This is a genomic window from Terribacillus sp. DMT04, assembly GCF_019056395.1.
GTDB classification, from domain to species: Bacteria; Bacillota; Bacilli; order Bacillales; family Amphibacillaceae; genus Terribacillus; species Terribacillus aidingensis_A.
The window spans coordinates 327,844-443,186 of the sequence record NZ_CP077639.1 but is presented as its reverse complement, the minus strand read 5'-3'; the positions used below and the strand labels follow the sequence as shown (position 1 = coordinate 443,186).

119 protein-coding genes, 1 pseudogene and 1 other annotated feature (1 of these 121 running past the window's edge) are annotated in these 115,343 nt (G+C 42.7%); of the genes and pseudogenes, 41 read left to right on the top strand and 79 right to left on the bottom strand.

Going from position 1 to position 115,343, the window contains the following annotated elements; translation table 11 throughout:
• The 7 genes from KS242_RS02415 to KS242_RS02385 form a co-directional block, all read right to left on the bottom strand.
• Positions 1-400: the 5' portion of an STAS domain-containing protein gene (locus KS242_RS02415; RefSeq protein ID WP_217322859.1), read on the bottom strand. It extends 359 nt beyond the left edge of the window; only the first 400 of its 759 coding nucleotides appear in the window; it begins with the start codon at positions 398-400; its stop codon lies beyond the left edge, outside the window.
• The gene (locus KS242_RS02410; RefSeq protein WP_254391782.1) at positions 387-1,034 is read right to left on the bottom strand and encodes a cobalamin B12-binding domain-containing protein; all 648 of its coding nucleotides are present in this window, start codon (positions 1,032-1,034) and stop codon (positions 387-389) included. Before KS242_RS02410 ends, KS242_RS02415 begins: the two co-directional genes overlap by 14 nt.
• Before the next feature lie 12 nt (positions 1,035-1,046).
• Entirely contained in the window at positions 1,047-1,424 is a 378-nt protein-coding gene (locus KS242_RS02405; RefSeq protein WP_217322857.1) for a hypothetical protein, read from the bottom strand.
• Complete coding sequence (locus tag KS242_RS02400; RefSeq protein ID WP_217322856.1) at positions 1,421-1,726, bottom strand: antibiotic biosynthesis monooxygenase family protein; 306 nt, start codon at positions 1,724-1,726, stop codon at positions 1,421-1,423. The genes KS242_RS02405 and KS242_RS02400 overlap by 4 nt, the downstream gene beginning before the upstream one ends.
• Positions 1,727-1,850: 124 nt before the next feature.
• Positions 1,851-3,089: an MFS transporter gene (locus KS242_RS02395; RefSeq protein WP_217322855.1), complete on the bottom strand. Its 1,239-nt coding sequence runs from the start codon at positions 3,087-3,089 to the stop codon at positions 1,851-1,853.
• An 18-nt stretch (positions 3,090-3,107) separates the two neighbouring features.
• Positions 3,108-3,512 carry a MarR family winged helix-turn-helix transcriptional regulator gene (locus KS242_RS02390; protein WP_179637117.1) on the bottom strand — a complete coding sequence of 135 codons (405 nt, stop codon included), beginning with the start codon at positions 3,510-3,512 and terminating at the stop codon, positions 3,108-3,110.
• A 116-nt stretch (positions 3,513-3,628) separates the two neighbouring features.
• A complete protein-coding gene (locus tag KS242_RS02385) occupies positions 3,629-3,862 on the bottom strand; it encodes a hypothetical protein (RefSeq protein ID WP_217322854.1) in 234 nt (77 codons plus the stop codon).
• Between the two features lie 120 nt (positions 3,863-3,982).
• On the opposite strand from KS242_RS02385, the gene KS242_RS02380 reads away from it, so the two are divergent.
• Complete coding sequence (locus KS242_RS02380) at positions 3,983-4,474, top strand: GNAT family N-acetyltransferase (protein WP_217322853.1); 492 nt, start codon at positions 3,983-3,985, stop codon at positions 4,472-4,474.
• Positions 4,475-4,649: 175 nt separating this feature from the next.
• On the opposite strand, the gene treR is transcribed toward KS242_RS02380, so the two are convergent.
• The 3 genes from treR to treP are packed head-to-tail and all read right to left on the bottom strand — an operon-like array spanning position 4,650 to position 8,470.
• The gene (treR, locus tag KS242_RS02375) at positions 4,650-5,363 is read right to left on the bottom strand and encodes a trehalose operon repressor (RefSeq protein ID WP_217322852.1); all 714 of its coding nucleotides are present in this window, start codon (positions 5,361-5,363) and stop codon (positions 4,650-4,652) included.
• Between the two features lie 12 nt (positions 5,364-5,375).
• The gene (gene treC / locus KS242_RS02370; protein ID WP_217322851.1) at positions 5,376-7,049 is read right to left on the bottom strand and encodes an alpha,alpha-phosphotrehalase; all 1,674 of its coding nucleotides are present in this window, start codon (positions 7,047-7,049) and stop codon (positions 5,376-5,378) included.
• Between the two features lie 5 nt (positions 7,050-7,054).
• Positions 7,055-8,470, bottom strand: coding sequence for a PTS system trehalose-specific EIIBC component (gene treP, locus KS242_RS02365; protein ID WP_217322850.1), 1,416 nt, complete (start codon positions 8,468-8,470; stop codon positions 7,055-7,057).
• Between the two features lie 211 nt (positions 8,471-8,681).
• Here treP and coaA point away from each other — a divergent pair, with 211 nt between their 5' ends.
• The gene (gene coaA / locus KS242_RS02360) at positions 8,682-9,605 is read left to right on the top strand and encodes a type I pantothenate kinase (RefSeq protein WP_217322849.1); all 924 of its coding nucleotides are present in this window, start codon (positions 8,682-8,684) and stop codon (positions 9,603-9,605) included.
• A gap of 22 nt (positions 9,606-9,627) precedes the next feature.
• Positions 9,628-10,494, top strand: a complete 867-nt coding sequence (locus KS242_RS02355) for a MurR/RpiR family transcriptional regulator (protein WP_217322848.1) — start codon at positions 9,628-9,630, stop codon at positions 10,492-10,494.
• 131 nt (positions 10,495-10,625) lie between these two features.
• On the opposite strand, the gene KS242_RS02350 is transcribed toward KS242_RS02355, so the two are convergent.
• From KS242_RS02350 to KS242_RS02335, 4 genes are read right to left on the bottom strand one after another with little or no spacing between them, the layout of a single operon-like run.
• Positions 10,626-11,276 (bottom strand): lysozyme family protein, encoded by a 651-nt coding sequence (locus KS242_RS02350; protein WP_217322847.1) that lies wholly within the window; start codon positions 11,274-11,276, stop codon positions 10,626-10,628.
• Positions 11,260-13,872, bottom strand: coding sequence for a YfhO family protein (locus tag KS242_RS02345; protein ID WP_217322846.1), 2,613 nt, complete (start codon positions 13,870-13,872; stop codon positions 11,260-11,262). The genes KS242_RS02350 and KS242_RS02345 overlap by 17 nt, the downstream gene beginning before the upstream one ends.
• Entirely contained in the window at positions 13,862-14,266 is a 405-nt protein-coding gene (locus KS242_RS02340) for a GtrA family protein (RefSeq protein WP_217322845.1), read from the bottom strand. Before KS242_RS02340 ends, KS242_RS02345 begins: the two co-directional genes overlap by 11 nt.
• Positions 14,244-15,206 carry a glycosyltransferase family 2 protein gene (locus KS242_RS02335; RefSeq protein ID WP_217322844.1) on the bottom strand — a complete coding sequence of 321 codons (963 nt, stop codon included), beginning with the start codon at positions 15,204-15,206 and terminating at the stop codon, positions 14,244-14,246. The genes KS242_RS02340 and KS242_RS02335 overlap by 23 nt, the downstream gene beginning before the upstream one ends.
• 156 nt (positions 15,207-15,362) lie before the next feature.
• Between KS242_RS02335 and KS242_RS02330 the strand changes: the two genes are divergently transcribed.
• Positions 15,363-16,211 (top strand): Cof-type HAD-IIB family hydrolase, encoded by an 849-nt coding sequence (locus KS242_RS02330; RefSeq protein WP_217322843.1) that lies wholly within the window; start codon positions 15,363-15,365, stop codon positions 16,209-16,211.
• 109 nt (positions 16,212-16,320) lie between these two features.
• Here KS242_RS02330 and KS242_RS02325 read toward each other — a convergent pair whose 3' ends face one another.
• Positions 16,321-17,325 (bottom strand): NAD(P)/FAD-dependent oxidoreductase, encoded by a 1,005-nt coding sequence (locus KS242_RS02325; RefSeq protein WP_217322842.1) that lies wholly within the window; start codon positions 17,323-17,325, stop codon positions 16,321-16,323.
• A 130-nt stretch (positions 17,326-17,455) separates the two neighbouring features.
• Between KS242_RS02325 and KS242_RS02320 the strand changes: the two genes are divergently transcribed.
• Positions 17,456-19,516 carry a putative bifunctional diguanylate cyclase/phosphodiesterase gene (locus KS242_RS02320; RefSeq protein ID WP_217322841.1) on the top strand — a complete coding sequence of 687 codons (2,061 nt, stop codon included), beginning with the start codon at positions 17,456-17,458 and terminating at the stop codon, positions 19,514-19,516.
• Positions 19,517-19,531: 15 nt separating this feature from the next.
• On the opposite strand, the gene KS242_RS02315 is transcribed toward KS242_RS02320, so the two are convergent.
• Entirely contained in the window at positions 19,532-20,002 is a 471-nt protein-coding gene (locus KS242_RS02315; protein ID WP_217322840.1) for a nucleoside deaminase, read from the bottom strand.
• 178 nt (positions 20,003-20,180) lie between these two features.
• Here KS242_RS02315 and KS242_RS02310 point away from each other — a divergent pair, with 178 nt between their 5' ends.
• From KS242_RS02310 to KS242_RS18180, 3 genes are all read left to right on the top strand, one after another.
• Positions 20,181-20,513, top strand: a complete 333-nt coding sequence (locus KS242_RS02310; RefSeq protein WP_217322839.1) for a winged helix-turn-helix transcriptional regulator — start codon at positions 20,181-20,183, stop codon at positions 20,511-20,513.
• A 150-nt stretch (positions 20,514-20,663) separates the two neighbouring features.
• Positions 20,664-20,966: a hypothetical protein gene (locus KS242_RS02305; protein WP_217322838.1), complete on the top strand. Its 303-nt coding sequence runs from the start codon at positions 20,664-20,666 to the stop codon at positions 20,964-20,966.
• A 54-nt stretch (positions 20,967-21,020) separates the two neighbouring features.
• Complete coding sequence (locus KS242_RS18180) at positions 21,021-21,143, top strand: hypothetical protein (RefSeq protein ID WP_256444518.1); 123 nt, start codon at positions 21,021-21,023, stop codon at positions 21,141-21,143.
• Between the two features lie 43 nt (positions 21,144-21,186).
• On the opposite strand, the gene KS242_RS02300 is transcribed toward KS242_RS18180, so the two are convergent.
• Positions 21,187-22,548, bottom strand: coding sequence for an FAD-binding oxidoreductase (locus KS242_RS02300; protein ID WP_217322837.1), 1,362 nt, complete (start codon positions 22,546-22,548; stop codon positions 21,187-21,189).
• Positions 22,549-22,900: 352 nt separating this feature from the next.
• Between KS242_RS02300 and KS242_RS02295 the strand changes: the two genes are divergently transcribed.
• Positions 22,901-24,592, top strand: a complete 1,692-nt coding sequence (locus KS242_RS02295) for an NAD-dependent malic enzyme (RefSeq protein WP_217322836.1) — start codon at positions 22,901-22,903, stop codon at positions 24,590-24,592.
• A gap of 106 nt (positions 24,593-24,698) precedes the next feature.
• Positions 24,699-25,664: an AEC family transporter gene (locus tag KS242_RS02290; protein ID WP_217322835.1), complete on the top strand. Its 966-nt coding sequence runs from the start codon at positions 24,699-24,701 to the stop codon at positions 25,662-25,664.
• Between the two features lie 40 nt (positions 25,665-25,704).
• Here KS242_RS02290 and KS242_RS02285 read toward each other — a convergent pair whose 3' ends face one another.
• The 4 genes from KS242_RS02285 to KS242_RS02270 all read right to left on the bottom strand — a co-directional run bounded on the left by KS242_RS02285 (position 25,705) and on the right by KS242_RS02270 (position 29,582).
• A complete protein-coding gene (locus tag KS242_RS02285) occupies positions 25,705-25,854 on the bottom strand; it encodes a hypothetical protein (protein WP_217322834.1) in 150 nt (49 codons plus the stop codon).
• Between the two features lie 158 nt (positions 25,855-26,012).
• Positions 26,013-26,612: a nitroreductase family protein gene (locus tag KS242_RS02280; RefSeq protein WP_217322833.1), complete on the bottom strand. Its 600-nt coding sequence runs from the start codon at positions 26,610-26,612 to the stop codon at positions 26,013-26,015.
• A 241-nt stretch (positions 26,613-26,853) separates the two neighbouring features.
• Complete coding sequence (locus tag KS242_RS02275) at positions 26,854-28,569, bottom strand: ABC transporter ATP-binding protein (RefSeq protein ID WP_217322832.1); 1,716 nt, start codon at positions 28,567-28,569, stop codon at positions 26,854-26,856.
• A gap of 128 nt (positions 28,570-28,697) precedes the next feature.
• Positions 28,698-29,582, bottom strand: coding sequence for a Cof-type HAD-IIB family hydrolase (locus tag KS242_RS02270; RefSeq protein ID WP_217324032.1), 885 nt, complete (start codon positions 29,580-29,582; stop codon positions 28,698-28,700).
• A 193-nt stretch (positions 29,583-29,775) separates the two neighbouring features.
• Here KS242_RS02270 and KS242_RS02265 point away from each other — a divergent pair, with 193 nt between their 5' ends.
• Positions 29,776-31,119 carry a sugar porter family MFS transporter gene (locus KS242_RS02265; protein ID WP_217322831.1) on the top strand — a complete coding sequence of 448 codons (1,344 nt, stop codon included), beginning with the start codon at positions 29,776-29,778 and terminating at the stop codon, positions 31,117-31,119.
• A 30-nt stretch (positions 31,120-31,149) separates the two neighbouring features.
• Here the strand turns inward: KS242_RS02265 and KS242_RS02260 are convergent, their stop codons facing one another.
• The 3 genes from KS242_RS02260 to KS242_RS02250 all read right to left on the bottom strand — a co-directional run bounded on the left by KS242_RS02260 (position 31,150) and on the right by KS242_RS02250 (position 33,876).
• Positions 31,150-31,860 (bottom strand): ABC transporter permease, encoded by a 711-nt coding sequence (locus KS242_RS02260; protein WP_217322830.1) that lies wholly within the window; start codon positions 31,858-31,860, stop codon positions 31,150-31,152.
• On the bottom strand, positions 31,857-32,702 hold the full coding sequence (locus tag KS242_RS02255; RefSeq protein WP_217322829.1) for an ABC transporter ATP-binding protein: 846 nt from the start codon (positions 32,700-32,702) through the stop codon (positions 31,857-31,859). Before KS242_RS02255 ends, KS242_RS02260 begins: the two co-directional genes overlap by 4 nt.
• A gap of 154 nt (positions 32,703-32,856) precedes the next feature.
• Positions 32,857-33,876, bottom strand: a complete 1,020-nt coding sequence (locus tag KS242_RS02250; protein WP_217322828.1) for a LytTR family transcriptional regulator DNA-binding domain-containing protein — start codon at positions 33,874-33,876, stop codon at positions 32,857-32,859.
• Positions 33,877-33,958: 82 nt separating this feature from the next.
• On the opposite strand from KS242_RS02250, the gene KS242_RS02245 reads away from it, so the two are divergent.
• From KS242_RS02245 to KS242_RS02235, 3 genes are read left to right on the top strand one after another with little or no spacing between them, the layout of a single operon-like run.
• Positions 33,959-34,402, top strand: a complete 444-nt coding sequence (locus KS242_RS02245; RefSeq protein WP_217322827.1) for a YueI family protein — start codon at positions 33,959-33,961, stop codon at positions 34,400-34,402.
• Positions 34,403-34,461: 59 nt separating this feature from the next.
• A complete protein-coding gene (locus tag KS242_RS02240; protein ID WP_217322826.1) occupies positions 34,462-35,076 on the top strand; it encodes a flavin reductase family protein in 615 nt (204 codons plus the stop codon).
• 19 nt (positions 35,077-35,095) lie between these two features.
• Positions 35,096-35,938: an SDR family oxidoreductase gene (locus tag KS242_RS02235; RefSeq protein ID WP_217322825.1), complete on the top strand. Its 843-nt coding sequence runs from the start codon at positions 35,096-35,098 to the stop codon at positions 35,936-35,938.
• A 3-nt stretch (positions 35,939-35,941) separates the two neighbouring features.
• On the opposite strand, the gene KS242_RS02230 is transcribed toward KS242_RS02235, so the two are convergent.
• The 7 genes from KS242_RS02230 to KS242_RS02200 form a co-directional block, all read right to left on the bottom strand.
• Entirely contained in the window at positions 35,942-36,484 is a 543-nt protein-coding gene (locus KS242_RS02230) for a transcription repressor NadR (RefSeq protein ID WP_217322824.1), read from the bottom strand.
• A gap of 270 nt (positions 36,485-36,754) precedes the next feature.
• Positions 36,755-37,627: a glycosyltransferase family 8 protein gene (locus tag KS242_RS02225; protein WP_217322823.1), complete on the bottom strand. Its 873-nt coding sequence runs from the start codon at positions 37,625-37,627 to the stop codon at positions 36,755-36,757.
• Positions 37,628-37,816: 189 nt separating this feature from the next.
• On the bottom strand, positions 37,817-38,377 hold the full coding sequence (locus tag KS242_RS02220) for a shikimate kinase (RefSeq protein ID WP_217324031.1): 561 nt from the start codon (positions 38,375-38,377) through the stop codon (positions 37,817-37,819).
• Between the two features lie 97 nt (positions 38,378-38,474).
• Positions 38,475-39,446, bottom strand: coding sequence for an aldo/keto reductase (locus KS242_RS02215; protein WP_217322822.1), 972 nt, complete (start codon positions 39,444-39,446; stop codon positions 38,475-38,477).
• A 225-nt stretch (positions 39,447-39,671) separates the two neighbouring features.
• Positions 39,672-40,601 carry a manganese-dependent inorganic pyrophosphatase gene (locus KS242_RS02210; protein WP_217322821.1) on the bottom strand — a complete coding sequence of 310 codons (930 nt, stop codon included), beginning with the start codon at positions 40,599-40,601 and terminating at the stop codon, positions 39,672-39,674.
• Between the two features lie 84 nt (positions 40,602-40,685).
• Positions 40,686-41,276 carry a DNA-3-methyladenine glycosylase gene (locus KS242_RS02205; RefSeq protein ID WP_217322820.1) on the bottom strand — a complete coding sequence of 197 codons (591 nt, stop codon included), beginning with the start codon at positions 41,274-41,276 and terminating at the stop codon, positions 40,686-40,688.
• Positions 41,276-42,511, bottom strand: coding sequence for an MDR family MFS transporter (locus tag KS242_RS02200; protein WP_217322819.1), 1,236 nt, complete (start codon positions 42,509-42,511; stop codon positions 41,276-41,278). Before KS242_RS02200 ends, KS242_RS02205 begins: the two co-directional genes overlap by 1 nt.
• Positions 42,512-42,730: 219 nt before the next feature.
• On the opposite strand from KS242_RS02200, the gene KS242_RS02195 reads away from it, so the two are divergent.
• Positions 42,731-43,162 carry a DUF4181 domain-containing protein gene (locus KS242_RS02195; RefSeq protein ID WP_217322818.1) on the top strand — a complete coding sequence of 144 codons (432 nt, stop codon included), beginning with the start codon at positions 42,731-42,733 and terminating at the stop codon, positions 43,160-43,162.
• A 245-nt stretch (positions 43,163-43,407) separates the two neighbouring features.
• On the opposite strand, the gene mscL is transcribed toward KS242_RS02195, so the two are convergent.
• The 3 genes from mscL to KS242_RS02180 form a co-directional block, all read right to left on the bottom strand.
• Positions 43,408-43,803: a large-conductance mechanosensitive channel protein MscL gene (gene mscL, locus KS242_RS02190; protein ID WP_217322817.1), complete on the bottom strand. Its 396-nt coding sequence runs from the start codon at positions 43,801-43,803 to the stop codon at positions 43,408-43,410.
• A gap of 109 nt (positions 43,804-43,912) precedes the next feature.
• The gene (gene nadE / locus KS242_RS02185) at positions 43,913-44,737 is read right to left on the bottom strand and encodes an NAD(+) synthase (protein ID WP_217322816.1); all 825 of its coding nucleotides are present in this window, start codon (positions 44,735-44,737) and stop codon (positions 43,913-43,915) included.
• A 136-nt stretch (positions 44,738-44,873) separates the two neighbouring features.
• Positions 44,874-45,035: a hypothetical protein gene (locus KS242_RS02180; RefSeq protein WP_217322815.1), complete on the bottom strand. Its 162-nt coding sequence runs from the start codon at positions 45,033-45,035 to the stop codon at positions 44,874-44,876.
• A gap of 154 nt (positions 45,036-45,189) precedes the next feature.
• On the opposite strand from KS242_RS02180, the gene KS242_RS02175 reads away from it, so the two are divergent.
• The gene (locus tag KS242_RS02175; RefSeq protein WP_217322814.1) at positions 45,190-46,059 is read left to right on the top strand and encodes an SDR family oxidoreductase; all 870 of its coding nucleotides are present in this window, start codon (positions 45,190-45,192) and stop codon (positions 46,057-46,059) included.
• Between the two features lie 85 nt (positions 46,060-46,144).
• On the opposite strand, the gene KS242_RS02170 is transcribed toward KS242_RS02175, so the two are convergent.
• Entirely contained in the window at positions 46,145-47,104 is a 960-nt protein-coding gene (locus tag KS242_RS02170) for a cation diffusion facilitator family transporter (RefSeq protein WP_077305433.1), read from the bottom strand.
• 239 nt (positions 47,105-47,343) lie between these two features.
• Here KS242_RS02170 and KS242_RS02165 point away from each other — a divergent pair, with 239 nt between their 5' ends.
• Together KS242_RS02165 and KS242_RS02160 are read left to right on the top strand one after the other, a co-directional pair.
• Positions 47,344-47,874, top strand: a complete 531-nt coding sequence (locus tag KS242_RS02165) for an HD domain-containing protein (protein WP_217322813.1) — start codon at positions 47,344-47,346, stop codon at positions 47,872-47,874.
• A 131-nt stretch (positions 47,875-48,005) separates the two neighbouring features.
• Positions 48,006-48,527 (top strand): M15 family metallopeptidase, encoded by a 522-nt coding sequence (locus KS242_RS02160; RefSeq protein ID WP_371747583.1) that lies wholly within the window; start codon positions 48,006-48,008, stop codon positions 48,525-48,527.
• Between the two features lie 103 nt (positions 48,528-48,630).
• Here KS242_RS02160 and KS242_RS02155 read toward each other — a convergent pair whose 3' ends face one another.
• Positions 48,631-49,455: a DUF6612 family protein gene (locus KS242_RS02155; RefSeq protein ID WP_217322812.1), complete on the bottom strand. Its 825-nt coding sequence runs from the start codon at positions 49,453-49,455 to the stop codon at positions 48,631-48,633.
• 310 nt (positions 49,456-49,765) lie between these two features.
• Entirely contained in the window at positions 49,766-50,539 is a 774-nt protein-coding gene (locus KS242_RS02150; protein WP_217322811.1) for a glucose 1-dehydrogenase, read from the bottom strand.
• 162 nt (positions 50,540-50,701) lie between these two features.
• On the opposite strand from KS242_RS02150, the gene KS242_RS18175 reads away from it, so the two are divergent.
• Positions 50,702-51,541 (top strand): methyl-accepting chemotaxis protein, encoded by an 840-nt coding sequence (locus tag KS242_RS18175; RefSeq protein ID WP_217322810.1) that lies wholly within the window; start codon positions 50,702-50,704, stop codon positions 51,539-51,541.
• A 13-nt stretch (positions 51,542-51,554) separates the two neighbouring features.
• Positions 51,555-52,382 carry a methyl-accepting chemotaxis protein gene (locus KS242_RS02140; RefSeq protein ID WP_217322809.1) on the top strand — a complete coding sequence of 276 codons (828 nt, stop codon included), beginning with the start codon at positions 51,555-51,557 and terminating at the stop codon, positions 52,380-52,382.
• Between the two features lie 32 nt (positions 52,383-52,414).
• Here the strand turns inward: KS242_RS02140 and KS242_RS02135 are convergent, their stop codons facing one another.
• From KS242_RS02135 to fabI, 10 genes are all read right to left on the bottom strand, one after another.
• Entirely contained in the window at positions 52,415-53,047 is a 633-nt protein-coding gene (locus KS242_RS02135) for a hypothetical protein (protein WP_217322808.1), read from the bottom strand.
• A 79-nt stretch (positions 53,048-53,126) separates the two neighbouring features.
• Positions 53,127-53,939 (bottom strand): histidinol-phosphatase, encoded by an 813-nt coding sequence (locus KS242_RS02130; protein ID WP_217322807.1) that lies wholly within the window; start codon positions 53,937-53,939, stop codon positions 53,127-53,129.
• Positions 53,936-54,835, bottom strand: coding sequence for an alpha/beta fold hydrolase (locus KS242_RS02125; RefSeq protein ID WP_217322806.1), 900 nt, complete (start codon positions 54,833-54,835; stop codon positions 53,936-53,938). Before KS242_RS02125 ends, KS242_RS02130 begins: the two co-directional genes overlap by 4 nt.
• An 18-nt stretch (positions 54,836-54,853) precedes the next feature.
• Positions 54,854-55,699: an STAS domain-containing protein gene (locus tag KS242_RS02120; protein ID WP_217322805.1), complete on the bottom strand. Its 846-nt coding sequence runs from the start codon at positions 55,697-55,699 to the stop codon at positions 54,854-54,856.
• Positions 55,700-55,855: 156 nt separating this feature from the next.
• On the bottom strand, positions 55,856-56,788 hold the full coding sequence (locus KS242_RS02115) for a nucleoside hydrolase (RefSeq protein ID WP_217322804.1): 933 nt from the start codon (positions 56,786-56,788) through the stop codon (positions 55,856-55,858).
• Positions 56,789-56,916: 128 nt separating this feature from the next.
• Positions 56,917-57,462: an RNA polymerase sigma factor gene (locus tag KS242_RS02110; RefSeq protein ID WP_217322803.1), complete on the bottom strand. Its 546-nt coding sequence runs from the start codon at positions 57,460-57,462 to the stop codon at positions 56,917-56,919.
• 65 nt (positions 57,463-57,527) lie between these two features.
• Positions 57,528-59,252 (bottom strand): DUF6449 domain-containing protein, encoded by a 1,725-nt coding sequence (locus KS242_RS02105; protein WP_217322802.1) that lies wholly within the window; start codon positions 59,250-59,252, stop codon positions 57,528-57,530.
• On the bottom strand, positions 59,227-60,123 hold the full coding sequence (locus KS242_RS02100; RefSeq protein ID WP_217322801.1) for an ABC transporter ATP-binding protein: 897 nt from the start codon (positions 60,121-60,123) through the stop codon (positions 59,227-59,229). Before KS242_RS02100 ends, KS242_RS02105 begins: the two co-directional genes overlap by 26 nt.
• Complete coding sequence (locus KS242_RS02095; protein ID WP_217322800.1) at positions 60,120-60,503, bottom strand: GntR family transcriptional regulator; 384 nt, start codon at positions 60,501-60,503, stop codon at positions 60,120-60,122. Before KS242_RS02095 ends, KS242_RS02100 begins: the two co-directional genes overlap by 4 nt.
• A gap of 345 nt (positions 60,504-60,848) precedes the next feature.
• Positions 60,849-61,631 (bottom strand): enoyl-ACP reductase FabI, encoded by a 783-nt coding sequence (gene fabI / locus KS242_RS02090; protein WP_217322799.1) that lies wholly within the window; start codon positions 61,629-61,631, stop codon positions 60,849-60,851.
• Positions 61,632-61,786: 155 nt separating this feature from the next.
• Between fabI and KS242_RS02085 the strand changes: the two genes are divergently transcribed.
• Positions 61,787-65,218, top strand: a complete 3,432-nt coding sequence (locus KS242_RS02085) for a hypothetical protein (protein ID WP_217322798.1) — start codon at positions 61,787-61,789, stop codon at positions 65,216-65,218.
• A 99-nt stretch (positions 65,219-65,317) separates the two neighbouring features.
• On the opposite strand, the gene ptsG is transcribed toward KS242_RS02085, so the two are convergent.
• The 3 genes from ptsG to KS242_RS02070 all read right to left on the bottom strand — a co-directional run bounded on the left by ptsG (position 65,318) and on the right by KS242_RS02070 (position 69,030).
• Positions 65,318-67,411, bottom strand: a complete 2,094-nt coding sequence (gene ptsG / locus KS242_RS02080) for a glucose-specific PTS transporter subunit IIBC (protein ID WP_217322797.1) — start codon at positions 67,409-67,411, stop codon at positions 65,318-65,320.
• A 160-nt stretch (positions 67,412-67,571) separates the two neighbouring features.
• Positions 67,572-68,414: a glucose PTS transporter transcription antiterminator GlcT gene (gene glcT, locus KS242_RS02075; RefSeq protein WP_217322796.1), complete on the bottom strand. Its 843-nt coding sequence runs from the start codon at positions 68,412-68,414 to the stop codon at positions 67,572-67,574.
• 121 nt (positions 68,415-68,535) lie between these two features.
• Positions 68,536-69,030 carry a hypothetical protein gene (locus tag KS242_RS02070; protein ID WP_217322795.1) on the bottom strand — a complete coding sequence of 165 codons (495 nt, stop codon included), beginning with the start codon at positions 69,028-69,030 and terminating at the stop codon, positions 68,536-68,538.
• A gap of 168 nt (positions 69,031-69,198) precedes the next feature.
• Here KS242_RS02070 and KS242_RS02065 point away from each other — a divergent pair, with 168 nt between their 5' ends.
• Entirely contained in the window at positions 69,199-70,308 is a 1,110-nt protein-coding gene (locus KS242_RS02065; protein ID WP_217322794.1) for an NADH-dependent flavin oxidoreductase, read from the top strand.
• A gap of 59 nt (positions 70,309-70,367) precedes the next feature.
• The gene (locus tag KS242_RS02060) at positions 70,368-70,718 is read left to right on the top strand and encodes a DUF3846 domain-containing protein (protein ID WP_217322793.1); all 351 of its coding nucleotides are present in this window, start codon (positions 70,368-70,370) and stop codon (positions 70,716-70,718) included.
• 40 nt (positions 70,719-70,758) lie between these two features.
• Here KS242_RS02060 and KS242_RS02055 read toward each other — a convergent pair whose 3' ends face one another.
• The 3 genes from KS242_RS02055 to KS242_RS02045 all read right to left on the bottom strand — a co-directional run bounded on the left by KS242_RS02055 (position 70,759) and on the right by KS242_RS02045 (position 73,878).
• The gene (locus KS242_RS02055) at positions 70,759-71,934 is read right to left on the bottom strand and encodes an aminotransferase (RefSeq protein WP_217322792.1); all 1,176 of its coding nucleotides are present in this window, start codon (positions 71,932-71,934) and stop codon (positions 70,759-70,761) included.
• Positions 71,931-72,434, bottom strand: coding sequence for an Lrp/AsnC family transcriptional regulator (locus KS242_RS02050; protein ID WP_217322791.1), 504 nt, complete (start codon positions 72,432-72,434; stop codon positions 71,931-71,933). Before KS242_RS02050 ends, KS242_RS02055 begins: the two co-directional genes overlap by 4 nt.
• Positions 72,435-72,519: 85 nt before the next feature.
• Positions 72,520-73,878, bottom strand: coding sequence for a TrkH family potassium uptake protein (locus KS242_RS02045; RefSeq protein WP_217322790.1), 1,359 nt, complete (start codon positions 73,876-73,878; stop codon positions 72,520-72,522).
• Between the two features lie 133 nt (positions 73,879-74,011).
• On the opposite strand from KS242_RS02045, the gene KS242_RS02040 reads away from it, so the two are divergent.
• Positions 74,012-75,118, top strand: a complete 1,107-nt coding sequence (locus KS242_RS02040; protein ID WP_254391781.1) for an NAD(P)/FAD-dependent oxidoreductase — start codon at positions 74,012-74,014, stop codon at positions 75,116-75,118.
• A 15-nt stretch (positions 75,119-75,133) separates the two neighbouring features.
• Here the strand turns inward: KS242_RS02040 and KS242_RS02035 are convergent, their stop codons facing one another.
• Complete coding sequence (locus tag KS242_RS02035; RefSeq protein WP_217322788.1) at positions 75,134-75,604, bottom strand: GNAT family N-acetyltransferase; 471 nt, start codon at positions 75,602-75,604, stop codon at positions 75,134-75,136.
• 96 nt (positions 75,605-75,700) lie between these two features.
• Between KS242_RS02035 and KS242_RS02030 the strand changes: the two genes are divergently transcribed.
• The 3 genes from KS242_RS02030 (at position 75,701) to KS242_RS02020 (ending at position 77,771) form a co-directional block, all read left to right on the top strand.
• Positions 75,701-76,567, top strand: a complete 867-nt coding sequence (locus tag KS242_RS02030; RefSeq protein ID WP_217322787.1) for a LysR family transcriptional regulator — start codon at positions 75,701-75,703, stop codon at positions 76,565-76,567.
• A 122-nt stretch (positions 76,568-76,689) separates the two neighbouring features.
• Entirely contained in the window at positions 76,690-77,070 is a 381-nt protein-coding gene (locus KS242_RS02025) for a CidA/LrgA family protein (protein WP_217322786.1), read from the top strand.
• On the top strand, positions 77,067-77,771 hold the full coding sequence (locus tag KS242_RS02020; RefSeq protein WP_217322785.1) for an LrgB family protein: 705 nt from the start codon (positions 77,067-77,069) through the stop codon (positions 77,769-77,771). Before KS242_RS02025 ends, KS242_RS02020 begins: the two co-directional genes overlap by 4 nt.
• A 35-nt stretch (positions 77,772-77,806) precedes the next feature.
• Here KS242_RS02020 and KS242_RS02015 read toward each other — a convergent pair whose 3' ends face one another.
• Positions 77,807-78,211 (bottom strand): disulfide oxidoreductase, encoded by a 405-nt coding sequence (locus KS242_RS02015; RefSeq protein ID WP_217322784.1) that lies wholly within the window; start codon positions 78,209-78,211, stop codon positions 77,807-77,809.
• Positions 78,211-78,903: a DsbA family protein gene (locus KS242_RS02010; protein ID WP_217322783.1), complete on the bottom strand. Its 693-nt coding sequence runs from the start codon at positions 78,901-78,903 to the stop codon at positions 78,211-78,213. The genes KS242_RS02015 and KS242_RS02010 overlap by 1 nt, the downstream gene beginning before the upstream one ends.
• Positions 78,904-79,136: 233 nt before the next feature.
• Here KS242_RS02010 and KS242_RS02005 point away from each other — a divergent pair, with 233 nt between their 5' ends.
• Both KS242_RS02005 and KS242_RS02000 read left to right on the top strand, forming a co-directional pair.
• A complete protein-coding gene (locus KS242_RS02005) occupies positions 79,137-81,020 on the top strand; it encodes an FUSC family protein (RefSeq protein ID WP_217322782.1) in 1,884 nt (627 codons plus the stop codon).
• Positions 81,021-81,114: 94 nt separating this feature from the next.
• Entirely contained in the window at positions 81,115-82,566 is a 1,452-nt protein-coding gene (locus KS242_RS02000; protein ID WP_217322781.1) for an NAD(P)H-binding protein, read from the top strand.
• 30 nt (positions 82,567-82,596) lie between these two features.
• Here the strand turns inward: KS242_RS02000 and KS242_RS01995 are convergent, their stop codons facing one another.
• The gene (locus tag KS242_RS01995) at positions 82,597-83,103 is read right to left on the bottom strand and encodes an LURP-one-related/scramblase family protein (RefSeq protein WP_217322780.1); all 507 of its coding nucleotides are present in this window, start codon (positions 83,101-83,103) and stop codon (positions 82,597-82,599) included.
• Between the two features lie 63 nt (positions 83,104-83,166).
• On the bottom strand, positions 83,167-84,441 hold the full coding sequence (locus KS242_RS01990; RefSeq protein ID WP_217322779.1) for an MDR family MFS transporter: 1,275 nt from the start codon (positions 84,439-84,441) through the stop codon (positions 83,167-83,169).
• A 101-nt stretch (positions 84,442-84,542) separates the two neighbouring features.
• Between KS242_RS01990 and KS242_RS01985 the strand changes: the two genes are divergently transcribed.
• Positions 84,543-86,270, top strand: coding sequence for an ABC transporter substrate-binding protein (locus KS242_RS01985; protein WP_217322778.1), 1,728 nt, complete (start codon positions 84,543-84,545; stop codon positions 86,268-86,270).
• A gap of 23 nt (positions 86,271-86,293) precedes the next feature.
• Here the strand turns inward: KS242_RS01985 and KS242_RS01980 are convergent, their stop codons facing one another.
• From KS242_RS01980 to KS242_RS01970, 3 genes are read right to left on the bottom strand one after another with little or no spacing between them, the layout of a single operon-like run.
• Positions 86,294-87,430 carry a zinc-dependent alcohol dehydrogenase gene (locus KS242_RS01980; RefSeq protein ID WP_217322777.1) on the bottom strand — a complete coding sequence of 379 codons (1,137 nt, stop codon included), beginning with the start codon at positions 87,428-87,430 and terminating at the stop codon, positions 86,294-86,296.
• Entirely contained in the window at positions 87,427-87,810 is a 384-nt protein-coding gene (locus KS242_RS01975) for a spore coat protein (protein WP_217322776.1), read from the bottom strand. Before KS242_RS01975 ends, KS242_RS01980 begins: the two co-directional genes overlap by 4 nt.
• Positions 87,803-88,033, bottom strand: a complete 231-nt coding sequence (locus KS242_RS01970; RefSeq protein WP_217322775.1) for a spore coat protein — start codon at positions 88,031-88,033, stop codon at positions 87,803-87,805. The genes KS242_RS01975 and KS242_RS01970 overlap by 8 nt, the downstream gene beginning before the upstream one ends.
• 103 nt (positions 88,034-88,136) lie before the next feature.
• Here KS242_RS01970 and KS242_RS01965 point away from each other — a divergent pair, with 103 nt between their 5' ends.
• From KS242_RS01965 to KS242_RS01950, 4 genes are all read left to right on the top strand, one after another.
• Positions 88,137-88,340, top strand: coding sequence for a hypothetical protein (locus KS242_RS01965; RefSeq protein ID WP_217322774.1), 204 nt, complete (start codon positions 88,137-88,139; stop codon positions 88,338-88,340).
• Positions 88,333-88,632, top strand: coding sequence for a spore coat protein (locus KS242_RS01960; protein ID WP_217322773.1), 300 nt, complete (start codon positions 88,333-88,335; stop codon positions 88,630-88,632). Before KS242_RS01965 ends, KS242_RS01960 begins: the two co-directional genes overlap by 8 nt.
• 123 nt (positions 88,633-88,755) lie before the next feature.
• Positions 88,756-89,502, top strand: coding sequence for an NADPH-dependent oxidoreductase (locus tag KS242_RS01955; protein ID WP_217322772.1), 747 nt, complete (start codon positions 88,756-88,758; stop codon positions 89,500-89,502).
• A 23-nt stretch (positions 89,503-89,525) separates the two neighbouring features.
• Positions 89,526-90,509: an LLM class flavin-dependent oxidoreductase gene (locus tag KS242_RS01950; protein ID WP_371747582.1), complete on the top strand. Its 984-nt coding sequence runs from the start codon at positions 89,526-89,528 to the stop codon at positions 90,507-90,509.
• A gap of 36 nt (positions 90,510-90,545) precedes the next feature.
• On the opposite strand, the gene KS242_RS01945 is transcribed toward KS242_RS01950, so the two are convergent.
• From KS242_RS01945 to KS242_RS01935, 3 genes are all read right to left on the bottom strand, one after another.
• Positions 90,546-91,088: a general stress protein gene (locus KS242_RS01945; protein ID WP_217322770.1), complete on the bottom strand. Its 543-nt coding sequence runs from the start codon at positions 91,086-91,088 to the stop codon at positions 90,546-90,548.
• A gap of 168 nt (positions 91,089-91,256) precedes the next feature.
• Entirely contained in the window at positions 91,257-91,907 is a 651-nt protein-coding gene (locus KS242_RS01940) for an SDR family oxidoreductase (protein WP_217322769.1), read from the bottom strand.
• A 20-nt stretch (positions 91,908-91,927) separates the two neighbouring features.
• A complete protein-coding gene (locus KS242_RS01935; protein ID WP_217322768.1) occupies positions 91,928-93,385 on the bottom strand; it encodes an aldehyde dehydrogenase family protein in 1,458 nt (485 codons plus the stop codon).
• Positions 93,386-93,564: 179 nt separating this feature from the next.
• Here KS242_RS01935 and KS242_RS01930 point away from each other — a divergent pair, with 179 nt between their 5' ends.
• A complete protein-coding gene (locus KS242_RS01930; protein ID WP_217322767.1) occupies positions 93,565-94,104 on the top strand; it encodes a PepSY domain-containing protein in 540 nt (179 codons plus the stop codon).
• 98 nt (positions 94,105-94,202) lie between these two features.
• Positions 94,203-94,946 (top strand): SDR family oxidoreductase, encoded by a 744-nt coding sequence (locus KS242_RS01925; protein ID WP_217322766.1) that lies wholly within the window; start codon positions 94,203-94,205, stop codon positions 94,944-94,946.
• Positions 94,947-94,997: 51 nt separating this feature from the next.
• On the opposite strand, the pseudogene KS242_RS01920 reads toward KS242_RS01925, so the two are convergent.
• Positions 94,998-95,144, bottom strand: a pseudogene (locus tag KS242_RS01920) (6-phospho-beta-glucosidase); the annotation flags it as partial.
• A 225-nt stretch (positions 95,145-95,369) separates the two neighbouring features.
• On the opposite strand from KS242_RS01920, the gene KS242_RS01915 reads away from it, so the two are divergent.
• A complete protein-coding gene (locus tag KS242_RS01915; protein ID WP_217322765.1) occupies positions 95,370-96,608 on the top strand; it encodes an NADP-dependent malic enzyme in 1,239 nt (412 codons plus the stop codon).
• Between the two features lie 62 nt (positions 96,609-96,670).
• Here KS242_RS01915 and KS242_RS01910 read toward each other — a convergent pair whose 3' ends face one another.
• Positions 96,671-98,116 (bottom strand): NADP-dependent glyceraldehyde-3-phosphate dehydrogenase, encoded by a 1,446-nt coding sequence (locus KS242_RS01910; protein ID WP_217322764.1) that lies wholly within the window; start codon positions 98,114-98,116, stop codon positions 96,671-96,673.
• 284 nt (positions 98,117-98,400) lie between these two features.
• Entirely contained in the window at positions 98,401-98,985 is a 585-nt protein-coding gene (locus tag KS242_RS01905) for a TetR/AcrR family transcriptional regulator (protein ID WP_217322763.1), read from the bottom strand.
• Positions 98,986-99,098: 113 nt separating this feature from the next.
• On the opposite strand from KS242_RS01905, the gene KS242_RS01900 reads away from it, so the two are divergent.
• Positions 99,099-99,647 (top strand): hypothetical protein, encoded by a 549-nt coding sequence (locus KS242_RS01900; RefSeq protein ID WP_217322762.1) that lies wholly within the window; start codon positions 99,099-99,101, stop codon positions 99,645-99,647.
• Between the two features lie 18 nt (positions 99,648-99,665).
• Here KS242_RS01900 and psiE read toward each other — a convergent pair whose 3' ends face one another.
• Together psiE and KS242_RS01890 are read right to left on the bottom strand one after the other, a co-directional pair.
• Positions 99,666-100,103, bottom strand: a complete 438-nt coding sequence (gene psiE / locus KS242_RS01895; protein ID WP_217322761.1) for a phosphate-starvation-inducible protein PsiE — start codon at positions 100,101-100,103, stop codon at positions 99,666-99,668.
• A 26-nt stretch (positions 100,104-100,129) separates the two neighbouring features.
• Positions 100,130-101,257 carry an alpha-hydroxy acid oxidase gene (locus tag KS242_RS01890; protein WP_254391780.1) on the bottom strand — a complete coding sequence of 376 codons (1,128 nt, stop codon included), beginning with the start codon at positions 101,255-101,257 and terminating at the stop codon, positions 100,130-100,132.
• A 117-nt stretch (positions 101,258-101,374) separates the two neighbouring features.
• Here KS242_RS01890 and KS242_RS01885 point away from each other — a divergent pair, with 117 nt between their 5' ends.
• Positions 101,375-102,658 carry an aspartate aminotransferase type Ic gene (locus tag KS242_RS01885; RefSeq protein WP_217322760.1) on the top strand — a complete coding sequence of 428 codons (1,284 nt, stop codon included), beginning with the start codon at positions 101,375-101,377 and terminating at the stop codon, positions 102,656-102,658.
• 206 nt (positions 102,659-102,864) lie between these two features.
• On the opposite strand, the gene KS242_RS01880 is transcribed toward KS242_RS01885, so the two are convergent.
• Both KS242_RS01880 and KS242_RS01875 read right to left on the bottom strand, forming a co-directional pair.
• Entirely contained in the window at positions 102,865-104,316 is a 1,452-nt protein-coding gene (locus KS242_RS01880; RefSeq protein ID WP_217322759.1) for a DHA2 family efflux MFS transporter permease subunit, read from the bottom strand.
• Positions 104,317-104,338: 22 nt separating this feature from the next.
• Positions 104,339-104,926 (bottom strand): TetR/AcrR family transcriptional regulator, encoded by a 588-nt coding sequence (locus tag KS242_RS01875; protein ID WP_254391779.1) that lies wholly within the window; start codon positions 104,924-104,926, stop codon positions 104,339-104,341.
• A 205-nt stretch (positions 104,927-105,131) separates the two neighbouring features.
• On the opposite strand from KS242_RS01875, the gene chrA reads away from it, so the two are divergent.
• Positions 105,132-106,313: a chromate efflux transporter gene (gene chrA, locus KS242_RS01870; protein ID WP_217322758.1), complete on the top strand. Its 1,182-nt coding sequence runs from the start codon at positions 105,132-105,134 to the stop codon at positions 106,311-106,313.
• A gap of 31 nt (positions 106,314-106,344) precedes the next feature.
• Here the strand turns inward: chrA and KS242_RS01865 are convergent, their stop codons facing one another.
• The 5 genes from KS242_RS01865 to KS242_RS01845 form a co-directional block, all read right to left on the bottom strand.
• Positions 106,345-107,538, bottom strand: a complete 1,194-nt coding sequence (locus KS242_RS01865) for an MFS transporter (RefSeq protein WP_217322757.1) — start codon at positions 107,536-107,538, stop codon at positions 106,345-106,347.
• 67 nt (positions 107,539-107,605) lie between these two features.
• Positions 107,606-107,855, bottom strand: a binding site (T-box leader).
• Between the two features lie 30 nt (positions 107,856-107,885).
• Complete coding sequence (locus KS242_RS01860) at positions 107,886-108,917, bottom strand: ion channel (RefSeq protein ID WP_254391778.1); 1,032 nt, start codon at positions 108,915-108,917, stop codon at positions 107,886-107,888.
• Positions 108,918-109,055: 138 nt separating this feature from the next.
• Entirely contained in the window at positions 109,056-110,234 is a 1,179-nt protein-coding gene (locus tag KS242_RS01855) for an NAD(P)/FAD-dependent oxidoreductase (RefSeq protein ID WP_217322756.1), read from the bottom strand.
• Between the two features lie 30 nt (positions 110,235-110,264).
• Complete coding sequence (locus KS242_RS01850; protein ID WP_217322755.1) at positions 110,265-110,681, bottom strand: helical membrane plugin domain-containing protein; 417 nt, start codon at positions 110,679-110,681, stop codon at positions 110,265-110,267.
• 263 nt (positions 110,682-110,944) lie between these two features.
• On the bottom strand, positions 110,945-111,793 hold the full coding sequence (locus KS242_RS01845; RefSeq protein WP_254391777.1) for a DUF1206 domain-containing protein: 849 nt from the start codon (positions 111,791-111,793) through the stop codon (positions 110,945-110,947).
• Between the two features lie 138 nt (positions 111,794-111,931).
• Here KS242_RS01845 and KS242_RS01840 point away from each other — a divergent pair, with 138 nt between their 5' ends.
• On the top strand, positions 111,932-112,444 hold the full coding sequence (locus KS242_RS01840; protein ID WP_254391776.1) for a hypothetical protein: 513 nt from the start codon (positions 111,932-111,934) through the stop codon (positions 112,442-112,444).
• Positions 112,445-112,487: 43 nt separating this feature from the next.
• Here KS242_RS01840 and KS242_RS01835 read toward each other — a convergent pair whose 3' ends face one another.
• The 3 genes from KS242_RS01835 to KS242_RS01825 are packed head-to-tail and all read right to left on the bottom strand — an operon-like array spanning position 112,488 to position 115,333.
• On the bottom strand, positions 112,488-113,795 hold the full coding sequence (locus KS242_RS01835) for a TRAP transporter large permease (RefSeq protein WP_217322753.1): 1,308 nt from the start codon (positions 113,793-113,795) through the stop codon (positions 112,488-112,490).
• A complete protein-coding gene (locus tag KS242_RS01830) occupies positions 113,792-114,283 on the bottom strand; it encodes a TRAP transporter small permease (RefSeq protein ID WP_217322752.1) in 492 nt (163 codons plus the stop codon). The genes KS242_RS01835 and KS242_RS01830 overlap by 4 nt, the downstream gene beginning before the upstream one ends.
• A 39-nt stretch (positions 114,284-114,322) precedes the next feature.
• Positions 114,323-115,333, bottom strand: coding sequence for a TRAP transporter substrate-binding protein (locus tag KS242_RS01825; protein ID WP_217322751.1), 1,011 nt, complete (start codon positions 115,331-115,333; stop codon positions 114,323-114,325).
• Positions 115,334-115,343: the final 10 nt, after the last annotated feature.

Sequence of the window (115,343 nt, the reverse complement as noted above, 5' to 3'; positions counted from 1 at the left end):
AGATACGATTGATCGCATCCTCCAGCTCTTCTTTCTTTTCCAGCAATTCAAAGTCTGTCTCTGAGAGCCTAGAGCGAAGTTTCATTAATTGACTGGCAAGCTGGTCAACCTCTTTCGTTTTCTCTACGCAAATGATATGTGCCCTGTCCGCTTCCCATTGAACAGATATTTTGAACACAGCCAACGGATCATGCTTTGTTTTCATATTCAGTTCGAAGTGGATCTCAGACAAATGCGGCTGTATATACTGGCTGACTTTCTGCCGGTTCCCCTCATCAACCAAACTGTTAAAATCATCTCCAATTAAGAAAATACTGCTGGCAGCACGTGAATAATCAAGTATCTTCCAATCGGAGCTAATGAAGAAATAAGGCAACGGCAGAAACTTACCAGACACCATCTGCCTCTTCCTCCGCCAATTCATTCAGCCATGCTGCCACTTGTTCTAAATCGTAAATAACTTGTGTCTGCCTGCCGCAATAAGGCCTGATATCATGCATGGAAACCACTCGCCCTCCAACCATTACCCTTGGCTGCCAAGGTAATTGCTCGAAGGCGGCAATGTATTCCTTCAAAGCAGGTATACGATAAGGAATCGCAGCAGATAAACCAATTACTTCTGGCCGCCACTGTTCTGCACTGCTTAAAGCATGTGCCAGAGGCAGATTAGGACCAAGATGCCGGACCTGCCAATGCTGTTCTTCAAATAAGGCCGCCACCATCTTAGAACCAATCACATGCTGCTCTTCTTCCAAACAAAGAAACATCACTTTATCTTTTGAATGCTTGTTTCTCCGTTTAAACGGAAATACGTACTGCGCCAGTGCAAAGTCACATACACTTGTCGCCAAGTGTTCGTCCGCTACTGTAATTTCATTACGCAGCCACTTCTCTCCTATATCATACATTGCCGGTGTTATGATCTCTTTGTACACACGGATACTCGGTCTTGGATCATTTGCTAAAAGGCTGTATGCCTGCCGCTCATCACCAGCAAGCAACGCTGCTGCAAAATGCCGCCAAGCTTCTGTCATCACGTATCACCCTCAGTTGTCTTCGTCCTTGTTTTTTTCTGCATGCAATACTTGAATTCCTTCTTCCAAACACGCTTTAAAAAAGGCATACTTTTTCTTATCCACATATACTTCCAGTAGTGGTATCAGCCGCACATAATTGTCGATGATTATTTTTTCATTCATACCGCGAGCAGAAAGCAATTCATACAGCCACAGCGTATAATCATTGAACAGCTGTATATCATCCGCCTCATAAGCAGTCTGCAAATAATTTAAGTGATGCTGATTATCCTCGCGCGTTCGTATCTTTCCGTTCTCCCCGTAACGTTCATATAAAGATGGATACGCGTCAAAGATGTCTTCCACAATATTATCAAGCAATTCATCTGCTCGGATTGTTGTGCTCACTGCGCCACCACCTCAAACATTTTCACCGTTGGCCGGATAGACGCCAGTTCTTGATCTGGGTAATTTTTCTCCAAGTCATGGATACGCTTGAAATCATCCCCGCTTACCCAATCTATATAGCTCTGCTTGTCTTCCCAAGTAATTTCAACAGTCAATTCTCCTGGCTTCTTCTTATTGTGAAGCAGTCGGAACTGCTGGAAGCCTGGAGCTTGATCCACTAGTTTCGACCTGTTTTGATAAATGGCAATTACTTCCTCTGATTTTTCAGCAGGAACATTAAAAATCGAATGTACGATATACATGGAACCCCCCTATATTGCTGTATTCTGCGATTAACAATAGGGTATCATAATCGGATTTGCGATTATAGCATTTAAGGTTTGCACCATCAAAAAAAGCCATGATCAGCTGATCATGACTTTTCTATTAACTTAAGCGATCCATCGCACTTCTTCTTGTAATGAATAACACTAATCCAACAAGTACAGCTGCTGCTGCAACAAAATATGGCGCTCCAATTGAAATATGCTCAGATACTTTCCCAGCAAGCCATGGTGAGATAGAACCACCTGTGAATCGCAGGAAGCTGTATGCCGCTGAAGCAGTAGAACGTTCTACTGGAGATACTTCCATCACAGCCGTTGTCATGACTGTATTATTAATACCGAGCAGCAGCCCCATCAGCGCTATCATTACGATAAGGAACCATGGCGTATGGGAGCCGATCCCCATGAGAGACAACGTAACGATAATACCGACCATTACCAAGCTGAGTGACTTTTTCGTACCTAGTTTTGATTCAAACGAAGGAGCGATAAAAATAGAACCAACTGCAAGCATCACACCCCAGACGAAGAAGACAAATCCAATACCAAATTCTCCAAGATTTAAGACAAATGGTGAATAAGTCAACAAAGTGAAGAATCCGAAGTTATAAAATAGAGCTGTCAATCCAATCGCCAAGAGCCCTGGATGCCGCAGTGCCTGAAATGGCGCTGAAAGCGGGCTTTTTCTTGCTGGTTTCGGTATATCTGTCAATAAAATCCACACTGCCAGTAATCCGATCAGCATTAGTACAGCCACTCCGAAGAAAGGTCCCCGCCAGTGAATTGATCCAAGCAAACCGCCCAATAGCGGACCAACAGACATTCCTAAACCTAATGCTGCTTCATACAGCATAATAGCTGCTGCCGAACCGCCGCTTGAAACACTGACTATAACAGCTAGTGCTGTAGATATAAACAAGGCATTTCCCAGCCCCCAGCCAGCCCGCAAACCAACAAGCGCATCAATATTGCTCGCCAGCCCACCTAGAGTAGAGAATAGGATAATAATAACCAAACCAATCAGCAGCGTCATCTTCGGTCCAATCCGACTGGATAACCAGCCTGTAATGAGCATCATAATACCTGTGACGAGCAGGTAACTAGTAAATAAGAGCTCCACTTGGCTTGGCGTTGCATCCATTTGCGCAGCAATAGAAGGAAGGATCGGGTCAACAAGACCAATTCCCATAAATGCAACAACGCAAGCAAAAGCAACCGCCCACGCTGCTTTCGGTTGCTGAAAGATTTTTTTTATACTATGTGCATCTTCTTTTAATTCTTGTTCTGCTTTTTCAATTTCGTGCCCATCGGGTATCGTTTCGTTACGAATGTCCGACATACACTCATCTCCTTTTATTTAATCAGCAAGCATTTTTCTGCTCAGCCGGATGAATTCGTTCTTCTCTTCTTCTGTCAGTTTATCTAGGAAGGAACCAAGCGCTTTGTCACGCGCACCTGAAAAACTCTCATAAAAATCAGAGCCCTTTTGTGTGATCGCCAGCATAACTACTCTTCGGTCTTTCTCAGAGTGAATTCGCTCTAGGTAACCGTCCTTCATCATTCGGTTGCCTAAATTAGTTGCACCGCTAAAGCTGATTCCAACTTCTTCTGCCAAATCTGACATGCGCATCGGCCCATTATTTTTTAAAAGCCTCAGCAAAACCAGCTGCGGCCCAGAAATCTGAAAATCCCACTCTTTACGTAATGCTTTGTTCACATTACGTACCAATTCGATAAAATCAACAATGTCTCTGCTTTCCATTAACAAACCCCCAAAAATGCTTTGTACTCTAGTATTAGTATAACTCAATATTTCATGCATGTGAAATAAATCAATTAAAAAAAGTTCCGGCTGATCCTTGCAGCCGAAACTTTTGCTTACTTATTTCTTTTCAATGTTTTATCAGTCTGTTCATTCACCGCTTGCCGAATGTGATATAATTCAGCGTACATTGCTGCGGCAAAAGCAGCAATAATACTAAGCAAGACACTGACTATCATAGCCATAAAGTCTAAATCAAAACCCAGCATAGCTACCATTCCAATGATAAAACCTATAACTAATCCGATTCCGGTGAATTGAAGTAACTTACCAAATGTTACAGAATACATCTAACCCACACCCTTCCATCTTCCTGTTCTCCTAGTTACTCTTTACCCCATATACAATCGGACTATGCTTCCTGCTTATGCTTTAGTATAATTAGCCAAAAACACTTTGGGGGAATTGACATGCACTACCGTAACGCTACTATTGAGGATCTTCCTGACATTGTCTCCATTTATAACTCCACTATTGCAGGCCGCATGGTCACAGCAGACTTGGAAGAAATAACTGTAGAAAGCAGATTAGTTTGGTTTCATCATCACAATGAAAAGCGACCGCTTTGGGTGGTAGAAGAGGACAATCATATACTTGGCTGGATTAGTTTAGAACCTTTTTACGGCCGAGCCGCTTACGATAAAACAGTAGAAGTCAGCATTTATCTGCATGAAGACACAAGAGGAAAAGGACTTGGCAAAAATATGCTGCAATTTGTTTTAGATCAAGCAGAAGTTCTTCATTTCAAGACTGTCTTAGGTTTTGTTTTCGGCCATAATCAACCGAGCATGAAGCTTTTCGAAAGGTTTGGTTTTACACCGTGGGCCAATATGCCAAAGATAGCAGAACTAGATGGTGTTGAGCGGGACTTAATCATTTTAGGTAAACGAATTCGCCCTTAAATAAACTATCCACATGTGGATAAATAGCGCATTGCATCATTCGTCAAATTATTCTGTGCATAAGTTGTCTTATGCACAAATTATGTGAACAAACAGAATTTTTCTGTGTACAAGCCTGTCTTTACCCACAAAAAAATGTGCATAGCCTTGGTTCTATGCACATTTTCCATTCTATTCATTTCGTTCTTCGAGCAAAATCGACAAACCTGAATTTATCTGGACGGTGTTTCGACTCTGTATATTGAAATAATGTTGTGTCTTCCAGATAAACAGCACTGCGCACGACTACAAGCTGTTGATAACCTTCCATGTCCATTACCTCTGTATCTGCTGCTTCTGCTTCCTCTACGACAACTTCTTTTCTTGCATAGCTAATTGATAAACCGAGCTCTTGCTCTAAATAATCATAGACAGAATCACAAGCAATCGCTTCCGTAAGTGCCGGTGCGCACGCAGCCAACAGCAAATCTTTGTCATAAATCACCGCTTCTCCATCTAGCTTTCGCAAACGGTGCAGCTCCCAGACGGGTGTGCCTTTTTCGCATTGCAGCACTTCTTGCATATACTCATCCGCTGCCTTGTGCTTGAGTGTCAGCACTTGTGTTTCCACTGCCTGGGACATCGAACGGGCTAATTCCTTGAAACTTGTCAATCCGCTTACCGGCAGCGGCAGTTTATTCTGTTCCAGAACTACAGAGCCCTTTCCTTGCAGTTTCTGAATATAACCATTCTGCGATAATAGCTGCAACGCTTTTCGTACGGTTTCCCTTGACGTGTCAAATCGTTCTGACAGCTCATTTTCAGAAGGCAGCAGCTGCCCTGCCTTCATTTTAGCCGCTTGTATTTCTCTTGCTATCACATCGTAGATTGCTTGAAATTTTCTTTGCATTCCATCAGGCCTTTACAATTTAATAAGGTAAATGACCGCCTCATATGGGCGAAGCTGTATCTTACTGTAGTCTGGTGCACTATCTTGATAGTTGGAGAGAAGAATCTCAGCCTCTTCTGTTTCTTTTTTGGGATAAGTGAATTCTGTGCTTTCTCCAAAGAAATTCGCTACAACAAGAAGTTTTTCACCATTCCATCTCCGTTCGTAACTGAAGATACGTTCATTATCCATGCATAACGGTTCATAATCTCCATGCGTTATAATAGCATATTCTTTTCGCAAGCGAATCAGCTTTTGATAATGATAGAAAATAGAGTCCTTATCTTTTACTTCCTTCTCTGCGTTAATTTTCTTATAGTTCGATGCCACAGACAGCCATGGTTCCCCTTCTGAAAAGCCAGCATTTTTCGCTGCACTCCATTGCATCGGGGTTCTGGCATTATCTCTGGAACGTCTCTGGATAATCTGCATAACCGCACTTTCAGCCAATCCCAATTCCTTCAATTCTGTGTAGGCGTTTTGCGTTTCCACGTCATTATAATCTTCTATGGAAGAGAACTTAGGATCTGTCATCCCTATCTCTTCCCCTTGGTAAATATAAGGCGTCCCTTGCATCATATGCATGACGGTTGCCAGCATCTTTGCGGACTCACGGCGATACAAATCATCATCGCCAAACCGGCTTACGATACGCGGCTGGTCATGGTTGCACCAGAACAACGCATTCCATCCGCCAGCTTGATGCATGCCTATTTGCCAATCTGATAGAATCTGTTTCAGTTTGATAAAATCGAGTTTTCCGTCTGTCCATTTCTTTCCCTTTTCATAGTCCACTTTCAAATGCTGAAAGTTGAACGTCATATCCAGCTCATTTACATCTGGACTCGTATACTGCTGGCAAGCAGCCAGACTCGTCGAAGACATTTCACCTACTGTGATAAGATTGTGAGGAGCAAATACGGCTTGGTTCATCTCTTTCATAAATTCATGGATTCTTGGACCATCTGTATAGTACGCTTTGCCGAACTGACCGTCGGCAGCACTTTCATCATGCGGGAAGCTTTGGACTTTTGATACAAGATTGATAACATCCAGGCGGAATCCATCCAGTCCTTTTTCTGCCCAGAAGTTCATCATTTCGTATAACTTGTTGCGAACTTCGTTATTCTCCCAGTTAAGATCTGCTTGCGTTTTGTCAAACAGATGTAAATAATACTGATCAGTATGCTCCTCGAGAGCCCAGGCAGTTCCGCCAAACTTGGACACCCAATTGTTTGGTGCGTCTCCATCACTGGAGTCTCGCCAAATATAATAATCGCGGTACGGATTATCTTTTGAGGTTTTGGCTTGCTGGAACCACTCGTGATCAGTTGATGTGTGATTGATTACGATATCCATCATCAGCTTCATATCACGATTATGCAGCTCCTGCACTAAACGTTCTACATCTTCCATCGTACCGTAAGCAGGTTCGATGTCGTAATAATCGCTTATATCGTATCCGTTATCACGCTGCGGCGACCGGTATATTGGTGTCAGCCAAACCATGTCAACACCAAGTTCCTTTATATAGTCCAGCTTCTCAATAACGCCTTGCAAGTCTCCCATTCCAGAACCTGTTGTATCGTTGAAGCTCTTCGGATAAATTTGATAGATTGTGCTTCTTTTCCACCACGGTTCTTGCATATTAATCATCTTCCTTTCTTATACATTCTTTTTTTCGCGAACAAATAGGTTGTAACAAATGGAACAACAATGACAATTCCCATTCCGATAGCAAAAGCACCCCAGCTGCCTGGCAGAATGGAGAAGATTCCCGGCACACCGCCGATACCGACTGAACTTGCTTCAACTTTTCTCCAAGCAATAAAAGTTCCTGCTATGGCAGAAGCACCTAAAGCGAGAAAGAATGGATAACGGAAGCGCAGATTCACACCAAACACAGCCGGCTCTGTTACACCTAACCATGCACTAATCCAAGAAGTTAGTGATAAGCCGCGCAGTTTTTCATCTTTGGTTGCCAGCATGACACCTAATGTAGCTGACCCTTGTGATATATTAGACAACGCTAGAATCGGCCATAAGAATGTTGCACCTGTATTCGCAATCAGCTGCAAATCTAGCGCCAAGAATGTATGATGCAAGCCAGTGACAACAAGTGCTCCATACAACGCACCGTACAGTAACCCGCCTACTGGCGCTGCTGTGTCAAACACTGCTACAAATGCATCGGTAATTGCATTACCAACTAGGAACATGACTGGCCCGATGACGACAAAGCTTAGTATACCTGTGAGCAGAAGCGCGACAGGTGCCACCACTAGTAATTGAAAGCTGTCTGCGACTTTACGTCTTAGGAACACTTCAATTCTCGCCAACACCCATGATGCAAACAGCACAGGCAGCACTTGCCCTTGGTAACCGATACGCTGGATCTCCAGTCCGAATAAGTTCCATACTGGCGCATTTCCTTCCAAAGCTGCACTAGCATAATCTGTCGGACTTAATAATGACGGGTGAATTAACGCTAAACCGAGCACCATTCCCAGCAGCGGGCTGCCTCCAAATTTCTTTACTGCAGACCACCCAATTAATGCGGGCAGAAAGGCAAAGGCGGTATTCGCAATAACGTAAATCATATCTGCTATGCCCGCCCACTGTGGATACACTTGAATAATCGATCCGTCGAAGAAAATACCCTCATTATTCAAGATGTTATGAATCCCAAGCAAAAGACCTGCCGTCACAATCGCCGGCAATATCGGAATAAATATATCACCAAGTGTTTTTAAAGCCCGCTGCAGCGGATTTCCTTTTCCGCTGACGCTTTCTTTGACTTCCTCTTTGGTAGATTCCCCAATCCCAGTTACTTTAATAAACTCCTTATACACCTTATCAACTGTTCCTTGACCGATAACAACTTGGTATTGGTTATTTGCTGAAAATGAACCTTTTACTACATCAATATTTTGAAGCGTTTCTTTATCGACCTTTCCTTCATCATGCAGTGCCAATCGCAACCGCGTGACACAATGGGTTGCCGCTTGTATATTATCTCGTCCACCCAATGCTGCGACGATTTCTTCCGCCTGCTGTCTTAGATCCATTTTTTGCACCTCACCTTTTCTTTGATGATGTAAGCGAATACAGCTAAAGCATAACTTGTATATACAAGTTATGCAAGCGTTTTCTATTTCTATATACCCCAAGAATCTACTCTGGATTATTAATTTTTAAAGTAGTAAAATGGTAAAGTATTTGTAAACGTTTGTAAGTTGAACTATTTCTCAAAATAGCAGACAAAAGTTGAGGGTAATCATGCATACATATAAACCTTACTATCATTTTTCACGGGAAAACTGGGCAGCTCTTTCCAAAACAGAACGCCTACCCCTGACACAAACAGAACTTGAAGAAATACGCGGTATTAATACGAGGATATCTTTGCCTGAGGTAGAGACTGCTTATATGCCGCTGACCAATCTTATTTCCTACTATTTAGAAGCAGCCGAAACGCTTCATGCTAAAGCAGGGGCTTTTCTTGGTACGAACGAAAAGAAAGTACCGTTTATCATTGGCATTGCCGGCAGTGTTGCCGTTGGAAAGAGTACCATCGCGAGACTTCTGCAATTGATGCTCTCCCGTGCCTTGCCAGATAAGAAGACCGAACTTGTCACAACTGATGGTTTTCTCTATCCTAATGCTGTGTTACAGGAAAAACAGCTGATGCAGCGAAAAGGATTTCCAGAAAGCTATGATATAAAAGCATTGATAGAATTCATGGGGCAAGTGAAGGCGGGAACGACCAATATAAAAGGTCCGCAGTATTCCCACCTCACATACGATGTCCTATCTGAACAAACAGAGCTAGTTACAAACCCGGATATCTTAATCGTAGAAGGGGTAAACGTGCTGCAGGTGAAGAAAGAGTACCAATTCTTTGTCAGTGATTTCTTCGACTTCTCCATTTATATCGATGCAGACGAAGAGAACATTGAAAAATGGTACAAAGAGCGTTTCCTTATGCTCCGAGCAACGGCATTCCAGGATCCAAAATCCTATTTCCGTCATTATGCAGAGGTACCGGTGGAAGAAGCATTGCAAACGGCAGAAACAATTTGGGAGACAATTAATGCTAAAAATCTGCATGAAAACATCTTGCCAACAAAAGGCCGTTCTGACCTTATTTTAAGAAAAGGAAACAATCACGAAATCGAAGACGTATACTTACGTAAACTCTGATAGTGAAAGGGGTCTTTCCATCGTGCCGGATATCTACCATAAAATATCTAGTCAGCGGGAGCATATGTCGAAGTCCCAGAAGAAAATCGCCAATTTTATTATAGAACACCCGAATCAGTCACCGTTTCTTAATGTGGAAGGATTAGCAAAATCAGCTGGAGTAAGTGATGCCACAATCGTTCGTTTTGCTTCCTTTATGGGGTTCCGCGGCTTTCCAGAGATGCAGCTGGCGCTTCAAAATGCGATGCAGGACCAATTAAATGCAACCGAACGGTTCAAGCAGCCTTCTGACGAAACCGAATCTGAAGATCAAGATTTATATGCCATCTTCCTGCGAGATCAGGCGAACATTCAAGAAACAATGGAAGGGATTGATATGCCAGCCTTTCATGCTGCAGCTGACACAGTTATTCATTCTAAACGAATCTTTATCTTGGCTAATCGTAGCGCCGTTAGTGTAGCTGATTTATTGCATTATCACCTATCGTTTATTTTTGAGAACGTAGAGATTGTGGAGCCCTCTGACCGGGCAATTGACCAAATTTCAACAATAAGGGAAGACGATGTGCTCATAGCTTTAAGCTTTGTCCGCTATTCCAATCACACGCTGCGGCTGTTTCAAATGGCAAAGGATCGCGGAGCGAAGGCAATCGCCTTTACTGACGGCTTATCTTCTCCTTTGCTATCCGTAGCTGATTATTCGTTCATGGCTTCCAGCAAATCGCCTTCGCTGACACATTCGCTAACTGCGCCAATCAGTTTAATTCATGCGTTCATCGCTTTAATTGGAAAAGAGAAGGCTGCTGATGTCAAAAAACGCCTCCGCACAATTGAGGAGGCGTGGCGTGACTTTAATGTGTTCTCTAACTTTAATAATTCCGGGACATAATGCACGCTTTCCCTTCTAAACTCCATATAAAGCAGGCTGTTAAGTAAGCTGCCGAACAAAAAAATCCAACCAATGCTGTTATTCAGAAAAGACCCGCATTGGTTGGATTTTTATATACTTTGAAAGATACTTCATTTATTCGCTTCATAAGCCGCTTCGGCAGCTGGCAGATAACTGTATACAGCTTCCACGTATTGAATATCACCATAGCAGGCATCAAGTTCTTCTGATTCTGGGCGTATACAGCGATAGATTTCTGGATTGTCGACCTGCTCAAACTGTTCTTGGGAGAATCGAATGGCTAAGTCCTTGTTAAATGTACCGCCATTCGCTTCGACAAAATCAATGAACCCAGGTCCAAAATTATAAGCTTGCACTGCAACGTCTGTCTTACCATCTGCTGCTTCTAATACATCGACAAAATGGGAGACGCCATAAGCAATAGACTCACTAGCATCCTCAATACAGCCAATCTCCCCGCATTTGCTTTCGGAAGCTTGCATCGGATCATCTCCTCTGCCCCCCGACTCTTGCATCATGACGGAAAGAACAAGCGGAGCAAGTGATTCCTGTTCTGACTTGGCTAATTCTTCATAAATAACATCCCGATATTGTAAAGCACTCTTTGAAAGTGCTCTTCCTGTCTGTTGTTCCTGTCCATCGTCTTCTTCTACCAGAATAGATATGACAAACAACAAGAAAAATAAGCCTAGACCAACGACGACTACCGTACGAAATGCCGACAATAAATTGTGCGGTTTTCTTCTATGCTTCTTTTTCATCTTTTTCACCCGCCATATGACGTTTTCGCAAAAAGACTGCCCAGCCTACTGAGAAAAGCAAACTTCCGATACAAAGAGCTAATACCAAATTCCAATAAGGCGGCCGGTAGGTAAACACAATATGATTATCTCCAGTCTGCAGCTTTACACCAAGAAATGCATAATCTGCTTTCTGCAGTTCTTGTTCTTCTCCATTCACTGACACTTGCCATCCTTTTTCATATGGAACCGGTATTTTCATATAACTGCCTTCCTGCTCGTTTGTATAATCTACAGTGACTTGATTATGACCAATGGAAAACGGAATATCCTCAGCTTCTGTGACGGAATTCTCAAGCTTCTGATAATCCTCATGCTGTAAGTGTAAGTCTTCCAGATTGTAACTGCCTTTTGGCAAACGTATGCGGATTGTATCTGCTGCTTTTACTCGAATTGTTAATTCATTCACTTTTGTTCGGTAAATAGATTGTCTTGATTTTCTATCTGTTTGAAACTCATTCACAGTCAGATCAAATAATGGTGCAGCAGGATCATTATTTTTCAAATAAAAACTAAGATAATAGTCGCCTGTTTGCGGTAACTCTCCGTCAAGCTGCAAGTTTAAGCCGCCTTCCTCTTGCTCTACTTGCAGCTGACCATTTTGATAAGAGCCACCCACTGCCTGTATGGAAACCTTGTTCATCAGATCTGGAAGTGACGCAGCTTGTGAAGTAGATTCCCCATCAGCAAGGATGATTCCATCTAGCATGGCTCGTTCTCTTTCAAGCGGCGTGTAATTTACTAACGTTTCTTCCGTCAACACATCGTCCGCCACTTTTGCAAATGGAAGTAAATTCTCATTACGATAGACAACATAACGATCACTCTCTATATATAGGGTAAAACCATATGGTGCTTCTATCGGTTCCCGTTTATCGTACATGATATATTTTCCATTAAGCAAGCTGTACAAGTTGGCTCTGCTGCCAAATCCAGAGATGCGACTAACACTTTCCCGCTTCATATCAATATTCATATCGTAATAATAGAAAAACAGCAGCTCCTTATTCAGGATGCTTGAATAAATGCTCACGCCAGGAAATCCTTGCACGAGATTTGTATTGTTTCGATTATCTGTCTTCCACTCCAGCCTAGTGAAACGATCATCTGAGTCCAATACCTCTCTTATCAATTCCTGCTGTTCTTTATTAGCATATTTATCACTCTTCAAATACGTCAAAGTAGAAGTCTCTACATTACCAGCGTTCGTAAGCTGCTCCTCTTGATGTGCATTAATCAGCGGGACATAGGTTGCAAAGACTACCACCATACATAGCCCTAATATGACGGGCTTCCGTTTACATGCATACAATAGAAAAGCCAGCAGGACTAGTACCACACCAGTCCAAACTTGTTTTGCCCAATCATCTCCCCATTCTAACGTCAAGTCATGACGGAGATAGAGGCTATAGAGCAAGATAACAAGACCAATCGCAAATAGTAAATGCCATTTCTTCACTTTAGTTAATAATGTTATCCCGACGGCAATCGTTCCCGCAATGACAAACATAGATAAATACTCAAAACGGTATTGCGGTGCAGAAAAGCCATTAAAAATACTGGCGATCCGAGGACTGCCTTGGAAGAAAATGAACAAGATGCTTAATAAAGCAAATAAACGAAACAACTTATTTTTATAAAATCCAACTGTACAAACTAGTAAAACAAACAAAACAGGTACAAATAGCGTTCGGCTAGTGAACAAGATATTGTCTTCATTCTCATAGAAAGGAATTACATCTTCAAAGGCTGGCCGATAGTTGTTTAAGAAAGCATATACTGCCGGCACGAATGAAATAGCACCAATCCCAAACCCGAGAATGACTGCAGGAACAAAGTAAAGTAATTGTGTTCTGATTGGCACTTCATGGTCAGAAAGCTTGATCAACCATCTGGCAATCACATAAATTCCGATAAACAAAAAGCTTATGTAAGAGAAATAAAAATTATCAAAAACAGACAGTGCTACTGCAGCAATCATCCAATACGGTTTCCGCTCCCGAATGATTTTCTCTGCGCCTAATACAAGCAGCGGCAGCCAAAGAAAAGCATTGGCGAAAAACTCCCAATACACAACATGCCGAAAGTAAATGGCACTCCCTGCATAAAAACAAGCCCCAATGAATGCAGGCACATATGGAATACGCAAATAGCGAAACACACCGACTGCAAGAAGCAATGCTGCCGCAAGCCGGATAATGCTTACTGGCAAAATTGCTCTTGCCCAAGTAATAACATCCGGGCTGCCAATGACACCGGCTAACTCCAGTCCTTTAATCGACAGCAAGGTAAGCAGGTACACGATACTCGTCGAGAAATAATACGCGAGCTGACTATAAATACCGCCGCCAAGTCCGAATGAAAAGGAATAAAAGAAATTCCCCTGTGTGTATTGCTCATATAAATGCTGCTTGAATGGCAGCATTTGCGCCATTCCATCGTTAGGTCCGAGCATAAAACGACCGTCGAAGTATTCACTGATAAAGTGCATATGTACAGCGATTGAAAAAATCAGCGCTGCTAAGATAAGCAGCACAACTTTGCCTCTACGCTTCATGTGTCACATCCTCACGTCCATTCTTCATAATTTTACTTGTGATAATAAACGTGATGGGCACCGTAATAAAGACAGCTGCAATTGGAGCCACTGTCCCGCTCCAGCCTAAAACCTCAATAAATAAAGACACAAGAACAGAGGAGACTGCTATATTGACTGCCTGTGTTAAAGGAAACTGGAAAAACTTACGCCAAGTCGGTCGTACCCCATACGTGAAATAACTATTTAAAAAGAATGAGAAAATCATACTTAAAATGACGCCAATCCAATGAGACAGAAGATAAAAAACATCTGCTGCTTGATAAAACAGCAGATAAACGAGGTAATAACAAATTGTATTAAGTACCCCAACAATGACAAATCGGGGGAATTCAAGCTTCCATATTTTTTTCATAATGTTTCATTTCCTCAATATTTGTATCTTTTATCAAATAGTGCGGTCTGCGCTTTGTTTCATTATAGATACGGCCGATGTATTCTCCAATCACACCTAAACTTACAAGCTGAACGCCTCCGAGGAAGAGAATAGCCGTAATGAGTGTAAAGTATCCAGGTGTAATAACTCCTCTTATGAGTACTTCAACAAATGTGTACAAAATATAAGCGATAGAAAGGAACAATACAATAAATCCCGCATATAAGCACAAACGAAGCGGCTTTGTATTAAACGACACAACACCATCAATACCATAATTGATTAATTTTCCAATTGACCATTTGGACTCTCCATTTTGACGGGTTACGTTATCGTAATAAACTGTTTTCTGTTCAAATCCAATCCAAGAGAACAGCCCCTTGGAAAAACGATTGCCTTCACTTAGAATCAACAGTGCATCAATTGCTCTTCTGCTGAGCAATCGAAAATCACCAACGCCATTTTGTATCCGAACATCGATGAACTTGTTCATAACCTGATAATACAAAGTAGAAAGCAATTTGCGCGGTATGCTTTCTCCCTTTCTGTTTCTCCTTGCAATTACTTGGTCATATCCTTCTTCAAAGCCCTCCAGCAAGTCATGCAGCAGGGCAACGGGATGTTGTAAATCGGCATCAATAACAACTGCACAATCACCTTTCGCATGCTGAAATCCCGCCAATATAGCTGCTTCTTTTCCGAAATTTCTCGTAAATGACAGGTAATGCACGTTATAATGCTGATCCGCCAACTCTTTCAGCTCCAGCAGTGTCGTATCCGAGCTTCCATCATCTACATAAATTACCTCACAGTTATAAGAAGAATATTGTAATTCTTTTGTAAGTTCTTCATAAAAAAGCTCCACATTGTCAGCTTCATTGTACGAAGGCACAATTACAGATAGTAATTTTGCAGCCATTCTTTTCCCTCCATTAGGTAAAACCTTCTATATATGTATTGTTAAAATTGTGGGCGGCTTTCTATCTTATTATACTTCACTACCCTAATTTCGTCAGTTTACATCCTGCTAGATTAAGGGAACTGATAACAAAAAGGAAAAAAGGAGCATACACTTATGCAAAAAATAGTAGCAATAGACCTAGATGGAACGTTTCTTAATAACAACTATACAATATCAACGATTCATGCAGATGCTGTCAAGAAGGCCCAAGAAAAAGGTGCACAAATTGTCATTGCAACAGGGAGAGCACAATTTGATGTGCAGCGCCTTTTCCAGAATCAAGACTTGTCTGTTTGGATTATCGGTGCAAATGGTGCAACGACATATGATCCAGACGGAAGCCTAACTCTTCCCCTGCCGCTTAAGTCGATTTATGCAAAAGAAATTACTCGTTGGTTAGCCGAAGAGAATTACTATTTTGAAATAGTTACAGATAAGGAAATATTCATTACTTCCAATGCGAAGCAGCTGCTCGAAGATGAAATGGATATCGTCCAACAAGCAGACCAAGAAGAAATGAGAAATGCAAAAGAGCGACAGCTAGGTCAAGCGAATATAAAGGAAATCGATGACTATATGCAGGTCTTCCAAGAAGAAAAAAACATCTACAAAATAACAATTGTCAGTTTTGATGAAGAAAGGAGACGTGTAGCAGCAGATACATTAGGCAAGAATGATTTAAATCTCTACTCTTCCGCTGACTTTAATCTGGAGATTGTGGCTGGCCAAGCCTCAAAAGGGTATGCGCTGAAGAAACTCGCGAAAAAATTAGACATCAAAACAGAAGATATTATTGCTGTTGGAGACAGTATGAATGACTTGCCGATGCTGGAGGTCGCAGGTACCAAGGTTGCAATGGGCAATGCAACAGACGAAGTGAAAGAAGCGTGTGACTACACGACAGAAACTAACGAAGAAAATGGTGTTGCAACCATGCTTGAGCGGGAAATACTGCAGAATTAAAAGCATATCCAGAGCATTGCTGAAAGAACTTGATACATAAAAGCAGGAGGCACCACTATATCTTAAGTGCCTCCTGCTTTTAAATCTCCCATATATTAAGCAGTATCGCTTACCTGCCTCTATTTTTTTGGTATTCAATTGTACTATATACTTGTGCACTTGCAGAAGGATCTAAGTATTGTTTTGCACTATTAACTGCTGTGATCGTTTCAGCAAATCCTGTAGCAATAAGCATATTTTTTTTCGGATAATGCACAGCGTCTCCCGCCGCATATATGCCAGGTATGCTTGTCGCCATCTCATAATCAACGATAACTTTGTGCTTGTCCGTCTCAATCCCCCAATTATCAAAGGGTGTTTGTGTAAGATTTACATTTTCATAATATAGCAGCGCATCCACTTGCAGCATCGTTTCTATTCCATCTTTTTCTACTAGCAGTGTGTGCAACCCTTGCTTATTCCCCAACAGCTTCGTTACATTATGGTTGTATTTGACCTTAATCGATGTTTCCGCTAATGCTTCCATTACTTGCGGAGGCGTATAGAGAAAATAATCACGCTGATTCAGCAGTGTGACTTCTTTTGCTGTCTTCTCCAATGCCATCGCCCAGTCAATTCCTGTACGGTTTGCTGCATATACGACAACACGCTGATTCCGGAAGTTTTCAGATGACTTCAAGTAATAATGAAGATTTTTCCCTTCATATAGGGAAGCTTCTTCAAGCGGAAGGGGCTTCATTTGGTATGTTCCCATCCCGCAAGTAAGGATTACTGTCCTCGTCATGTACAGTGTACCTTGCGTTGTCATTAATTCAAATATACCGTCACTTCGCTTTTTGATATGTTCAACAAATTCACCTGTTACGATTTCCGGTTTTGCTTTTCTGCTTTGTTCCAGCAGCTGGGCAACCATCTCCTCCCCTGTAGCAGCAGGATAAGCGCCAACATCATAAATATGCTTCTCTGGATAAAACTGGGCTACTTTTCCGCCAAATTCTGCTGTCGCTTCAATCAGTAAAGTCGTCATCTTGCGCAAGTTTGTATAAAAAGATGCATACAATCCTGTCGTTCCGCCGCCAATAATGATGACGTCGTATATAAAGTCATTCCGCACTTTCTAGTCCTCCCATTTTACAAAGACGTTAATTTACTATAATTACACCAAATATTGGTTTGCTTTTTCTCCCCTTGGGTATACAATACTCCTAAGACTATAGAACTACCTAACAACTTGGAGGAACTTCATGCAAGAAATCACCGGGACTTATAACGTCACTTTTGTCATCGTATCCATTATTATTGCTATTCTTTCATCCTATATCGCTTTAGATATGTGTTCCAGAATAAATCGGACTACCGGCTGGCGAAAATCTTATTGGTTCCTATCTAGCTCGCTTTTGATGGCACTCGGTATCTGGTCCATGCATTTTCTTTCCATGCTGGCTTATAAATTGCCGACAGAAGTTACATATGACCCAGGAATGGTCACTTTGTCCGTGATTTTTGCGTTTCTGGGCACCTCAATCGCCTTTTATCTCTCCTCTATTAGGCTCACTGCATTGCGACTTATAGCGGGCAGTATCTGTATGGGAGCTGCAATTACAAGTATGCATTACATAGGCATGATGGCCATGCGTCTGGATGGCATGATGCATCACGACAGATTATATTTCTACTTATCTATATTGATTGCTATTATAGCATCTTGTGTCGCCTTGCTCCTTTTCCACTACTTCCAGCACACTAAGGAGCAGACACAGCATCTCTATAAGTTAGCAAGCGCTATTACAATGGGTATTGCAATTTGCGGTATGCATTATACAGGAATGAAGGCTGCTGTTGTCCATGTGAACAGCAGCTCTATCCTTCCCGAGCCCATTTTCACACCAAACAACGTTAATCTAGCCATTAGTGTGATGCTCGTTATCCTGCTCACCCAAGTATTAGCTTTTGTTTCTACTACTACAGATCAGAAACTGGCTAAACAAGCAGATCAATTAAACTATATCGCAAATCATGATGAATTGACGAAGATACCGAACCGGCGTTATTTCGAACAACAGCTTCGTGACTACTTGGAGCATAGAACAGATGAGACAGCCGCGCTGTTTTTCATGGATTTAGATCGATTTAAAGCCGTCAACGACACACTCGGCCATAAGTTCGGTGATAAACTGCTGCAGCTTGTGACATTGCGACTGTCGCGCATGCTGCCCAAACAAAGCGTAATTGCACGGCTTGGCGGAGATGAATTTACCTTGCTGTATCCAGGAGCTACGAAGGAAGATGCAACTGAACTCGCACACGAAATCATTCAAAGTGTGGAAGAACCGTTTTTTATAGAAGGAAGAAAAGTGAGCGTAAGCACCAGTGTTGGTGTTGCGTTAATCCCTGACAACGGTACAACTAGCAAAGAAGTAATGCGCTTCGCGGATATTGCCATGTACTTAGCAAAAGAAAACGGTCGATCGAATTATAAATTCTTCGCTAATGAAACGTTACAAAATAAGCAGCCGCTCCTACTGGAATCAGAGTTGTGCAGCGCTATTGCTAATGGAGAAATTCAAGTATTTTTCCAGCCTAAAATGGCAAGTACAGGCGATCGCCTCTACGGGATGGAAGCTCTGTGCCGCTGGATTCACCCTGTTCACGGTATAATTCCACCTGCACAATTTATACCATTGGCAGAGAAAAACGGCGATATAGTCGCTCTTGATAAAAAGATGATTGAGCTGGTATTTGCCGAAATGAACAAAAAAGCGTTCCACAATCTGCATGTGGCTGTAAACATAAGTACACAGCAATTTTATAATAATCGCTTTGTCAGTTTTATCCGTAAACAAATGCGAGAAAATCCAGAAGTTGATGTATCCAGGCTAGAGATTGAAATAACAGAAGAAACGGCAATACAAGATGTCGAAGGCGCCGCACAAACCATCAGAGAACTAAAAGAGCTTGGCATCCGCATTGCATTAGATGACTTCGGAAAGGGATTCAATAGTTTGAATTACTTGAAGCAGCTTCCAGTAGACACGCTTAAAATTGACCGTGCTTTCATTGCTAATCTGCCGGAAGACTTTCAAGACCAAGCAATCGTCTCTTCTATTGTGACGTTAGCGAAGAAACTTGAACTTACTATTGTGGCAGAAGGCGTGGAAAGTCAAGAACAGTTGAATTGGGTACAAGATTTGAAGTGTGACTATGCACAAGGCTATATGTTTAGCAAACCCTTGCAAGTAAGTGAATTCCTCACCTATTTGCAAGCTTTTAATAGAGCACATAAAAAAGAGATGAGCCCTGTATAACAGGGTTCACCTTTTCTAATACTCAACTTTATCTTCTTTATCCATCCACACGCTCATCGGATTTGCTGTACCGCTCTCCTTTAGCTGTGCCGTATGAATTTTCCTCTCTTGGTATGGTTTATCGATTTCTTGATAAATAAAGTCATCATCAAATCCAATTGCAGCAGCATCTTTCTTTGTATATGCAAAGTATAATGCTTTTGGACGCGCCCAATAAATTGCTCCTAAACACATCGGACAAGGCTCGCAGCTCGAGTAAATTATGCAATCCTCTAATTCAAAATGACCGACAAAGCTTGTGGCATTACGTATTGCCTGTATTTCCGCATGCGCTGTCGGGTCATGCATACTTGTGACTAAGTTGGTCCCTTCACCTATAATATGTTCACCTCGAACAATTACAGCTCCGAACGGACCACCCTTTCCGCTTTTCACATTCTCTGCAGCAAGTTTGCACGCATAATCTATATAATATTGATGATTCATTCTGTTTCCTCCAATACATCTTTGTTCTATTATAGGATTATTCTTACTATTTCGCCAGTTTATAAAGATAGAGCCATGAGCAGGAATACGAATAATATACTTGTTACTTTTCGTAACCTCGTTTATAATTAGGAAATAACAAATAAAGTAAACAGTGCTTTTACAGAGGTGATGATAGATGAAATCTGCAGATTTATGTCCGCGTTTTGAAACAGGAATGGAGCTCCTGAGTAAACGCTGGAATGGCTTTATCATTTTCCGCCTCTTAGAAGGATCACAGCGTTTCTCTGAATTGGAATCTTCCCTGCCGATTAGCGGCCGGCTGCTTTCAGAACGATTGAAAGAGTTGGAAGCAGCAGGTATTACTACAAGAACAGTATATCCGGACACACCTGTCCGTATTGAATATGAACTGACCGAAAAAGGTCGCGCATTGCGCCCTGTGATCACTTCTATAAGAGAATGGGCGGAAAAATGGGTTGATTCGGAAGAATTAGATTCGACCACTTAATAATAAGCTTGAAAACCTGGCCTTTCCAATAAAGGACAGGTTTTTTTACATTAATTTTGAATAATGTAAATATTATCAGCATAGGCTTTACAACCTTCTGTAACGGGGTATATAGTTGAAAGATACGAAAGGATAGGAGGTGGTGAGGAGATGCAAAGCAAAGCTGCTTTTTTGTTTATTGGTCTATTGTTGTCTGTCATGCTTCAACTGATGCTCGTACATCCGTCACATTATTGGCATACAAACGATATAGAGCCCCAGCATGTTGCTAGTCATAAGGCGGATCTGCCGGATGACGACAAACACTGGTTCCCGATATTAGCACAAACAGCAGTCCTGATTCTTCTCCCGTTACTGCTTGCCGGAAATACGATGCAAGCGCGTATGATGCAGACGAAACAGAAGCTTCGGCATTTCCTGCTGGCCGTCTTCTATCAATCGAGTTACCGCTGAATAGGTTCCCTTTGCTGCTTAAAGGTTCTTAGCATTCCAAAGGAGGGGACGGAAATGTTTGTGGCAAGAGCGGTCATCGTCGTAGCATTTTCCATTAGTGCACTATCTATCTTAGCTTTTCAAGGTGTCGAATTAGTGCATGCCATTTCAGACCTATTCAGCAATAAAAAAGGATAATTAAAAAGAGCGTATTCTGAGGGGAGTACGCTCTTTTTTCTGTTTAATCGACTAGTTTACCTGGATTCATGATGCCGTGCGGGTCCACCGCTCTTTTAATGGTGCGCATTAATTCATATGCTGGACCATGCTCCAGCTTCTGGTACTTCTTCTTACCAACACCTACACCATGTTCTCCCGTGCACGTTCCTTCATTCGCCAATGCATAATCTACCACGGCTGCGTGCAGCTTTGTCGCAGCTGTTACTTCCGTGTCATTAGCAAAATCCACCATAGCAATAATGTGGAAATTTCCATCCCCCACATGCCCGACGATACCAGCCTCTAAGCCGCTTTCTTCTATTGTCTGCCTTGCATGCAAAATGGCTTCCGACAGCTTAGATATTGGAAGACAAACATCTGTCACAAGCATCTGCTTTGTTGGAGCAGCTTGTATATAATAGTAAGCTAAGTTATGTCGGGCGTCCCATAACCGCTCCTGTGCGGCAGGGTCTGTCTCGGTGAGAAACTCCGCCACCTCAAAGGGTTTCAGCAGCTGCTCCATCCGGTCAATTTGAAGTCGAAGATGTTCCGGCTCTCCATTTAATTCAAAAAAGATAGTTGGCTGTTCTTTATACGTTGTTTGCGCGAATTGGTTTACATGTGCAACCGATGCGGCATCTACGAATTCAATCCTCGCTAAGTCCAACCCTGCTGTACGTAGTCTTACAACAGCTGTGACTGCTTCTTCAAAATCGCGAAAAACAGCTCGCGCAGCTACTGTTGCTTCTGGGACTGGATGCACACGAAGTGTCAGTTCCGTAATGACACCCAGCGTACCTTCCGATCCAGCAAACAATCCAGAAAGATGCAGTCCAGAAGAAGACTTCAATGCCTTTGAGCCAGTATGAATGATCTCTCCGCTCGGCAGCACTACTTCCATATCCAATATGTTGTCCCGCATTGTCCCGTATTTTACTGTGTAAGAACCGCTGGCATTCGTCCCTGCCATCCCCCCAAGCGCCGCTTCAGCTCCCGGATCCACACTGAAGAATAAACCATGCTTCTTCAGGGCATCATTCAATTGAAACTGGGTCAAGCCTGCCCCGGCCACTACGTACCCATCTGTCTCTTCAATAGTTATTAACTGATTCATCAAACCTAAATCTAATGAAATACCGCCATTATAGGGGATAGCATGTCCTTCCAAACTGGATCCTTTACCAAAAGGCGTGACAGGTATGCCGTGTTTATTCGCAATTGAAAGAACAGCACTTACTTCCTTTGTACTTTCAGGAAACACAACGACGTCCGGATCAGCTGCAGGATGATAAGACGCATCATGATTATGCTGACTGATAACAGACGCAGATGCAGATATCCTTCCCGAGTGAATTTCTTTGCTTAGTTCCTTTATGATATCCATAATTTCATACACCTTCCCTCTCTATCTTATCTAGCTTAACATGAGGACAAATGTTTAAAAAGCCGAACAGTCAGAATAATTAAACATAAGTTAAAAAGTTGGTTAATGTATACTTTACTAAGTAAAAAAAATAATAACAAAGTAAAAATAGAATTTATTTCACATCTGTAAAATACCTTCATACCGCGGTTTACAATGCGGTTTGAAAGTATGTGAAATACCACACAAAGTCAGCTAATGCAATAGTTGTTTTAAATACTTTGTTAAAATTGATTAACAATTGTAAAGTGGTAGAATTGATTGTGGCAGTTACAAAAGGTAAGTAATCATTCGAAAAGGTGGAATTTCAGATATGAACATATATCATAACAACGAAGATGGATCGGTATCCACTTCTCTTAGAGGTAAGAACTTAATCTCAAATCCTTTTCTAAATAAAGGTGTCGCTTTTACAAAAGAAGAGCGTGCGGAACTTGGTCTTGATGGTGTTCTACCCGCGACGGTTCTAACATTAGATGAACAGGTTAAACGTGCTTATGAACAATACAATGCACAGCCGAATAATTTGTTGAAAAACAACACATTAAATCAGCTTTACAACCGTAACGTTGTTCTTTACTATCGCCTTCTTACAGATCATTTGAGCGAAATGCTTCCAGTTGTTTATACTCCAACTGTTGGACAAGCTATCCAAGAATACAGCCATGAGTACCAACGTCCAGGCGGAGTTTATCTGGATATCAACAATCCAGAAAACATCGAACAAGCGTATGACAACACATTGCTTAACACAGATGAGATAGACTTGATTGTTGTAACAGACTCTGAAAGTATCCTAGGAATTGGTGACTGGGGTGTAGGCGGTCTGAATATCGCTATTGGTAAACTAGCTGTTTATACAGCTGCTGCAGGAATTGACCCTAACCGTGTCCTTCCAGTAGTAATCGATGCTGGTACAGATAACGATGAATTACTTAACGACCCGCTTTACGTCGGTAACCGTCATAAACGTGTACGCGGTGAACAGTACGATCAGTTCATCGATGCTTTCATTAGTAAAACGGTTGAGAAATTCCCTAACGTTCTATTGCACTGGGAAGACTTCGGTAACCGCAATGCACGTAACATCATTGATAAATACGGCGATAAGATCCTTACATTCAATGACGATATCCAAGGTACTGGCGCCATCACACTAGCAGCTGTTATGAGTGCTTCCAAAGTAACTGGTACACCAATCAGCGAACAGCGTGTCGTTGTCTTCGGACCTGGTTCTGCTGGTATCGGTAATGCGGACCAAATTGCAGCAGCTATGGTACTTGATGGTATCTCTAAAGAAGATGCATTGAAAAACTTCTGGGCAATTGACCAGCGCGGTCTATTGACTGACGACATGGATGGTATTGCTGAATTCCAGAAACCATACCTTCGTTCAGCGGATGAAGTAAAAGATTGGAATAAAGAAGATGGTATCATTGGTCTTGCGGAAGTGATCCGTCAAGTTAAACCAACAATTCTAATTGGTACTTCTGGACAAGCTGGTGCATTCAGTGCTGAGATCATTAAAGAAATGGCTAAACATGTAGAACATCCAGTGATTATGCCAATGTCTAACCCAACACCGCTTGCAGAAGCAATTCCAAAAGACTTGCTTGAGTGGACAAATGGAAAAGCATTGATTGCAACAGGAAGTCCATTCGACCCTGTAGAATACAAAGGCACAACTTACCATATCGGACAAGCAAACAACGCATTTGCGTTCCCAGGTCTTGGACTTGGATCCATTGCTGCAAAAGCAAGCCGCATTACAGATGCTATGTTCGCAGCTGCAGCTAATGCAATTGCTGACATGGTTGTGAGCAATACACATGGCGGTTCCTTGCTTCCAGCAATTGACGAGCTACAACCAGTATCAAATGCCGTAGCAGAAGCAGTTGCAAAAGCAGCGATTGAAGATGGCGTATCAGATGCAAAACCTGAAGAGATTAAAGACCTTCTAGCTCAATCTGCGTGGAAACCTGAATATAAATCCATCAAAGGTTAAGCTTTTATCGTAATTTCCTATGGTGCAGGTGACTCCTTCAAAAAGGAGGCACCTGTATTAATTTTGACAATTTGAGCAATATAACTACTGAGGGAGTGGAAATAACATGAGTTTTGGTGAGATTTTCATCATTCTAGTTCCGATTTTCTTTGTAATCCTACTTGGATTCATTGCCGGAAATCGTGGCATATTTAATAAAGAAACATCTAAAGGTATTAACACACTCGTAACAAAAATTGCATTGCCAGCACATTTATTCGTCGGTATTACAACAACATCCCGTCAAACAATCTTTGACAAAGCTCCGTTCCTTGGAGCATTGCTGATAGGTGTTATCGGATTCTTCATCGTTGTACTTCTTGTAACTAAATGGACTTCTAGATATGATTTCGTACAGTCAACGATGTTCTCCTTGAACTCAACACAGCCGACATTCGCCTTTATGGGTATTCCAGTTATGGGCAGTATCTTCGGTGCAGATGCCATCGCGATTCCAATCGCCTTAATGGGTATCATTGTAAATGCAGTATTAGATCCAATGTCTACTATCTTCGGTACAGTAGGGACACGTAACAAGAGTTCTCAGTCAAGTGAGAACAAAGAAAGCTTACTAAAAGTTACAGGCAAGTCCATACTTCATGGTCTTACTGAACCACTTGCCTGCGTTCCAATTATCGGTCTAATTCTTGTACTTGTCTTCAATTTCCATCTTCCGGAACTAGGAGAAAAATCACTCGATCAAATCGGTGACGTTGTGTCTGGTGTAGCACTATTCGCAGTTGGTGTAACAATCGGTATTAACAAAATTAAGCTTAGCTTGTCTGCATTCTCCATTGCGATCTTGAAAGCGATCGTTCAGCCGCTTGCAATGGTTGGTATTGCATATGCACTTGGTTTGACACACAATGATTTCGTACAAGCAGTATTACTTGTATCATTCCCAGGTTCTGCAGTTGCTACAATGATTGCAATTCGCTTCAAGAGCTTGGAAACAGAGGTTGCTTCAGCTTTCGTAATCAGTGCAATCCTGTCTATTATCACCTTGCCATTCTTAATTACAGCAATCATGTAAAACAAAAGGAGTACCCCTTGTGCAGGGATACTCCTTTTTTCTATTTGGCAGTAGGAAGGTCATTTGGTTTCGACATTTCGTCTCGCAAGTAATCCATGTATCGTTCCAACGTTGACAGAATCTCCGTACGCTCATCGTCCGATAAATCACCCGCATGCTGCAAGTTCTTCGTAAATGGATTTACACTCACTTTGTTTCCTTCCTTTCTTTTAGTTAATATGTGTTGGTAAGTACTGTATACCCGCTCATACGGAAAAGAAACTTATGTAATGTTTTTGTAACAGAATTTTCTAATAATTATATATATAAAAATAGTCATTGTCCACATAAAGACAATGACTATTTTCACTATTTAATTACTTTCACACGCTCTTCCAGCGGTTTGAATTCTTTATCTCCTGCTGGCATTGTTGGTTTACCGAAAGGCATTTGTCCACGAAGCTTCCAGTTTGTTGGGATGTCCCATTCCTTTTGAATTGCTTCATCAACCAGTGGGTTATAATGCTGCAAGCTTGCACCAAGGCCTTCCATTTCCAAAGCAGTCCACACAACAAGCTGGTGCATACCAGACGTTTGTTCAGACCAGATTGGGAAGTTATCCGCATAAAGAGCAAATTGTTCTTGTAAACCTTTTACAACTGTCTCATCCTCGAAGAATAACACTGTTCCGTAGCCATTCCGGAAAGACGCAATCTTCTCTTCCGTAGGTGCAAAGTTATCTGCCGGAACAACTGCTCGAAGCTGATCCTCTGTAATATCCCAGAAGCGATCGTGCTTGTCGCCAAGTAGAACAATCACACGTGTGCTTTGCGAATTAAAAGCAGATGGCGTGTACGTCACAGCAAACTCTACGATTTCCTGAATTCGCTCATCTGATACAGGAGATTCTTTTGCCAAACTATAGATAGATCTTCTGTTTTCCAGTGCTTTGAAAAAATCTTGTGTCATGTTTATTCCTCCAAATATAAATATTAACCATATGTAGATTACCCAAATAACAGGAAACTCATTAGTTACCTTTAATAATAGGGTTACTTTATGTAAATAATTTATCGCAAGTACAAGATTTCGTCAAATAAAAGGGACGCTGCATGCAACGCCCTTTCTCTTACAAACGTATACGTATACCTACACCTAGCTCAACATGCAACCAAAGAGACCACACTTACTACCTTGGAACTCTACCATGTTAATGTGCAAATTGCGCATCATATAACCGACGATACGCACCATCATGATCCAGCAAATCACGATGCTTTCCTTCTTCTGTAATGCCTTGTTTTGTTACCATAATAATTTTATCTGCGTGCTTAATTGTCGCTAGTCGATGCGCGATAACCAGTGTCGTTCTTCCTTCTGACAACTCTTCAAGTGCTTCTTGAATTTTGATTTCTGTTTCGGTATCCAAAGCAGATGTTGCTTCATCGAGTATGAGGATTGGCGGATTCTTAAGGAACACTCGTGCAATGGAGATACGCTGTTTCTGACCACCGGAGATCATCACGCCGCGCTCCCCAATCACAGTATCCAATCCATCTGGTAATTCAGCTAGAAAATCAGTCAGCTGCGCTCTTCTTACAGCATCCTCAATTTCTTCATCTGTGGCATCCAGCTTTCCATAAGCGATATTTTCACGAATTGTTCCTCCGAATAAATACACATCCTGCTGCACAATACCAATTTGACTTCGCAAGGATGATAATGTCATATCCTTGATTGGTACATTATCAATTGTTATGTTCCCGTCATTGATCTCATAAAAGCGCGGCAGCAAGCTGCAGATGGTTGATTTCCCCGCACCGGATGGACCGACAAAAGCAACGGTCTCTCCAGCGTTAATGGAAAAGCTGATATCTTTCAGTATCATACTCTCCTGCTTATAACCAAAAGAAACGCTGTCGTAACGAATATGACCAGATAGCGAGCCAACTTCCTTGGCGTTCGGATTATCCTTAACATCCGGTTCAAGCCGCATGATATCCATATAACGCTGAAAACCGGCAATCCCTTTTGGATAAAGCTCAATGATGGCACCGATCTTTTGAATCGGCTGGAAGAATACGTTCGTCAGTAGAATAAAAGCCACCAAATCACCGTACGACATTTTATCCTGAATGATGAACCAAGCCCCGGCAACAAGCTGAAACACAGCAATGAATCGCATTAGCATGTAAGTAACAGATAAATTAAGTGCCATAATTTTATAAGACAGCAATTTTGTCAGTCGGTAACGTTCATTATTGACCTTAAATCGGTCTTCTTCATGCTTCTCATTCGTAAACGCTTGTACAACCCGAATTCCGCCGACAGTATTTTCAATGCGAGCGCTAAAGTCTGCCGTGTCTTCATTCATCCTTCTCGATGCTTCTGTCATTTTCTTATTGCAGTAAAGAACGATCCAGAACAAAATTGGAACGACGAGCATCGTCATAAGTGCCAGCGGCCAATTGATGAAGAACATAATAACCAAGGCGCCTGCAATAGTCATCAGTGCAATGAATATATCTTCCGGTCCATGATGGGCCATTTCTCCGATCATGAACAAATCGTTTGTCAGTCGAGAAATCAGATTGCCCACCTTCGTATTATCGAAGAAACGAAAACTAAGCTTTTGCATATGCTCAAATAATTGCTTACGCATATCACGTTCAATATTTATTCCTAGTTTATGACCCCAGTAAGTGACAATATACTGCGTAACTGTACTTAACCCATAGACGATGAACAACAAAATACAAGCTGTGACAATCCAATTCCAGTTTTCAGTCGGAAGCAATCGGTCCACCATCATATTGACTCCGATTGGGAAAGCTAGTTCTAACAGTGCAACAAATACAGCACTCCCAAAATCCAGCATGAACAGCCGTTTATACGGTTTATAAAAAGCAAAAAAGTCCTTTAACAAGCCAGCAACACTTCTTTCTTTGAGAATGATTATCACTCTCTATTCTACATTTAACAGACAAGTTACGCACTATTTATTTAAAAATACAGACAAAAGAAAAACCCGATGCCAGATGCATCGGGCTCTGCTCACACACCTTCTTCTACACGCCGCAGTTCGTCCTGCTCACCAGCAATGAGCTTGTCCAAGAAGTAAGCCACACCTAATTCGTCATTTGACTTTGTTACATGCGTTGCAATCTCCATCAGCTCTGTCATCGCATTTTCCATCGCCACACCATTTCCGGCGACTTCAAACATGCTGATATCGTTCGGGCTGTCCCCCACTGCATACACATCTTCCTTGCTGATTTTGTATTTTTCAGCCAGCATGGAAACGGCATACCCTTTACCCGACTTCTTAGGCAAAATCTCAATTATATGTTCACCAGAGGAAGTTACTGCAATTCGATTATCCTGATTGACGGTTTTATAGGCCCTCGCCAAGTTGTCCAGGTCAAAGCTGAAGCAAAGAATTTTGAAAATAGTACTCTCTTCTGTAAATATATGTTCTATATTCGGCACAAAACGAATTCCGGATTGCTTGAACTGAGACATGGCACCAATCCAAAGCTGCTCCATGCTTTCGTCCGGGTTAGCGGAACTCACTTTATCCAATTCTGCTTTAAGCTTTTCTTCTCCATTATAAGGAGAAAGCAGCTCTGTTTCGGTATAGACTTCGAAATACACATCCTGCTCAATAAGAGAAGCTGCAATCTCTTTTGCCAGCTCCTTTTCAAAGGTAACCTTATTAAGCAATTCATATCCATAGTCATGAACTGTACCACCATTAGAAGCGATAATCGGTATATCCAGATCGTCACCTACAAGTGATTTTACATCGAAGGTAGCACGACCAGTGCTAATAGCTACCAGCATATCTGCTTCTAGTGCACGTTTAATTGCTGCTTTATTTTCTTCGGGGATTTGACTTTCCGTATTTAGTAATGTTCCATCCAGGTCAATTGCAATCATCTTTTTAGACAAGCAAAATCCTCCTAATAATAATAATTTTTTTATGTAGCCAACACTGTCACCATTAAATTATAATGGTTTATTGTGGGACTTTTCAATCACAAGCTGATTGAAATGTTTCAATTTTTACAGTACGAGGAAAAGGCTTACATAACGCAGTACGAAATTTAAAGATTTATAGGAGGTAGGCAATATGCAGAAAAAACAATCCAATAGCTTGCTGTATTTCTTTGGCGCCCTCGGCGGCTTGCTGTATGGATATGATACTGGGGTCATCTCTGGTGCTTTACTTTACATTGATGAAGACCTCGGATTAAACTCCTTTACAGAAGGTCTTATTGTAAGTTCTCTATTAGTCGGCGCCATCATTAGCGCGGCCATTACTGGACGAGTGACAGATAAAATTGGGCGTAAGAAAACAATTATTGCAGCCGGCATTTTGTTCTTTATCGGTGCATTAGGTGCAGCTGTGGCAGTGAATGTCACTACAATGGTAATTGCTCGAGTCATTCTTGGTCTAGCTGTCGGTGCTTCGACGACAATTGTACCTTTATATTTATCCGAGCTCGCTCCAAAAGAGAAACGCGGCTCACTCGCTTCCTTGAATCAGTTACTAATTACAATTGGTATCTTATCATCTTACTTAGTAAATTATGCATTTTCAGATGCAGGCGCATGGCGCTGGATGCTAGGTCTAGCTGTCATTCCTGCAGTAATCTTGATAATCGGTATGTTCTTCATGCCTGAAAGCCCGCGCTGGCTTCTTACAGCAGGAAAAGAAGACAAGGCACGGAGCATTTTAAAAAGAGTCCGCGGAGAGAATGCTTCCATTGAAGATGAAATCTCTGAAATTCAAAAAGCTGAAAAAGAAGATGAAGGCGGTATCAAGGAATTATTCTCCAGCTGGGTCAGACCAGCATTAATCGCAGGTTTAGGTCTTGCCTTCCTTCAGCAGTTTATAGGAATCAACACGATTATTTACTATGCTCCAAGTACTTTCACAAGTGCTGGCTTTGGTAACTCAGCTGCGATACTCGGCACTGTCGGTATTGGTACAGTTAACGTATTGATGACACTTATCGCTATTAAGATAGTTGATAAAGTAAATCGCAAAACACTATTGATGGCAGGTAATATCGGAATGGTGGTCAGCTTAATCGCACTCTCCACTATTAATTTGCTGGCTCCAGACTCTATCGTTGCGACGTGGGCCATTATTATCTGTTTAGGCCTATTCATTGTTGCCTTTTCAACAACATGGGGACCTGTCGTGTGGATCATGCTTCCTGAGCTATTTCCAACGAAAGTACGCGGAATCGGAACAGGCGCTGCAACATTCGCTTTACACGGTGCCAACTTGATTGTATCTCTGTTATTCCCGATCTTGTTAGAAGCAATTGGTATCAGCTACCTGTTCTATATCTTCGCCGTTATCGGTATCCTGGCCTTCCTATTCGTGAAATTCTTTACAACAGAAACACGCGGAAAGAGCTTGGAACAAATTGAAGATGATTTGCGCAAACGCAGCATAGGTTAAATGAAAAGCCTCCCGGTATGGGCGGCTTTTTTAGCTGGAGAGATTTTTCTTTTTAAGAAGTACGTATGCGGCAAGAACTCCGACAATGGTCCAGCCCGTTAACCACAACAAGTCTGTTTGGTAAGAAGAGAAACTTTGCCCTTCAAGCGCACTCACCGATATATCCATAATATAGACACTTGGCGAATAACTGATAATATTACCAACAACTCCATCTTCAAAATACATTTGAATCATTGGAGCAAAACCGAACAAAAACATAAATGGCATAATATATACACCAGTCTGAATCAAATTCTTACTGACTAGACCAACTACTGTTCCAATACATAGGAACAATACGGTTGATAAAAGCAGAACAATCAGCAGTATGCCTATATTTGAAATCTCAATATCCATAATCAACCAAGAAATAAATAAGGACACGATTGTTATTACTGTTGTCATAATGCTTTTCCCGATTAGTATTTCTGTTGTATTTGCCGGTGACATAAGCAGAGACTGTAACGTATTTTTTTCTTTCTCCTCTGAAATGAGCATAGACTGAACATACATGGTAACGAAGACAAGAGAGAATAAAGAGACAAAAACAAAACTAAACAATCCCCCGTCACCACTGCCCATTCGGCTGTATAAGACTGCCATGAATGCAGGGAGTATAACCATCATTAAAACTTGGACATTTGCTTTTAAATCATGATATTCTTTTACGATTATTGCTGATAAACGCGCTGTATTCATGCCAATTTCCTCCCTGTCACTTCAATAAATATATCTCCTAACGTTGGCTGATCTGAATGCACAGCAAGAATCTCCTCTGCCTGCATGTACTGATATAGTTGTTCTGCACCAGCTGCATCATTTGGGATGGTCTCATTGTTTCCATTTTTCAGTTCTAAATGAATGGTGTTCTTAGCATATTTTCGCTGCAATAGCTTCGGGGCATCCATCTCGCGTATCTGTCCTTCATGAAGGAAGGCAACCCGATCACAAAGCTGAGCAGCTTCTTCCATGTTGTGTGTAGTCAAGAAAATCGTCGTTCCTTGACGATTCAAATCACGCAGCAAATCGTGCATCTTCAGGACATTTCCCGGATCTAATGCGGATGTTGGTTCATCTAAAAATAACACGTCTGGTTTATGAAGCACGGCGCGGGCGAGCAGTACACGCTGCTTCATACCTTTAGACAGCTTTTTCACCGGCTTCTTCTTCTCTTCTGCCAGACCGACTAACTGTAAAACTTCTTCCACGCGACCAGCTGGGGCATTATACAACTTTGCATAAAATTCCAAATTATCTTTAATGGTCATTCTTTCATACAATCCGCTGTTATCTGTCAAAATACCAATACGTCCTAAATCTGCACCATTCATTTTCGATGCGTTTTTTCCAAGTATAGTAACGTCGCCAGCAGTCGGTAAAAGTTGACCAGTCAGGATTTTAACAGTCGTCGTCTTCCCCGATCCGCTCGGTCCCAGAAAACCGAAGATCTCTCCCTTTTTTACATGGAATGTAACTTGCTGAAGTGCTTGCTGCTGTCCGAATACCTTAGATAAGTTCTTCACTTGTAATGCGTAATCCATACATGCTGCTCCTTTCCGTTCGTAACGGTTGATAATCACAGGTTACCGGCTTTTACTGAAAAAAGCTTTAAAATCAGGCTTAACAGCACCTAAAAAAGCTGAATGGAGCAAACAAAGGGCTGAATACTGCAGATTTCCTTCCCAATGGAGCACATCACAAGCCGAGCATTCCCTTTAATTCTTCGAAGCGGCTCTTCGACAACGGAACAGAGCTGCGTGTGTGATCATCTAAAATTAAACTATAACTATTTCTTGTCCAGGTCACGACTTCCTTCACCTGCTGCAGATTAACCAAGTACGAACGGTGGCAGCGGAAAAAACCAAAAGCTCGTAAACGGCTCTCTAATTCTTGAAGTGTATATGTACAAGGATAAACTCCATCTTGAAGATGCAGCTGTGCTACGCCCTCACTGCTTTCGATAAAGTTAATATCAAATGGATTAAAAAGAATGATCTTATCGTCAATCTTTGCTGGAATTTTCTCCAGCTTAACTGGCTGAACATCTACTTCACTTTCCGTGAGCTCATCCGCTTCCTCTTCTACAACAATTTGTTTACAAGCTTTATCTGTCAAAGAATAGACGTTTTTCGTAAGTGCTAAAGCATTCTCCAAGTCTATTGTAGTAAGGAGAATTGTTTTCTCCTTCTTTTTCAGCTCCTCAATTAACCGGTGAATAATCAAGCTGGTCTCAAGGTCGACATTTTGTTCTGGCTCTTCCATTATCAATATTGGCTGGTCCTGCAGTATTAATCTGCCAATCTGCAGTCTGCGCTCTTGCGAAAATGTCAATTTGCTAATTCGTACATTTTGCACATCCCGCAGGCCAACTTGCTGCATAACATCATGAAGATCAACTGTACTGCTGTAAAGCTTACGAAAGAAAGCCAAGTATTCCTTTACGCGCATTCGTGTGTAGGGTGCATCATCCAAATACAAAAAACCAATTCGATCATGAACAGATTTTAGTTTTTCGATATTTTCATCAAATAGTAGTACACTACCCGTAGATGGATTTTCTTGTTTGGCAATTATTTGAAGCAGCATGCTCCCAATGACTTTATTACAGCGGATGACATAGCATTCACCAGCTTCAAGCTCCATATCTATTGGAGGCAGCAAGGTGGTATTGTGAGAAGTTTTGCTAAGATTATCGAATTTCAATGTTGTTGTCATGTACGTTGTCGTCCTCCTGTCTTACTTTTATTGTAAAGCTAACTCCATGAATTGGAAATACCGAAAACGGAGATGAAGAACTTTGAAAAAAGATATTGATGATTATTTAAATGAAGGAATATATGGTGTGAAAGAAACGAAAGCCGGTGAGAGAAAGGAGTTCCTTGGCACCTTGCGGGAACGGACCATTTTTGCCCTAACAGAAGGAGAAGTTGTGCAGCAAAAAGGCATTAATCAGTTAACAGATGCGATGAAGCAATACCCAGATGCATCCTTGCGATTGTCCGGAGAAGTAAGCACACGATTTTTTAAACCATATAAAAAAGCAGCAGCTGACTATAACATCGCTTATACGTCAGTGACTAATCAAGATGTTGATGCAGATTTAGCACTCGTATTGCATGTTGATCATGCAATACATAAAGATGATATCTATCTGCATGAGGAGGAATCGACCATAGCTGAACAAGCAGAAGAGAAGGAGCAGTCCTTCACTTCTATGCTTAAGAATATCTTTAAACGGTAATAAACCTGTTAAGGGCTTGTAAGATTTCTATGCTACCCTGACTAAAAGGAGCTGTAAACATGTATACCTTAGACGCAAACAATCTTCCAGCAAAGACACATTATAAAATACTATCAGGCAGTATCATTCCAAGACCAATCGCTTTCGTCACTACTATGTCAGATAAGGTCATTAATGCCGCACCGTTCAGCTATTTCTCTGTTGTTAGTGCGGATCCACCATTAGTCAGCATATCCGTCCAGAGAAATGGTACGAAACAAAAAGACACTGCTCGTCATGCTATTGCTACCGGCGAGTTAGTAGTGCATATCACTTCAGAGGCTATCGTTGAGGAAATGAATAAGACGGCAGCCACTTTATCAGAAGAGGAAAGTGAACTAGAGCTCACTTCTTTCACGTTAGCACCAAGTACGTATATCTCGGTTCCTGGCATAGCAGAAGCATCCATTCGAATGGAATGCACTTTGTATGACCATATTGAAATTAAAAAGGAAGATGGCCAGACAACCGCAGACCTCTTGCTCGCTAAAGTAGTTGGATACCATCTTTCTCCCGATGTTTATGACAAGGAAACAGGCTATCTTGATGCTCAATCTATTCAGCCAACCAGCCGATTAGCAGGCAATGATTACAGCAAGCTGGGTGAGTTATTCACATTGAAGCGCCCTAAATAAGCAGGAAAGTGGTGTAACCATGCAGAAAACCGTTGTCATTACAGGAGCGAATGCAGGTATGGGTTTTGCAGCAACAGTAGCCTTAGCCAGAAAAGGACACACCGTTTGTATGCTCTGCCGCTCTGAAGAACGCGGACAACATGCACTCGAGCAAGCCAAACAGCAAAGCGGCTCAGCAGACATACACCTTTACGCATGCGACTTGGCTTCATTTTCGAGTATTCATACATGTGCAGAGGTACTGAAATCTAACCACCCTGTCATCGACGTTCTACTTAACAACGCCGGTGTTGTCACAACGAAAAAGCAATATACTGAGGATGGCTTGGAAATGATGATGGGCGTCAATCATCTCGGACATTTTCTGTTAACTAATTTGCTGTTAGAGCCAATCAAGGCAGCTTCCCAAGGACGCATCATTGTTCTTTCTTCCGGCGCTTATAAAATCGGTAAAATCAGCTTGGATGAAGTAGGGGAATCCGCATCATTTACACCGTGGCAAAACTACGGACATAGTAAACTTGCCAATTTATTATTTACCAAGGAATTGTCTCTGCGTCTCCATCATTCCAATGCAACGGTAAATGCTGTTCACCCCGGTGCGGTAAGTACAAGTCTCGGAGTAGACAGACAAACCGGATTTGGCAGAAGGGTTCATCAGCTGCTTCGGCCTTTCTTCCAAACGCCTGCAGAAGGTGCAGATACGGCATTATATTTAGCGGAGAGTCCAGAAGTAAAATATGTGTCAGGCGGTTACTTTTATAAAAGAAGAATTCAAGAAGTAAAAGGACAAGCAGATGATGCCGAATTGGCTAAGAAGTTTTGGGCCATTAGTGAACGAAAAGTGGGATTGACCGTGTGACGGTCAATCCCATTCTTTCAAAAGGAAGCCATGATCAGTTAGTGCCACGACTGCTTCCTCCAGAACATCCTCATCTTCAGCCGCTAACGTATGAAGATGAATACCACCTGTCAGCTCTGACAAATAGCCTGCTTTACCTTGAGAAATTCTGCTGATAAACTGTTTCACTTCTCTGCGATTGGAGACCATAATAGAAGCGGTCATCAATCCATAAACCGGATGCTCCACTCGTACATCCTTCACGGTAACCCCCAAGTCGACGAGCAGCTGTAATTCTTCTTCTGTTCTTTCCGGCAGATGCTGACAAACAACAATCTTTTCAGCTGCCTGACCTGACTGTTGATGCAGCAAATATCCTTCGCTGGTGGCAATGATCGGGTGCTGTTCCGCTTTTAGCAGTGTTACATCCCCAACAATCACCTGCCTGCTGACGTTTGCTTCTTTTGCCAATACACTGCCCTTTAAAGGACCTTCTGCTGCTTGCAGCTTCTCCAGCAGCCAACTCCGCCTCGCTTTACCTAATAGCTTCTTCTTTTCTTCACCCATGAAAACCGTCCTTTTACCTGTTTCCTGTATTATAACAAATTTAAAAAAGTACCTGGGACAAAACAAAATTATTCCATCTTTAAAGCGAACGATTAATACTTTCATCCCTTTTCTCTTACACCTCCGCCTGTAGGAAAGCAAAGTATATTTCCGAAGCAATGCTTTCACCTCAGTTTCAAACGTAAAAAAATCCAAACAATACTACTGTTATTAATTACAGTAGTATTGTTTGGATTCTATATAATTCAAACAGTTAGTTCTCGGCTTCCTTCAGTCAGCGTATACTTCCTGTGCTTTCTTTCCGGGCAAAGTTTTCCAAGCTGTTTGCTGCAGAAACTTAAAATATAACGGTGCGTACGGATGTCCGACATCCGAGTTCCACGGTTTGTTCGCACCAGTGAAATGGACAATTGCAGGTGATTGCCGCGCTTCTTTGTGACGTTTACGCTCTGCAAGGTCTTTTGGTGTTTTCGTTTTCAAAATGATAAACGATTGCGCGTTCCATCTTGGATGGATTGGCTTCCACTTATCCCATAGAATTGCATTCAGTGCATCTTGGTCATGTAAGTACAGATAATCGGGATCATTGTTTTCATTAATAAACCGCAGTACTTTATCCGAAATAGAATGATTACGCCAATTCTCCATATCAATCACCATCATACCAGAATTGAAGTATCTGCCTTCGTTCGTAATATTCATCTTCTCCAAACGCTGCAGCTGCCCAGCATCCTCGACAGCTGCAAGCATTTTCCCGTCCAAGTTCAGTTCCTGCAGCTCCGAGACATCGGTCAATACTAATGTATCACAGTCGATGTAGATAACTCGTTCCACGTTTGGATCTGTTATCACTTCAGGAATAGATATGCGATAATAAGCTGTTTTATTGATATACCTGCTTTCCGTGGCATTTTTATATGAGTCCGTATTTACAGAGAGGAAGCGAATTGGCGTACCGAATTGCATCGTTGTCTTCATCAGCATTCGTTTATTTGTTTTTGTAATGCCGCCATCGATTACGTATAACATGACGCGTCTGTTCTTCTTAACATTCGAAAGCAATGATGTCAGCATCACACCTAAGTGATGCGCGTAATTATCATCCGCACTAGAAACAATATGAATCGTATCTTTGTGATGCAAGACGTTCACCCTCCTTTATAATCGTACGTTTCTTTACCCCGCCTTCCCATATAGAAAACCAATGAAGCGGAAAATGAGAATCATGAACCAGTTTCTCGGACTAGTTTTCCGATTATTATGACAATTATTCTAGTTAAAAAGAGCTATCACACAAAATTTGTTGCAATAGCTCTTGTATCCGCTGCTAATTTAAGAAAGCGGCTGATGAAGTTCCCAGCCCAGCTTCAATAATTCTACGATATAGTCCGCTACTTCTTCCGGATTGAGGTTATCTGTTGTGACGCGTGCATTATGTTCCGCATAGATAGCTTGTCGTTCATCGAATATTTGCTGCACTTCATCAACCGATTTATTGTGCAGCACTGGTCTATTCTCGATTAATAAATCCATACGTTCCTTCCAACGGTCCCAGCTAAGATCGAGGAACAACACCAGACAGCTCTCGAGACAAACTTCTCGAATGGCTTCCTGTTTGAAAGCTCCGCCGCCTAGAGAAACGATATTGCATTGTTTATTATCACAAATATCAATGACCGTATTCCGTTCAATCTCACGGAAATAGTCTTCCCCATGCCGCGCGAATATTTCCGGAATTGCCATCCCATACCGCTGTTCAATCTCTGCATCAACATCGATAAAGTCTCTGTAAAGTTTCTCGGCGACTAGCTTGCCGATTGTCGTTTTTCCAACACCCATGAATCCGATCAGGACGATATTCTTCGCCCGCACAGGTATATGCTGTCTGCTCATTGTTCGCACGATGTATCTCCTCTCCCCACCAGTCGTATACCTTGTAATATATTCTATTGTATACGATAAATACAAAAATCGTAAGAGAGAAATACCCTTATCGCACCTTTGCATCCGCCAATTCAAGATTCAGCCATTTCACTTCATCAGCTGTCAGTTCAATTTCTACACTCGGAAGTGCTTCCTGCAGGCGCTTTACATTTTTACACCCTACGATGGCGCATGTTGGGAATTGCTGATGCAGTACATAAGCAACCGCTATTTGATTAGCTGTTACACCTTTTTTATTTGCTAGTTCGACAGCTCGATCATAGCGCTCCCAATTGTCATCGTTATAATAAACACGAGCAATTTCCTCATCTGATATATGATTTCTGTCATAAGTACCCGTGAAAAATCCGCCAGCTTGCGATGCCCAAGAGATGACGGGCATTTTTGTACGCTGATGCCATGCCGCATATTCCCCATCTAATGCAACTGTCTCTGCCCATCGCACCTCATTTAGCTGCGCTAAGCTTAGATTGGGACTATTCACAAGAATCCGGTCGTACCCTTTCCTATCCGCATACTCATTGGCTTCTTCAATACGGTCGGACTCCCAGTTGGAAACACCATATACACCTATCTTCCCTGCTTTCTGGTGTTCATGCAGCATATCCATCAGCACCTGTACCGGCACATTCCGATCATCTCGATGAAGAAGGTAAATATCAATAAAATCTGTCTGCAAATTCGCTAGACTGTCATGCAAATCCTTTGTAATGTCGCTCGGATTCACACGCCTCATCTCCGGATGATGCACTCCTTCCAGATCAATATGGTAATGACCGCCTTTTGAAATTAGAATGACTTCATCGCGAGTGCCGCGCTCTGCCATCCATTGCCCAATCAATTTCTCTGCTTGGTATTGGGCATATTTCGGACCGGTATCGATTGTATTGCCGCCAGCTTGCAAGAAGCTATCCAGAACAGCGAATACATCATTTCTTTTGTTTTCAAAAAACTTGGTCGTGCCAAGAATCAATTGAGAAAGCGGGTATTTGACCCCTGGTATTGTTGTATAGTTCATCCTGAAAAGCCTCCCTTTTATTCTGTGCATTAGTCAGCAGTTTGTATGGCTATTCCCTTAATTCTTGAAAAAGTATCCTGTGCTGCTGCAGAAAAAACAGAGTTCGTGAATGATAGAAGATGTTACGAGGTTGTTATTATGTGGATTTATATCTACTTTAGCATTATGGCCATGCTGACAGCAAATAAAATGAGGCAGGCATAGATGATGCCTGCCTCATAGTGATTACCCATTCATGACTTCAGTAAGCACTGGGACAATCTGTTTCTTACGAGAAACAACGCCTTTAAGCGTAGCTGTATTGTTGGATAATGTTACTTGGAAAGCCTTTTCCACAGCATCTGTTTCTGCGCCAATTGCAATCGCTGTAGAGTCATTTGTTAGAATGTTCGTGATGGCGAATAGATAAAGCTTTAAGCCTTTGTCTGTAATTTTCTGCTTCATTGCAGCTTCAACTTCTGTTTGGCGCACAAGGACATCCTGCTCATCAACAACGTTAACCTGTGCAATCTCAACAGTTGCTTCGCCCATTTGGAATTCTTTTGCATCAAGTGTGATTAACTCTTCCGCCGTTTTCTTGCTCACATCAGCACCTGCTTTAAGCATGTCCAAGCCATATGTATTCACATCGACATCAGCAATTTCAGCAAGTTCTTTCGCCGCTTTTACATCTTCTTCTGTGCATGTAGGGGATTTGAAAAGCAAGGAATCAGAAACAATTGCGCTTAGCATTGCGCCTGCAATCTCTTTTGGAATCTCCACATCATGCTCTTTGTAGATTTTCTTAAGAATTGTAGCTGTACAGCCGACTGGCTCCGCACGGTAATAAAGCGGATCAGCAGTTTCAAAGTTCGCAATACGGTGGTGGTCTACCACTTCTGTGACAGATACTGTATCAATATCTGAAACGCTTTGCTGCTTTTCATTATGATCAACTAAAATAACTTGTTCGACTTCTCCATTGATTGCCTCAATCATACGAGGAGCTTCAAGGCCGAACGTTTTTAGCGCAAAAGCTGTTTCTTCATTCAATTCGCCAAGGCGGACAGCTTCTGCTTCCATCCCTAGTTTGTTCTTCAAATGTGCGTATGCAATTGCGGATGTTACCGCATCTGTATCTGGGTTTTTATGTCCGAAGACGAGTACTTTGCCCACTGCTATCTCTCCTTTTGCATTGCCGGCGTAATGCCAGACATGATGTATTCATTTTACATGATTCTAGCTATTTTAAAAAGGGACTCACTTGGAAACGTAGCGGTTGCCATGCACCCAGTAGCGCCATGGATAGTCCTTGGCCTCCTGCGCATTCGGGATACCGATTCGCGGACCTGTTTCCACCTGCTCCGGTGTGTATCCAGATGTAATATATAAAGGCGGCTTCGTGAAATTCCCGCCGTAATGAGCGACTTGTTCAATCCCCATCGCCTGACAAAGTTTCCCCGGTCCATTCGTCAATTCTCTTGGCTTTTTGTCAGGTCTGCGTGTTTCCATCAGTGGAATGCCATCCTTTGGTTCCAACGCACGAATAAGAACAGCTTCGGGGGTTCCAGCAGCTGCACTCACTACATTCAGCAGCACTTGCCTGTGCATGGTGTACGTATAAATATGCCCTGGCTCATGAAACATTATCTCTGTTCGTTTTGTTCTTCGATTATTAAAGCTATGCGCAGCACGATCAAGTGCACCGCGGTAAGCTTCTGTCTCTACAATATAGCCCGAAGTGATTCCTTGCGGGGTTTCATGAACCAACAAACAGCCCAACAAACGTGGCGCAAGCTCCAAGGTAGGCTGTTCATAAAATGATTGTTTCAGCGGCTCATAGCTAGTCATTAAATATGCTCCTTCTTTAAAACAGGTTTTGGTTCTTGTTTTCTCCCTTTTAGCATTACCCAAACCTGGAATAAGAATGGCGCACCAAGTATAACGAGGAAGGAAATAATCGTAAATATCGGGATCGGCTGTATCGCTCCGAAATAATCAAGCAGCAAGCCGCCTGCCAACGGCCCTGCCACACCGCCAAACCCAGTAAAGCCCATGGCACCAAAATACGTTCCTTTCATCGCAGGGTTGGCAATTTCATCGATAAACATATCCGACATCGAGAACAGTAGCACCTCGCCAATTGTAAACAGTATGACAGCACACGCGATCCACACAATATCATGCAAAAACGCCATACTTAACATACTGACGGCTATCAGTACATTTCCGAGCATTAGTGATAATACAAGCGAATAACGCTTCGCTACGGTGACAATCGGATATTGCACTACTAGCACTGTTAATGCATTTAACGTAAGCATCATACTGAATAGCTTTGCGCCATCTTCTATGCTTGGTGCAGCAGCAAAAAACTGCGGCAATGTAGCACTAAAATGGGAATAACCAAACACACTTATCGTCACACCAATTAATAGGAGCATAAACAGCTTATCCTTACGCGTAACGTGAAACGCTTCCCGAACACCAATATGTTTTCCAGCTGCCGCTGTCTCCGCCACTGTAATGCGCAAAAATTGAAAAATGAGTACAAGACCATAAACGAAATAAACAAGTGCAGCGATAAAGAACGGCGCTGTCGAAGCTGATGAACCAAAGTACAGCCCTAATAACGGCCCAAATACAACTCCAATATTAATTGCTGTATACCGCATATTGAAGACGAGCAGCCGATGCTTTGGCTCTGTCACATCAGACAGCAGTGCTTTCGATGTTGGTTCGAACAAAGAACGGCATAATCCATTCAGTGCATTCATCACAAAAAATACCCATATCGCATCCGCCAGTGCAAAACCTACAAAGACAATACACCAGCCAAAAATGCTAATGCTCATAATTTTCTTTCTGCCAAACCGATCAGAAAAATACCCGCCATAAAAACTGGCAAGAATACCGACCAAAGAACTGACCGCAATAATCAAGCCAGTAAATCCAGCCGATGCTCCCTTTTCCTGGGTCAGATATATTGCCAAAAAAGGAATACTCATACTAGTAGCCATCCTGCCGAACACCGTACCAATAATAATTGTCCAGCTGTAAGGATGGAGCGACCTTAATGCTTGCATACTGCCTCATCTCCTCATAATCCAGATTATAGCAGATTACAAGGATGCTGTTAGGCTCATCCCTCTGCAGCAAAATGAAACATTCTCATGATTTATTCGTACATTTAACTGTAGAAGCAACCATACAAATTTCTAGTCTTAAGTTAAAGTTGAAGAGGACTTATTAGCCAGGTTGCAAACGGAGTAATTCTTGTACGTAAAACCAAGAGGGGGGACGCAATGAACTACGGCATCGAACCTGATTTTTGGATAAGATTCTTTTTATTGCTAGCCGCTATTCTTTTGTTGCTGATCTCTTTTCATGCACTTATGCGAAAATGGTTTCGAGTTGAGCGCAGTAAATTCTTTTCGTATAACCATGTTAATGCGAAACATAAAAAGATTGATTGGATCCTTCGAATTACTACAATAGTTATGATTCTTTTATTTACACCTGTCGTAATGATGACTGGTATCGATAATCTTAATTTGTTTATCTATCCCAGCTCTATTCTAATTATCTTTATTATTGTCTCTGAATTAGTCCGGACAGTCATGGAAAGAAAATACGCTAAAAATCCGAACGCTTATAAAGTAACGCTAAGTCAGCTTATCTTTCTCTGTCTATTGTTACTAACACTCTATACGACTGATTTCTGGGGATTGATATAGTTAGCCGCAGACAAAAAGGCTGGGACGTAACTAAAAAGTGAACTAACATTTTTAGCCGTCGCTCGGGCAGCACACTCGCTTTCCACGGACACGGCCTCAGCCTACGCTAGTTAAGATTAACGTTAAAAACCCGAACTTAAGTCAATCTTAGTCTAAAGATTCACGTCAAAGTTCGGGCTTTTCTTTAGCTGAAACAATTATGTTCCAACCTCATTATGCTGCTACTGGTTATTTAGGAGATTAAATCAAGACTGATCTTTCACTTTTTCTTCCTTCTTTAACAAGTCTCGAATTTCAGTCAGTAATTCCTGCTCCATTGTCAGTTTTTGAACAACTTCTTCCGGCTGCGGCTGTTTGCGTTTTAATCGGTTCATAAATTTAACGACCATGAATAACACAGCAGCAATTAATACAAAGTTAATAACAGTTTGAATAAATACACCATACTTCACAACAGCATTACCGACAGTAAGCTGCAATCCGCTAAAATCATGCCCGCCTGTGATGATGCCGATAAGCGGCATTATAATATCATTAACCAATGATGTCGTAATAGCACTGAATGCCGAACCAATTACAACGGCTACAGCCAGATCGACAACGTTTCCGCGCAAAGCGAACTCTTTGAATTCTTTAAGCATTGTATACACCTCTCTTTCAGCAACTATTATTCTCACGCATCTGTTTCTCTTTTTCAAGTATAGACATTTTCGCAAAAAAAGAGACCCTCGCCTGAGAGTCTCTCTTGCATTACAATTCTTTCCACCAATCATCATGCATAGAAGCTGGCATCTGCCGTTTGTGTGTTGTTTTGAAATAACGCTCTTCCAGAAGCTTAGCTGGTTCCTCATCGATGATTTTCCCTTCTAGATAATCATCAATATCTTCGTATTTTAACCCAAGTTCTGCTTCATCCGTTTGTCCTGGTTTGTCATCAAGTAAATCGGCAGTCGGTAATTTTTCGTATAGGCGTTCTGGTGCACCGAGCTCGATTAGCAGCTGCTTACCTTGACGTTTATTCAGTCCGCTTAGCGGCAGAACGTCAGCAGCACCGTCACCGTATTTCGTATAGAAGCCTGTAATTGCCTCTGCCGCGTGATCTGTACCTATTACAAGCAAGCCTTTTTGGCCGCCAATTGCATACTGCGCGATCATGCGCATCCGTGCTTTTACGTTTCCTTTATGAAAATCAGCAAGTTCCTCATTCGTTGCATCTTTAAAAGCACGAGCAGTTTCTGCGACAGGGGCTTTGATATTATATACATAAGATTCTGCCGGCTCGATGAACTTCAGTGCTAACTGTGCATCGTCCTCATCTGCCTGCTCGCCATGCGGCAGTCGCACAGCCGCAAATGTAACATCCTTGCCTTCTTCTTTTAACTCCTCAATTGCCAGCTGCGCAAGACGGCCAGCCAAAGTAGAATCCTGCCCTCCGCTAATACCTAATACGTAGCCTTTTGCACCTGTCTTTTGTAAGTAATTTTTCAAAAAGTCGATACGGCTGCGAATTTCCTGCTTAGCGTCAATCGTTGGTTTTACCTGCAGCTCTGAAATGATTCTAGTTTGGTTCGTCATCATGGGACCTCCTCGAATTTGTCGTTTTGATAATCTTTTTCCCTCTCTAATTGAAACCTAATCTCTTTATGTATCATGCTCTCACTTTCTAGTATAAACCAATTGCAGCAAAAGCCGAAAATTAAAACCCGCAACACTAATATGCCGCGGGTTTCCTGTTCATGTTCATATATGCTGCCATATCCTCCATCGTCTTTTCCATACGCTGGACGTCTATATCAAAATCAAGGTCTGTTGAACGAAAGAACGGATCGTCAAAAGTGAAAAGCTCTGCAATGTAATCTTCATAAGCACGCATCGCAACCATCTCCTTTCCAACTCTTCTTTCGTTTATTCTAGCCCAAATCCCTGCCGAAAAAAACCCATTCAAAGGAACTTATTCATCTGCCTCCTGTTTTAGAACATCATCACCTTGGAAATAATATCCTTTATGGACAAAAGGAGGCAAAAAAATGGACTTGTACGATTTTATGAAAGATGGTAATCCTGGCAAAAGCCAATCTCGTCAGCCTGGTATCCAGCAAAAGATGGACCCGCTTCCGATTGAGGAATTTGATCATTGGAAAGGAAGCGGCAAGCTTCAAGGTAAGGTCGCGCTCATCACTGGCGGTGATAGCGGTATTGGACGCGCAGTTGCTATCGCCTATGCCAAGGAAGGCGCCAATGTTGCCATCTCCTATCTCGATGAACATGATGATGCTGCATATGCAAAGCAGCGAATTGAAGAAGAAGGCGGCAAATGCGTCCTTTATCCTGGTGATATTAGTGATGCGACGTTTTGCGAGAATCTGATCCAGCAAGTTGTAAAAGATTTTAACACCTTGGATATCCTCGTAAATAACGCAGCGCGTCAAGAAGTTCAAAATGATCTGACCGCGATTACACCCGAGCAATTTGAACGGACATTCCGGACAAATTTCTTCAGCTTCTTTTATTTATCACGTGCTGCACTGCCGCATCTTGGCAAAGGAAACAGCATCATCAATACAGCTTCCATAAATCCTTACATTGGCAATCCGACATTAATTGATTATACGTCTACCAAAGGCGCAATCGTTGCATTCACACGCTCCCTAGCAAAGGGATTAGCTTCTAAAGGAATTCGTGTAAACGGCGTTGCACCTGGACCAATTTGGACACCACTCATACCAGCGACGATGCAGGATGAGATGCTGACCAATTTCGGCACGCAGACACCGCTCGGCAGACCCGGTCAGCCTGTTGACCTTGTCGGCAGCTATGTATTGCTTGCCTCTGATGAAGCCGCCTATATGACTGGCCAATTCATTCATGTTAATGGCGGAGACTATATGTCATCTTAATGGACTAGAAACACATAGGGCTTAAAATCAAAAACACGTAAAATTGGGATTCCCCATGATTTTACGTGTTTTATTATTGCTCTTTTTACTTTTTATTCTTCCACATCTGGGTATTGTCGTCTTCATCGAACTCGATGATAACATCCGTTACGCCCTTCTGCTTCATAATTTGTTCTTCCAGCCGGTCTTTAATATCATCTGCAGCAGCCACAGTTAAGGACGGATCAATCTCCAATTTGGCTTCCACGTGGAAAGACTCCCCTTCTTTGACAACTGTCATCTCTTGAATATCGCGCACATCGTTGTCTGCAAACAGGATATCTCCTATTTTGTCAGCCATCTCCTCATCTGCTTCTCCAATTACACCTGCTGCATTATCAAGGAAAACGCGCCCTACAACAAGAAACATCATAGCTCCAATTACAATCGAAGCAATTCCTTCTGCTTGATAAAATGGGGTATACGATGCAATCAAAATAGCGATAATCGCGATCAGTGCTCCGCTTGTAGCAACAAGATCCTCCATAAATACAAGCTTTGTCGCTGGCTTCGCACGTCCAACATTAGCAAAACTTTTTGGAATAACAGCAAAACCTGTTGCACCTGAATCACTCTCATGCGCAATTTCGCGCATAGCCTTTAACAGCACATACCCCTCTAAAATACAACTTACAGCAAGCACAGAAATACTTAGCCATAAACCTTCCGATTCTGATGGATGTCCTAAATGTGTGATGCCCTCTCGTATTGTTTCGTAAGCGAGAATTCCAACAATCAGCACTGCACCAAGCAGTACAAGATTGACAGCTCGGCCAAACCCGCCGGGGAAACGCTCCGTCGGGGCTTTTTTACTTAATGCTGAACCTACATAAACAAAGAACTGGTTCGCTGAATCACCAAAACTGTGCATTGTCTCCGCGAACATTGCAACATTGCCTGTCAGCAAAAAAGCTCCACCTTTGACGAGCGCAATAATAAAGTTCACTATTGCTGCTAAACCAGCAGACTTGCTGCCTTGGCGTAATAAACCCAAATATTCTTTCATGCTGTCTCTTCCTTTTCGATAAATTTATATGTATTTTATGGTAGCAATATTTTTAGAATAGCATACATTACATACAACACCATTCCCTTTGCTTACACTGCAGAGAAGTCGCCATGTTTTAGTTTCGGTGAAAATGGTTACCATATACATGGATTAAGTAACTTTTTCACTTGCAGCTCTCCAGATCACATGTTAATATCTTGAACAATATACTTTTACAGCGAAAGGAGCCGATAAGATTGCGAAAAGTAACGTTAGAGCAGATATTTACACATCCAATAGCCCAAAAATACCTTGGCCGATCCGGACAGGCACATGCTATTGCGGTAGCAGAATATGCACTTGCCATAAGCGAAAAAAAGCAGGTTGACTCTGACTTGGCAGTAAAAGCAGCGCTGCTGCACGATATCGGCCATTATGAGTGGTACCGCGATGGCAAATGGGACTATGACTTGTATAGACAAAATGATATTCATGCAATAAAGGGTGCAGCACGTGCACATAAGCTGTTGATACGGCTAGGCGAAGACCCACAAGCAGCAAAAGCAATCTCCCTTGCAGTTTTGCTCCACACAGATTCTTACCTCCCCGAGCAGAACTTAAAACGCGATCCGCTTCAGCAAGTTGTAGCAGAAGCAGACACAGCAGATGAGGAAACTGGGGGAGCGCACCACTATAAAACGATTTCTGAGCAAGAAGCATTGAAACGTATCCGAGCATTGGACAACAACATTGTGAAGCGCATGATAAGTAAAGTTCCAACAAACTGATCATGACCGCTTCCCCTTCCTTAATTCTCCAGGCTTTCCTATTAAAAGTATACCTCAATACGTGCAATCTGCTGCCTCTTCCATTATGCTAGATTAATAGAAGATATGACTTTAAAAGGAGATTAGCGAATTTGCACTGGAAAAGGATTATATTAACAACTTTGTTGATGACAGTAGCAGCGTTGATCCTATTCGGTTTTTTGCATATAGAGCAGCTTCCGCCTAAGAATTCCACTCCTGTCGCCACTACGGATGCAGATGACATTAACGGCCTTCACCCTGCAGTAGAAAAAAACATGCATAAATTAGTAGATAAATCAGCTGCTATCGGCATCCCGATTATCATTACAGATGACTATCGCTCTAAAAAAGAACAAGACAAGCTGTATGCCCAAGGCAGAACAACCGAGGGCCAGATTGTTACCAATGTTCAAGGCGGGGAATCCATGCATAATTATGGATTAGCCATCGATTTTGCTTTGGAACCGGACCCAGGTAATGTTATTTGGGATATGGAATATGACGGTAACAAAAATGGCGAGTCTGACTGGCTGGAAGTAGTGGAAATCGCCAAAGATCTCGGCTTTCAATGGGGCGGAGATTGGACGGAATTCAAAGATTACCCCCATTTGGAGATGCATATAGACTGGTAAGGACAGCACCGTGTTGGCGCGCTTTTTTTACAAATAAAAACCGGGCGATGTGCACATGCATGCACAACTGCCCGGTTTATTTCAATTCTTACATATAAACTCATTACGATGCAGCCGGATAGTCAGAAAGGTCCGCAGCATTTTTAGCTTCATCAGGAATTTCAATTGGCTCTGTTTCATTGTAGTCATCGAAAGTATTATCAGAAACCATTTTAATCTGTCCTGTTTCACCTTCAACGGTAATGTTCATGTTCATTTCCAACGACATACTTACCGGAAAATAGGTTTCCTTATCGATATCAACAGTATAGTTAAACTTGTCATACTCCATATCGCCCACTGCAGACATATCCAGTCCAGAAGAACCCATTTGTGATGCTAAGAATTCATTCATTTTATCAGCCGCAACTTTTATATCCATCGTATAGGAATCACCGTTATCCGTCACCTTAATGCTCTCCGCTAAATCTTTCACCTGTTGGATTTGCTCATCTATTGGCTTAGATAATTGCTCATTCAAATACTCTGAACCCATTTCCGTTCCAATGTCTAATTTTATCCACGATCCGGTTACCGGTTCTTTCATATACATGATGTTTTCTTTCACATACATCTCAACACTTTGATCAGCAGTCGTCATATCAATATACATCGCCATCGGATCTGTCTCGGCAATTGTCGTACCGCTCGTTTCGGTAAGCTGATTAGTACCATCCGGCGCTGTTATTTCCATTTCTTGCGACATTGTCATACTGTAGCTTTTCAGATCTTTGCTAGCTTTGTTGGTCTTCTCCAGGATTTCTTCCGGAGAAGCTGTTTTTTTCTTTTCGCTGCCTGTCTCTTCACTTGAGGCACTGTCAGTACCGCAGCCTGTTAGAAATAGCGCTAAAGCTAATACAAGCCAGCTTAAATGCTTAATTTTTCGCATATTATCCCTCCGAGTAAAAAATTTACGGACCCAATTACAATATTATTGCTTATGTATGTCTCATTACAATTTTTCCAGAAAATAGCCCGCATACCCAAACTGTATTTTACATGAAACTATTTCCTTGTTAACCCATTCAACAAGAATCAGGATATAGTTACTAGGTTTATTTGCAGAAAAGTAGCGGAATACCTACCGCTGTATAAGACATTTCGACTAGATAGCAAGCATTCCTTTAGGAGGGCAAGAAGCGCCCTAAGAGGCGCTTCCTTCTTAACAAGAATATTATTTATTGATTTACGACCTAGCCTTATAACTCTAGCTGAGAAGAATAAAGCGTCATACCTCCATCTACAAAAAGCGTTGTACCTGTGACATAACTTGCTTCTCTGGATGCAAGCCAAGCAGCCGCAGCAGCGATATCTTCTGGTTTTCCAAAGGTCTGCATCGGTATTTTCTTCATCTGCTCTGCTTCATTATCCTGCTTCGTATCCTCATTACGCTCGGTAGCAATAGTACCCGGTGCTATTGCATTTACCCGTATTCCTTTATGTGCATATTCAAGTGCCATCGTTTCTGTAAGTAATTTTATGCCGCCTTTTGAGGCTGCATAATGGCTATCCGAAGGCTTCGGTATTTGCTGATGCACACTAGACATGTTAATGATACTTCCCTGTATATCATTCTCCAACATATAACGCAGCGCAGCTTGCCCGCCAAGGAAAGTGCCTGTCAGATTTACATCGATAACATTTCTCCATGTATCTTCGTCCATATCATGAACAGGTGCAGGTTTGCTGAATCCAGAGTTATTGACCATAATATCCATACTGCCGTATTCGTCAACTGCTGCCTTCAGCAGTTTCTGTACATCTTCTTTTTTAGATACATCCGCTTGTATAACAACAGCCTTTCCGCCAGCTTTTCGAATATTTTCAGCTGCTTGTGTTGCTCCGTCTTCATCGCCATGATAATTCACAACCACATTCATACCTTCTTGACCGAACCGCTCGGCAACCGCTCGACCAATTCCTTTTGATGAACCCGTAACAATTGCTGTTTTCCCTTTTAAATCATCGTACATAAAGACAACTCCTCCCATCTGTTTTCTTCACTTTTCCCTCGACAAATCAACGACAAACTTTTCTACAAATTGTGACAAATTCAGACTTTTTCACTTCTTTCCCTTTACTTTTTAGTACTTCTTGCCGATATAAAGGAAAATAATGCACAGAGGAGCTCGTCTATGAATTCAACTATACAAGCAGTAGTCAATATTGCTCCCATTATTAAAGATACACTGGGACCTACGGCAGCGATGGGTGTACTGGATACAGAGAAATTTGTTTTCTTTGCACCTTCAACACTCTTAAATTTATCAATTAAGGTAGGAGAGTCCAGATTGGATGAACACGACATATACCGTCGTGCACTTAAGGGTGAGTCTGTAATAGACTATATAACAGAAAACTATGAATTCCTTGGAGCTCCTGTCGTTACTTCCATCACCCCAATCCGCGATATGGACACTGGCGAAATAGTAGGTTTGCTCTCTTTAAGTCGAACATTGGAACATCAAGAAAAACTCGATAAAGAATTAAGCAAATTAAATGCAGTAATAGACGCCTTACAAGGAAAAGTTCAACATGTCGCAGCACAGGCAGAGGAATTATCGGCTACGAGCAGTGACATCAATGAACAGGCTAACAGCGCCAACCAAAACTCCCATCAAATTGGAGAAGTTGTGCAATTAATTGAACAGATTTCCACACAGACAAATCTGCTTGGTTTAAATGCTGCCATTGAAGCAGCTCGTTCCGGTGAGGCCGGCAAAGGATTTGGTGTTGTAGCAGACGAAATTCGTAAGCTGTCTGATAACACGAAAGAAGCTGTTCAGACAATCGGCAAATCTTTATCCGAAATTCGCTCTAGTATTGAGAATCTATCTCTTAGCATCAATGAAGTATCTTCTTCTTCTGAAGAGCAGTCCGTCATTATGGTTGAATTTATGGATGATATCCAAGCACTGGATGAAAAAAGCAAACAAATAATCAATACAATGAAGCACGTTACAAATCAGAACTAAGGAGGCAACACAGATGCATCCCACAATACAAGCAATGGTTCTTTTAGCACCTGAAATCAAGAAAAACATCGGGGATAACGCCGTCGTTGCCGTTACAGACAAAGAGAATTTTGTTTTCTTTTCCCCATCTAAAGATCTGGATGTCGGAATCAAGGTTGGCGATTTCGCTTTTTCAGAGGATAATGACTTATTACGTCAAGCACTTCAAGGTGAGACAGTGCAAGTGCATATCCCGAAAGAACGTTATGGCCTTGGCATGCAAAATAATGCTAATCCTATCCGCGACGAAAACGGAGAAATAGTTGGTGTCTTACAGATTACAAAAACATTGAAAGACGAAGAGATGCTGGATCAGCAGCTGGATGACTTGCGGGAGATTGTAAGCAGTTTGCAAGCAAAGGTTCAGCATGTCGCTGCCCAGGCAGAAGAACTGTCCGCAACGAGCACAGACATTGATAGCCAAGCGTCCCATGCGAATGAGAATTCTAAAGAGATCAGTAAGGTTGTGCAGCTAATTGAAGATATTTCCACGCAGACAAACTTGCTTGGATTGAATGCAGCAATTGAGGCTGCTCGCTCCGGGGACGCTGGCAGAGGTTTCGGTGTTGTAGCAGATGAAATTCGTAAGCTTTCCATTGGAACAAAAGAAGCTGTTGGGACAATTGGTCAGTCACTTCAACAGATTCAAGCAAACATGCAGAATTTAACATTGAGTATCGGCGAAGTTTCCACTTCTTCAGAAGAACAATCACGAGTGATGGTGGAGTTTATGGAAGATATAAAGAATCTTGATGATCAAAGTAATGATATCGGGGACTACATCAAAGACATTACCAAATAAAAAAATTACCTCCCTAAGCGGAGGCGATTTTTTTAGATAGATGTTTTTTTGTTAGAAGTAGGCGGTGTTGTTTTAGAAGTTGCAGTTGCTGCAGCTGTTGTTTTATTGCCTGCTGTTTTTGATTGATTGTTTACACTGTTTTGACTGCTTTTATTCTGGTTATCTTTGTTATTGTCTTCATTCTTAGGTTTTGTCATCGGGTTGCTTGGCGCACTGTCAGGCTTTGCTTCCATTAGTGTGTCTGTAGCTTCTTTGGCTTTGCTGCCAGCACCTTTCAAATCATCTTTTACTTCCTTCACTGTGCCAAGAGCTGACTTGGAATCTTCTTGTACATCATTTACAGAAGACATGATTTCATTTTGTGCTTTGTCATAGACATTCTTCACATCGTTTGCAGCTTCTTTTGCAAGGTCAGAAGCATCTTGAACTTTATTCATCACTTGTTCTTTTGTACCTTGCGGATCTTGTTTTGCTTCTTTTACAAAGCTGGAAACTGTATCCTTCGCTACACCGACATTTTGAAATACTTTCTGACGAGTCTGCTTGTTAAGTAACACAATTGCCGCACCTGTTACCGCTCCAGCGACTGCACCAGTTAATAGTTTAGAACCTGCTTTTGCTTGCTCTTTCGTTTCTTGCTTGTCTACTGTTTGCGCTTGTGCCATTATAAACACTCCTTAGACTTTTTTGTTTGCTCTGTTGATATATGTATACCCCTTCATCAACAGCCTAAACAAGAAAATATCATGATAACGGCAGTGATTTTTTTTGTTTTTGTACGAAATAAACCATTTCCTTGAATCCTATCTCTTTTAGACGCTGTTTCACTTTATCAAAATCTTCACCGATTCGAGAAGGAATATGTGCATCAGAACCAAAGGAGATATCAACACCATAATGAAGCGCTCGTTCCAAGATGCGATCAGAAGGATACCAGCCGCCTACAGCTTTTGTCCCGCCTGATGTATTTACTTCAATGGCAACCCCAGCTTCTCCAATTACCTTCAAGGTCTGTTCAATTGCATGGTCAGCAGGAATATCCGAGAAAGCAGGATAGAACCCTTTCATTGCGTCAATATGACCGAGCACTTGGAATATCCCGCTTTTAGCTGACTGCTGAATCAGGTCGTAATATCTCTCCTTCACCGCAACGTGCTCCGCTTCCGAAAGTGCATCCCAACGACCTTGCTTGAAAATATTCACTTCATCTACATAGTGAACCGAACCAATGACATAATCGAATGGATATTTCCGGTAGTAATCTGCATATAACTTGGCATGCTGCGGAAAGAAGTCACTCTCTACTCCAAGTAACACATGAATTTGATTCTTATATTTTTCTTTCAGTTGCAGCACTTCCTGCACATATGCTTCAAAGCCGCTAATTGGCATGGCGATGCCCGGGTATAGCTGATCTTCATCACTATAAAAATAAGGTGAGTGATCTGCTATCCCGATATAGTGCAGCCCTTTGTCTATCGCTTCCTTGATATAATCCTCAATTTCTCCTTCAGCGTGACCGCAGCGGTAATGGTGTGTATGCAAATCAAATGTCATACTCCGACTCCTTCTGCCACTTGGCTGTTTTCTTCTAAGAATTCCTTAATCAATCGATTGACAATATCCGGCTGTTCGTGATGCACCCAATGCGTTGCATCATCAATATAAACCAATTCATAATCGGAACAGAACTTGACCGACGCTTGCGCTAGTTTTTTTAGAAGAAATTGATCCTTGATGCCCCAAATGATCTTCGTTGGGACATGGACCATTGCAGCTTCCTTCTGGCCGTACATGCTAATGTTATTTTTCGCCGTAAGTGCACGATACCAATTCAGCATACCTGTTAGCGCACCTGGCTTGGACCATGCTTCTTTATAATCATCTATATCCAGCTGCGAGAACGTGCCCGGCTGACTGAATTTTGTCAGCGCCATGCTGAGCCCGTAGAAATCATTCGCTGCCAGTGACTTTTCCGGCACATCATTCATCTGGAAAAAGGCCATATAAGAACTCTTAAACCACTGCAGTGGATTAGTTGCCAGCACTTTCGGCAAGGCAGCTGGATGCGGCATATTGATAGCGATAAACTTTTCTACATTTTCCGGACGTGTGACGGCCAAGTGCCAACCAACAGCTCCGCCCCAATCATGACCAATAATCGTTGCTTTTTCCCGCTGAAACACTTTCATTACTCCTAGCACATCATCTCGAAGCTCATCCAGTACATAGCTGTCAGTTCCTTCTGGTTTTTCACTCAAGTTATAGCCGCGCTGATCTAATGCCAGAACACGGAACCCTTGCTGCGCCAGCGGAACAATCTGCTCTTTCCATCCATACCAGAACTCTGGAAATCCATGCAGCAATATCACAAGTTTCCCATCGTTAGGACCTGCTGCAGCCATATGCAAGTTCATTCCATTCGCCTTTACTGTTATATGCTCGACTCTCATCTGGATTCTCCTCCGTTTTTAATTTTGGGTCAAACCATTTTGCGCCAAAGCCTGCTGCAGTGAATTATAGAAAATAACGACTGATATTATACGCTCGCCATCTGAATCCAGCGCCATATCAGGACGCACACCAGAAACAGCACAGACTATTCCTAACATGCGCAGAACTTGCACCATTTGTATCAGCTTTTCCCTTGCTGAAGCTGCTGTAAAACTTGCTCCTGACATATCAATAAATAGCGTTTCGACACCTTTATCTTTGCATGTCTGCGGTATGTCGGCCGTAATAAGCTCTGCTCGCCTCTCACTTATTTCTCCCACTAATGGAAAGACGCCGATTCCATTCATGATCGGAATGACTGGAGAGCTTGTCTTATTAATTACTTCTCGCTGGCTTTTGATTTTCCTGTCAATCAGCTCATAATAAAATCTTGTGAATTTATTAATAACCTCATCTAACGCACGATGCAGGTTCTTAGACCAGTGAATGACCTCTACAGGTGAGATTGTCTGCTTCCTTTCCTCTGTGAATACCTCAATAAATTCCCAAATGACGGCGCCTGATTTCCCGACCGCTTGCAGCACTTCATGGATTGGAGTGTTTGTTTCGACCCGGCTGTTTGCTACTCTTTCTACCCATGTCTTCACGTTCCATTTATACTGCTCCTCATCCTCTAAAATGGCACTAGCCACTAGATCAATCGTCATTCGGTGTTGTTTTCTAAGTTTCGCGCGCATTTTTTCTCCTGCATCTTCTGCATAAATGGAATCCTTATAGTCACCGAGCAAATTGATCCACTGATCCGTAATATTAGGAGCGTTATCCATGATGTATTCGTATAATGCTTCGTTTAGTCCTGGCATGCGATACCCCTTCGTATTCTTGATTTGCTTTCATTATAGCGGAAGACGCTGCACGCTTCTAATGAGAGCATATAAAAAGGAGCCTGCAGCAGCAGACTCCTTCTTTCTATCTATGTAGTAATACCCGCACATGAAAGGATACCCCCATGTAACATTTCACGAACGATTCAGCACGTCTACTAACAAAGAGAGGAAACGCTCTGCTTCCACCTCCATGCATACTTCCACATTCACAGGCTTTCCCCATTTTCCTTGGCGATCCCAAACAGTCATGCCATCGCAAAATGTACTGCTGGTCTCTACCCCAACGCTGCACGCTGCTTTTTTAACTAATGTTGAATCAATGAAAACACCAATCGCAAGCGGATCATGCATCGCACATGCCCAGATTCCATTTTGTTCATAAAATGCTTTTCGGTAAGTTGCTGTACTTTGCTTCACAAAATCATGTAAAGCTGGCTCTGTAATGGCTTCAATATGCTCCTCTGTGAGTAAAGCTTGTTTTGTCACATCCAAACCAACTTGTGTGAGATTCGGCACACCGGCTTCTAAAACGATGCTTGCTGCTTCCGGATCAGCAAATGTATTAAATTCAGCAACTGGCGTGACGTTTCCAATCCCATTAATAGCCCCGCCCATGTATATGACTTCTTTTACATGGTCAACTATAGCAGGCTGCTGCTGAATCGCCTTCGCAAGGTTGGTCAGCGGACCCGTACAAACAATAGAGACTTCACCCGGGTTTTCCATGATTTTTTCAATCATAAAACTAGCAGCATCTCCAGGAGTTATTTTCCTTTCAGAGGTCACACCTTGCAATGCCCCGCCAATCCCGTCTGTTCCGTGCACTTTATGTTCAAAGTGCGGCTGCCGTTTAAGCGGTGCTGCACTTCCTTTTACAACCGGAATAGAAGGCGCGTTAATTAAATCGAGCACCTTACAAGTATTCGCTGTAGCAGCTTCCAAGGAAACATTTCCGCATCCTGTTGTGATACCGATAAGATCCAGTTCCTCACTTTTAACAGCTAATAAAATTCCAATCGCATCATCAATACCTGTGTCTACGTCTAAAATCAGTTTTCTCTTCATCGAGCACCCCAAATCCGAACAATAATTCATAATTGACTGCATTTTCAACCTAATTATAAACAATTTTCTTTTAAAAATAAACAGAAAGTTCGTAAAAAAGACACAAACCTCATTAGATTTGTGTCTACTTAAACATATTGTACTTGTTCACGATTTAATTTTGCCTGCTTTACAGCAGCCTTTGCGCGATACAGCCTAGTCTTCACTGTCGCTTTGGAAAGGGATAAAGCAGCAGCAATTTCACTTTCCCTCATATCCTCCATGTATCGGAGGGTAAGCACTTCTTTGAGCTTTGGTTTCAACTTCTGAATATCTTGCTCAAGTTCTTGTTTCGTTTCGCGGAGCTCCACTTCTTCTATTACAATATGCTCCAAATAATGCTGCTCCAGTTCCCAGCTGGCCAGTTCAATACTAATAAATGTACGTTTCCCTTCTTTTCGCAGCATATCAATCGCCGTCCGCGATGCAATCGTCGCAAGCCAAGCACCTGCTTTCGAGACATCCTCCAGCTTGTCCAAATAACGATAAGCTTTTATAAATGTTTCCTGCGCCGCATCCTCTGCCATCTGCGCATCACGCAGCACCTTCTGCGCCGCGTGATACACCCGCTGATGGTAGAGCGAATAGATATGCTGAAACACGGATTCCCTTGCATATGCACATTCGCTAGTCACGGATTATTCCTCCTATAAGTCGATACTAAAGCTAAAAATAGTTCTTTATTTGGTTCTATATCTTTTTATTCAGCCGCTTCCAGCTGGATATTATCGTATAATCCAGCTTCTTTTAACGCCTCAATTGTATTCTCATAACTATCACTGAAGGTTTCATAATAGCTGAGATGGTCTTTACCTTCTTTTGAATTCAATATGAGTGAATAGGTCTGCACACTTTCATCATACGGTTGCGGATACTTGCTTTCGATATCCTCTCTGATAGCTTCAATAATAGAGTTTATTGTCTTTTGATCAGATGTATAAGTGACCCTAGCGCCATTTACATCAGCATGCAGCTCTACTTGATTTATAGTATCTGGGGCAATATTGAAAACAGGATGATTTGCATGCTTAAAATTATTTGAGTTTTCAATTTCATTTTGCAGTTTCTTTAACTCTGGATCTTTAAGCGGATACACATAAGATCTTGCTACTTTATTTCCGTTTTTCAATTCATAAACAATAGTTGCGGATTTACCGTAATCAGCGTACTGTTCAAAGTAATTCTTATCTAATATCACTAATCTCTCATGTAAATTTTGTACCAATTCAATATCTTTTTCTTCCGTATAATACAATGGTTCTATTCCTGGCTCCATATACTCGTTTTTTTGATCGTAGTTATAGGATGGTCCAAAATAGACTCTTTCCACTTCATCTATTTCTGGTATGTGATTCTCATAGTTCCCTTTAAAAAAATAGGCTGAAAAGAAAACAACAACAAGAAAAACAAAGAATAATAAGTATGATTTATAATTGGTATAGACTCTCCAGGTTTTCTTTAAAATAGCTTCGGCTATCACAAAACCTACCAGTGACCCCCCTATATAACCAACTACAGCCCACTCAACAGAATTTGAGTTATCGTACAGATAATAACCTGTTAACATCATAGAACAAAGTGTCACACCATACAGGAAGACAGGTCTCATGAACGGGTATACAATTGGTTGAGATGTTGATTCTAATTGACGGTTTACGTATAGCAAGAGAGCACTTATATAAAAAAATATGCCGATTACTGCATAAATTGTAATTATAAACCAGGATATATCCTCGGGCGAAATAAATATTCCCATGAAATAAGTGAGCGGTGAATACTTTTCCAGAGTTATGTCTAAGTAATAGTCTGAAGGAAAGCCGAACACCAACATCCTTGTATTAAGCATTAGTAGGAGCATGAAGCCAACCGGTAATATTAGAAATATATACGTAAGAACAACATGTAACGAAAACATCCCCGTTATCATACCTGTGAACATAGCAGCCAGGAACATAATGACATTTAGAAGCAACAATATTCCCAACCATTTTAAGACTTGCATTCCAGTATAAAGATAACTTATATCGGTAAATTCTTGTAAAGCATATAGAATGCATGCATTCAGGATAATTGGAATGAGTAAAAGGAACATCCCCGTTATCATTTGATGGTGAAGTACTGCAGATCTCTTAATTGGAAAACTATGCACAAAATCAGATACACCTTTCTTGTGCAAATAACGAAATAGCAAGACACTGAATAATACAGGGACTGTGATAGATAAAATCCCTTGAACTTCAGGCAAATAAGAAAACAGACTCCGCGGCTGCGGGTAGTCGGGATATATATCACTGGTGTATTTCATAATAACTTGCAAAGGCAAGATAACGAACAAAGCCAGAAAATACAGTACACTCACCCAGCCAACCTGCCTCAAATCATATAAAATAATCTGCTTCTTAATCGAGGATGTTTTCGATGGCATAGCCAGCACCTCCCATTTCGTAGATAAAGATTTCTTCTAAAGATAATGGCAGCATGTCCAGCACGACTGGATGTTGTGCTGCGAACAGCGCTTCTGCTTCGTGACGGTCAGCTTTGATAATTACCAGATGGATGCTGCCTCTTTTTTCCTGGTGAAGGATATTGAGCTCGTTCAGGAACTGCGTATCTTGTCCTTTGCGAAGGGCAAATTGCACTTTCTGAACCTCACTCTTCATATCATCCAGATTCCGTTCGAGAATCATCTTGCCCTTATGTACAATCCCGATGTCATCACAAAGGTTCTCCATTTCTCGGAGGTTATGCGAAGAAATAAGCACCGACATGTCTCTTTCAGCAACATCATGGATTAATAGTCCTTTGATTCGCTGCCTTACAACAGCATCTAATCCATCCAGTGGTTCATCCATAATTAAGTAATCTGGTTTGGCTGCTAACGCTAAGCAGAACGCCACTTGCCGCTGCATCCCTTTTGAAAAAGAGGATACTTTTTTATTTTCAAGCTGAAATTGACTGATCAGTTGATCATATCGCTGCTGGTCCCAATTTGTATACATATCGGCATAATACTTTCCCATCTGTTTGACGGTGTATTGCGGTAAGAAATAGAGGATATCGGGCATGAAAATGATACGTTGTTTAATCTCTATATTCTCAAATACGGTTTTCCCATCAATAAGAACACAGCCTTTGTCTTGTTTAATTATGCCTGCGAGTATGCGCATAATAGTTGTCTTGCCAGCACCGTTGGATCCGAGCAGACCATAGATTGTTCCTGGTCTTACTTGAAATCCGACCTGATCCAGCACTTGCTTTCGCTCAAATTTCTTACTGATTTCCACTGCTTTTATCATAGGTCGCTACCTCCCCCGTTTTGCAGCAAGTTCTCAACAACACTTCGGATTTCATCGGCTGTCATTCCGACAAACAGTGCCTCTGTCAGAAGCTTTTTCAATTCCTCTTGCATATGCTTCACCTTATTCGGATCCACTTGTACACGAATCGCGTTCACGAAACTCCCCCGTCCTTTTACCGAATAAATCAATTCCTGATTTTCTAATTCACGGTATGCTTTCTGAATTGTATTTGGATTAATAGTCAGCTGCTGGGCGAGCTCCCGAACCGAAGGGAGTTTTTCATCTGTCTCCAGCACTTGATTGATGATCAATTCCTTGAACTTATCAACGATTTGTTCATAAATCGGCTTGCCGCTTCGCAAGTCCAGTTCAAACATGTATTCACCTCATTCGAGCTTCTGTATTAACTGTATTAGTTATATTAGTACACTTGATACATTAGAGTATACACTACTCTTTTCAGGTTGCAAAGCAATTTTTACAAAAAGAAGCCAGATCATCAGATCTGACTTTTTTCCAAGTGATTGAGGAGCGGCTTTCTTCTTTTGCCTGTTCAACACCTTCATCCGATGTGGTACTTTCACTAAAAGTTTGTCCAGAATGGCTTAATTTCTAATTTAGTCAACACAGAATACTGCGCCACCTCTCCCATGAGGTAAGACGCCTTTTAATCCATAGAAAAAACCGCACTAATCAATGATTAGTGCGGTTTGACATACAAATTAACCGATGCCGATAATATTAAACCCTGCATCCACATAGATAACTTCACCAGTTACACCGCGGGAAAGTGCTCCCATCAAACCAGTCGTCATGTCACCAACTTCTTCTGCGGAGACATTGCGGCGAAGTGGTGCTTTTTCTTCTACTTTAGAAAGGATCTCATTGAAAGATGGCACGCCTTTTGCAGCCAGCGTACGAATCGGTCCTGCCGAAATCGCATTAATACGAATATTATCCGGACCAAGATCATTTGCTAAATAACGTACGCTTGCTTCCAATGCAGCTTTTGCTACACCCATTACGTTGTAGCCATCCAGTACGCGATCAGCACCAAGATAGCTCATTGTGACAATTGAACCACCCTCTGCCATAAGCGGGCGCACGGCTTTCGCAACTGCCACAAGCGAATATGCACTTGTATCTTGCGCAAATGCATACCCATCACGAGATGTATCAATGAAATCGCCGTTTAAATCTTCTTTATGTGCGTGCGCTACAGAATGAACAAGTCCGTGAACTGTTGTAAACTTCTCTTTTATTTCGGCAAATGCAGAGGTAATGGATGCATCATCATTCACATCACACTGGATAACAGCTGCATCCATTTCATTCTTTTCTAATAGCTTGTTCAGTTTTTTAGCAGAACGTTCTTGACGGTATGTAAAGATTAGCTTAGCTCCTGCTGCATGCAGCGACTGTGCAACACTCCATGCGATACTGCGATCATTTGCAACACCCATGATGACGATATGTTTATCTTGTAATTGTAGAAAGTCCTTCATTTTTTATTCTCCTTCTAATATGAACTGTCTCGTTCACGTTTTCTACCGCTTATCATAACAGAAAACCGAAATGAAAGGAATGACGCTCCTTTTCAGACAAGTCTCTCTTCTATATAATGATACTTGGAAATAAAAACCAAAAACGAGGTGACAGCATGTATCCGATGCCCCCTAATCAATCCGGGGATCTTTTTGAAGAAAGATTGCAAGAGTTATATCAGCGAGGCTTTATCTCTTACGATACGTACGCAATCACCTTAGAAGGGTACCAGAAAAAAGTTGCGTTTGATGCTTCCAAATCACGGACAACAACGCAGCCTGTACCTCATACTACCACTTCCATTGAACGAAAGTTAGCTGCTTCAACACCAGCCGCTTCTGTACATAGACCACCTGTTCAAAAACAAAAGAAACAAAAGACACCGGAACAAATTCGAGAACGCAATCTGACCATCATACTTGTACTAGGAATTGTTATGCTGTTCTTCGGCGGATTGTATCTGGGCACTTCAAACTGGGGTACCTTCTCTTCCTTAGGAAAAGTGCTGCTAATCAGCTTAATTCCTTTTCTATTTGCTGGACTTAGCTTTATCAGCTACAAAGTTAAGATACCGCAGACGGCCTTCGCATTTTTGATACTTGCCGCATTATTTGTTCCGATTGTTATCTTCTCCGCTTCGTATTATCAGCTGTTTGGCAGCTATTTGTCGTTTGGCGGTGATGGTGCTGCTCTAGTCGGAACTATTGCAGCGTTGGGTTGCACCGTCTTGTACTATGCGGTCGCCGTACGTACGAGGTCGAAAGCATTTATTTGGGTAACTTATGCAGGTGTATCATCCACCTTTATATCTGCAATGCTTTACGTTACAATAACGTACAGCGCCTTTCTATTCTGTCTGCAGCTAGCGAACTTACTGTTACTAGTGTTCGAACGACCTATTCGTAAATCGTTTCCTCTTCGCTTACTACAGCAGTATTGGCCTTATTACCTGCAGATGAAGCTTGGTACCGAGGCATTTATTACAATCGTTCTGATGAGTACCGCTGTTATCTATGATTTGACCTTACTAGTAATCGGTATTAGCGCACTCATCCTGGCAGCTAAAAACTACAGCAAGCTATATCATTTTGGGTTTATGATATTCACTTTGATAAGCGGTGTACTGCTTTTATTGGAGATTGATTCGTACTTCAATATGTTCCTCGGACAGTTTCTGGCACTCGGCTTTACCCTTGTGCTGCTATCCTGGCATTTGCCAAGATGGCTGAAGATTGCTTATGAAAGCTTAATCCATTGTATTAACGGATTTCTTTTTATTATTTTCACATCTTTAACCGGTACATATACATTTGATTGGGCGTATTTGCTTGGGCTCGTATTCCTATTTATTCAATACACAGTTTGGACAGTATCCAAGCGTCATACCCATTACAGTTATCCAAGCACTGGTTTGCTCTTGGTCATCATGTACTGGCTGCTTTACATGCTAGATACGCCAATCTGGCTGCGCACAAGCAGTTTTGCAACAATGGCCTTCCTTGGTCTTGCATACTGTTATATTTGGCCACGAAGGTTCAATTATATAAAGCTTTATCAGCGTACTGTCAGTTGGGCAGCCGTCGGGTCCGTTATTCCGCTGCTGCTCGTAAATCACAGCTATGGTTATTATGAAGCAAACAGCTACTTGCTTTTGTTAACAGCAGCTGCCGGCTTCTTCTGTTATCAAAAAGAAAATCAAGATGTTGTATTAATCAGCAAGATTATTACACCTATTAGCTTCATCGCCGCCTTGATTCTAGCGGGTTACCGACTGTATATCGAAAGCGATTATTACCAGCAGCACTTTGGTATTCCTGGCCATATGACATGCATCGCTCTGATAACCGTGATAGCAGCTGTTTTATTCCGACGTTATCACCATCAGCCGCTGTTTCTGTCATTCTTCCTGACCGGCCAGATCTTTCAGAGCTTGGCTACGATACTAGCATTTCTATCGTGGGATTTGCCGGCAACAACAATTTCCATCGTGTCATTCATTAGTGTTATCGTACAATTCGCTGCGTTGTATGTATTTCGCAGAAACACATTGTGGGCATCTGTACTCGTTTCCTTGCTCCTGGCATATGGATCTCTGCAAAACTTATTCGACATTTCAGGATCAAATATTTTAACAGCTTACGTACTATTCTGTGGTGCAGCACTGCTGGCAGTTAGTATCCTTATTAATAACAAAGCTAAAGTCGGCTCTTTGTATTTCTTCTGGTGCAGTCACATTATCAATTTGTTTTCTATCATGTGGGTATTGGGCTTGCAAAGCTTTGACTCCATCCCGCCAGCATGGCTGCTCGTACCATTCCTGCACCTTGCTGTGTCCGCTTATTACACAAAGCGAACAATCGAGAAACACACCTTTGCAAGTGCCAGTATCACCATTTTATTTCTTATTGCCGTCACACACTTAAGCAGTTATACAGATTGGTCACACCTCATGACATTAGCAGCAGCTATTACAGCAATCTGCATAGCTGCTATCTATAAGCTTCTGCCTGGATGGCAGGCATTCATGAGATTAAGCCTCTTAATTGTATGTAATGTTGTTTTATTGTTTGCAGTGGCTGAGCTTACTGTTTTGTTTTCGTGGGAAATCGTCCTGCTTTCCATTATTGTCGGTGTCCTTGCTATTTACCAGCAGCATCATTGGCAGCGAATGTTCATGTCTTATGTCACAATGCTCTTGCTTTTAGCCATCTTGCTCCTGTACGGAACAATTGGAGAGGAAATCCGCACAGCATACTTACTGCTTGCTGGCGCTGTTGCATTAATTGCAACAAGCTTTACACACTATCAATCAGTTTTAATCACTAGGGATGTTAAGTTTATTTGGGAGAAAGCAGATATCTACCGTATCGGTGCCGTCGTTTATACAATCGTCGGCAGTCTGACAGGCGTTATGGCATATCAATCAGGTTGGGCTGAGATACTGTTCAGTATGACAGTTCCGGCAATATTATTTGCCATTAGCGTGAATACAAATCCGCGGTCTGAAAGACGTTATGTCAGGCTCGGAGCATTGTTCGCTTGTCTCTATCCATATATGCTGCTATTGCAAAACCTCCCTATTAGTCCGTACCTCTTAACAGAGCTTTATGTTGTACCTATTGCATTGCTGGTGCTCATCATCTTACGGGTCTTCTTCTACGACCCAGACGTGACACCACATATTGAGCTGATTTTACTGGCTATTGGATTTGGTATTCTCGTTCTGGATGGATTAGCGAGTATGACGATTTATGATGCTTTATCATTAGGAAGCATCTCCCTGCTGGCTGCAATCGTCGGTTTTATACGAAAGTATCGAGCTTATTTCCTTACAGGAACGATTACAGTTGTATTCAATTTATTTTTCCAAACACGCCCGTTGTGGGGCAGCGCACCGTGGTGGCTATACTTGATTGGTGCAGGCTTCTTATTGATCGCATCTGCAAGTTATATAGAATATCAGAAACATAAACACGCCCGCACAGCCGAGTCCATGCTTCAAGCAGGTAAGACAAAATGGAAGAAGTGGCTAGAGAAGTATAAGTAAAAACAAAGAAAGAAGCTGTCATTCCAGGCAGCTTCTTCTTTTGGTACTTATTATAAAATCAAAAACAGCTATAGCACCTAGGCTATAGCTGTTTTTGATTTAGTATGGTTCTATCTTCACCTTATCAGCTTGCTTCCTTTCCACCTGTTCACCTTCTCGGAATACAACTTTTTCTGCTACTCCCAGGTTAGTGAATACGATTGGTGTAATCATAGACGGTACAAGCGATTCAATTTCCGCTAAATCTGCTTTAACTAATTTTTGTCCGACAGTTATTTGCTCTCCTTCTTTTACGAAAACCTCCAAGCCAGTCCCTTTCAAATTGACTGTTTCCAAACCGATATGAATCAGTATTTCGCGGCCATTATCTGCTTGCAGACCAATTGCATGCTTTGTCGGAAAAACATTCATCACTTTTCCGTTAATCGGCGAAACAACAGTTCCGTCAATTGGTTCAATAGCAAACCCGTCTCCCATCAACTTTTCAGAGAAAACAATATCTGGTACGTCTTCTAAAGCTCGGAGTGTTCCGGACATTGGGATAACAAAGACATGCGCATCTGGATTGTTTAGACGAGGACGATTTATGACTTCTTCCAATTGGCTGCCCACTTCCTGCACAGCTTCTGCCAGTGGTCTTGGCGTCTTGCCGAGAATAATATCCTGCATCTGCTCTTTCAAGCCTTCAGATTTTGGTCCAAAGATAGCTTGTATGTTGTTACCCACTTCCATTACACCAGCCGCTCCCAGTTTTCTCAGTGCTTCTTTATTAACATTATTCTTATCTTTTACTGAGACGCGAAGACGTGTAATACACGAATCCAAGTGCTTGATATTCTCTTTATCACCCATTGCTTCCAATACATGATAAGCAAATGTACCTGAATGAGATTTGCCTCTAGCTCGTTCTTTCTCTTCTGCTTTTTCACGGCCTGGTGTCATGAGATTAAATGCTCGGATTGCGATCCGGAATCCGCAGTAATAAATGATCGCGAATGCGAAACCAACCGGTAGAACAAGCCACCACTCCGTCCGATTTGGCAAGATGCCATAAAGAAAGAAATCTATAAATCCGCCAGAGAAAGTCATCCCAATTTTGACGTTCAGCATGTGCATCGTCATAAAGGAAAGACCAGCAAATACACAATGTACCGCGAAAAGCAGCGGCGCCACGAACAAGAAAGAGAACTCAAGCGGTTCTGTAATGCCTGTAAGGAAGCTGGTCAGTGCTGCGGAACCCATCAGGCCAGCGACTATCTTTTTCCTTGCAGGACTTGCTTCGTGATAGATAGCCAAAGCTGCTGCTGGCAAACCAAACATCATGAATGGATATTTTCCCGTCATGAATGTACCTGCTGTCAGCTCTGCTCCATCTCTTATTTGTTCCATAAAGATTCGCTGATCGCCGCGAATCACTTCTCCCGCTGTGTTTGTATAACTGAAGAACTCATACCAGAATGGCGAATAAAAAATATGATGCAAACCGAATGGAATCAGTGCGCGCTCTATGACACCGAAAATGAAGGCTGTCAGCGTCAAGTTAGATGATAACAACCCATTCGAAAAGTTATTTAACACATGCTGGATTGGCGGCCAAATTACTAGCATTCCTACCCCAAGCAGCAAGGCAGCAAGTGATGTGACGATTGGCACAAACCGCTTTCCAGCAAAGAAACCGAGATATTGTGGTAATTCAATTTTGTAAAATTTGTTGAACATCACAGCTGCCAGTACACCGACAATAATACCGCCGAATACACCCGTTGCGAGCGTAGGTATGCCCAGCATCATCGTGTACGCTGGGTGATTTCCATCAAAGAATGACGCGCGCTCTATGCTGTCAGTTGGAATGTCTCCATTAGCGATTAGGACAGCACTCATTGTGACATTCATAATCAGATAACCAATGATTGCTGCAATACCTGCTACACCATCTCCATTGGTGAGTCCAATCGCTACACCAACTGCAAACAATAAAGGCAAATTAGCAAAGACGATATCTCCGGCACTTTGCATCACTGTGGCAATTAACTGCACCCAGGAACTGTTCAAGAAATCAACAGCCCGTAACAGATCCGTATTTTGCAGCGCATCTCCTAACGCAAGTAAAATACCAGCCGCTGGTAAGATTGCAACAGGAATCATAAGCGCCCGACCTATCTTTTGCAGCATGCCAAATGCATTTTTCATCATTAAACCTCCAAGATAACAACAATTTGATAGCGTTTACAAGGAAACACGAAAAAAGACACGAGCGATAAAGTAAGTAACACAAAAAGAATTAGATTCTTCTTGTGCATTCTTTTATCCTCATGCCTAATCGAATAAGTTACACGTATAAATACGATGCACATTATATTTTATTGGTCAAACGGTACAAATGCAAAGTGAGATAGACCGCCTCTGCTTCTTGTACTGGACGTCTTAACGTTTGCTGTAATATTTTGACTAGCTTCCAGGCAGTATTATAGCACAATGGGTATTCTGTTTTCAATAGATTCAAGATCTTTTCCGGTTCCCGAACTTGCTCTCCTTGCTTTACCCGATCGATCGTAAACCGAATATGCCGCACAAGCCGAATATAATGGATGCTCTCCCGGTCCACTGTAATATTCAGACTATCTTCAATCACCTTAAACATCATCGCAATCAATCTTGTATATTGACTTAATTCACCTACCGGCTGATTAATACAAGCACTATGGATATGCAGGGCGATAAAACCCACTTCTCCTTCCGGAAGCTGGATGCCAAGCCGATTATTCAAAAGTGTTACTGCCTCACTCGCTACTTTGTATTCCTTCGGGTATATGAACTTCGTTTCTACGGCGAATGGATTTTTTATATCAAGCCCCTGCTCCAGACGTTTCATCGCGAAAGCCAGATGATCAGTTAAGCCGATGTGGATATGTTCGTTCAGCGGCTGGCCCATTTGCTCTGCAATCATGTAAATCACATCGTTCATTACTGCTACCAGCTCTTCATCAATGTGATCCAGCATTTGCATGTAGCTTGTTTGTTCTTTCTCATCTTGCAGGACAAACAATTTTTCGAATTCACCATCTTCCAATTCGCTTCCGGCCTTCTTGCCAAAGCCGACACCTTTGCCAATCAGTACAACTTCCTTTTCTTCCTGGTTATTGGCAATCAGCACATTGTTATTTAGTACCTTTTGCACAGAAAAGGTTCTCCCCATAAGCTATCTCCTTTATAATTTCTATTGCCATTGTAGTAGATATATTGTCCTTTGTATAATCTTTTGTATCCGCTTTCTTTCTCGTTCTGAAGAAGTGTATAGCTCTTTTCGCTATACACTCTTATACTGGTTCCGGAACAGATCTATGCAACAATAAATCTGCAAAATTCCGCGTAATAGGCAGTGCATCATCCAAGCTGCGGGAAGTTCCGTATGCATAAAGGAATGGACTGTGCTTCTTTTTCTTTATCGCCACACGGCAGCTGGCTTCTTTATACTTGTCCCGAACATCCATGCATGCTAGCAGCTGATCAAATGTCAAAATCGCAATCTCCCCGCCTAAGAGATCCTTTTTACTGCAGATTAGCACAAATAACTGCTTTCGCTCTTCTGCCGACCATTGGAGCAGCCGATTGCGTTCTTCCTCTGAAAAACGGAAGTTCCACGTACTTGTTGCACTTGTTGCATATTTTGAATATACCTTCATTCGGTTTGCACCGGTTTCTAATTGGTAAACGCGCCTTTCCTTACTTTCTTCGATTAGAGCAGGTACAATCTGCATGGATACGAGTTTAGAAAGGAAGGCACCATAATAATAATCGTATTTGTTTATCATGCTGTTCTTACTCCTGTCTGTGTTATGTAAACAGTATAGCATGACTGCAGAACCTTTTGGCAGATGTCCTGTTACAATTGGTAACTCGGTTACGAATGAGCATTTTGTTTGCTACCTTTTTCACAACTGTCTAGAATACAATCTATACACGAGGAGGAATCATAATTTATGAATGAAAAATATGCACCACTTTTTGAAGACTTAACACTGCCAAATGGTGTTACATTAAAGAATCGGTTCGTCCTTGCTCCGATGACACATTATGCATCAAACCCTGACGGCACAATTTCAGATCAGGAGCTTTCCTATATTGCACCACGTTCCAAAGATATTGGAATGGTTATTACTGCTGCATCTAACGTATCTGACAGCGGTAAAGCGTTTCCCGGCCAACCATCTGTCGCGCATGATACAGATATTCCCGGATTAAAGAAACAGGCAGATACAATTAAAGCAGAAGGCGCCAAAGCGATTATCCAGTTGCACCACGGCGGCCGTGAAGCGGTAGCTGAACTCGTACCAAATGGTGACATTGTTGCTCCAAGTGCCGTTGAGAAAGAAGGCACAGTAACACCACGCGCATTGGAAACAGCCGAAATAGAGCAAATCATCGCAGACTTCGGTGAAGCTACACGCCGTGCAATTGAAGCAGGCTTCGACGGTGTAGAAATTCACGGAGCGAATGGTTATATCATCCAGCAGTTCTTCTCTCCTTTCTCCAACCGACGTGAGGATGAATGGGGCGATCGTTTGCGCTTCCCATTAGCTGTCATTGATACAGTTAAGAAAGCTGTTGAGAAATACGGTTCTAAAGACTTTATTATCGGCTACCGTTTCTCTCCAGAGGAACCAGAAACTCCTGGACTAACAATGAAAGAGACACTAGAGCTAATGGACGTCCTTGTGGAGCAGCCATTGGACTACTTGCATGTATCACTAATGGACTTCCATTCCAAAGCTCGCCGCGGAGCAGATACAAATGCCAAGCGAATTGACTTGCTGCAGGAGCGCATCAATGGACGTATTCCTTTAATTGGCGTCGGTTCTTTATATTCTGCTGAAGATGTTGCAGCAGCGAAAGCAACAGGTGTACCGCTTATTGCGCTGGGCCGTGAGATGTTGATTGATCCAGCATTTGCTACGAAGCTTAAAGAAGGACGTGAAGACGAGATTATCCGCTTAATTGACCCAGCACGTGAAGATCATCACGGTATCCCTGAGCAGCTGTGGAAGATCATTCTCCAAATGAAAGGCTGGGTTCCGACAAAAGCAGAGTAATAGCGACTAACATTACTTTATGCTTTAATGGAAGAAAAGCATCGAAGGAGAGAGTTATAATGGCAAAGATATCAGCACTTGTCCTTAAACCAGAAAGAGACTTTCAAGCTAAGTCCGTACCAGCAGATCCGCAAGGCATTCAAAAATTCGTCGGCGGTTCGCCAATTATGACAAGATTAACAGACGGCATTGTCGTTGTAAGTAATGAGAATGCAACAGAAGAAGATCCTTTGAACTTTACAATCTTCCAGCGTCATAATGATCATGTTCATGAATTAGGCAAGCTGTATAGTGATGCTGTATTTGCAGCAGAATCTGATCAAGGCCTTACCAGCCTTGATAAAGATCAAAAACAGCTTGTGAAAAACTGGTTCCAGTTTGGCCGTGACAAGTTATTGCTTGATGAATAAAACGAAAAGCCCTGTCAGATTATTACTGGCAGGGCTTTTCTTATATGAGTCGACGCTCCACAAAGCGCTTGATTCGTTTCATTGCTTCTGTCAGCTGTTTCATCGAAGTTGCGTACGAACAGCGAATATAGCCTTCACCGCTCTCACCAAATACACTGCCCGGTACAACAGCTACCTTCTCCTCTATCAGCAAAGCCTCGGCAAATTCTTCTGAGGACAGTCCCGTTTCCTTGATAGATGGAAAGATATAAAATGCTCCGCCAGGTCTATTCGTCATCAAGCCCATATCTTCAAAGGCAGTCATAACAAAGTTTCGGCGCTGGCGGTAGCTTTTTTTCATCTGTTCTACACTTGCCGAGCCACTGCGAAGGGCTTCCACTGCACCATACTGCGCCATTGTCGGTGCGCACATTATCGTGTACTGATGGATTTTAGTCATCGCTTGAATCAATGCGGCAGGGCCTGCAGCATAGCCCAGACGCCAGCCGGTCATAGCAAATGACTTGGAGAAACCAGAGATAAGGATAGTACGCTCATACATTTCTGGTAAACTCGCAAAACTGACATAGCCATCGTCATAGCTGAGTTCTGCATATATCTCATCTGATAAAACGAGCAAATCATGTTCTTGGATTAAATTTGCAATCGGCAAAAGTTCTTCCCGGCTCAGCATAGTACCAGTCGGGTTGTTCGGGTTACATAAAATAATAGCTTTCGTTCTTTTCGTAATGCTATTCATCAATTCTTCCGGCTGCAGTTTGAATTCATTGGCTGCTTGTGTACCAACAGAAACCGGCACCCCACCAGCAAGTGTAACCGCAGACGCATAGGCTACAAAGCAAGGTTCCACAATGATTACTTCATCGCCCGGATTCAAAATTGCCCGCAATGCAATATCAATTGCCTGACTCGCACCGACTGTTACAATCACCTGATCCTCAGCCCGATAAGGAACAGCGTAAGCAGACTGCAAGTATTCTGCAATCAGTTGCCTCAATTCAAGCAGTCCCGCATTGGCGGTATAAGCAGTGTATCCTTGTTCCAATGAGTGATAACTAGCTTCAATCACATTCCAAGGTGTAACAAAATCCGGTTCACCTACGCCTAAAGAAATAACGTTTTCCATTGTCGAAGCTAAATCGAAGAAGCGGCGGATTCCGGAAGGCTTAAGGGAATCGACGTGCTCCGCGATAAAGCGACTTGTATCCGAACTCATGGGCTCACCGGCATTCTGCGGTCGTTATTGTCATCCTCACCGAAAATAATGCCATCATGTTTATACTTTTTCAGAATAAAGTGCGTTGTTGTCGAAATAACGGTGTCCAAAGTGGATAGTTTCTCCGATACAAAGCGCGCAACTTGTGACATTGTTTTCCCTTCTACTGATACAGACAAATCATAAGCGCCTGACATCAAATACACAGCTTTCACTTCCGGGAAACGATAAATGCGTTCCGCAACATCATTAAACCCTTTCCCTCTTACAGGTGTCACTTTCACATCAATCATTGCCGTAACACCTTCATATCCAAGTACTTCCGTCCAATCAATCAGCGTAGAGTATCCGTGGATGATTTGCTGGTCTTCGAATTTCTGAATTGCCTGCTCCACTTCCTCCGGCGATAGCTCCACCATTTGGGCGATTGTATGTACATCCATTCTCCCGTTCTTTTCTAATAACTCTAATATCTCTATTTCTTTTTTATCCACTTTCATCACTCCTTACTCTTTTATAATGTAAACCCTATTCTATCTGAAATATAGAATAAGAGAAACCGAAAACGGATTCATACGCATGTATCTAACCAATAATAATTCGCTCCTCCGGATTTCGTACAGCTGTGGATTTTGTGCGAAAAGCCAATGCGAATGCAATCGTAATCGGACCAACTCTTCCCATAAACATGAGAATGGAAAGCAGCAGCTTGCCTGCTTCAGTCAGTTCCGTCGTTAATCCAAGCGACATGCCTACTGTGCCAAATGCAGAAATCACTTCAAAAGCAATGACGTTAAGACCGAAACCAGTTTCTGTTATAGAAAGCAGGAATATGAACACAGATACAAGCAAAACCGAGTACGTGGTAATGGAAAAAGCCCGGAACACTAAATCCAAAGGCAGTCTCCGATTGCTTATATTTACTTCCTGCCTGCCTTTAATCAATGCCCATACTGCTAACAGCAAGATAGCAAAGGTCGTCACTTTAATACCGCCGGCAGTTCCCCCCGTTCCGCCGCCAATAAACATGAGCGCCATGGTCACGACCTGCGAACCAAGTGTTAAATCTCCTGTATTCAAGGAGTTAAAGCCCGCAGTCCGAGGGACAACACCATGAAAATAAGAAGCAAGCAGCTTATCTTTTAATGAAAGGTTTCCAATCGTAGCCGCATTGCTGTATTCCAAAACAAATACAGCTGCTGTTCCGGCGATAATCAGAATAGCTGTCATCCACAGGACTACCTTCGTATGCAATGTAATCCGCTTCTTTGCCTTTACTCTCTGGAAAAGATCCGCTATTACAATGAATCCAGCTCCGCCTAAAATCAGCAGTGATGTAAGTGTTACATTAACAGTTACATCACCGGTAAATGCTGTCATGCTGCTAAAATCACCCATAATATCGAAGCCAGCATTATTAAATGCAGAAACAGAGTGAAACAGCCCATAGTAAAAGGATTTCGGATAGCCAAAACGATCTCCCCAATGCAACCCGAGAATGATCGTTCCAATCAGCTCACAAATCACTGCAAACACAATTACAAACCGTACCATACGGACGATGCCCTCATAGGAATCTTGATTCAGCGATTCCTTGACTAAATGACGTTCCTCAAAGGTTATATTGCGCCGGAGCATTAAAGCAATAAAGACCGTCAGCGTCATGAATCCTAAGCCGCCAACTTGAATGAGGCCTAACAGCACGATTTGGCCAAATAGTGTAAAGGTTGTCTTGGTATCCACCACTACCAGCCCTGTCACACTAACGGCAGATGTAGCTTCAAACAACGCATCTACAAAAGACAAGTGATGTCTGTCAGCAGTAGCAAATGGCAGCATCAATAAAAACGTTCCTAATCCAATTAATACAAGGAACCCCAAAGCAAAGAATTGCGGCGGATGAATTCGAATACGCTGAAACAGCTTGCGACTTTTTGTCACCATGTGTATACCGATCCTTTTATAATTTTTTCATCTACTTCTAACTTATACTACAACTTCGCTCCATTTGGTACTGAAAAAAAATGATTCTTTTTATGGTATACTCGTAGCGAAATGAAGGAAAAGGATGTTCGATATGCACATAGCAGTAATTGGAGCAGGAATTGCAGGATCGGCGACTGCTTACCAGCTTGCGAAAGCAGGCATGCAAGTAACCGTCATCGATCGTTTTGACACAGGACAAGCTACAGACGCCGCAGCAGGAATAGTCTGCCCATGGCTGTCACAGCGCCGAAATAAGGATTGGTACCGGTTAGCGAAAGGCGGTGCCAGTTACTATCCCCAACTTATCGAAGAACTTCGTCAAGATGGAGAAGAAGAAACAGGCTACGCTCGCGTAGGCGCCATTAGCTTACATCATGACCCAAAAAAACTGGACGGAATGCGGGAACGTGCAGAAAAGCGGAAAGCCGACGCCCCGGAAATCGGTACCATTACACCGCTTGAAGAAGAAGCACGCAAGCTGTTCCCACTGCTTGCACCTGGCTACGGCGCTGTTCATGTCAGCGGTGCAGCACGGGTTGACGGCAGAGCACTACGGAATAGTTTACACCGCGCAGCTCAAAAACACGGAGCACGCTTTATACAAGCTGATGCAGCATTATCGTTAAACGCTGGAAACATAGCCGTGACAGCAGGCAATGAAGTACTTTTACCTGATCAAGTCATCGTGACAGCAGGCGCATGGGCAAAACAGCTGTTAGAGCCATTAGGCTATAATCTGCAAGTCAGCTTTCAGAAAGCGCAGATTTGCCACTTGCAGCTAACAGACAGACAAACAGCTGCATGGCCAGTCATTATGCCGCCTAATGATCAATACTTGCTCGCTTTTCCAGATGGCAAAATCGTTGCTGGTGCGACACATGAAAATGACACCATGATGGATACACGCATCACAGCAAGCGGTGTTCATGAAGTATTAAACAAAGCGTTCCAAGTAGCTCCGGGACTGGAACAAGCAAGCTTAGCCGAAACACGGGTCGGCTTTCGTCCATTCACCCCGGGTTTTCTGCCGGTATTTGGGCAAATGCCAGGTCACAATAATTTACATGTTATTAATGGCTTAGGAGCATCCGGTCTTACAATGGGACCTTACATCGCCTCTCAGCTTGCGAAGCTCGTGCTGGGCGAAGAACCAACAATTGACGTCTCTGCTTATAATCCGGAAAAAGCCCTCACCTAAACAAAAGCCCATGCGTTAACATGGGCTCTTTGTCATAATAAGGAATAATAATTGATCTGCATCACGCACAAAACGCCCTGTTTCTCGAAATCCAGCATTTTTATATAAATGAATAGCGCGTTCATTAAATGCTGCAACTGTGAGCCTGAGATGTGTTTGCTGCTTATTTTCTTCTATCCAATTTTGAATGTCACGAAAGAAGACCTTCCCTCTCCCCTGTCCGGTCAATTGCGGCGCCATACCAATCCCGATATCCAAGTAGGTTCTGTCACTGTAATTGCCACCAGGAACCTGCGCATCTTCTCCGACACAGAAATAGCCAAGCAGTGACCCACCTTCGTACACACCGTAATAGTCACCTACCATAAGCATCATCACCGCACCTTCTGTATAGGTAAGGTTGTACAAATCATAAGGCGGGGAATAACGCCAGTGTAAAACTGTATATGCATCATCAGCAGTCAATGAACTTATCTCGTAACCCATCTGCAGGACTCCTTTTATCTGGTAGTCCTTGTATTATAGCATTTCTCTCCAAAGCAGAAATGGGTATACTAGAACAAAAGAAAGGACGGAAATAATATGGAATTGCGCCAGCTACGCTATCTAGTCGAAATTGTAAAACAAAAGAGACTTACGAAAGCAGCAGAAAACTTGCACATATCTCAGCCAGCACTCAGCAAGACTATCAAAAGTCTGGAAGAAGAATTAGGTATCACCTTGTTCAAACGTTCGAACAAATCCAGTACCCTAACAGATGCCGGTAAAGTTGTTTATACGTACAGCCAGCAAGTACTTGCACAATTAGATGAGATGCAGACGACTCTCCAAGATCTTACCGACTTACAGCAGGGAGCTGTCACGATTGGTATTCCGCCTATTATCGGGAGTCTCTTCTTTCCAAAGGTAATGGCTCGCTTCCATCAGACTTACCCAAATGTCACTATTAATATTACCGAATACGGTGCAGCTCGCGTCGTGAAAGCTGTTGATGAAGGAGAATTCGAGCTAGGTGTCGCCGTGATGCCAATAGATGCGAAAGAGTTCAATTATTATCCGATTGTCGAGGAAGACATGAAGCTAATGGTTCATCGGGAGCACCCGCTAGCTGATCGAAGTCTTGTTGAATTAAAAGAATTAAAGAATGAAGACTTTATCTTCTATAATGAGGAGTTTGCGCTTCACGATATTATGCGAAAACGTTGTATTGAAGAAGGCTTTGAACCTCATATTCTTTTTAAAAGTGCACAATGGGATTTTATTAGTGAAATGGTAGCAGCCAACTTAGGTGTCAGCGTTCTTCCAGAGTCCATTTGCAATCGTACGTATAATGCAGATATACGTATTATTGATTTAACACCTTCTATCCCTTGGAATCTGGCTATTATTACGAAAAAGGAGAAGTATATTTCTTATGCAGGCAGAAGGTTCATTGAATTCTTTCTGTAACCCGATATAACCGCAAGTTATACATACTATAAGATATATGTATTTTACGAATACGTGAAGCAGCAGTATGATGGAATTATCAATAAAAAAGGTATCGATAATTTCCGTTAGGAGGAAGATCCATGGTTCGAAAAACACTTACCATCCTTTCTCAGCTAGCGCTCATTCACGTATTTTATTTTGCCGGTGTCGGCTTAGCACATATATTAGCACTTCCGGTACCAGGCTCCATCGTAGGTCTGGTCTTGTTATTACTAAGCTTATTTGCAGGTATCGTCAAGTTGGAGTGGATTGAAAAAGCAGGGGGCTGGCTGTTAGCTGAACTTCTGCTTTTCTTTGTCCCTTCAGCAGTTGGTATTCTGAATTACAAAGAAATTTTAAACTGGCAAGGACTGGAGACGCTGCTGCTAATTCTAATCAGCACCTTCATCGTGATGGCCGCTACTGGGTTTACTGCTGAAAGATTGTATCGACGAAAAAGGAAAGGAGAGCATCATTTATGACAACTGCGCTAATCATCTTAATCGGCACGATTGTAACCTACGTTATCTACCGCGCATCGAAGGTTGTGTATAAAAAATGGCCGCTGCCATTCTTTCACCCGCTGCTGCTGTGTCCGTTGATTTTGATTGCTATCATTCAGTTGTCTTCCTTGCAGCCGAGTGATTATGCATTATCATCCAGCCTTTGGACACATATGCTCGGTCCTGCTACGGTTGCATTTGCTATACCAATTTACAAGCATGCACCGCTATTACGAAAAAACATTATAATTATCTTGACCAGTATTGCAGCTGGAACACTTGTCGCCATCGGGTCTTCTTTACTGCTTAGTCTCGTCTTGCATTTCAACGGCGACTTACTCATCAGTATTCTGCCTCGATCCATTACAACACCTATCGCAATTGAAGTATCAAAAACAATTGGCGGCTTACCAACACTGACAACGGTATTTGTGATTGTTACGGGTGTAACAGGCGGCATCATCGGCCCTTACGTCATTCGCCTGATGTCACTTAAATCACCCGTCGCTCGCGGGCTGGCACTCGGCATGGGAGCACATGGTGTAGGTACAAACAAAGCAATGGAATACGGCGAACAAGAAGGAACTTTCTCTACCATTGGAATGATTATGGCTGCTGGTATGACTTTGGTTTGGGCAGGACTGCTTATCCCTTCCTTACTGCAAATTACTATATTATAAGAAAAAGCATTTGCCAGATCGGCAAATGCTTTTCTTTATGCACGCTTACTGCGCAAGATAAACAAACAAATTGTGATACTCGTAAATGCAGTAAAAGCCAGAAGCGGGATCGTAATGAAACCGAGCCAATTAATATAATAACCGGAGCAAGGCACACCGCTTGAACAAATACTAGCGTCCTGCAAAGCAGGTACTTTTTGATGCAGATAATGGTATCCAGAAACAAGAAATCCTAAGATACTAAGCGGCAGTGCATATTGATAAATCCGCAAATCATTCTTATAGAATGCAATACCTAGAATAATCGCCATTGGGTACATCAAAATCCGCTGATACCAGCATAATGTGCATGGAACGAATTTCATGATTTCGCTGAAGTAAAGACTGCCCAATGTAGCAAACAGCGCAGCAACCCAAGCAATGAGGAGACTTTTATTCATTAATTTGCCCCCTGTGTTTCCTTATTCACCATTTCTATCAAATCATTCATGTCTTCGCCTTCGAAAAGTTTTCCGTTAACAAAGATAGTAGGAGTTCCTTCTACATCTAGATCTGCTGCTGTCTCTTTATCCGATTCAACTGCATCCTCGGCTCCATCTTCCTGATACACATGCAGCACTTCTTCGGCTTCTTCTGTGCTGACAATATTACGAAGCTTGTCCATAAACAGTTCTTCAGAGAATGCTGTGTTCAAGTCTTCTTCGTATAAGGCATCATGGAAATCCCAGAATACGTCATCGCCAAGCACTTGATAAACAGCTTCTGCAAAATGCGCTGCTTCATTTGATTGCTGATTAATAATCGGCATGTTCATAAAGTAGAAACTCGCTTTGCCGGTTTGGATTAATTCTTGGTCAATAACCGGGAAGTTACTGTCGTGGAAGTTCTGACAGTGGATACATTTATAATCACCAAATTCCACTATTTTGACCGGCGCATTTTCATCGCCGAGGACTGGCTGATTTTCGTAATTAATTTCCTTTGCTTCGTCACTAGATGATCCCGTATAAGAGTTAATCAGAACCAATGCAGCAACCAACAAGACAATCGCCAGGACAATCCACACAATAACTTTGGATGTTTTGGATGCAGCCTGTGGTGTATTGCCTGCTGGCTTTTTCTTTTTCGCCATCTACGTATCGCTCCTTTATTAGCGCAATAATAAATTCTTGTATAACTATTATCATAACATTAAAAAGTATAAATGAACGTGTTGCAATCAATTTGATTCCAGGATTTCATTTATTGATAAGTACCTCCATTTACTTCACTCGATTGAATTAGTTTGTGAATTGCATTACAATATAATAGATCTGATTAAGCCCTTTTTTATGGGGATTATGGCTAGAAAAGAAGGGATTTTATATGAAAGATTATCAATTGCCACAAGCACCAACACGACTTGCACTTCGCGATGCACTGCGTGTACGTTCAGCAGCATTTCCTTGGAACAGAGCGATTGGATCTGGTCTCGCTACTTGTTTACCGATAGTAATCGGCTTGCTGCTCGGCGATATTATTCATGGATTTTCCGCTGCGCTAGGCGCTTTCACTTTCCTATATATAGGCGCAGAAACATACAAACAACGTGCAAAGAAACTAGCTGCAGTTGCTGTCTGCCTTACAATTGCCATGGTGCTTGGAACATTACTTGCACCGTATATGTTCACCCTATCCATTGTTGCCGGAGTTATCGGTGTAATTGCCTTTTACGTCTTGAACACCTTTCAGCTTGTTATACCCGGTCCTATGTTCTTTGTCCTCATCTTCTGCTTGGCCACAGGATTGCCAGTTGATCCGCAGAGTGCCTGGGAAAGAGGCTTTTACGTTTTACTAGGCGGCGCACTTTCCTGGCTGCTTGCAATGGCGAGCTGGATTTGGGCAAAAAAAAATCATGAAAAACAAGTTATTATAAAATCTTATCGCCAGTTGATGGCGATGCTGCAATCGATTGGGACAACATCCTTCTTTCAGATGCAGCATTTAACTGTCCTGACATTAAAGCAAGCTGACCGCATTATTTATGATAGTAAACGAAAGCCAAGTACACTGCGCTTGCACGAGCTTGCGACAGATATCTTTCATACAATGACGCAGCTCAAGAATGCTAATTTGACTTCGGAACAACTGCAAGCGATGGAAACACAGCTCCACGCAGTAATAGATGCAATAGAAGGTGCAAAAGGAAATTGGCCAGCACATAACACCTCCTGTGAATCATTAAAAATGCTTCAGCTGGAATTAGAGCAGGCCTATACATTAGCTTCGCAGGAAGAAGCAGAAGCGTTCACCTCAGTTAAAACAGAATCTGCTTGGAGATTGCTTGTCAGCGGAATCTCGTTTACCAATCTCACTGTCCGGCATGCTTTGTTTTACGGCCTGTTTATCATGATTGCCTCCCTGCTGGCACATAGTTTAGGATTCAACCGCCCCTATTGGGTTCCAGTAGCTTGTGCAGCTGTACTGATTGGTGCTAACACAACACTTACCATTCACCGGGCAATCCAGCGGTCGCTTGGTACGATTGTCGGCACCGTAATCGGCGGCCTGATTTTGTCACTAGAACCGTCAGGCTACTATTTAATTGCTGCTGTTGGTATATTGCAGCTTTGTGTGGAATTATCTATTGTACGAAACTATGTCTTTGCCAACATGTTCATCGCACCACTTGTACTGGTCATCGTGGAAACAATGAATCCTGGCAATGCGATTAGTTATTTTGTGACAGCTAGAGTTGTCGATACTATTTTCGGCAGCATCATTGCGATTGCAGCTGTCTTGCTTTTATGGAGAGGTATTCACTCTCGCTTCTTGCCATTCTTATTGAAAGACAGCATACAGCATATGCAAGAGCTGCTTCACGCCATTCATACAGATAAGCAAGAACGAAAACAGTTGAAAAAACTAACAAACAGCTTAATAGGATTGCGTGCTGCTTATGAACGAAGCCTGGGAGATTTCTCTGCTTCTCAGCAGCAGGCAGAGATACTATGGCCAGCTATTATGCATGCACAGCACGCCGGGTATTTGCTCATGGCTTTCCAGAAACGGAAAGACAAGCTATCGGATGGGCACTATGATGCGCTGCAGAACCAGCTTGCAAATGTATTGACTATCCTTAATACCAAACAGCCCGCAGCTCTGCAAGCGTACCATGAACTTAATCTGCAAAAAGAATTGAACCAGCTTCAAACTGTCCTGGCACAGCTTTATATGGAAACAAATAAAACGACACTTGCACCAAGCTGACCTTCTCTCTTCAGAGAAGGTCTTTTTGTGTTACAACCACCCAGAAGAAGGGTATCTTAAGACAAGAACCAAGAAGACAGGAGCGAAAAAGAAGATGCAGACAGAACAGAAGAAACGGCCAGTTGTTGCTTTGTCAGGAGCAAGCGGCTATATTGGCAGTCACCTTTTGGAAAAGCTGAAAAAACGCTTTGATATCATTGCGTTGTCACGCAGCGGCGATAAGCGAGAAAATACAGAACAAGTCACATGGCGGTCATGCGACTTATTCTCCCAAGTGGATACCGAAAAAGGACTAAAAGGAGCAGACATTGCTGTTTATCTTGTTCATTCTATGAAACCATCCGCAAAACTAACACAAGCTCGTTTTGAAGATATGGATGTTATTCTTGCTGATAACTTTGCGCAAGCAGCGAAGAAGAATGGTATAAAGCAAATTGTCTACTTAAGCGGAATTATCCCGCCCGAGGAGAAGCTTTCGCGCCACTTGCGCAGCAGACTGGAAGTAGAGAAGATTCTTGGATCTTATGGCGTTCCTGTTACTACGATAAGAGCAGGTCTGATTGTTGGCCCGAAAGGTTCGTCTTTCCCAATCGCAGAAAAGTTAGTGAATCGGCTGCCTGTCATGCTGCTGCCGAGCTGGACAAGAACGAAGACACATCCTATCGCTTTAGCTGACGTGCTAACCGCTTTACAGAGAAGTGTCGGAAACCGCGATGTGGATAATAAAGCAATCGACGTTGGCGGACCTGAGGTGATGACATATAAAGAGTTACTCCAAAATCTCGCACATGTTATGGGTAAGAACTTTCGCAGTGTTAATGTTCCCTTTCCTACTGTCAACCTCTCGCGCCTGTGGGTTTCTCTCGTTAGCGGCATGCCAAAGGAAACCGTGTACCCGTTGATTGAGAGCTTGTCTCATCCAATGGTTGCGAGCAAATCTCATTACGCAGAAGGAATAAGCGATGGCAGGATCACATTTGAAGAAGCAGCCAAGCAGGCACTGAAAGAAGAAGAGCAAAGCAAAAGTTCTTCAAGCAAGAAATCTAAAATCCCGTCTCTTCCGCCGCGGCAGGATGTCCGGTCTGTTCAGCGTATGCCACTCCCTTCCGGCCAGGATGCCGGCTGGGCTGCACGACATTACATGCATTGGATTTCCGAGTCGCTGAGACCTTTTGTACGAACGAAAGTAGATGAGCAGCTGAACTGCAAAATCTATCTGTCATTCATGCAACAGCCATTGCTGATCTTGTCTTACGCAAAAGAAAGAAGTACTTCGCATCGTGCACTGTACTATATAACTGGCGGACTGTTTGCCAACGCAAAAGAAAGCCAGCAAGGACGCATTGAGTTTCGCCAAATACCAGGCAAGCAAGAGATGATTGTGGCAATACATGAATATCTTCCGGCTCTGCCTTGGATTGTATATAAATATACACAAGCACCAATTCATATGATTGTCATGTTCCTTTACCGGAGACATTTAGAAAAGATTGTTAATCACAAAAAGCCTATCCCCACTGGCCGGCAACTTGCTGGGCAGCACTAAAAAAGGCAGCACATCACGTGCTGCCTTTTCTCATTCTCCACCGCCGCCATCAAACGAGAAACCATTATTATCATTGTGAAGAACCATATCCAGTACAATCATGATGGCTATATACGTAAGCAGATGTGTTTCATCTTCCATCTGCAGCTCGTACGTATCCCCCCAAGAGAGCCACTTTTTATTTACATGCATCAACGGACCGTTCTCATCGGCTAATGTGTACTGCCGGGACCAAACATCACCTTCCAACGTCCAGTTCTGCGGCCGCAAGGAAAAATTCGCTTTAAAAAAAGTGAAATTTTTCGTTACTTCAGCTACTTGTTTCCCGTTTTCTTCAATTACATATCTAGGCTTCCAAAAAGCGAGTTTCTGCTTAATTTCAACAAGCGGATTATCCTTCAAATCCGTTATCGTCAAACGATCCTGCATCGAGAAAAGCTTGGATGTCACCCGATAAATCTCCTGTTGTTCTGCATCAAAAACAGAAAAGCTATCTTTAAAGCTGAAGACCTTTTGTTTGATATAATATGTGCCCATGCTGCACCTCCGTTATCATGCTATTCACTTTCTTACGAAGATACAGCAGCTTTTGTTCCATTTTTAGATAAGTTTAGATTTCTCCTTTACTGCCGTACGGCCCAGGCTTGTAAAACGCTGGCGCCGTGCCATTTCACAAAATAGAATACCAAGTATAGTAAGAAGGATATAACTGATTCCCATCGCATACTGGCCGACTGCTTCTCCCACGATGATGCCGCCTGCACCTATCAGCTTACCGAATTGGAACACAAACCCGTGAAATGCCATGTAAGTCCCACGCTTTGTATCATCCACCATATCTGCCAGCATCGTCTGCCTCGTCGGAACATACATCAATTCACCGATAGAAAGAATCAGCACAGCTGTCACGAGGAGAAATGGATTATTGCTGACAGCCATCATAGCAAATCCTAACCCAAACAAGACAAAACCGATATACATCACGAGTCGTTCATTGCGCCCCTTAATCAGCTTGGTAACCAGTCCTGTAAACAGAACAATCAATAATGTATTTTCTACCGTTAAGAGACTGACCAGCCGCAGTCCATCCAAAGAGAAATCAAAACTAAAAATAGAGAACCCCATTTCCGTAATGTCTTTCTCCAGCCGCACTGTTAGGTAGTTACTCCGCTGAAACTCAAGCGAAAGAATAGCGATACCACTTAGCACAAATAATAAAAAAGCTGTATCTTTACTCACACTACGGTAACTTTCAAACAGCGATTTCAATCCGAGCCGGCTCTTCTGTTTCATTGCTGAGCTCACTGTATACGTTTCTTGAATAAAAGCCCTTGTAATTACTAGCGTTATAACCGACATAACGACTAAGCCAAGCAGCAGTTGGAACATATAATCTTGAAACAGCCAACCGCCAATTGCAAGTCCAATCATTAAGGATAGATTCGTTGCCCAGTAGTTAATGCTATACATATAAGCACGTGTTTCTGGTGTACTAACATCTATAAGCATCGCCTCTTGGGCCGGCGTAATCATCCCGCTAGCTATACTGATTATCATCAGCATAGCAAAGGTGATAGCTGCCGACGTATAAGTAGGTGTATTCACTGCAGCCATTCCAATAAACGCCGCTGTTTTCGCCGTCTCTCCAAGCACCATCATACGCTTTCTGCCGATTCGATCCGCTAAATGGCCGCCATACAAACTTGCCAGAAATTGAATAATAATGTTAATCATCATGAGCACACCAGCAATCGTTGCATTCGTCTCCTGTACAAAGTAAACCGCCATGAACGGAAAAATCATCGAGCCAATCATTCGGCTCATAAAAGAAGTATAAATTCGTATCCGTATATTCGGATGCAGACTTTTAAACATATCTGCTCCCCCTCTCTCTTTTTTCCATTATGCGGAAGTCGAAAAGAGGTAAAAAGTGTATAATTCTAATAAAGATGTCACCTTTTAGGAGGATAGAAACATTGGATATTAGTTATTACCTTTTACGAGCTCAATTGTTTGAGCAAGAACAGCAAGGATCTGTCAGCTGCACCCTGCAGGAAGTAGAAACAATCTGGCAATGTACAAAGCGACATGTGATTCGCAAATTAAAAAAGCTGGAAGACAACGGACAGCTCAGCTATCAGCCTGGACGCGGCAGAGGTAATAAGTCGATACTCACCTTTCTGTCAGACTTCCGCCAAGATGTGGAGACGTGTCTACGCTACTGCATTCAGGAAAATAAGCCGCACATCCTTTTTCAGCTTTTGCAGCTGCCAATACCTCGGCATTGGTATACCCACATTACAGAATTAGAGCAGCTATTTGGCTATCAGCAGCATGAAGGTCAGGACACACTTCGAACGGTCTTCAACCGACAGATCACAACATTGGACCCTTGCGCCAGCTCGATTACATTCGAAAGTCACCTTATTGAGCAGCTGAGTGACACGCTTGTTATGTACGACCAAGAAACGGACAGCGTCCACTCTCATCTTGCCCATCACTGGAAAACAAATGAAGATTATTCTGAGTGGACTTTTTATTTACGAAAAGGTGTGCTGTTCCATCATATGAAAGAAATGACGGCAGCTGATGTCACTTATACGGTGAACCGATTTACAGAAGGGTCTCCTTTTTTTTGGCTCGTTCGGGATATTCTGCAAACGGAAGTGTTAGATCCTTATATTATCCGATTCCGATTAGCAAAGCCCAATCCATTCTTTCTCCGATACGTGGCAAGTGTAAGCATGGCCATCCTGCCGCATGATGTGCCATTCAATGAATACGACTGGGTTGCAACCGGCCCTTATCAATTGAAGGAGCGGACAGATAAGCTGCTTGTACTGGAGGTTTTTCCTTCATATTTCCACATGCGCCCTTTCCTCGATCGGGTAGAAATGTGGCGCATCAAACCAGGTGAGAAGACAGTAAATTACAGCTTACCCAACCAAAAAGGTCCGACGCAATCTCACTATGAAGTAGGACAAGGATTTCACTTCCTCGCCTTTAACTTTTATCGTGACACGATTGTGCAAGATCGGTATTTCCGAGAAGCAATGTATCACTTGTTGGATATACAGCAGATTTTTGATGACCTGCAGTTGGAGCCATTGTTCGGCAAACTAAAACACGCCAGCAGCTTCTTTCCTGAAAAGTCAGTTACACCTGTTAAAAGTAAACAAAAGCTTCAAGAAGCATTAGCTAAATCGGCTTATCAAGGCGAACGGCTAACCGTAGGTGTAATCCGCCACAAGTCAGCCGGCATTCCGGCTAGATGGCTGGTAAAAGAAGCCGCCAAATATGGCATCACACTAGAGCTCGCCGAATATGACTTGGACAGCATCTATGACAAGCAGAAAATGCTAGCCTTTGATATGGCCTTTCTAGGTGAAATCGCCAATAACGATCGGGAGCTTTCCTTTATCGGCGCCTTCAAAAATGAAGCCCTGCTGTTCCGTACGTATTTTAGTCCCTCGCACTTGAAGAAGATTGATCAGTATCTAAGCGACTACCAAGACTGTGCAACCCGAGAAGAGCGGAGCAACATTGCTGATACCATTGAACGCTACATACACACTGAGAGACTTATCATCTTTCAAAACCATCCTATCAAGGAAAGAACTCACACTGCCTTCCTGCAGGATTTGGAGCTGACAGGTTTCGGACACCCGAATTTTCGGAAGCTGTGGGTTGATAAATTGGTATAATAAAAGCACCCCGCCGGGTGCTTTTATGGCTTTAAAATAACTTTAATACAACCATCCGTCTTCGTATCAAATTTCTCATAACCTTCCTTCGCTTGATCCAGCGGCAGAATATGTGTCACAATATCACTCAAATCAACTTTTCGATCCTGCATCAAACCGTGCAAATACGACATGGTGTGAATAACTGGCGCTTGTCCGGTTTTAATTGTTACGTTGCGCTGGAATATATCACCGAACGGAAAAGCATTATACCGGCCGCCGTATGCTCCTGTCACTTGGATGGTGCCGCCTTTACGGACACATTGGGCTGCCATAACAAAGGCGCTGAGTGCACCGCCTTGAAGCTTTAGCCCCGTCCCGATAAATTCCATCGGTGTCATTTTGCCGTCCATACCGACAGCATCGATCACAACATCTGCGCCGCCCTTCGTAATTTCTTTCAAATATTCACCTGTATTCTCATGCTGCTCGAAATTGACTACTTCCACATTATTGGTGCGTTTCGCATGCTGCAGTCGATAATCGATATAATCAACCGCTATGACGCGTTTGGCGCCTTTCAGCCAAGCAAACTTCTGCGCCAGCAAGCCGACCGGTCCGCAGCCCAGTATAATAACTGTATCGCCTGGCTTCACGCCTCCATTATCAACCGACCAAAATGCAGTAGAACCCGCATCTGCTAATAAAATAAGCTGCTCATCCGCTACTTCTGAGCTTTCTGGTATTTTGAAAGGAACAAAATTCCCATAAGGCACGCGCATGTATTCTGCCTGCCCTCCAGGATAACCGCCTGCATTATCTGAATACCCGAAGTAAGCCCCCATTTGGCCGTTCGGGTTGCTGTTATCGCATTGACTTTCTAAATGATGCTCACAAAAGAAGCATTCGCCGCAGCTGACGTTAAATGGAATAACAACACGATCTCCTTTTTTCACCTTGGTCACTTCCGGCCCTATTTCCTCAACAATTCCCATTGGCTCATGTCCAATAATATAGTTTTCAGGCAAGTTCGGCATCATGCCATGCAGCAAATGCAGATCCGAGCCGCAAATGGCAGAGGCTGTCAGCTTGATAATAATGTCATCCGGCTTTTTTATTGTTGGTGCTTTTACCTCTTTTACCCGAATATCCTTTATCCCTTGATACGTGACTGCCTTCATTTCTGATTCTCCTTCGATTCGGTATTGGTCGGTGTGGCGAACATACCTAAGCGGTCTGTATCATATGGAAATAAGTCCATACTGACAACGTCAATTGCTGTATTAGCAGCTTTTCGGTCAAATGGATACTGTGCTTTCGGGTCAGCAGGAAACAGCCAATTGTGCTGAGCCATCAAGGCAGAAATTGCCCCCTGCATCTCGATTGCTTCGTCAAGATGGCGCACCAATGTTTGTCTTAGCCCTGGATGCACCGCCTCGGTAATCGCAATCGCATAGTTATTTACTGCTGACTTGGCGGTGATAAGCATTTCTGTACAAATGGCCGAATCCATTAAGTCGGGCATACCTTTGGCGTTTTCCGGATCTAGGTAATCATGCATCCGCTTCACCCTCCTTCACAAGCATTGACTTGGCATACAACTCCTCCAGATCACGAATTTGACGCACAGAAGTTTCCACATCTTTCTCCATTAACTGTTTAATTTTCTGATCAAAGACGACACCTTGCAGGAATTTTGATTTCATAACAGAAGTTGTTTTGAAGTTAAGCAGCTCATGCACTTCCATTGTTTCATGCGGTGCTAAATGCTGATTATCGGTCATATTTCTGCCCCCTTATCTTCTTTCAGCTTCTCCTTGGAGAGCGAATTTATGTATGTATAAAGCTGCCTGTTTCTCACAAAATATCAGAAAAGGAGGCGTTTCTGTGCATCAATCCGGTATCCACGAAACGATGGAGGCGATGGAGTTATTGAATACAGCTTGTTTATCGCTGACAAAGTCATCCGGCATGCGATTTTTGGCCAAAGATGATGGCTTGAAGCACTTGCTGCAAGTGCAAGCAGATGCCGACAAGCGTCACATTCATATGCTGCAGCGCTTTCTGAATCAGGAGGAGCAGCATGGATAAGCTTACCGAAATATTCGGATCTGCTCGAGAAGTTACAGACCAAGTGATCGTGACAGATTTATTAGTCACAGTGAAGACTGCTATTATCAATACCGCGAAGGCAATAAACGAAACGGCAAATGAACAGCTGCGCAGCGATTTAAAACGGAAGCTGCATGCACATATTGAGCAGCATGAGCGTGTTTTCAGCTATATGATGGAACATGGCTATTATTACCCGCAAACACCTGAACAGCAGATTCATGTTTTAAATGAAACTGCTGAGACAGTGTTGACATTGAACAAAGATTAAAACAGACAGCACGAGCTTAGCGCTCGTGCTGTCTGTTTATAAGCTGTTTCTTTGCTTTCCTTTCTTTCACCTACGTATAATAATCTGTAGCGCATGTATTTCACATGAGAATAGGAGGCTATTATGAGCGATATAATCAATCAATTACACCAGCATCGTTCTGTACGAACCTTTACAAATAAAAAATTAACACAAGAACAGCTTGATGCCATTATGAGAGCGGCAATGCAAGCTCCAAACTGGATCAATGGCCAGCAAGTATCAGTTGTTGTTGTGACAGATGAGGAAAGAAAGCGCAAGCTCGCAGAACTTTCCGGCAACCAGAAGCACATCGATGATGCAGCTGCATTTTTAGTATTTTGTATGGACTACAGCCGTAATAAACACGCAGCTGACATGCACGGCAAGAAGCTTGAAGTCATGGAGAATATCGAAGCGGTAATGGTTGGTGCTGCAGATGTTGGCATCGCACTTGGTACAGCTGTTGCTGCTGCCGAATCAATGGAACTTGGAACCGTGCCAATTGGTGGTGTTCGACGAAGCCCTGCTGAAATTTCCGAACTGCTTGAGCTGCCGGAACTTGCATTCCCGGTATCTGGATTAGCAATCGGCCACCCAGCAGATCCGCTGCCGCCGCAAAGCCCGCGCATTCCGCTCGATGCTTTTTATCATAAAGAAACATACACACACAATCAGCAGCAAGCTGTGGAAGAAATGGACCAAAAACAGCAAGAAGCCATCAAGGCTCGGACTGGCGAAACAAAACCGCATCCTTGGTCAGAACGTGTAGCAGCCTTTTACGCTGAGCGTTATAAAGATTATGGAAAAGTAACGGATGTTCTGAAACAGAACGGATTCGATTATAAATAAGAAGTTCCAGAGAGGAAGAATACATGATGACCAGAACACCTTTATCGGTTTTGGACTTATCACCTGTACCAGATAGCCAAACACCAAAAGAAGCCTTTGAACACAGTAAACAGCTCATTCAGCATACGGAAAAATTGGACTACAAACGTTATTGGGTCGCCGAGCACCACAACATGCCGACAATCGCAAGCTCCGCTACTGCCGTATTGATTGGCTACCTTGCCAGTCATAGCTCCACAATCCGCGTTGGCTCCGGCGGTGTGATGCTGCCAAACCATGCGCCGCTCGTTGTAGCGGAGCAATTCGGAACGTTGGCAACAATGTATTCAGATCGTATCGACCTTGGCCTTGGCCGCGCACCTGGCACAGACTTTATGACAAGCCGCGCTTTACGTCGTGATGCACATACAAGTGCAGAAAAATTCCCGGAAGATGTGCAAGAGCTGCTCCAATACCTTGGTGACGACAATCTGCCAATCAAAGCACACCCTGGTCACGGCACGCATGTACCTGTCTATCTACTAGGCTCCAGTACATTTAGCGCACAGCTTGCTGCCATGCTCGGATTGCCTTTCGCATTCGCAAGTCACTTTGCACCCGGCGAGTTGCATAATGCACTTCGACTTTACCGCGAGCGATTCCAGCCATCTGCATACTTGGATAAACCGTATGCAATGGTAACAGTAAATGCTGTTGTAGCAGATACGAATGAAGAAGCTGAATTTCTATCAACAACATTGAAACAGAAATTCCTCAGCATCATTCGCGGCCGTTCCGGTGCATCCACAGCACCTGTTGAAAGCATGGATCATATCTGGAACGAGCAGGAAAAACTTCATGTCACCAACACACTGACTTACTCCTTCGTCGGAGATAAAGAGAAAGTTGCGAATGAACTGGAAGCTTTCCATGCGAAAACACAGTTTGATGAACTTATTGTTACATCGGATATCCACGATCAAGAGAAACGCAGAAAGAGCTATACATTGCTATCTGAGCTTTGGTAAAGTCCGCATAGCAGTTACACAAAACAAGAACCTCACTTAAGCGAGGTTCTTGTTTTTGTTATTATGTAATCGATTGATATCTCGTTTTATACACGCTGGCTTCAGCACTTTCCGTTGAAATAAATACCTCAAATCAGCTGCATTGTCATACGATAGCTGCGTATGAAAGTAGTTTATGTACTCTAACACGGCAAATACAAAGATAAAAACAGATACTAGCAATCCGCCATTAGGCCAGTTAGGATTCCAAGAGAAGTAATCATAGATAAAGGCTGTCAGACAGATAATAATAAGAATTACATTCAGTTTTTTTAGGCGGGCTAACTGTCTAACCAAATTAGCGGGTGTTACTGTAGTATATTCTTTTCGGAGTCTTTTAAGCTTGCTATACCAATACAAAGTCCCTTGTATTAACAGAACCTCTAATAAGATGAATGATGTCCAAAATGAAAAAAGAGCGTACAGCTTTAAGTGCGGATATGCCATATTAATAAGCCCGCTTACTGGAAGAAATAAAATGACTGAAGCTAACTCACCCGAGTACAAATACGCTAGTCTTCTTTCTATGTGCTTTTTCACCGCTAACCGCCCCACTACCCAAAGATATCTTTGCTCAGATTATTGTAGTATCTTATCCATCTCGTGATTTCAATCTAATCCAACTCATGTATTAACTTTAAATCACACCGTAAAAAAATACAATCTTATCCAAATCAAAAAGGACCGCTAAATTAGCGATCCTTTCAATTATAGTGCTTCGTAAATTTCTTCAACTGGTGTATCTCCAGCCAACAAGGAAACAACCTTACCTTCTGCGTTCTCATTGCCGATAGCTGCTTCAATCGCGCGTGCTACATCTTCGCGCGGAATCATTGTTGTCTTGAAGTCTGATGGGTCAGTTGTTACTTTCCCTGTTCCTGCTTCATCAGATAAACCGCCCGGACGAAGAATCGTGTAGTTCAGCTTGCTCGCTTGAATGATATTGTCTGCGTAATGTTTCGCAATATAATAAGGCTTCATATCTTCTGTCCAGTGTTCAGGTGCATCGGCATGAATTGCACTGACCATGATAAATTGTTTTGCTCCGATTTTCTCAGCAGCTTGCACGGATTTAGCCGCCCCATCCAAGTCAATTGTTAATGTTTTATCCGGACCTGTGCTGCCGCCAGAACCAGCTGTAAATACAACAACATCAGAATCACTAATCGCGTCTGTAATCGCGTCTAGGTTATCTTCTAAGTTTAAAAGAACAGGTTTTACGCCTTTTTCTTCAAAGTATTCAAATTGCTCTTTTTTACGCAAACCAACGGAGACTTCGTGCTCTTTCTTCTCATTCAATACATTAACTAGATTTTTACCTACTTTACCGTTTGCTCCAATAATAAATACCTTACTCATGCGAATCCCTCATTTCTGTATTATTTTAAAAAGCTGTCATAATCTGTACGTTCATTTTGTACACCAATCCATTTGGTCTCCGTGAATTCTTCTAGTGCCCATTTGCCGTTAAAACGTCCGAGACCAGACTGCTTCACACCGCCAAAAGGAGCTTGCGGTTCATCATTGATGCTTTGATCGTTCACGTGAATCATACCTGTTTCAATCCGGCGCGCAATCTGTTCCCCATGACCGACTGTGGAGTGTACCGCACCAGAAAGACCGTACGGATGCGCATTAGCCATCGCTACTGCGTCGTCTTCTGTTTCGAACGTAATAATTGGGGCAATTGGTCCGAATATCTCTTCTGCTGCGAGCGGAGATTGATTGTCCACTTTATTGACGACAGTAGGCTCTAAGACATTGCCATTCCAATTACCGCCGGTCAGAACATTTGCTCCGGCATCAATTGCACGCTGCAGCTGCTCTTTTATGCTGTCCACTTGCTGCTCGTTTATGATTGGACCTACTTGGGTGTTTTCATCTGCAGGATCACCGTATCGCAGTTGCTTCACTTTTTCAACGAACTTGCTCGTGAACTCTTCTGCTATTGAAGATTGGACTAATATACGATTCAGAGCGATACAAACCTGCCCTTGATGATAAAACTTTCCGTAAACAGCGGATTCAACTGCTGCGTCCATATTGCTGTCTTCCATTACGATGAGGACGTTATTGCCGCCCAGCTCTAATGCTGTACTTTTCAATTCACCTGCCGCAAGTGCCGCGATATGCTTCCCAACTCCCGTAGAACCTGTAAAGGAAATCATTCTTGGGATTGGATGTTTCACGAAGGCATCACCAATTTCGGAGCTTTTACCACTCACTAAATTGATTAACCCTTTCGGCGCCCCTGCCTCTTCAAATACAGCCGCAACTAATGATCCCGCTGTTACAGTTGTATCTTTAGATGGTTTAATAACAACACTATTCCCCGTTGCTAATGCTGCCGCCACAGAGCGCATCGTTAAATGCAGCGGAAAGTTCCAAGGACTGATTACGCCGACTACACCAAGCGGCTCTTGATACACTTTGTTGACTTTACCAGGAACGTGAGATAAAAATACTTCCCCTTTCATCCGGTTTGGATAAGAGGCCGCTTCTTTCATAAAATTGATTGCAGTTGTTAATTCACCGACAGCCTTCCGGTACGTACTGCCCGCTTCCTTGATAAGCCATTCAATATACAGTTCTTTCTCTTCTTCCATAATTTGAATTGCCTTCTCAATTAAACCTCGCTTCACTTGCGGCGGTTGCTCTGCCCACTCCTTCTGCGCTTGGGCAGCTGCCTGGTAAGCTTCATCTACATCTTCTTCATTTGCACCTTGAATTGTAAGCAGCGTCTCTCCATTGTAAGGATTCACATTTTCAAAAGTCTTGTCGCTATTCCCTTTACGCCATTCACCATTTATATAAAGTAAATCAAACTGCTGTTTCACGTTAACGCCTCCTTAGGATTTGTCTCGACTTAGAAACTTTTCCCGTTATGCGCAAGATGAAACAATTAGTCTGTGAAAGGTCTTCTTCTTTTCTCAGTGTTTTCTAATTTTCGCTTCATACTGCTCTCAGAAGCTTCGGATATAGTAGAACCATAACAACAAACAAGGAGATGGATGAAATGAAAAAGAAAAATTTAGCAGCAAGCGGTTTAGCAGTGGTATTGGCAGCAGGATTAGGGTTTGGCTATCATCACGTAAGTGCCGATGACAACGTACCGACTGATACAAAAGTAAATCTGAATCAAGCAATCGATAACGCTAGCAAGGAGCAAGCTGGCACTGTTACAAGTGTTGAACTCGAATCTCGGAATGGAAATGCTTATTATGAGGTTGATGTAAATGATGACAAAAACGAATACGACCTTCATGTAAATGCTGATGACGGCACTGTGGATTCAAGGAAAGATGACGATGATGATGACGATGACAATAATCAAGCGCCACAGCCAAAAGTCGACCTTAAAACTGCGGCAGAAACAGCTCTTGCTCAAGAGAAAGGCGCTGCACTAACTGAGATCAGCCTTGATGAAGATGATGGGAAATTAGAATATGATGTTGAGCTTCGTAACGGCAAAGAAGAAATTGAAGTAACAGTTGATGCCGAAACAGGTGAAGTAACGTATACAGAAAGAGAAACGGATGATGGTGATGACGATTAATATCCAAGAGTCTCCTTTAGGAGGCTCTTTTTATGTTTCGGGATTGGTAAATAGGTTATAGATAAGAAGAATGGTAACCTGAGAGGAGCAATTTAATTATGAGTGAAAATGTCCAAGGTAAAGTTGTCATCATTACAGGCGCATCAAGCGGTATCGGCGAGGCTACAGCAAAGGAACTGGCGGAGCATGGTGCCAAAGTTGTACTTGCCGCACGCCGGGAAGAGCGTTTGCAAGAGCTGGCAGATGAAATTAAGAATAACGGCGGAGAGGCCGTCTACCAAGCAACAGATGTTACCAACCAAGAAGAAGTCGAACAGTTGGCACAGCTGGCACTTGATACGTATGGTCAGATTGATGCTATATTCAACAACGCCGGATTAATGCCGCTCTCTTTCATGCATAAGAAGAAAATTTCTGAGTGGGACACCATGGTGGACGTAAATATAAAAGGTGTATTATATGGCATTGCCGCTGTATTGCCGCATATGCGCGAACGAAAACAAGGTCATATTATCAATACCTCTTCTGTAGCAGGGCACAAAGCAAGTCCCGGATCAGCTGTCTATTCCGGAACAAAGTTTGCCGTCCGAGCCATTACAGAAGGCTTGCGCCAGGAAGAAGCAGCGAATAATATCCGCACGACCATCATCTCACCAGGTGCTATTAAAACAGAACTTCCGGATAGCATAACAGACGATGAAATACGGGAAGGCATGGGCGAGGTGCTAGATGCCGCCGTCACACCAGATAGTATCGCACGAGCTGTCCGCTTTGCATTAAGCGAGCCTGACGATGTAGCGGTCAACGAACTGCTCATTCGACCAACACAGCAAAAGGGCTGATTCCAATAAATACAGCACCTAACCAGATTATCTGGTTAGGTGCTGTATCTTTTAATTATTTAAATCTTCGCCATTGGATGCAATAACTTTCTTGTACCGGATTCGATTAAGCGAACCGTTTCCATCATTATCTTTATCTACATAAATATAACCATATCTCTTTTTCATTTCTCCAGTGCTCGCACTCACCAGATCAATTGCGTATACCTTCTTCATTAGCTTCGAATGCCTTGAAAGTCTCTCCGTCAATCTATTATAAAATACACCCGAATCCACTTAATTTATTTTAACTATATATTAGTTTAGTTATATAAGTGAAATCACAAGCCAATTAATCGCTTTCTTCCTTCACAGACAGGTATAATCGAAGCTGATATAGAAATCTAACTAAAAGTATTTACATATAAAGAAGGGATGAAATACATGAGCAATCTAAGAGAAGACGCACTAAAAATACATCGCGAAAACAAAGGGAAACTGACAATGAAGTCGAAGATTCCTGTTCGTAACGCGACAGATTTGAGTCTTGCCTACTCTCCAGGTGTAGCGGAACCATGTAAAGAAATTCATCAGAATAAAGATGATGTGTACGAATATACAATGAAAGGCAATATGGTTGCTGTTGTCAGCGACGGTTCTGCTGTACTTGGCCTTGGAAATATCGGCCCAGAAGCATCTCTGCCAGTAATGGAAGGAAAATCAGTTCTATTCCAGAGCTTCGCAGGTGTGGACAGCTTCCCAATCGTGCTGGATACAAATGATGTTGATGAAATCGTCCGTACAGTTAAACTAATGGCGCCAACATTCGGCGGTGTCAATTTGGAAGATATCTCTGCACCGCGCTGCTTCGAAATTGAAGAACGCCTAAAAGCAGAAACAGATATCCCTGTATTCCATGATGATCAGCACGGGACTGCGATTGTAACAGTTGCTGGTCTATTGAACGCCCTTAAATTGGTTGGCAAAAGCTTCGACAATATCAAAGTTGTCGCAAATGGTGCTGGCGCGGCTGGTATTGCAATCATCGAATTGCTGCACAGCCTTGGTGTGAATAACGTGATCATGTGTGACTCCAAAGGGATGATCTATGAAGGTCGCCCGGAAGGCATGAACAAAATGAAAGACCGCGTTGCGAAAATTACAAACCGTGACCGTCAAGAAGGAAGCCTGTCTGATGCGATCAAGGATGCAGATGTGTTCATCGGTGTATCCCTTGCGAATCTGCTTTCTCAAGATGACGTGCGCACAATGGCGAAAGATCCAATCATCTTCGCAATGGCAAACCCTGATCCGGAAATCTTGCCAACCGATGCGAAAGAAGCAGGCGCTCGTGTTATCGGAACTGGCCGTTCTGACTTCCCGAACCAGGTGAACAACGTATTAGCATTCCCTGGTATTTTCCGCGGTGCACTGGATGTTCGCGCAACCGGTATTAACGAAGAAATGAAAATTGCCGCTGCCAAAGCGATTGCTGAGCTAATCGACGAGAGCGATTTGAACGAAGACTACGTAATCCCAGCTCCATTCGATCCTCGCGTTGCTCCAGCTGTTGCCAAAGCTGTAGCGAAAGCAGCAATGGATACTGGTGTGAACCGTATTACGATTGATCCAGAAGAAGTAGCAGAGAAAACGCGTCAGCTTACATTAATTGACGAAGACTAAACAAAAAAGACAGAGCATGGAAGCTCTGCCTGAGGAGGAATCCCTTATGGGGTTCCTCTTTTTTAGTTATCTAAATTTAACACAGTTAATTTCTCACGAGTCATGGAAAGAATGCTGTTAGCAATTCCTTGTGTCCCCATACCAGAACCTTTTACACCAAGGAATGGGAAGTGGTCAGGACCACGCTCTGTGCGTCCGTTGATTTGAACAGCGCCGACCTCTAATTCATTTGCGATATAAAATGCTTTATCCACATCACGTGTGAAAATGCTCGCTTGCAATCCATATTGTGATTTGTTAGCAATTTCTATTGCTTCTTCATCAGAACCAACACGTATGACAGGCAATACGGGACCGAACGGCTCCACCCAAGCTACATCCATATCTTCCGTTACATGATCAAGCAATGTCGGGTGAATCAAGTTGCCTTCTCGTTTGTTGCCAGCCACTAATGTGGCACCTTTAGCCAATGCATCGTCAATGAGCGCTTGCACACCATCAGCCGATTTACTATCAATCAATGGAACAACCGTATTGCTTTCTTCTGGTGATCCAACCGCAAGTTCAGCCACTTGCTCTTTCAATTTAGCTACTAGCTCATCTGCTGCATTGTCATGCACAAGTACACGCTTAATAGCTGTGCAGCGCTGCCCAGAATAAGAATAAGCGCCGCTTATAATATTTTTTACTGCTTTATCCAAGTCCGCATCTTCGCGGACAATCCCTGGATCCTTACCGCCCAGCTCAAGTACAACTGGTTTCATCCCTGCGATTTTCGCCAGATTTTCTCCCGTTTTCGTGCCACCTGTAAAGGAAACCATGCTTATATCTTTATGTTCCACAAGGAAGTCACCAATAACGGAACCACGGCCAGTAACGATATTAACAACCCCTGCCGGCAGCCCTGCACGATCAAGTGCTTCCATCATTTTAATGCCGCTCAAAGCGCCTTGAGTTGCTGGCTTAAAGATGACTGTATTACCGGAAATAAGTGCTGGAGCAAGTTTAGATGCTGATAAGTTCACTGGATAATTAAACGGTGAAATCGCTAGCACTACACCTAAAGGTACACGGTCCACAATACCAACCTTCGAGCTGGATCCTCCTGGAAAACGGTCGCCTTTCATGCTTTCCCCATTAGTATGCAGCGCTTCTTGCGCAGTATAACGGATATAATCATATGTCCGCTGCACTTCACTTTTCGCATCCTTCAGGCTCTTTCCAACTTCTTGCATCATTGTTTGTGCAATTTCATCCTGCATTGCAAGCAGCTCATCTGCCCATTTATACAGCAGATCTGCTCTTTCCTGCAAGCTAACTTTTGCCCAGGATTTTTGCGCTTGCTTAGCAGATTGAATTGCTGCTTCGGCTTCTTCCTGCGATAACGCCTGAACAGTACCGACAACACCATCTTTGTACGGGGATAGTATTTCTACAACGTTACCTGTGCTGCTTTCTTTCCATTCACCGTTCACATAATATTGTTGCGCTGTTAATGTTGACTCCATTACTTTCTCCTCCTTGTGTTACAGTTAGTTTATTTAATTAAAAAACTTAAAAAAGTTACTGACACCCATTCTACTACTAATATTTTTATAATGAAATCATTTTGCTCAAATTTATTTTTTATTTGTTTACCTTTAAATCAAGGTTTTTGAGTATACAACATATAAGATTAGTATGTCATTTTCATTATCCATTCCATTTCCTAGTAAGCTATTACTCTCTAGGATCAGCATAAGATCAATTACTTTTTTAATTAAAAAAAGAGGAGCATCAATTGCTCCTCTTCTCATTTCTTGCACAGATCATCCATATATTCGGTTAGTATTTCAGTTGTGTATTCTCCAGAAAAAAGTTCCGGATTAAGAAACCGATGAATTGCCAGTCCATCAATTAAAGCATAAAGTTTTTCTGTTTCCTTCTTTAAATCTCTTTCCTTCAGTTCTCCGCTATCTGACAAAAAAACAAGCGCACGCTGAACTGCCTCCCGTATACCGTCTGTCTGCCTGAAAGCATCGCCTTGCTTGTATTTTAAATGCAGTGTAAAGGCAAACCACACCTGCATCTCTGCCATTGATTCCCGATTAATAGGCAGAAGTTCCAGCAGCACATTTGTGACAAGCTGTTTTGGCGGATCATTTCGTTGAATAACCTGTATAATTCGAGCTTCACAACGGGATTTAACAAGCTCCATCGCATATTCCAGCAGTTCCTCTTGTGTTGAAAAGTAATGTCGCAATGCACCAAGTGACAAATTGGCACTCTTAGCAATATTCCGAACCGATGCCGCCTCTATCCCGCCATCCAGAATGACCTGCCAAGTTGCCTTTGCTATATCTTGTTTTCTCGCTTCATGATCAATTTTCTTTGGCATAATGTCACTTTAGCAAAAGTCGCATAGGAAAGCAATTTATTTAATACACTTGTATCACAAAAGAAACAATGCTAGCATAACAATACAACTGTACTAAAAAAGGAGGGCAATTGATGAATGCCATTATTATATTAATCATCTTGTGTGAAGTTGGTTTCTGGATCTTTATTGCTGCTGGACTGCTGTCCCGCTATGTGCTTAAACTGCCTAAGCTCGGCATGATTCTGCTTAGCACTACCCCGCTGATTGATTTAGTTCTGCTTATTGCCACTGCATACGACCTAGCCCGCGGCACAACCGCAACTACCGCCCACGCCATCGCCGCTATTTACATTGGTGTCAGTTTGGCTTACGGAAGATCCATGATTCGCTGGGCCGATCAGCGTTTTGCGTATTTCATCGCAAAGCAAGGTGAAAGACCAAAAAAACTCTACGGAAAAGCGCACGCGCAAAAAGAAATGAAGAGCTGGCTGCAGCATCTGCTGGCTTATATTATTGGAGCTGTTCTGCTGCTCGCAGTTGTCTATTGGATTAATGATCCAAGTCGGACCGAGGCACTTACCAATGTGCTGCGCATCTGGTCAATCGCACTCGGCATCGATTTTCTTATTAGTGTCAGCTATACCTTTTTCCCCAAAAAAGAGAAGCATACCAGCTCTTAGAGCATGTATGCTTCATTTTCAAAAGTCTTCTTTCTTCGATCTTTCGTTAGCCAAATTCATAACAAAATAGCAAAGAACAAGTAGGAGAATGGCTCCGCAATAGTACAAGGTGTACAGCGCACTCTCATGGTACACAACAATTAGGCGAATGAGGGCTGTAATACCGATATACAGAAAATACCGAATCGGGAAATGATAATCTTCTTGAAAATACTTTACAATCATGGCGATGAACTCAAAATAAAGGAAAAATACCAAGATATTGTTCAAGAATGTCAGTCTTGAAGTATTTCCGTCATTGAACAGCGAATTGGTAATAATATCAATCAGTTCTTTTCCTAATAAAATCGTGATTGCAATAGCCAGGAGTATTAATGCTACATTTAAGATATACTGCAAAATTGTCGCGATCGTTGCTTTTGTTCTTTTTTTCTTTGTATGGGCCTGCGTTCGCATTCTATCACCTCTAAAAGTCCTATACCCTACCTTTTCAGCAGGTATGCCGTATTAATATCCTTTGTTCGCGTGACGCCTGCTAACGCATAAGTCAGCTGCAATTCCGTTCGTAAGTCTTCAATCACACGACGTACACCTGCTTGTCCGCCGAGAGTTAGTCCATATACATAAGGACGACCAATCAGGACGCTATCCGCGCCCAGTGCAATCGCCTTGAACACATCAGCCCCAGATCGAATTCCGCCATCTATCAGTACCGGCACCGCACCATCTACCTGCTCCACAACAGCTGGCAAGGCACGAAGAGATGCAGCAGCGCCATCAAGCTGCCTGCCGCCATGGTTGGAGACTACAATCGCATCAAAACCTAAGTCAACAGCCTGCCTTGCATCGGCAGGATGCAGAATTCCCTTAACCACAATTGGCAGGCTTGTCTGCTCCCTAAGAAACAGCAGGTCATCCCAAGTTAGATTGGGATGATGGATACTTTCCAAGATGGCTTCTCTAATATGTGCTTCTGAAAGATCAGGAACCATTTCACGGAAGACTGGATCTTGTACATAGTTTGCGGCACCTTTTAATAACTTGAGTGGTGAGTAACCATTTCGGTAATCTCGTTTCCGCCAGCCAAGGAGTCCGGTATCTACGGTTACTACAATCGCATGATAACCAGCTCTTTCTGCTCGTTTCACCATGCTGGCAGTCAAGCTACGGTTAGTTGACCAATAAAGCTGGAACCACTTTACTCCCTCCGGAGCAGTTGTCGCTATTTCTTCCAAGGAAGCAGTCGTAACGGTACTTGCTGCAAATGGGATGCGGGCGTCTGCTGCAGCCTTCATACTGGCAATCTCCATCTCCGGATGAAAAATACCTTGATAACCAACAGGCGCCAGCAGAACTGGCATAGATAACGTTTGCCCAAGTAACTCGACAGTTAGATCCACATCTGATACATCTCGCAAAACACGAGGCAAAATATCATACGCACAGAAGGCTTCGCGATTTTGTCCAAGTGTCATTTCATCCCCAGCACCGCTTTGCAGAAATCCAAAAGGACCTGCTGGTAACATTTCTTTTGCTTTCGCTTCCCATTCCTCAGCAAACAATGGGTAGCCATCCGTTTGTTCTCCAATTCTAGTAAACGTATTTCTCACACACAGCACCCCCAGCTATAGCTTAGAATAGTAATAGAATAATTCGAACTCGTTAGGAATTCCACTTTTTTCGTGATAAGATAATCTGTGAAAAATAATCAGGCGGAGGCGGCATTCATGGCTAATTATCATAATCTTTCAAATGAAGCATTACAAGAAAAATATAATACACTGCAAGATGCCTACGAGAAAATTGCAAGTCAGCAGCTGCAGCTGGACATGACACGCGGCAAACCTTGTACAGAACAACTTGATTTATCTCAGCCAATGCTGGATATTCTGACTTCCACAAGTGCAGTCAAGACAGAAAATGGCTTGGATGCCCGAAACTACGGTGTATTAGACGGCATTCCGGAAGCAAAAGCTTTCTTTGCTTCTATACTCGATGTATCACCAGAACAAATTATTGTTGGCGGAAACAGCAGCTTAACCATGATGCATGACTCCATTGTTCAGTTCCTGCTTCACGGAGTATCAGAGGACGCTGCATCCTGGGTAAAGCAAGAAAATGTAAAATTCCTTTGCCCAAGCCCTGGCTATGATCGCCATTTCGCTATTTGTGAAGCATTAGGCATTGAAATGATCCCAGTCGCAATGACACCAGAAGGACCAGATATGGATGAAGTGGAGAAGTTAGCAGCAGCCGATCCACAAATTAAAGGTATTTGGTGCGTACCAAAATACAGTAACCCAGATGGCATCACATACACAGATAATGTTGTGGATCGACTTGCAACGATGAAAACTGCTGCGGATGACTTCCGTATCTTTTGGGATAATGCCTATACGGTTCATCACCTTACCGATGAACCAGATGAACTGAAGAACATCATGACAGCAGCATCTAAAGCCGGAAATTCCGATCGCGTGCTGCAGTTTGCTTCTACTTCTAAAGTGACTTTTCCTGGTTCTGGTGTCGCTGTACTAGCCTCCAGTGAAAGAAATATTGCGTTTTATAAAAAGAATCTTTCCATCCAATCAATTGGACCGGATAAACTAAATCAGCTGCGTCATGTCGCTTTCTTAAAAGATAAAGCTACCTTGGCTGATCATATGAAAAGGCATGCAGCTATCCTTGCTCCAAAGTTCCAGACAGTCCTGACCATTCTGGATGAAAAATTGGGCGGTAAAGGTATAGCTGATTGGACGAACCCGAACGGCGGTTACTTCATCAGTCTGAATACGATGGAAGGCTGTGCCAAAGAAGTTGTAGAGCTTGCCAAGAAAGCAGGCGTTACTCTGACAAGTGCAGGTGCAACGTACCCGTATGGCAAAGATCCGTACGACGCTAACATTCGGATTGCACCAACACTGCCTCCAATTGAAGATTTGAAAAAAGCGATTGACGTGCTGTGCTTGTGCGTAGAAATGGTTAGCATCAATCACCTATTACAGAAATAAGATAAAGGCCGCTCACTCGAGCGGCCTTTCTATAGGATATCGATAATATACCTTTTCTGCGATAATCTGGATGAACCATTCCGCAAACTTCAACCTTGCTGCCGAAGCGGTACAGCCCCAGAAAACCGCGCCCCCCATTCTGTCTGCCTTCCTTCATTATAGCGCCAAACAAAAAAATCCTGCCGCATAGACGGCAGGATTTCCGCTTAATTTTCTTGATGTTCCACTTTTACTCTTCTAATAAAGAAGCTGATTACCACTCCAATAATGGCAATGATGATACCGAAGATAAAGGAGCTTTGAACACCTTCTGTAAATGCTTGAAGCATTGTTTGTGGATCCCTTGGATTTGCAGCATCTTCCAAGTAACCATTTTGTCCAGCAGTCATGATACTAATCGCAACAGCTGTACCAATTGCACCAGCAACCTGCTGTAATGTGTTCATGATTGCTGTTCCATCTGGATACAAGCTAGGCGGCAGCTGATTCAAACCATTTGTCTGTGCTGGCATCATAATCATCGAGATACCAATCATCAATACAATCAGCAATCCAATGATGAAACCCGTAGACGTATCTAAAGAAATAGTAGAGAATCCGAACATAGCAGCTGTAACAAGAATCAAACCAGGCGTTACTAGGTATCTTGGTCCAAATTTATCAAACAGTCCGCCCATAACAGGTGACAGCAAACCGTTGATAACACCACCTGGAAGCAAAACAAGCCCTGCCGCTAGCGGCGTCATGGAGAGAGCAGTCTGCAAGTACAATGGCAGTAAAATCATCGAAGAAAGCATTACCATCATACTAACTAAAATTAATACTAAACCTATGACAAACATCGGATAACGGAACGCACCTAAGTTCATCATTGGCTGTTTCATTCGAACCTGACGTACAGAGAAAAGAATCAAGCTCAAGGCCCCTGCTGCAAGCGCTACGATCACGACTGGGTCACCCCATCCGCCACCTTCTCCTGCATGACTGAAGCCATATACAACACCACCGAAACCGATAGTGGATAGAACGATAGACAAAACATCAATTTTAGGTTTCGTTAATGTCGTCACGTTTTGCATGAAGAAAGCACCGAAAACAAGTGCAACTAAAAGCAATGGCAAGGAGAACCAGAAAATCCAGTGCCAAGTCAGCTTATCGATAATCAGACCAGAAACAGTCGGCCCTACTGCCGGTGCAAACATGATAACCAATCCGATTAGTCCCATCGCTTTACCACGACGGTGCGCCGGGATAATGTTTAGAATCGTATTAAACATTAGCGGAAGTAAAAGTGCCGTACCAATTGCCTGTACAATTCGTGCGACGAGCAACACGGTAAATGATGGCGCAATTGCCGCAATAAATGTTCCAATAATCGAGAAAACTAAAGATGTTAGAAATAACTGTCGCGTTGTAAACCACTGCATAATCAAACCGGAAACCGGTACAAGTACACCTAGCGTTAACAAATATCCTGTCGTCAGCCATTGTGCTGTAGACGGCGTAATGCCGAAGTTTTGAATGATGTTTTGAAGCGCGATGTTTAGCGCTGTTTCACTGAACAAACCGATGAAACCAGCAATCAAGAATGAAATAATAATTGGCATAGCTTTAATTTCGCTGCTGGTTGCGGCTGTTGCAGTTTTGTTACTATCCATTTGCAATATTCTCTCCTCCAAATTAGGAATTTTGATTTAGTAATGACGGAAGCTGTCTCGCTACACTATACAGCGGTTTTCCAGATGCGTTTGTCACCGCAAGAATCACCGCTCCTTCTATTAAGGCATTTATTGTAACGGCCAAGTCTTTCGCCATTTCTTTTTCATAACCAAAGGCCATCAAACGGTCGGTATATAAATTCTGCCAATCGGCGTATGCATGCTGACAGCTGTTGCGCAGCACTTCGTTTGTTGCGGCTGTCTCTGATGCAATAAGTCCAATCTGCACACCTTCCATTTGTTGTTTTTTTTCGAAGTCTGCGGCTATATTATGAATATGATACTGAAAAGCTTCCACAGCTGTATCTTTGGCAGCCAAATCTTTAGCAGCGCCTTCCAAGACCAGTGTTTTCATCAGCTTAATTGCTTCCAAAGCGATTTCTTCTTTGCCATTTGGAAAATGATAATACAAAGACCCTTTTGGCGCACCGCTTTCTTCAATTATCTGACTCAAACCCGTGCCATGAAATCCTTGCCGCTGAAACAGCTCTGAGGCGGTTCGTAAGATAAGTTCTTTTGTGGTTTCCTTCTTTTTCACGGCTTCATACAACCCTGCACTCCTCTAATTATAACAATCGGTCTAGATAATAATATTTTCTTTTGGTCTGTCTGTCAAGAATGTGCTCCTGATTTTTTATTTATTAATTTTTTGTAAATTGGCAAGCAAGAAAGTTAAGCTGATGTTATAGTACATGTGACTTTTCTAGTGTGTTTATATGATGCCAAAGATTAATATATGGAAAGGAGTCTGCATTATGACGAACAATAAAACAAAATTATCAGCTCTAATAGAAATTTTTCTTGTTTCCTTTCGCTTAGGGTGCACATCCTTCGGCGGTCCAATAGCGCATCTTGGCTATTTCCAAGAAGCTTATGTAAGAAACAAGCGCTGGCTGGATGAAAAAGCCTATGCTAACTTAGTAGCTCTGAGTCAGTTTCTGCCCGGACCTGCCAGCAGTCAAGTCGGAATTGGTATTGGAATTGTTAGAGGCGGTTTAATTGGCGGTATAATTTCATTCCTCGGTTTTACTTTGCCGTCTGTTCTAGTTCTTATTTTATTTGCCATATTTATCGGACAAACAAATCTAACTGACGCCGGCTGGATTCAAGGCCTCAAGCTTGTAGCAGTAGCAGTAGTTGCGCATGCCGTACTTGGTATGAGCCGGAAATTAACAACCAATTTACTGACTAAAGCATTCGCACTCGGCGCCCTCGTGCTCACACTGCTATGGCCGCATCAATTGTCACAGCTGCTCGCCATCCTACTTGCAGCAGCCGCTGGGTACTTATTTCTGCACCCGGATTCGACATCAAAAGAAACTGCTAATGTAAACATTGCTATAAAGAGACGGACTGGTGTCATCTGTTTAAGTTTATTCTTCTTGCTGCTAGCAGGACTTCCGCTCTTGCGCACCTTTATAGATAATCCGGTACTTGCCATGGCAGATAGTTTTTATCGCGCTGGATCACTCGTTTTCGGTGGCGGACATGTCGTCCTTCCTCTGCTGGAGCGTGAATTCGTCCCAACTGGATTAATTAGTCAGCAAGATTTCCTTACAGGATACGGAGCTGCTCAGGCAGTGCCCGGCCCGCTCTTTACTTTTGCCGCCTATTTGGGAACTGTGCTTTACGGATGGCAAGGCGGTTTATTAGCTACCGCTGCCATTTTTCTGCCTGCCTTTTTGCTGTTGATAGGCGCTTTTCCTTTTTGGGCAATTCTGCAGAAAAACGCTGGCTTCCGAAAAGCATTTGCCGGAATTAACGCTGCCGTAGTCGGCATCTTAATCAGTGCATTTTTTATTCCTATCTGGTCATCAGCTATTCACTCTCCCGTAGACATTGCTCTTGCGGCTGTTTTTTACAGCTTACTCGCGTTTTGGAAGCTGCCCGCATGGTTTATTGTTATACTCGGTGCTTTAAGCGGATTTATATTATAAGAAGAAGGACATGCCTCGTGCGCATGTCCTTTTAACTTGATAAGCTTCTTCTCTTACTCAAATAAAATAACAGCATCGCTATCAGCAGCATAATGAAGCATCCAATCTGTACAGCTATAGCTACATCTGTCATCGCATTAATGCCCGCGAGGACGGCTGTCATCCCGATGATGAGAACCGACTCAATTGTTTGGTACAGACTCATCATCCTGCCCAGCTGATTTTCAGGAATATGTTCCTGCATATACGTTAGGTAACCCGCATTGGAAAATGCCAGCGCAGCCGAAAGGACAAATACACCAATACTGGCGGATAAAAAGCTGTACGAAAATGAAAACACAACATAACCGATTGCCCCTGCGGCAGCTCCATAACAAAGTAGCTGTATAGCCTGAAAATATCGTGTTACCATACTTAATATAATGGAGCCAACGATGAATCCTGTCCCCGCAACACTTACCAGTACCCCATAGGCAGCTTGCGATAGGCCAATTGCTTCCGAAGCAAAAGCTACTTCCATGGAATCCACAGCAGCTGTCATAATTGTCATACAGCTAAATAAGAGAAGCAGCAGTGTCAGCGCGGCAAACTTTTTACTAAATGCAGCAACAAGTTTCCAGTCATCTCTCCAAATCTGAATCCAGCGCTGTCCGCTTTCTTCTATCGGTATCTTTACCGAGGGGAGCACGAGACAAATCCCAGCTGCCAGTAGTAAGAGGAGAATGTTGACAAGCAATGCCATGTCCACGGAACCTATACCTACCAATACACCAGCCAATGCTGGACCTAGTACAAATCCGCTTCCATCTGCTATGGCTCGAAATGAATTAAACCGCTGCCAGTGCTGTTTTTGTATCAGCCCAGTAATATACGGCAGACTGGCTGGTTCAAATATGGAAGCTGCAGCTGCAACAAGGAAGACAAGCAGATAAATTTGTCCAAGTGAGTCTGTCAGCATCATACCCATTAAACCAATAACCCTTATAAGATATAATCCAATCATCAACTTTCGATTATCCATTCGATCAATGAAGCTGCCTGCCCAACTGTTCATTAAAAGACCTGCAGCGGGCTTGATCATATACAGCATCGCAACAGCAACAGCTGCTTGCTCTGCTTGCTGGTACACCTTTAAATTCAATGCAATCAGGTATATCCATTCCCCGCAGGATGCAAAAGTTATCGAAACCAGCACGCCAATAGCACGTAAACGGTATCTTCTCATTTTCTTCCTCCATTTCATTCGTTTGAAGTTAAAGCCAATAAAAAAATCCCACCCCCAAGATCGAAATCTTAGGGGCGAGATACCGTCGCGGTGCCACCCTAGTTTTCCTGACAAGTAACCTAGTCAGGCTCAAAAAGTACACGCAATATACTGCGTAGACCTTGTGCTGTAACGGGCACTCCCGGTTTGCCATCACGATTGATCCGGCAAACAGCTCCACGGTTTGTTCTGGCTGGTCTCCTTCACCCTTCTCAGCGTTACAGGGTTCTCTGTAGAAGGAGCTTACATACCATACTGCTCCGCTTCAACACTTGTAAATTTTTACTATAGTACCATGATTCAAAGCCTTACACAATATGATGTTTAAACTTTTCGTATACTTCATCACTAGCTATAACAAACAAGCGATCGGTCGGCTCTAATGCGGAATCTTTATCATGCAGGAAATTCATGTTTTCATTTATGCAGAAAAGATTCATCCCCTCTTTTGCTAGGGCATGCTGTGCGTCTTCGTATGTCTGCCAGTTTGACTTTGGTTTCACTTCATGAATATTGCTTCCATGCTGTTTACTTAAAAGCTGACGGAATAGATTAGAAGTTCCGGGTGTGAGAACAGCTTTCGCCATCAGCAACGAGACAGAGTCATTCGATAAGATAAAATCGTCAATTGAAATATGCTCAAATTTAGGGATGTGCGATTCATTATTGATTTCAACCACTGTATGTATATTTACATTTTCTGCTTTGGAAATCCCCTCGACTGCAGAAGCAATTAAAAGTGTCTTGGCATCTGCCAAAAGAGTAGAATCTAATGTTGGGTCAGAGAATACAGCAACACGCGCCGCTTCTAAAAGATTTGCCCGCTTCAGTATTGCTTCATCGGTGGGATCACCTTGTACGAATGCAATATGCTCGTGTTCAAATGGGTGTTCTCCTCTATCGTCAATTACGACGATATAGGCGTCCGTTTCATTTGCCAGTACTTCTTCTATCGATTTTTTCACCTTTCTAGACCAGCCTATGTATATATAATGTCCACTTCTTTTAATCAACAGCTTTCCCTCCCTTTGCATTTGCTTAAACGCCGAAGCACCATCCGCTATCTTACCAATCAGTACACCAATGACACCAATTCCAAATAGAAACAAAAAGATCCCTAATAATCTTCCTGGTACTGTCTGTGGGTAATAGTCTCCATACCCAACTGTTGTGACGGTTGTCATGGTCCACCAAAAACCATCAAACCATGACGGAAAGTTTTCTCTTTCGATAAAGTGAATACCTACTGTCCCGGTCATAACGACAACAACGGAAGCTATAGCTATCGAGAGAAAATTAATAGATGTAATATTCTTCCACAAACGAATGAAGATAGTCAACACAACTCCCCCTTGCCCCTATTATAACTGGGTATTCCATACAAAATAAATACTAGGAAAAACAAATTTACAGTTTATTGCCACTTCTCCAAACATAAAAAAAGACACTTCGCGGGGAAGTGTCTTTTTTACTGTGTATTAGTAAGCTAAGCTAAATAGGCCTTTTACGTGAGTCAAGTAGCGGATATTACTTGCTTCTTTCATCATTGTAGCTGGAAGACCTTTCAATGGTGTCTGGTTAGCACCGATGAAGGCTACAGCATCCTTGCGGCCAAGGCTTGCAAGTGTACCGGAGTTAATCGGGCTGAACTCTTCCATTGTTTTTCCTTCAAGGTAAGCGAATAAGTTGTATCCTACTAGCTCACCCATTTGCCAAGCAATCTGAGCTGTTGGCGGCCAAGGACGACCGTCTTCACCGAAGTATACTGCACTGTCACCGACAACGAATACATCCTGATGGCTCTTAGACTGCAGGTGCGCGTTTACAGTTGCACGGCCGCGATCTGTTTCTAAACCAGACTCCGCTACCATTGGGAAGGCTTGTACGCCGCCTGTCCAAACAAATGTATTCGTTTCGATCTTCTGACCGTCTTTCAATTCTACAACGTTGCCTTCTACATTCGTTACAGGCAATCCAAGTAAGAATTCAACGCCGCGTTTTTCCAAGCTGGATTGCGCGCGATCGATAAGGTGCTGCGGAAGCATCGGAAGGACCTTAGGACCTGCTTCAACTAGCTGCAACTTGATTTCTTTTGGATCTACACCGTGAGGCAAGCAGTAAGATGGAAGCTTGTCCGCGATTTCGCCTACTAGCTCAACACCAGTCAGACCGCCGCCACCGATAAGAATTGTTGCGTCTGCAGGATTCTTAGATGCTGCATAAGCTTTAATTTTATCTTGAATTTGGTTGTATACTTTGTTTGCATCAGCTGCGGATTTCAGAACAAGGCTGTTCTCTTCCAATCCAGGGATACCAAAGTAAGCCGTTCTGCTTCCGAGTCCAACTACCAACGCATCATAAGAAAGTGTATTGCCGCCTTCTAGGACAACTTCTTTCGTATCAACATTGAAGCTTTCTACTGTTGCCACTTTAAAATCAACATCCAAACCTTTAAGAAGCTTCGTTACAGGCATTGCTACTGCTTGCTCGGAAATACTGCCTGCTGCAAGACGATGAAGCTCAGTGATGATTTGGTGTGTTGGTGTTTTATTGATAAGTGTTACATTAGCTTCTGCTTTGCTGTAATACTTACGTACAGTTTGAGCGGCTAAGACTCCGCCATAACCGGCGCCTAAAATAACGATATTCTTTGCCATACTTAATCCTCCGTCCTTACCTTTAAGCTCTTATTTTTGTTTTTGATTTTCTTTTTCGTTTGCTACTTCCAAATAGCTTTGAACAAAACGGAACATTTTTTGTGCTTGCGGATCCTTCATAAGACGAAGCAAACCGAATAGTCCGATTGTTTCATTGCTTGTTTCAGCACGGTCTTTCGCTTCAATTGCAGTTTGGGCAACTGTTTTCACAGAATCCGTTACTGGGTGAAGTACCTCTGTAATCGCACCAACAGTATCAGATTTCAAAACATCATCCGTTGCAACAGCTTGTGCAAAATCGTAAGATGCTGTTAACGCATTCACAAGCTCATTGATTTTTGGCAGCTGATCAATCAAAGAAGTCAATGATTCTTGTACTTCAGGCTTTAGCAATTGGCCAATAAGATCCTGTTGGCTCTGGCTAACACTTTCGTTTGTTTCAGACATAACGTATTCTCCTTTGCTATGGCAATCCAATATATTTATACGTAAACATTATACTTTGTTGTGAATTTGTTCACAACTGTACGTTCACAAATTGCTCAAAATATCCACTTTCAACTTTACTCCTACTTTTGGGACTTGTCAAAAGTTATTTCACTTAGGTTAACGTTTTTTTCATTTCCTATTTATATGTTCAAAAAATAAGTAATGAATACCTCTCTCCAAATGCTTCAGCTACTCTATATAATGAGAAGATACGATACAGATTATACACGCTTCCCAAAACTCATCCACTGATAGCGTCCGCGAATAACACAGTATACACCATATAAGATAAATCCGAGCGCAACGACACCGAGCATCCAGCGGCCAAATGGCTGCTGGATTATCTTGCTGAGTGCTCCGTCTATCCCCCTCGCTTGATAGGTTTTAGCTTGGATGGCGGTAATAATAAAAAAAGACCCCATAATATTGAACACAATTCCTCTGCTTATTTTGCCAACTCGACCGGCATAAAGGGCAATGCGTTTTTCTTTCTTATTCATCTCCATGCGATTGAACTGACGTAAAAAGCTGCCTGTTGCTCCGCTGAATACTTGCTGTACACCGAATATAATGACAATTATTCCAACACAACCAACCAGCCACGTTCCTAACGGATAAGTCAGCAGTTTTTCTGATAAAGATTTTGAATGTTCTCCCCAGCTGTGATTGGTTGCTGCAAAAGATAGTGCATTTAAACTAACACCTGCATAAAGAATTGTAGAAACACCATGATTAATACGCGTAACAATCTTTTTTACTCTGCTTCCTTTATTGTTATTTGGGGCTGTAATAGCCTGTATCGCATCCCAGCTTACATACCCAATTAATCCAATTCCAATAAACCACAACAGCATATTTCCAAACGGTATTCCGGATAGTTGCTCTAGCATTCCGGTTGTTCCCGTCGTTTCGCCACCAAGATGAAGCGCTGAAAAAAGCGCTAAAACTCCAATTACCATATAAACAATTCCCTTTACCATATAGCCCACACGACCGAATCTGCGTATCCATGGCTTTGTTTCTTCTTTCGCTTTGTAAACTTTTTGTATCGCTTCCTCGTTTTCAACCACGATAATTCCTTCCTCCCTTAATCCTTCAACCTTATTCCCATCGCCTGCTGTAAAGAAACACATGAAAATATACTAGGCAAGCTACCCAAACCCGATTTGTTACATACGATGGAGAAGAAGCAAGAAGGGAGAATAGTGATGTACAACAAAAACGATAAACAAAGTCAGCATCGACAAATTCAAGTTCCTGGACTGCCAGGTTTCGGCGGACCCGGAACTGGCGGACAGGGCGGCTTTCCATTTGGGCCTCCTTCTGGCTCCGGCGGGCAAGGTGGCTTCCCATTCGGACCTCCTCCTGGATCCGGTGGACAGGGTGGCTTCCCATTCGGGCCTCCTTCTGGATCTGGCGGGCAAGCCGGACAGCAGCAGGGGCAGTTCGGACCACCAGGACCGCCGCCGTCACAGATTCCGCAGCTGCAGTCCGTTAGCAGTAGTGGCGGGCCCTCTGCATTTGCAGTAGATCCTGGCGGAATCAGATTTTGTCTGTACCGATACACTTACATGCAACTCGAAAACGGTCAGCGCTTCTGGTACTACCCAGTATTCGTCGGTCGCACATCTATCGCTGGATTCCGCTGGCGCCCGCAGCAATTCCGCTGGCAGTATTTTGGAATTGATTTGAATCGTGTCGAAGCATTTAGCTGTTATTGACCTCACACAAAAAGGCCTTCCTTAAGCAGAAGGCCTTTTCTGTTTATTCTAATACTCCCATCAGCTCTGGAAGCCACAAACTTATAGCCGGAATATAAGCCACAGCCAAGAAGGCTATTATGACCGGAATATAGAAAAGCAATAATGGTTTAGTTACCTGTTCAATCGATACATCCCCAACTTTCGATCCAATGAAGAGTACCGTTCCCACCGGCGGCGTAATTGTACCAATAGCCAGCCCCATAGACATAATCATCCCAAAGTGTACCGGATGCACGCCTAATTCCAAAGCTATTGGCAAAAGTATCGGTGTAAAGATTAGCAGCGCTGGCGCTATATCCATAAATGTTCCGACCAGCAGCAGCAAAAGAACCATGATTAAGATTAATATCATCTTATTATCGCTGAGCTGGAGGATCCCTTCGCTGACGAACTGCGGAAGCTTGGAGTAAGATAAGATCCAGGACATAGCAGATGAAGCACCGATAAGCAGTAAGATAACACCAGAGAAGATGACTGTGTCCCGCAGAATGACCGGGATATCTTTCCATGTCAGGCTCCGGTAAATCAAACACAATATCACTGCATAAAGGATAGCGACAGCTGCCCCTTCTGTAGCAGTAAACACACCTAGTGATATCCCGCCAATAACAACTACGATCAGCAGAAGACTAGGGATAGCTTGTAATGTTACTCTCATCGCTTGAGAAAACCGAATAGGATCAGAAACTGCATATCCTCTGCGTTTGGCAACTATAAAGGCCATTATCATAATTAAGACTGCCATTAGAATTCCTGGCAGATATCCTGCAATAAACAAAGCTCCGATAGAGGTTCCGCCGCTTAATACAGAATAGATAATCGGCGTCCCACTAGGAGGAATAATTAATCCCGCCGGCGCGGATGCAATATTAACAGCCGCTGAATATGTAGGATCATAGCCTTCTTTTTTCTGTAAGGGAGACATAATTTTTCCCATCGTTGCCGCCGAGGCAATTGCCGAGCCAGATAAGGCGCCGAACAATGTATTTCCGATTACATTTGTGTGAGCTAAAGATCCCGGCATCCGTCCTGCCAGCAGCTTTGCAAAGTTGATTAGCCGCTGAGCAATCCCGCCTGTATTCATGATGCTGCCTGCTAACGTGAAGAAAATCAATGATAGAAGCACAAAGCTGTCTATTCCGGTAACAAACTGCTGTGCCACGACAATCAGTACCTCATCGAAAGGCAGCAGCGTAAGACCCGCTACTAAAGTTGACAGACCAATACTGACAGCAATCGGAACACCAAAGAAGATAAGGAGAAAGAACAGCCCAAATAACACAATACCTGCAAGCGCAACACTAGTCATGCGGCATGCCTCCTTCTGGCTGCTTCTTTACGTGCCATAAGTCGATTCGTAACAATGTAATATACAGTCAGCAGACCCGAGAGCGGCAGCGCGGCATACACATATCCCATCGGCAAACCAAGAACTGGTGAAGTCTGTGACATTGTCTCCAGCATAAGCTGTGACCCGCCAATGATAAATACGATTATCATAAACAGTAAGACTGTTACTTCAATTATAATCTCAGCAGCTTTTTTATCCTTTTTATGCTTCCACTTAGACATTAAAAATGTCAGCGCGATATGCTCTTTCACACCAAAAGCATAACTAGCACCCAGCAAGCCTACCCAGATGAAGGAAAATCGCAATACTTCTTCTGTAAACACACTTGGATTTTGCAAGACAAAGCGAGTGAAAACCTGCCAAATAGCACCGGCGACCAAGAAGACAGTTAATGTACAGGTTACAAGCAAGATACATTTATCTACCCAGTATCGTATTTTTTCCACCTCATTCAGCTCCTATCCATTTTCTGTAAAGCTGTTGACCTACTCCAATGCTGCAATGTCATCAAGCACCTTGGCAATCTTAGGATCCTCACGTCTCTCTTCTATCAGCGGCTGCACAAGTTCTTTGAATGGAGCTTGATCCAGTTCATTAAATGTGACGCCCATCTCATCTTCTGCCTTCTTGATGCTCTCTTCGATTAATTGATCCCAGCGCGCATTATGATTTTCAGAAGAAATTGCTGCCGACTCCTCCACTGCTTGCTGTTGTTCTGGTGTTAAGCTATCCCATGTCTTCTCACTCATAATTAGGAAATCTGGGATACGCGTATGTTCATCATAAGAAAAGAATTTAGCAACTTCACCATGGTTCGCATCCGTAAGCGCAATAGGACTGCTCTCGGCTCCATCAATTACCCCCTGCTGCAGACCCGTATACACTTCTGGCGCAGGTAATGGAGTCGGCGAGGCGCCGAGCAGCTCCATCGTGCGAATGGAAGTTGTATTTGTCATGGTACGGATCTTCAATCCGTGTAAATCTTCGGGAGTCTGAATCGGTGTATCAGCCGTATAGAAACTGCGTGCTCCAGCATCATAATAAGCGATACCGTGCAAGCCGACCTCTTCCAGCTCTTTATAAAGATTTTTCACAATTTCCGACTGCATGACTTTTTTGAAGTGCTCTTCATCCTCGAACACATATGGCAGACTAAAAATAGAAAAATCAGGATAAAAGCTCTCCAGCACACCACCGTTCACTTTCGCCATATCCACCACACCATTTTGGACAAGTTCCAGCATAACTCTTTCCCCGCCAAGGCTGCCTTCTGTGTAAATATCGGTCGAAATGACCCCATCCGTACGCTCCTCTAGTTCACCTGTGAATTCCTCTAAGCTGGCATAAACCGGACTATTGGGATTGTGGATATGCCCCATCGTCAGTTTCTTTGTCTCCTGTTCAGCTGCATCTGTTGATGGACCAACAATCATCAATACACCAATCCCAAGCAGTAAAACAGCAAGAATCAACCACGTCGTTTTTGCTCGCTTCATGCTTCACCCT

Coding starts and splice junctions, on each gene's coding strand:
- KS242_RS02410 (WP_254391782.1), bottom strand. CDS start 1,034: ATGACAGAAGCTTGGCGGCATTTTGCAGCAGCGTTGCTTGCTGGTGAT.
- KS242_RS02400 (WP_217322856.1), bottom strand. CDS start 1,726: ATGTATATCGTACATTCGATTTTTAATGTTCCTGCTGAAAAATCAGAG.
- KS242_RS02395 (WP_217322855.1), bottom strand. CDS start 3,089: ATGTCGGACATTCGTAACGAAACGATACCCGATGGGCACGAAATTGAA.
- KS242_RS02390 (WP_179637117.1), bottom strand. CDS start 3,512: ATGGAAAGCAGAGACATTGTTGATTTTATCGAATTGGTACGTAATGTG.
- KS242_RS02385 (WP_217322854.1), bottom strand. CDS start 3,862: ATGTATTCTGTAACATTTGGTAAGTTACTTCAATTCACCGGAATCGGA.
- KS242_RS02380 (WP_217322853.1), top strand. CDS start 3,983: ATGCACTACCGTAACGCTACTATTGAGGATCTTCCTGACATTGTCTCC.
- treR (WP_217322852.1), bottom strand. CDS start 5,363: ATGCAAAGAAAATTTCAAGCAATCTACGATGTGATAGCAAGAGAAATA.
- treC (WP_217322851.1), bottom strand. CDS start 7,049: ATGCAAGAACCGTGGTGGAAAAGAAGCACAATCTATCAAATTTATCCG.
- treP (WP_217322850.1), bottom strand. CDS start 8,470: ATGGATCTAAGACAGCAGGCGGAAGAAATCGTCGCAGCATTGGGTGGA.
- coaA (WP_217322849.1), top strand. CDS start 8,682: ATGCATACATATAAACCTTACTATCATTTTTCACGGGAAAACTGGGCA.
- KS242_RS02350 (WP_217322847.1), bottom strand. CDS start 11,276: ATGAAAAAGAAGCATAGAAGAAAACCGCACAATTTATTGTCGGCATTT.
- KS242_RS02345 (WP_217322846.1), bottom strand. CDS start 13,872: ATGAAGCGTAGAGGCAAAGTTGTGCTGCTTATCTTAGCAGCGCTGATT.
- KS242_RS02340 (WP_217322845.1), bottom strand. CDS start 14,266: ATGAAAAAAATATGGAAGCTTGAATTCCCCCGATTTGTCATTGTTGGG.
- KS242_RS02335 (WP_217322844.1), bottom strand. CDS start 15,206: ATGGCTGCAAAATTACTATCTGTAATTGTGCCTTCGTACAATGAAGCT.
- KS242_RS02330 (WP_217322843.1), top strand. CDS start 15,363: ATGCAAAAAATAGTAGCAATAGACCTAGATGGAACGTTTCTTAATAAC.
- KS242_RS02320 (WP_217322841.1), top strand. CDS start 17,456: ATGCAAGAAATCACCGGGACTTATAACGTCACTTTTGTCATCGTATCC.
- KS242_RS02315 (WP_217322840.1), bottom strand. CDS start 20,002: ATGAATCATCAATATTATATAGATTATGCGTGCAAACTTGCTGCAGAG.
- KS242_RS02310 (WP_217322839.1), top strand. CDS start 20,181: ATGAAATCTGCAGATTTATGTCCGCGTTTTGAAACAGGAATGGAGCTC.
- KS242_RS02305 (WP_217322838.1), top strand. CDS start 20,664: ATGCAAAGCAAAGCTGCTTTTTTGTTTATTGGTCTATTGTTGTCTGTC.
- KS242_RS18180 (WP_256444518.1), top strand. CDS start 21,021: ATGTTTGTGGCAAGAGCGGTCATCGTCGTAGCATTTTCCATTAGTGCA.
- KS242_RS02300 (WP_217322837.1), bottom strand. CDS start 22,548: ATGGATATCATAAAGGAACTAAGCAAAGAAATTCACTCGGGAAGGATA.
- KS242_RS02295 (WP_217322836.1), top strand. CDS start 22,901: ATGAACATATATCATAACAACGAAGATGGATCGGTATCCACTTCTCTT.
- KS242_RS02290 (WP_217322835.1), top strand. CDS start 24,699: ATGAGTTTTGGTGAGATTTTCATCATTCTAGTTCCGATTTTCTTTGTA.
- KS242_RS02280 (WP_217322833.1), bottom strand. CDS start 26,612: ATGACACAAGATTTTTTCAAAGCACTGGAAAACAGAAGATCTATCTAT.
- KS242_RS02270 (WP_217324032.1), bottom strand. CDS start 29,582: ATGATTGCAATTGACCTGGATGGAACATTACTAAATACGGAAAGTCAA.
- KS242_RS02265 (WP_217322831.1), top strand. CDS start 29,776: ATGCAGAAAAAACAATCCAATAGCTTGCTGTATTTCTTTGGCGCCCTC.
- KS242_RS02260 (WP_217322830.1), bottom strand. CDS start 31,860: ATGAATACAGCGCGTTTATCAGCAATAATCGTAAAAGAATATCATGAT.
- KS242_RS02255 (WP_217322829.1), bottom strand. CDS start 32,702: ATGGATTACGCATTACAAGTGAAGAACTTATCTAAGGTATTCGGACAG.
- KS242_RS02250 (WP_217322828.1), bottom strand. CDS start 33,876: ATGACAACAACATTGAAATTCGATAATCTTAGCAAAACTTCTCACAAT.
- KS242_RS02240 (WP_217322826.1), top strand. CDS start 34,462: ATGTATACCTTAGACGCAAACAATCTTCCAGCAAAGACACATTATAAA.
- KS242_RS02235 (WP_217322825.1), top strand. CDS start 35,096: ATGCAGAAAACCGTTGTCATTACAGGAGCGAATGCAGGTATGGGTTTT.
- KS242_RS02230 (WP_217322824.1), bottom strand. CDS start 36,484: ATGGGTGAAGAAAAGAAGAAGCTATTAGGTAAAGCGAGGCGGAGTTGG.
- KS242_RS02220 (WP_217324031.1), bottom strand. CDS start 38,377: ATGAGCAGACAGCATATACCTGTGCGGGCGAAGAATATCGTCCTGATC.
- KS242_RS02215 (WP_217322822.1), bottom strand. CDS start 39,446: ATGAACTATACAACAATACCAGGGGTCAAATACCCGCTTTCTCAATTG.
- KS242_RS02205 (WP_217322820.1), bottom strand. CDS start 41,276: ATGACTAGCTATGAGCCGCTGAAACAATCATTTTATGAACAGCCTACC.
- KS242_RS02200 (WP_217322819.1), bottom strand. CDS start 42,511: ATGCAAGCATTAAGGTCGCTCCATCCTTACAGCTGGACAATTATTATT.
- KS242_RS02195 (WP_217322818.1), top strand. CDS start 42,731: ATGAACTACGGCATCGAACCTGATTTTTGGATAAGATTCTTTTTATTG.
- mscL (WP_217322817.1), bottom strand. CDS start 43,803: ATGCTTAAAGAATTCAAAGAGTTCGCTTTGCGCGGAAACGTTGTCGAT.
- nadE (WP_217322816.1), bottom strand. CDS start 44,737: ATGACGAACCAAACTAGAATCATTTCAGAGCTGCAGGTAAAACCAACG.
- KS242_RS02180 (WP_217322815.1), bottom strand. CDS start 45,035: ATGCGTGCTTATGAAGATTACATTGCAGAGCTTTTCACTTTTGACGAT.
- KS242_RS02175 (WP_217322814.1), top strand. CDS start 45,190: ATGGACTTGTACGATTTTATGAAAGATGGTAATCCTGGCAAAAGCCAA.
- KS242_RS02170 (WP_077305433.1), bottom strand. CDS start 47,104: ATGAAAGAATATTTGGGTTTATTACGCCAAGGCAGCAAGTCTGCTGGT.
- KS242_RS02155 (WP_217322812.1), bottom strand. CDS start 49,455: ATGCGAAAAATTAAGCATTTAAGCTGGCTTGTATTAGCTTTAGCGCTA.
- KS242_RS02150 (WP_217322811.1), bottom strand. CDS start 50,539: ATGTACGATGATTTAAAAGGGAAAACAGCAATTGTTACGGGTTCATCA.
- KS242_RS18175 (WP_217322810.1), top strand. CDS start 50,702: ATGAATTCAACTATACAAGCAGTAGTCAATATTGCTCCCATTATTAAA.
- KS242_RS02140 (WP_217322809.1), top strand. CDS start 51,555: ATGCATCCCACAATACAAGCAATGGTTCTTTTAGCACCTGAAATCAAG.
- KS242_RS02135 (WP_217322808.1), bottom strand. CDS start 53,047: ATGGCACAAGCGCAAACAGTAGACAAGCAAGAAACGAAAGAGCAAGCA.
- KS242_RS02130 (WP_217322807.1), bottom strand. CDS start 53,939: ATGACATTTGATTTGCATACACACCATTACCGCTGCGGTCACGCTGAA.
- KS242_RS02125 (WP_217322806.1), bottom strand. CDS start 54,835: ATGAGAGTCGAGCATATAACAGTAAAGGCGAATGGAATGAACTTGCAT.
- KS242_RS02120 (WP_217322805.1), bottom strand. CDS start 55,699: ATGCCAGGACTAAACGAAGCATTATACGAATACATCATGGATAACGCT.
- KS242_RS02115 (WP_217322804.1), bottom strand. CDS start 56,788: ATGAAGAGAAAACTGATTTTAGACGTAGACACAGGTATTGATGATGCG.
- KS242_RS02105 (WP_217322802.1), bottom strand. CDS start 59,252: ATGCCATCGAAAACATCCTCGATTAAGAAGCAGATTATTTTATATGAT.
- KS242_RS02100 (WP_217322801.1), bottom strand. CDS start 60,123: ATGATAAAAGCAGTGGAAATCAGTAAGAAATTTGAGCGAAAGCAAGTG.
- KS242_RS02095 (WP_217322800.1), bottom strand. CDS start 60,503: ATGTTTGAACTGGACTTGCGAAGCGGCAAGCCGATTTATGAACAAATC.
- fabI (WP_217322799.1), bottom strand. CDS start 61,631: ATGAAGGACTTTCTACAATTACAAGATAAACATATCGTCATCATGGGT.
- KS242_RS02085 (WP_217322798.1), top strand. CDS start 61,787: ATGTATCCGATGCCCCCTAATCAATCCGGGGATCTTTTTGAAGAAAGA.
- ptsG (WP_217322797.1), bottom strand. CDS start 67,411: ATGATGAAAAATGCATTTGGCATGCTGCAAAAGATAGGTCGGGCGCTT.
- glcT (WP_217322796.1), bottom strand. CDS start 68,414: ATGGGGAGAACCTTTTCTGTGCAAAAGGTACTAAATAACAATGTGCTG.
- KS242_RS02070 (WP_217322795.1), bottom strand. CDS start 69,030: ATGATAAACAAATACGATTATTATTATGGTGCCTTCCTTTCTAAACTC.
- KS242_RS02065 (WP_217322794.1), top strand. CDS start 69,199: ATGAATGAAAAATATGCACCACTTTTTGAAGACTTAACACTGCCAAAT.
- KS242_RS02060 (WP_217322793.1), top strand. CDS start 70,368: ATGGCAAAGATATCAGCACTTGTCCTTAAACCAGAAAGAGACTTTCAA.
- KS242_RS02055 (WP_217322792.1), bottom strand. CDS start 71,934: ATGAGTTCGGATACAAGTCGCTTTATCGCGGAGCACGTCGATTCCCTT.
- KS242_RS02050 (WP_217322791.1), bottom strand. CDS start 72,434: ATGAAAGTGGATAAAAAAGAAATAGAGATATTAGAGTTATTAGAAAAG.
- KS242_RS02045 (WP_217322790.1), bottom strand. CDS start 73,878: ATGGTGACAAAAAGTCGCAAGCTGTTTCAGCGTATTCGAATTCATCCG.
- KS242_RS02040 (WP_254391781.1), top strand. CDS start 74,012: ATGCACATAGCAGTAATTGGAGCAGGAATTGCAGGATCGGCGACTGCT.
- KS242_RS02035 (WP_217322788.1), bottom strand. CDS start 75,604: ATGGGTTACGAGATAAGTTCATTGACTGCTGATGATGCATATACAGTT.
- KS242_RS02030 (WP_217322787.1), top strand. CDS start 75,701: ATGGAATTGCGCCAGCTACGCTATCTAGTCGAAATTGTAAAACAAAAG.
- KS242_RS02025 (WP_217322786.1), top strand. CDS start 76,690: ATGGTTCGAAAAACACTTACCATCCTTTCTCAGCTAGCGCTCATTCAC.
- KS242_RS02020 (WP_217322785.1), top strand. CDS start 77,067: ATGACAACTGCGCTAATCATCTTAATCGGCACGATTGTAACCTACGTT.
- KS242_RS02015 (WP_217322784.1), bottom strand. CDS start 78,211: ATGAATAAAAGTCTCCTCATTGCTTGGGTTGCTGCGCTGTTTGCTACA.
- KS242_RS02010 (WP_217322783.1), bottom strand. CDS start 78,903: ATGGCGAAAAAGAAAAAGCCAGCAGGCAATACACCACAGGCTGCATCC.
- KS242_RS02005 (WP_217322782.1), top strand. CDS start 79,137: ATGAAAGATTATCAATTGCCACAAGCACCAACACGACTTGCACTTCGC.
- KS242_RS02000 (WP_217322781.1), top strand. CDS start 81,115: ATGCAGACAGAACAGAAGAAACGGCCAGTTGTTGCTTTGTCAGGAGCA.
- KS242_RS01995 (WP_217322780.1), bottom strand. CDS start 83,103: ATGGGCACATATTATATCAAACAAAAGGTCTTCAGCTTTAAAGATAGC.
- KS242_RS01990 (WP_217322779.1), bottom strand. CDS start 84,441: ATGTTTAAAAGTCTGCATCCGAATATACGGATACGAATTTATACTTCT.
- KS242_RS01980 (WP_217322777.1), bottom strand. CDS start 87,430: ATGAAGGCAGTCACGTATCAAGGGATAAAGGATATTCGGGTAAAAGAG.
- KS242_RS01975 (WP_217322776.1), bottom strand. CDS start 87,810: ATGCATGATTACCTAGATCCGGAAAACGCCAAAGGTATGCCCGACTTA.
- KS242_RS01970 (WP_217322775.1), bottom strand. CDS start 88,033: ATGACCGATAATCAGCATTTAGCACCGCATGAAACAATGGAAGTGCAT.
- KS242_RS01960 (WP_217322773.1), top strand. CDS start 88,333: ATGGATAAGCTTACCGAAATATTCGGATCTGCTCGAGAAGTTACAGAC.
- KS242_RS01955 (WP_217322772.1), top strand. CDS start 88,756: ATGAGCGATATAATCAATCAATTACACCAGCATCGTTCTGTACGAACC.
- KS242_RS01950 (WP_371747582.1), top strand. CDS start 89,526: ATGATGACCAGAACACCTTTATCGGTTTTGGACTTATCACCTGTACCA.
- KS242_RS01940 (WP_217322769.1), bottom strand. CDS start 91,907: ATGAGTAAGGTATTTATTATTGGAGCAAACGGTAAAGTAGGTAAAAAT.
- KS242_RS01930 (WP_217322767.1), top strand. CDS start 93,565: ATGAAAAAGAAAAATTTAGCAGCAAGCGGTTTAGCAGTGGTATTGGCA.
- KS242_RS01925 (WP_217322766.1), top strand. CDS start 94,203: ATGAGTGAAAATGTCCAAGGTAAAGTTGTCATCATTACAGGCGCATCA.
- KS242_RS01915 (WP_217322765.1), top strand. CDS start 95,370: ATGAGCAATCTAAGAGAAGACGCACTAAAAATACATCGCGAAAACAAA.
- KS242_RS01910 (WP_217322764.1), bottom strand. CDS start 98,116: ATGGAGTCAACATTAACAGCGCAACAATATTATGTGAACGGTGAATGG.
- KS242_RS01905 (WP_217322763.1), bottom strand. CDS start 98,985: ATGCCAAAGAAAATTGATCATGAAGCGAGAAAACAAGATATAGCAAAG.
- KS242_RS01900 (WP_217322762.1), top strand. CDS start 99,099: ATGAATGCCATTATTATATTAATCATCTTGTGTGAAGTTGGTTTCTGG.
- psiE (WP_217322761.1), bottom strand. CDS start 100,103: ATGCGAACGCAGGCCCATACAAAGAAAAAAAGAACAAAAGCAACGATC.
- KS242_RS01885 (WP_217322760.1), top strand. CDS start 101,375: ATGGCTAATTATCATAATCTTTCAAATGAAGCATTACAAGAAAAATAT.
- KS242_RS01880 (WP_217322759.1), bottom strand. CDS start 104,316: ATGGATAGTAACAAAACTGCAACAGCCGCAACCAGCAGCGAAATTAAA.
- chrA (WP_217322758.1), top strand. CDS start 105,132: ATGACGAACAATAAAACAAAATTATCAGCTCTAATAGAAATTTTTCTT.
- KS242_RS01865 (WP_217322757.1), bottom strand. CDS start 107,538: ATGAGAAGATACCGTTTACGTGCTATTGGCGTGCTGGTTTCGATAACT.
- KS242_RS01855 (WP_217322756.1), bottom strand. CDS start 110,234: ATGGCAAAGAATATCGTTATTTTAGGCGCCGGTTATGGCGGAGTCTTA.
- KS242_RS01850 (WP_217322755.1), bottom strand. CDS start 110,681: ATGTCTGAAACAAACGAAAGTGTTAGCCAGAGCCAACAGGATCTTATT.
- KS242_RS01840 (WP_254391776.1), top strand. CDS start 111,932: ATGTACAACAAAAACGATAAACAAAGTCAGCATCGACAAATTCAAGTT.
- KS242_RS01835 (WP_217322753.1), bottom strand. CDS start 113,795: ATGACTAGTGTTGCGCTTGCAGGTATTGTGTTATTTGGGCTGTTCTTT.
- KS242_RS01825 (WP_217322751.1), bottom strand. CDS start 115,333: ATGAAGCGAGCAAAAACGACGTGGTTGATTCTTGCTGTTTTACTGCTT.